The following is a 113,815-nucleotide window of genomic DNA, read 5'->3' as shown; positions in this document are numbered from 1 at the left end:
TGGCTGGACAGCCGCTGGCTTTTGCCGGTGCGCGTCATCGTGTGCCACTGGTCGCGGATGCGACCGGTGTTGAGCCGGAAAGGGAAACGATCGTCGGGCCAGGCCGCCGGCGCGAGCGGCGCGACCTCCACCAAGTTCGCCCGGCCGTTCGCCGTGTAGAAGCCGCCCCTGGCGAAAAAGCGGGTCTCGGTGCGCGCCATGCCGCGGCGGGCCGGCCACTGGATCGGCTTGAGCTGGTCATAGTCGCGGGTGTCGAGGTCGGCCAAGGCGCCGATGTCGAAGTCGCGCGCGCCGCCGTTCTCGAAGGCGGAGAGCGCGGCGTGCTCGCGGAACACCTCGCCCGGCGTGCGCCAGCCGAAGGCCTCGCCGAAGCCGAGGCGCTGCGCCACCTGCGCCACCGCCCACCAGTCCGGCCGCGTCTGGCCCGGCGGCGCGAGGAAGGGCCGCTGGCGCGAGATGCGGCGCTCGGAGTTCGTGACCGTGCCGTCCTTCTCGCCCCAGGCGAGGGCGGGCAGGCGGATGTGGGCGCCCGCGCCCAGCGTGTCGTTGGAGGCGACGTTCTCGGAGACGACGAAATGATCGAGCCGCTTCAGCGCATTGCGCACGGCGTCGGCCCGCGGCATGGAGACGGCGGGATTGGTGCCCATCACCCACAGCGCCTTGATCTCGCCGCGGCCGACCGCGTCGAACATGTCGACGGCCTTCAGCCCCTCCGCCTGCGCCATGCGCGGCGCGTCCCAGAAGCGGCGGACCCTGTCGATCGAGGCGGGCTCGAAGCCCATGTGGGCGGCGAGCTGGTTGGCGAGCCCGCCGACTTCGCGCCCGCCCATCGCGTTGGGTTGGCCGGTGAGCGAGAACGGCCCCATGCCTTCGCGGCCGATGCGGCCCGTGGCGAGGTGGCAGTTGATGATGGCGCCGACTTTGTCGGTCCCCTGCGCCGCCTGGTTGACGCCCTGGCTGTAGAGCGTGACCACGCGCTCGGTGGTCGCGAACAGGTCAAAGAAGGCGGCGACGTCTGCGGGCGGAAGCCCGCAGGCGGCCGAAGTGGCCGAGATCGTCGGCGCGATCTCGCGGGCGCGGGCGAGGGCCGCGTCGAAGCCTTGCGTGTGGGCGGCGACGTAGGCCTGGTCGAGGCGGCCGCCGTCGGCGAGATGGACCAGCAGGCCGCAGAACAGCGCCGTGTCCGAGCCCCCGGCGAGCGGCAGATGGAGGTCGGCCTCCTCCGCCGTCGCGGTCCCGCGCGGGTCGATCACCACGATCTTCGTTCCCCGCGCCGCCTTCGCGGCCAGCATGCGCTGGTAAAGCACGGGGTGGCACCAGGCGGCGTTGGAGCCGACGAACACCAGCAGGTCCGCGGTCTCGAGGTCGCGGTAGGTCCCGGGCACCGTGTCGGCGCCGAAGGCCCTCTTGTGGCCCGCGACCGACGACGACATGCAGAGCCGCGAGTTGGTGTCGACGTTGGCCGAGCCGAGGAAGCCTTTGAACAGCTTGTTCGCGGCGTAATAGTCCTCGGTCAGCAGCTGGCCCGAGAGATAGATCGCGACCGCCTCCGGCCCGTGCGTCGCGAGCGTGCGGCGGAAGCCCTCCGCCGTGGCGTCGAGCGCCGCGTCCCAGCTGGCGCGCCGACCTCCGATCTCCGGATGCAGCAGCCGTCCGTCGAGCGACAAGGTTTCGCCGAGCGCCGAGCCTTTGGAGCACAGCCGCCCGAAGTTCGACGGGTGCTCCGTGTCGCCGGCGATGGTCGCGCCGCCCAGTTGGTCCGGCTGCGCCAGCACCCCGCAGCCCACGCCGCAGTAGGGACAGGTGGTGCGGGTGGGGGCCTTGGGCAGGTCGGAGGGGCGCATGTTCATGGGCGTACGACGCGAAGAGCGACACCAGTGTCATCCCGGCCGAAGCGCAGCGCAGAGCCGGGATCGTTCTCCGTAAACGGCATCATGTTCTGACGACGGTCCCGGCTCTGCGCGGCTGCGCCGCTTCGGCCGGGATGACGGCCAGCGCGTTCGCCCGCTCCTGCGCCCGCCGCGCCCATCAGTAGACGTCCGCCTGGTAGCGGCCGGCCTTTTTCAGGCCCGCGACGAAGGCCTTGGCCTCGTCGGCGCTCTTCGCCCCATGGGCCGCGACCACCTCGACCAGCGCCTTCTCGACGTCCGCCGCCATGCGCTTGGCGTCGCCGCAGACGTAGAAGTGCGCGCCGCTCTCCAGCCAGCTCCACAGCTCGGCGCCGGACTCGCGCATGCGGTCCTGGACGTAGACCTTCTCCGCGCCGTCGCGGGACCACGCGAGCGACAGCTTCGTCAGCGCGCCGGCGGCCTGCAGGTCGGCGATCTCGTCGCGGTAGTAGTAGTCGGTGGCCTCGTGCTGGTGGCCGTAGAACAGCCAGGCGCCGCCGGCGGCGTTGGTCGCCTTGCGCTCGCGCAGGAAGGACCGGAAGGGCGCGACGCCCGTGCCGGGTCCGACCATGACGATCGGGACCGCGCCGTCCTTCGGCAGCGCGAAGCCGTGCGCCTTCTGGACATAGACCTTCAGTCTGTCGCCCGGCGCCACGCGGTCGGCGAGGTAGGTCGAAGCGAGGCCAAGCCGTGTGCGGTCGCCGATGCGGTAGCGCACGGCGGCGACGGTGAGGCTCACCTTGGCCGGATCGGCCGAGAGCGCCGACGAGATCGAGTAGAGCCGCGGCTGCAGCGGGTCGAGCGCGCCGAGCAGTTCGGCGATCGGCGGCGTCGCGGCCGGAAACTTCTCCAGCGCCGCCAGCACGTCGAGGGTCGCGAGGTCGCCGTCGGGGTCCTCGCCCTCGGCGAGCTTGGCCAGCGTCTGCTTGTCGTCGGAGCTCTCCACATAGGCGCCCAGCAGCTCGAACAGCGCGTCCGGCGCGGCGCCCAGCGCCACCCGCTCGGCGAGCCAGGTCTTCAGCGGCAGCGTGTGGCCGTCGTGGGAGACCTCGACGTCTTCCGCCACGCCGAGGCGGGCGGCCACCGCAGCGCACAGTTCCGGCGCGTTGGTCGCGAACAGGCCGAACGAGTCGCCCGGCTCGTAGGTCAGGCCGGAGGCGGAGAGGTCGATCTCGACGTGGTTCGTCTCCTTGTCGGAGCCTTCGCCGCTCACCGCGCGCTTCGACAAGAACGCTGCCTCGACCGGGGTCTCGCGCGAGCGGCCGGGTTCGGCCGAGGCCGGGGCCGCAGGGGCTGGCACCGCGGCAGGCTTGGCGGGCGCCGCGTCGCCGCCGTCGAGCTCCGCGAAAAGCTTCTTCAGCATGCGGGTCGTTTCCTTGCCGCCCGGCACGCAGAGGTTCAGCTTCTTCTCCTCCCCCGTCGCGATCGCGGCGGAGTAGCTCTCGCAGAGATAGCCGCACTGGCCGCAGTCCTGCTGCGCCATGGCCGCGAACATGCGCCGCTTCACCGGCTTGCCGGCGGCCATCTCCATGCGTTCGTCGATCGGGAGCGAGGCGTCGTGCCAGGGCGCGCCGTCGTCCTCCTCAGCCGGCGCGGAGGCGCCTTCGCCCGGCAGGGGCGAGCCGAGCAGGGCGGTGGCGGCGTCGCGCGACAGCGCCTGCATGCCGCCGTCCATGGAGAGGAGGCCTGCGAAAAACCCGTTCAGCCAGGCGCGCTGCTCCGTGCTGAACGGCGCGTTTTCGGGGACGAGGGGAGGAAGGACCAGGGTCTGCGCGGTCATGACGAGGCTCCGCACGAACAAGCGGTGAAAAAACGAAGGCGGTCGGATCGGGCGCGGCCTTCACCTCTCCCCTGTGGGGAGAGGTCGCGAGGCGAAGCCGAGCGGGTGAGGGGGCTTTGCGTTCGCCGGACATGGGACGTCCCCCTCACCCGGCGCTCCGCGCCGACCTCTCCCCACAGGGGAGAGGTGAAGAGGCGTTGCGCTCGACGTCGGACCATCACGCGCCCTCCAGCTCGAAGAGGGTCTTGAGCGCGCCGATCTCATGGCGGCGCGTGAAGGCGGCGAAGGTCTCGGCGCCGTCGCGGGCGGCGAGGTAGCCGCGCAGCATCTTCTCCACGACGGCCGGGCAGTCCTCGCCCTTCACGTCGCGCACCAGCTCGCGGCCGATCGCGGCGTCGGTCCCGAAGCCGCCGCCGACGTGGAGGTGAAAACCCTCCACCGTGTCCTCGTCGTTAATCGGCACCTTGGCGCCGATCAGGCCGATGTCGCCGATGTAGTGCTGCGCGCATGAGTTGTGGCAGCCGGTGACATGGATGTTGACGGGGGTGTCCACCGCGAGGCCGATGTCGTCGACGTGGTTCGCGATCTGGTCGGCGAAGCCCTTGGTGTCGGAGGCGGCGAACTTGCAGCCGCGGCTGCCGGTGCAAGCCACGAGGCCGGCGCGGACGTTCGACGCGGAGGTGGCGAGCCCGATGCCGGCGATCGCCTGCTCCACCGCCGCGATGTCGGCGTCGCGGACGCCGGAGAGTAGCAGGTTCTGCCAGACGGTGAGGCGCACGTCGCCGTCGCCGTAGCGCTCGGAGATGTCGGCGAGGGAGCGCATCTGGGCGCAGGTCATCTTGCCCAGCGGCAGCACCACGCCGACCCAGTTGAGGCCGGGCTGCTTCTGCGGGTGCACGCCGATGTGGGCGAGACGGTCGCTCTCGGGGCGGGGGGCGACTTGCTCGGGCGAGACGCGGGTGAAGGCCCAGCCTTGGACCTTCTCCACCTCGGCCAGGAATTTCTCGAAGCCCCAGGCGTCGAGCACGTATTTGAGCCGCGCCTTGTTGCGGTCGGAGCGGTCGCCGGACGCGATGAACACGCGGACGATCGCGTCCGCCACCTTGATCGCCTTGTCGAGCGGCACGATCACGCCGGTGTCGCGGGCGAAGTCCTTGTGGCCGGTGATGCCGCCGAGCGCGAGCCGCCACCAGACGCCGGGCGCGACGCCCGCGCCCTCCAGCACCTCGACCGCCTGGAAGCCGATGTCGTTGGTGTCCTCCAGCGCGGCGATCCGGCCGGCGCCGTCGAAGGCCACGTTGAACTTGCGCGGCAGGCCGTAGAGCGCGCGATCATTGAGGATGTGGTGGTGCCACTCCTTGGCGTAGGGGCGCGTGTCGACCAACTCCTGCGGATCGACGCCCGCGGTCGGCGTGCCGGTGACGTTGCGGATGTTGTCGGCGCCGGAGCCCTTGGAGGTCAGGCCGATGTCGACGAGACCCTCGATGTAGGGGATGCCGTTGGCCGCGCTGATCTCGCGCGCCTGCAGGTTGGCGCGGGTCGTCACATGGGTGAACCCGCCGGCGTACTGCTCGGACAGGTCGGCGACCCCGCGGAACTGCCAGGCCTTCAGGATCCCGTTGTGGATCCTGAGCCGGCACATATACGCGTCCTGCGTCGGGCCGACGTAGAACAGGCCGTGGAAGCGGATGCGGAAGTCGTCGAGCGCCTTCGCGAACTGGTTCTTCTCGGCGAGGTCCTTGAGCCGCGCGTAGGCGTCGAACGGGTGCTCCTCGCGCTTCGCCTTCTCCTGCGGGACCAGCTTCTTGCCCGCCTTCTCCTGCGCGGCCATGGCCTTGAGGTGGATCGCGTCGGGGCCGGTCGGCTCGGCCTCGGCGGCCGGCAGGGCGCCAGGACCGCCGAAGGGCACGCCGCCGCCGAATCCCGGAGCGCCCCGCGAGCCGCGGATCGCCTGGACGCCGGAGACGAAGCCCTCGAGGTAGCGCTTCTGGTCGGGGGAGAAATCTTCGCTCATAAGCTCACACCTGAAGCCGACGCATCTTTCTTCACCTCTCCCCGGCGGGGAGAGGTCGGCGCGCAGCGCCGGGTGAGGGGGCGTCGCGCGATCCGGAGAGCCCAGATACCCCTCACCCGCTCGGCTTCGCCGATCGACCTCTCCCCGCCGGGGAGAGGTGAAGGCCTGCGCTTTATCTTTTGATCGCCCATCGCCGCCGCCCTCACGCCGCCAGCGCGAAGCCGCGCCCGAAGGCGAGGTCGTCGCGCAATGGCCCGAGCGGGACGCCGCTCGCGATCAGGTCGAGGTACCAGAGGGCGTCGGAGGCCTCGCCCACGAGGATCGCGCCCTTCAGGCGGTCGTCGCGGACGATCAGCTTGCGGTAGCAGCCCTGCGCCGCATCGGAGAGCACGATGGTCTCCTCGCCGTCCTCCGCCTCGATCGCGCCGGCGGAGAACACCGCGACGCCCGAGACCTTGAGGTTGGTGGAGAGCAGCGTGCCGCCATAGGCCGCCGCGTCGCCGGCGAGCGCGCGCGCCAGCGTCTTCGCTTGCTCGTAGGCCGGCGCCACGAGGCCGTAGACCACGCCGCGGTGCTCGGCGCATTCGCCCAGCGCGAACACCCGCGGGTCCGAGGTGCGCATCGCGTCGTCGACTAGCAGACCGCGGTTCGCGGCGAGCCCCGCCGCGCGCCCGAGCGCAGCGTTCGGCCGCACGCCGCAGGCCATGACGATCATGTCGGCGGGCAGAATCTCGCCGGAGCCCAGCTCCAGCCCCTCCACGTGGGTGTCGCCCACGATCGCCTTGCTCTGGGCGCCCAGCGCGAAGGCCACGCCCTTGGCCTCCAGCGCCCGGCGCAGCGTGGCCGCGCCCTTGGCGTCGAGCTGGCGCTCCATCAGCTTGTCCATGAGATGCACCACCGTGACGGCGCAGCCGAGCTTCACGAGGCCATAGGCCGCCTCGAGCCCCAGCAGGCCGCCGCCGATCACCACGGCGCGGGCGCCGGGAACGCCCAGCTCCTTCAGGCGCATGGCGTCGCAGCGGTCGCGGAACACCAGAACCTGCGAGAGATGCGAGCCCGGCAGCGGCAGCCGGATCGCTTCGGAGCCGGTGGCGAGCACCAGCCGGTCGTAGGCGAAGGCCCGGCCGTCCTTCAGCGTCACCCGGCGGGCGGCGGCGTCCACCGCCTGCACGGCTGCGCCGGTCAGCAGGCGGTAGCCGTTCGCCGCGTACCAAGCGCGGTCCTTGAACGCGAGGTCCTCGTCGCTCGCCTCGCCGGCGAGCAGGGATGACAGCAGCACGCGGTTGTAGGCCGGCTCCGGCTCCGCGCCGAGCACGGTGACGGCGTAGCGGCCGGGGCAGGCGGCCTTCAGCTCCTCGAGGAGCCGGAGGGACGCCATGCCGGCGCCGACGACGACGAGACGCTCGCGGTCCATGTCAAATCTCCGGTGTCAGGGAGATCCGCCCCGTCATGCCCGCCTTTGCGGGTATCCACGACTTTCCTCGCGCGACGTCGCTTGCGATCGAAGTCGTGGATACCCGGCTTCGCCGGGCATGACGGTTGGCGGTGGTCTTCATCACTCAGGCCGCCTCGACGAAGCGGTGACGCTCGTAGAGGAACTTGAGCACCGCGGCGCGGGCCGCGATGTAGGTGCGGTCGGAGACCAGCTCGAGCCGCTTGCGCGGGCGCTCCAGCGGCACCGACAGCACTTCGCCGATGCGGGCCGAGGGGCCGTTGGTCATCATCACGATGCGGTCCGAGAGCAGCACGGCCTCGTCCACGTCGTGGGTGATCATCAGGACGGTGTTCTTGAGCTCCGTCTGGATCTGCATGACTTGATCCTGCAGATGGGTGCGGGTCAGCGCGTCGAGCGCGCCGAAGGGCTCGTCGAGCAGCAGCACCTTCGGCTGCATGGCGAGCGCGCGGGCGATGCCGATGCGCTGCTTCATGCCGCCGGAGATCTCCGAGGGGCGGCGGTCCTTGGCGTGGGCCATATTCACCAGCTCAATCTGGCGCATGGTCCATTCGCGGCGCTCGGCCTTGGACTTGGTCTTGGCGAAGACCTTGTCGACCGCGAGCGCGACGTTCTCGTAGCAGGTGAGCCAGGGCAGCAGGGAGTGGTTCTGGAACACCACGGCGCGGTCCGGTCCCGGCTCGTCCACCACCTTGCCTTCGAGGAAGACCACGCCCTTCGTCACGCCCGTGAGGCCGGCGACGATGTTGAGCAGGGTGGACTTGCCGCAGCCGGAATGGCCGATGATCGAGATGTACTCGCCCTCATTGACGTCGAGCGAGACGTCCTTGAGGACCTCGTTGGTGACGCCGCCGCGGGAGAACGCCTTGTCGACGTGCTGAATGGAGAGAAAAGCTTGGGCTGACATGGCTCGGATCCCTTACGCGGTGGCCGTGCCGCGGGTGACCGCGTTGGCGATGAACGCGACGATCCGGTCGAGGATGAACCCGACCACTCCGACGTAGACGAGCGCCAGAATGATGTCGCTGATGTTGGACGAGTTCCACGCGTCCCAGATGAAGAAGCCGATGCCGACGCCGCCGATCAGCATCTCGGCCGCGACGATCGCGAGCCAGCTGAGGCCGACGCCGATCCGCAGGCCCGTGAAGATGTACGGGGCGGCGGCTGGGATCATGATCTTGGTGAAGTACTCGAACCCGTTCAGCCGGATGACCTTGGCGACGTTCGAGTAGTCGGTCGGTATGTTGCGGATGCCGACCGCGGTGTTGATGATGATCGGCCAGACCGAGGTGATGAAGATCACGAAGATCGCCGAGGGCTGGCCGTCGCGGAACGCGGCGAGCGACAGCGGCAGCCAGGCGAGCGGCGGCACGGTGCGCAGGATCTGGAAGATCGGGTCGAGGCCGCGCATCGCCCAGGTGGACTGACCGACCAGCACCCCGAGCGCCACGCCGATCACAACGGCGATGGCGTAGCCCACCGCGACGCGCTGGAGGCTCGCCAGCAGGTGCCAGAACAGGCCCTTGTCCAGGCCGCCGCGGTCGTAGAACGGGTCGATGATCAGCTCCCAGGTGTCGGTGACGACCTGGCTGGGCGGTGGCAGGGAGGACCCGGGGCGGGAGCAGATCAGCTCCCAGAACAGCAGCAGCAGAGCGAGCACCACCAGCGGCGGGATCAGCGTGGTGCTCGCCCAGTCCAGGACGCGCTTGGCGCGCTTGGCGATCGGGGAGGGCGCCTTCGGCGCCCGGAACGCGACGACGTCGGCGGCGGGCGCCGCCTTGGTCGCGCGGGCGTCGTCGAGTTTCAGGACGGGGGCCGACATGGCGACTCCTCAGGAGTTGGTGCGGAGGATCAGGAGCGGGGAGGGCGCGGCGGGCGCGCCCTCCATGACGGCGACGCCTCACGCGACGCGCTTGATCTCGAGGCTGTCGAGGTAGGCCGCCGGGTTGGCCGGATCGAAGGTCTTGCCGTCGAAGAACTTCTCGACGCCGCGCGAGGTCGACGTCGGGATGTCCGCCTCCTTCACGCCGAGCGCCTTGGCGGCGTCCTTCCAGATGTCCTCGCGGTTCACCTTCGCGACCATCGCCTTGACGTCCGTGTCGGGCGCGAACTTGCCCCAGCGGATGTCCTCGGTGAGGAACCACGTGTCGTGGCTCTGGAACGGGTAGGAGGCGTGGTCGCGCCAGAACTTCATGACGCCGGGGCTGTTCTCCACGATGCGGCCGTCGCCGTAGTCGTAGTGGCCCTTGAGGCGGCCCACGATGTCCTTCACCGGCACGTTGAAGTAGGCCCGGGTGCCGACGATCGCGGCGAGCTCTTCCTTGTTGGCCATGTCCTCGCAGAACATCTGCGCTTCCTGGACGGCCATCAGCAGGGCCTTGGCGGCGTTCGGGTTCTTGTCCACGTAGGCCGCCCGCATCGCGAACGACTTCTCGGGGTGGTTCTGCCAGATCTCAGAGGTGTTGCAGGCCGTGAATCCGATGCCCTGGCTGACGAGCTGGCCCGGCCACGGCTCGCCGACGCAGAAGGCGTCCATGGTGCCGACCTTCATGTTCGCCACCATCTGCGGGGGCGGCACCACGATGGTCTCGACGTCCTTGTCGGGGTCGATGCCGGCGGCGGCCAGCCAGTAGCGGATCCACAGGTCGTGGGTGCCGCCGGGGAAGGTCATCGCGACCTTGGCCTGCTTGCCCTCGGCCTTCATTTTCAGGAAGATCTGCTTGAGAGGCGTCGCGTCGACCGTCGGCTTCAGGTCCTTGTAGGCCATGCCGACCGAGATGCCCTGGGCGTCGTAGTTCAGCCGCGCCAGGATATACATCGGAAGCGGGATGTTCTGCTGGGTCACCTTGCCGGCCGAGATCAGGTAGGGCATCGGCGAGAGAATGTGCGCGCCGTCGATGCCGTTGCCCTCGGAGCCGAGGACGAGGTTGTCGCGCGTGGTGCCCCAGGACGCCTGCTTCGTCACGGTGACGTCGGTCATGCCGTGCTTGGCGAAGAAGCCCTTTTCCTTGGCGACGATCAGCGGCGCGGAGTCCGTGAGCGCGATGTAGCCGAGCGTCGCCTTTGTGGTTTCCGGCCCTGCGCCCTGCGCGAACACGCCGGAGGGCGCGAGCGTCCGGGCGGCGAGCAGCGTCGCTGCGGCGCCCGCGCCGACGCGCAGCACGTCGCGCCGATGAAGGCCCGCGATCGGGGACGTCTTGGACTGCGGCGTCTTGAACTCGGTGGTCATCGGGCCTTCGGCTCCATGGGCGCCCATCGGCGCTCTCGGGGACTGATCGTGCCGCCGCCTTCATGGCGGACGGCCAGAAACAAAAAAGCCGCCGACTCGACGTGCGGAAGTGCGCTCGTCAGGTCAGCGGCGTCGCTGGGGCCCATCGGTGGGCAGGTGGCGGGCGTCCTCGTCGACGCCAACCTCGAACACTTCCATTCAAGTCGCGTGCCAACTCGGATCGGCGTGCGGGGATCGTTCAAATTTGAGGGGTTCGGGGTCGCACCGGCCAATGGCGCGTCCGCGCCCGATTGCCTTTGGTTGCCGCAGCGGCGCGCAGATGCAGCTTCAGATTTGTGCACTGCACGCAAGTTAGGCGGCGCGCGGGCGAGGGCTCAGCCCGTGAAGACGCCCAGCGGATCGTCGGCTTCGGGCGGTGCGCCGCGGCCGAGGGCGGCGTCGTAGACGTCCGCGCGGTAGCTCGCGGCGGCGAGGTCGGCGCCGGCGGAGTCGTCCGACGTCTGCCGCCAGCGCACCATCTGCGCGTGCAGCCAGCGCGCGTGTCGTTGGTCGGGCCGCGTCGCGCCGTCGGCGCCGAACAGGACGTAGCCGTCGCAGACGCGCACCTCGTCGCCGTCGCCGGTCGGAAGCCGGCCGTCCAGCGCGCGCTGGATGATGTGGGCGTGCACGTCGAGCCGGTTCGGAGCGGCGAGCCGCCGTGCGGCCTCCTCACGGTGGTTGGGCTCGTCGAGCCATTCCGCCGCGCGCACGCAGGCCCGCACCAGGCGCGCCGCAAGTTCGGGGTTCCGGGCGAGCCAATGCGCCCGCACCGCCAGCACTTTTTCGGGGCAGCGCCGCACGAGGTCGACGCCGAGGTGGAGGATGCGGCCGAGCTTGTACTCGACGGCGACCGAGTTCCAGGGCGCGCCGACGCAGAAGCCCTCGACGTGAGCGTTCTCGAGCGCGTCGACCATGAACGGCGGCGGCACGACCGCGAGCCGCACGTCCTCGTCCGGCTCGACGCCCGCGGCGGCCAGCCACAGCCGGAGCTGGTAGTTGTGGGTCGAGAACGGGAAGGTCATGCCGAGCGTCGGCGGCTCGTCGCCGTTGCGCCGTCGCTCCTCGACGACCGCCTTGAACGCCGCGCCGGTGGCGCGCGGGTCGGCCATGCCGGCGCCCGGCGCCATGTGGCGGCGGATGTCCTCGAACAGCGGCGGCGACATCGTCACCGCATTGCCGTTCAGGCCGAGCGCGAGCGGCGCCGCCAGCGGCACCTTGATGGTTCCGAGCCCCAGCGTGGTCGCGATCGCGATGGGCGCGAGCAGGTGCGCGCCGTCGAAATGGCCGAGCGTCAGCCGGTCGCGGATGTTCGCCCACGACACCTCGCGCACCAGCTCAAGCGCGATGCCTTCTTCGGCCGCGAAACCGACGTCGGCCGCGATGATCGGAATCGCGGCGTCGACGAGGGGAATGAAACCGATCTTGACCGGGTCGAGGCTCATCCGAGCAGCTCCGCAGCGGTGATCACCGATTGGGCGATCTCGACGATCTTCTTCTTCTCGTTCATGGCGACCTTGCGCAGCAGCGCATAGGCCTCCTCCTCGTCGATCTTCTTCGCGCGCATCAGGATGCCCTTGGCGCGGTCGACGGTCTTGCGCTCTTCGAGCTGGCCCTTCGCCTGCTCCAGCTCCGCGCGGAGCTTGGCGAAGGCCCGGAAGCGGCTGATCGTCGTCTCAAGGATCGGCTGCACACGCTCGCGTTTCAGCCCGTCGACCACATAGGCCGAAACGCCGGCGTCGATCGCGGCCTCGATCGAGGCGCGGTCGCTCTGGTCGACGAACATGCCCACCGGCCGCCGCACGGCGCGGCTCACCTGGAACATCTGCTCCAGCACGTCGCGGCTCGGGTTCTCGAGGTCAATGAGGATGACGTCCGGGTCGATCGCGTAGATGCGCGCGAGCAGGTTCACGTGGTCGGTGATCCGCATGATGGTTGTGTGCCCGGCGTCCCGCAGGCCCTGCTCCATGACGGCGGCGCGCACGGGGCTCGCGTCGATCAGCACGATCTTCAGCGGTCGGTCGCGGTCGGACATGGGGCGGGGGTCGCGCCTCGAAGCGGAGTCTGCGGGAGTGCGGGCTACTTTGGCGCGAAGGCCCCGGGGGCCGTCAACCCGCCGCGCGGGGGATGCGCGCCGACGCCGCGTCGTCGGCGCGGCGCTGGTGGGCGAGGGTCGCGGCGATGAAGCCCCAGGTCATGCCGAGCAGCGCCCATTGGTGGCGCCAGTGGTCCACGTCGATGACCCAGGCCTCCATCATCAGCACGCTCCAGGTGGAGAAGGCGCAGATGAAGATCGGTCGCCACGGAGTCGAAACGAGGATCGTGCGGCCTGCGAAGACGAAGGTGACGATGACCAGCGTCGGCAGGGCGAGCCCGCCGAGCCAGCCGTAGGACATGAAGGCGTTGAGGTAGGTGTTGTGGACGTCGGCGCCGAAGAGCTTGGCGAACTGGAAGATGCCGATGCCGAGCGGCCGCTCGAGCGCGAGCTGGAAGCCGGCGGCGTGGCGCCCGAAGCGGCCGTAGCGGCCGACGTCGTAGTTCTGCTCCAGGCTCGCGCGTTCCGCGAACAGGCTCGACACCGAGGGCAAGGTCAGCAGAACCGCGATCAGCAGGGCGGCGCCCAGCGCCGCCGCGCCGCAGATGAGAAGGATGCGCGCCCGCCGGGCCGGGGTGGGGGCGGCGAGGATCGTCAGCACCGTCATGATCGCGGCGGAGCCGATCAGGTGGCCCCAGGACCCGCGCGAGAAGCTGAGGAACACGCCGCTCATGATCAGCCCGAGCGGCAGCAGCACGAACAGCGACTTCTTGAGGTCCACCGAATAGAGCCGCTGGATCAGCACCAGTGCCGGGAAGATCAGGTAGGGCGCGTAGACGTTGGGGTCCTTGAAGGTCGCCTTGGCGCGGCCGTAGATCAGCAGCGAGTCCGCGAACGGCGCCAGGTGGAAGTAGCCCACGATCGCCAGTCCGCCGCCGATGGCGCCGGCGATGACCCAGGCATTGGCGATCAGGCGCGCCCGGATCTCGGTCCGGTCGGCCAGCAGCAGCGAATAGAACACCCCGGTGCCGGACAGGAACACGCCCACCGTGGTCCATTTCTGCGTGTCCGCCCGGTCGTAGACCAGCGTGAGCGTCAGCACCGCGCCGAGCTGGTACAGGATGACCAGCAGCACGAAGGGCAGCAGCGCGCGCGGAAGGCTAAGCCCGGTGGCCGCGAACACCCCGATCGCCAGGATGAAGAGCAGGTCGTAGGGCGCCGGCTCGAACATCACGAAGAAGCTGGAGGCGACCGCCAGCCAGACGATGCCCTCGCGCAGGCCTTCCGCGCCGAAGGTCAGCGAGCGGCCGCCGCCATAGGTGGCGTGCGAGGCGCTCAATAGGCGTTGTCCGTCTTGGCGAGCGAGATCGGGGTCTTCAGCAAGATGCTGAGGTCGAACAGGATCGACCAGTTCTCGATGTAGTAGAGGTCGTGGTCGACGCGCTTCTTGAGCTTCTCCTGGGTGTCGACCTCGCCCCGCCAGCCGTTGATCTGCGCCCAGCCGGTGACGCCGGGCTTCACGCGGTGGCGGGCGAAGTAGCCGTCGACGACGTCGTTCCAGAGCGTGTCGGAGGTGTGGGCGTTGACGGCGTGGGGTCGCGGACCGACCAGCGCGAGCTCGCCCTTGATGACGTTGAACAGCTGCGGCAGCTCGTCGATCGAGGTCTTGCGGATGAAGCGGCCGACGCGCGTGACGCGGCTGTCGTTCTTCGTCACCACGGTCTTCGCCTCCGGGTCCGCCATCTCGTGGCGGAGCGACCGGAACTTGAAGATCTCGATGACCTCGTTGTTGAAGCCGTAGCGCTTCTGCCGGAAGAACACCGGGCCGGGGCTGTCGAGCTTGATCGCCACCGCGGTCGCGATCATCAGCGGCGCCGTCAGCAGGATGCAGAGCGAGCCGACGACCAGGTCGAAGGCGCGCTTCGCCACGTAGTCCCAGTTCGCGATCGGCTTTTCCGCCAGCTCCACCATCGGGATCGAGCCGAGGTAGGAGTAGGAGCGCGGACGGAAGCGCAGTTTGTCGGTGTGGGCCGAGAGTCGAATGTCGACCGGCAGCACCCAGAGCGTCTTCAGGATTTCCGTGACGCGGCCGCGCGCGGTGACCGGGATCGTCACGATCAGCAAGTCGATGCGGGCGAGGCGGCCGAACTCGACGAGCTCGGCGATGTTGCCGAGCTTGGGGTAGCCCGCGACGATCGCCGGCGAGCGGTCGTTCGAGCGGTCGTCGAACACGCCGCAGATGTGGACGTCGTTGCCTGGCGTCGCCTCGAGCGCGCGGATGAGCTCGCCCGCCGGTTCGCCGCCGCCGACGATGACGGCCTTGCGGCCGAGCCGGCCCTGCGCCGCCCAGCGCTTCACCAGAACCGCGAGCCCCACATGCGCGACGAGCAGCCCGGCGGCGCCGAACACGAACCAGTAGCCGAGCCAGCGCCGGTCGATCGCGCCGCCGAAGTCGAGGAAGGCGCCGAGCGCCGCGAAGCCCGCGAAGACCAGCGTCCAGGCGCCGAGCATGCGGCCGAGCTGGCCCCCCATCGAGCGGAACGCCACCACGTGGTAGGCGTCCGCCGCCTGGGCGAAGATCAGCAACAGCACGACGCCGAGCCCGGCCGCGAGCGGGTAGCTCCAGCTCAGTCCCGACAGCGGACCGAGCGTGATGGCGTAGGCGATCGTGGCTGAGGCGAGCACGAGCGCGGCGTCGACCAGCCGCACCGCGCCGACCAGCAGCGTCTGCGAGATGGACGCGGCCGTGAACTGCTGCGCGATCTCGCGAGCCTGCTCGTTCAGCCGCGTCTGCCGCGGCGTCAGAGGCTTCGGTTCATCTTGCCTGATCTCGAGGCGCGCCATTTGGAACCCGTTCACGTCGCCGCTCCATCGCGATGTCGGATCAGGATGGCGACAAACTCAAAACAAACACTTTTACCGAACGGAGAAAGTTCGCGTTTCTCGTGCCGCGATCGCGTCGCGGTAAACGGTTTCGATGCGCGACGCCATCGACGATAGCGCGAACTCGCCGGCGATATGCGCTCGACGTTCGCGCGCCATCCCCCGGGCGCGGCCGGCGTCGGCCATGAGCCGCCCCATCGCCGCGGCGAGGGCGGCCGCGTCGCCGGGCGGAAGCAGGTCGCCGCTGAACGGGCCGAAGATCTCCGGAATGCCGCCGACATCGGTGGCGAGGATCGGCAGACCGGCCGCGATCGCCTCGAGCACGACATAGGGCATGGATTCGGCGCGCGACGGCACGACGATCGCGCGCGCCGTCGCGAAGGCCTCGCGCGCCGGCCGGGGCGGCAGGAAGCGGACATGCGCCGCCAGCCCGCGCTCGGCGACGAGCCCGCGGTAGCGCGCCTCGTCCGGGCCGTCGCCGACGATCGTCCCCGTCGCCGCGGCGCCGTCGCGCGCGAGCAGCGCCAGCGCCTCGATGAACACGTCGGGGCCTTTGAGGTCGCGCAGCATGCCGAGGTAGAGGAAATCGGAGGCGTCCGGCGCGGGCGCCACCGCCTCGAATTCGGGCGGCGTCAGGCCGTTGCGCACGACGACGGCCTGGCAGCGCGGGGCGCCGACCTTGTCCACGTAGGCGCGGCGCTCGTACTCGCTCACGTGCACCAGCACGTCGCTGACCGTCTCCAGCGCGCGTTCGATCGCGAAGTAGATGCGGCCTTCGGCGGTGGCCGGGTCGAAGTGCAGGCTGCCGCCATGGGGCGCGTAGATCCGCGCCACCGGCTTCGCCCGGTTGAGCCAGGCGCCCGTGACGCGGCCGAACACGCCGCCCTTCGCGCCATGGGAGTGCACCACGTCAGGCGCGAGCGGCGCCAGCCGGCGGTGCACGCGGGCGAGCGCCGTCACGTCCGAGGGCGCGATCTGGCGCGCGATCGGCAGCCGGAACGCCCCGAGCGCCAGGTGCGGCTCGAGCGCGGTGATGCGCTCGGCCTCGAAGGCGCCTCCCGTGAGGCTGTCGCACACGAAGCCGACCTGATGGCCGGCCGCGGCCTGCGCCGTCGCGAGATCGGCGATGTGCCGGAAGATTCCCCCGACCGGCGAGCGGACGAGATGGACGATCCGAAGCGGGCTATCGGACGGAGCGGGCGCTTGGCGATAATCGAGGGCGGCTGACATGGTTGGGACCGTGAGGGACCGCCGGTAAAGGAGCGGTTGTTCCGCGGCCCGCTGGAGGTCGAAATGCGCGGGCAAGGTTATCGATCGCTTTCGACGACCGGTTGCAAACGAACGATCGCCCATCTCGGGGCAGCGCTTTGTCTAAGACTTTCGATTAATGAGAAATTAGTCGGCCTGGGCGAATGTCCGATGGTGTCCGTTAACCGCCCTGCGACGAGCCCCCCCATGCTGAAGACCGCCACCATCCGCCGTAAGCTGAACCTCGCGTTTGGCGGCCTCGTCGTTCTCGTCGCAGGCCTCGGCGGCTTCGCGCTCTATGAACTCGGCCAGGTCAACGGCGCGGCCGAGGATCTCCGCACAAGCCGGCTGCCGACCACGCAGATCCTCGGCAAGATGCAGGTCGTGACCTTGCGGCTGCGGATCAACGGCGGCCGTCTGATCTCCGCCGACACGCCCGCGCTCCGGGACGAGATCGCCGCGACGCTGGCGAAGCGGGAGGGCGAGCTCGCCGAGCTCCAGGCGCAGTACGTAGGGCAGACCACGACCCCGGCGGAAAAGGAGGCCTACGTCGCCTTCGAGCGCGGCCGGGCGGCCTACGGACGGCTCCAGAGCGAGATGAACGCGCTCGCCACGGCCGGCGACGTCGTCGGCGCGCAGCGGATGTACAACACCACCATGTCGACGGCGAGCAACGCCGCGCTGGCCGAGCTGCAGAAGCTGATCGACCTCAACGACGCGGCCGCCCAGCAGAGCGGCGCCGCCGCCCAGCAGGCCTACGCCCAGGCGACGGTCGCGACCCTGATCTTCGTGGCGCTCGCCATCGTCTTCGCGATCGGCGCCGCGGCGCTGCTCACGCTCAACGTCGCGCGTCCGCTGCGGCGCATGACCGACGACATGAAGCGTCTCGCCGGCGGCGATCTGTCGGTCGACGTCGTGGGCCGCGACCGGGGCGACGAGGTCGGCGGGATGGCGCAGGCGGTCGACGTGTTCAAGGACGGCATGATCCGCGCCCGCGCGCTGGAGGAGGAGACCGCGCTCGCCCGCGCCGGCGCCGAGGCGCAGCGGAAGGCGACGATGCGCGACATGGCGGATCGCTTCGAAGCGGCGGTGAGCGGCGTCGTCGGCGCGGTGGCGGCCGCGTCCTCCCAGCTTCAGGGCACGGCCTCGGGCATGGACCGGGCGGCGAGCGACACCGCCCGCCGCTCCACCACGGTGGCCGCGGCCGCCGACCAGGCGGCGTCCAACGTGCAGATGGTCGCCGCGGCGGCGGAGGAGCTCGGCGCCTCGGTCCAGGAAATCGGGCGTCAGGTCCAGGGATCGGCGGAGCTCGCCCGCACGGCCGTGGCCGACGCCGGCGCCACCGCCGCCCTGGTGCGCGACCTCAGCGTCGCGGCGAACACGATCGGCGACGTCGTCGCGATGATCCAGGCGATCGCGAGCCAGACCAATCTGCTTGCGCTCAACGCCACCATCGAGGCGGCGCGCGCTGGCGAGGCCGGCCGCGGCTTCGCGGTGGTGGCCTCGGAGGTCAAGAACCTTGCCAACCAGACGGCCCAGGCGACCGAGCAGATCTCGTCGCAGATCGCCCAGATCCAGCTCTCCACCACCAACGCGGTGGCGGCGATCAGCGGCATCACCGGCCGGATCGAGGAGATCTCGTCGGCGTCGAGCGCGATCGCGGCCGCCGTCGAGGAGCAGGGCGCGGCGACACAGGAGATCGCCCGCAACGTCTCGCAGGCCGCCGTCGGCACCAACGAGGTGACCGAAAACATGGGCGCCGTCGCGAGCGCCGCGCAGGGCGCAGGGATCGCCGCGGGCGAGGTGCTGTCCTCGGCCTCCAACCTGTCGGAGCGCTCCTCCGAACTCCGCGTCGAGGTCGAGCGCTTCCTCGCGACCGTCCGGGCCGCCTGAGGCGGCCCGAGGGCCGTCGCTCGGCGCGGCTGATGGGAGAGGCCGCCCTCGGTTAGGCGCAACTCCGGCGAGGCTCGCCTATCCGAGAGCGAGCGTTCCGGCCGCGAGCGCCGCGTAGCGGGCGGTCTTCGCCAGCGCCACCAGCGCCAGAAAGCTCCAGAGCGGCTCGCGCAGGACGCCGGCCACCAGGGTCAGAGGGTCGCCAATGATCGGGACCCAGCTCAACAGCAGCGACCAACGGCCATAGCGGCCGTACCAGCGTTTTGCTCGTTCGAGCGCGCGATCGGAAGCCGGAAACCACCGCCGACCGCGAAAACGCTCCGCCTGCCGGCCGATCGCCCAGTTCACCAGCGAGCCCAGGGTGTTGCCGAGGCTCGCCATCGCCACCAGGGCCCAGGGCGACCGTTCGCCCAGCGCGATCAGGGCGACGAGCGCCGCTTCCGACTGCGCCGGTAGCAGCGTCGCAGCGAGAAAGGCGGCGACGAACAGTCCGCCATAGGTTGCAGCGCCGCTCATCGGCGCGATCTCACCACCCTCGAAGCCGCCGGAGGGCGCGACGTGTCACCGCGCGTTCGGTCCGCGACCGCGTCGCGGGTCATCGACTAGGCCCCGAGAAAGGAGCGTCCGGTCGGATCAGCGTCAGAACGGGATGTCGTCGTCCATCGCGTCGGAGTAGCCGCCGCGTCCGCCGCCCGCTGCGGCGGGGGCCGCCGGAGCGGGAGAGCGACGCTCGGTCGGGCTCGACCGGCCGAAGCTCTCGTTGGAGCCGGCCTCGTAGCTGTCGTCCGAACCGCCGCCGCCGCGGCCGTCGAGCAGGGCGAGCTCGCCCCGGAAGCGCTGGATCACGATCTCGGTCGTGTACTTCTCGACGCCCGAGGGATCGGTCCACTTGCGGGTCTGCAGCTGGCCCTCGACATAGACCTTCGAGCCCTTGCGCAGATAGCTCTCGGCGATCTTGGCGAGGTTCTCGTTGAAGATCACCACCGAGTGCCACTCGGTCTTTTCGCGGCGCTCGCCGGACTGCTTGTCGCGCCAGTTCTCGGAGGTCGCGATCCGCAGGTTGACCACCGGCTCGCCGGAGTTCATGCGGCGGACTTCCGGATCACGGCCGAGATTTCCGACCAGAATGACCTTGTTGACGCTGCCCGCCATGACGATCTCCTGAAAGCTTGAGCGCGCACCCTAATCGCCGCGACCGCCTCCGTCGCCCCCGCCCCGGGCTTGTCCACAAGCCTCGGGAGGGGACGCATGGCGGTGGACAATGGCGTTTGTTCTTCCTATGTTCCTTAGCATGCGGATCGCGGCGCGACAAGCGCTCCGCTTGACCTGAACGCCTTGCGGGCCGACTTGACGATCGAATGGCGGGATCGAGCCGCTGCGGGACGACGTGACCTCATGACGAAAACCTCTTCGCCGGCCGGCAAGGCCCGAGCGCCGAAGCAGGCTGCGGCCAAGCCGGGCCCTAAGGCAGCTGCCAAACCGCCGGCCAAGACGCCCGCGAAGTCCGGCGTCGAGACGGCGCCGAAGCCGGTCGCCAAGACCTCCGCCGCGGCGCTGGAGGCGGCGTTCGACGCTGCGGCCGAACGCGTCCCTGAGCGGCGCGACGCGCGGCTGATCTCCGTGCGCGGCGCGCGCGAGCATAATCTCAAGAACGTCGACCTCGACATTCCGCGCGACCGGCTGGTGGTGTTCACGGGCCTGTCGGGCTCCGGAAAGTCGTCGCTCGCCTTCGACACGATCTACGCCGAAGGCCAGCGCCGCTACGTCGAGAGCCTCTCGGCCTACGCGCGCCAGTTCCTCGAGATGATGCAGAAGCCGGACGTCGACCAGATCGACGGCCTGTCGCCGGCGATCTCGATCGAGCAGAAGACGACCTCGAAGAACCCGCGCTCGACGGTGGGCACGGTCACCGAGATCTACGACTACATGCGCCTGCTGTGGGCGCGCGTCGGCATTCCCTATTCGCCGGCCACCGGCCTGCCCATCGAGAGCCAGACCGTCAGCCAGATGGTCGACCGGCTGACGGCGCTGCCGGAGGGTTCGCGGCTCTACCTGCTCGCGCCGGTGATCCGTGGCCGCAAGGGCGAGTACCGCAAGGAGATCGCGGAGTTCCAGAAAAAGGGCTTCCAGCGCCTCAAGATCGACGGGACCTACTACGAGATCGCCGACGCGCCGGCGCTCGACAAGAAGCTGAAGCACGACATCGACGTGGTGGTGGACCGCGTGGTGATCCGCGGCGAGATCTCGAGCCGTCTGGCGGACAGCCTGGAGACCGCGCTGGCGCTTGCCGACGGCATCGCGCTGGCGGAGTTCGCGGGCGAGACCGACGAGCACGGGCAGGCGAAGCGGCTGACCTTCTCGCAGAAGTTCGCCTGCCCGGTTTCCGGCTTCACCATCGCCGAGATCGAGCCCAGACTCTTTTCCTTCAACAATCCCTTCGGCGCCTGCCCGGCCTGCGACGGCCTCGGCACCGAGCTCAGCGTCGATCCGAACCTCGTGGTTCCCGACGGAGGGCTGACCCTGCGCAAGGGCGCGATCGCCCCCTGGGCGCGCTCGACCTCGCCCTATTACGTCCAGACGCTCGACGCCCTCGCCAAGCACTACGGCTTCAACCTGACGACGCGCTGGTCCGACCTGCCGGAGAAGGCGAAGAACGTCATCCTCTACGGTTCGGGCGCCGACAAGGTGCGCTTCGTCTACGACGACGGCCTGCGCTCCTACGAGACCACCAAGACCTTCGAGGGCGTGGTGCGCAACCTCGAGCGGCGTTGGAAGGAGACCGAGAGCGACTGGTCCCGCGAGGAGATCGGCCGCTACATGTCGGACGTGCCGTGCCTGATCTGCGAGGGCTACCGGCTGAAGCCCGAGGCGCTCGCGGTGCGGGTGGCGGACCGGCACATCGGCCGGGCGTCGGAGCTCTCGGTGAAGGCGGCGCACGCCTGGTTCGAGGACCTGCCGAACCACCTCACCGCGAAGCAGAACGAGATCGCCTACCGGATCCTCAAGGAGATCCGCGACCGCCTGCGCTTCCTTGTGGACGTCGGGCTCGACTACCTCACGCTCGCCCGCAACTCCGGGTCGCTGTCGGGCGGCGAAAGCCAGCGTATCCGGCTCGCGAGCCAGATCGGCTCGGGCCTCACCGGCGTGCTCTACGTGCTCGACGAGCCCTCGATCGGCCTGCACCAGCGCGACAACGCCCGGCTGCTGACGACGCTCGAGCGCCTGCGCGACCTTGGCAACACCGTGATCGTGGTGGAGCACGACGAGGACGCGATCCGGCTCGCGGACTACGTGGTCGACGTGGGGCCGGGCGCCGGCGTCCACGGCGGCCGCATCATCGCCGCCGGCACGCCGGACGAGGTGATGAACCATCCCGACAGCCTCACCGGCCAGTATCTCACCGGCGCGCGGATGGTGCCGACGCCGCCGAAGCGCCGGCCGTTCAACGCGAAGAAGGCGCTGAAGGTCTTTGGCGCCAAGGCCAACAATCTGAAGGACGTGACCGCCGAGATTCCGCTTGGCGTCTTCACCTGCGTCACCGGCGTCTCCGGCGGCGGCAAGTCCACGCTGCTGATCGACACCGTGTTCAAGGCCGCGGCGCGCAAGCTGAACGGCGCCAACGAGAACCCCGGCGCCCACGAGCGGATCGAGGGCTTCGAGGCGCTCGACAAGGTCATCGACATCGACCAGTCGCCGATCGGCCGCACCCCGCGCTCGAACCCCGCCACCTACATCGGCGCCTTCACGCCGATCCGCGAATGGTTCGCCGCGCTGCCCGAGGCCAAGGCGCGCGGCTACATGCCGGGCCGGTTCTCGTTCAACGTGAAGGGCGGCCGCTGCGAGGCCTGCCAGGGCGACGGCGTCATCAAGATCGAGATGCACTTCCTGCCCGACGTCTACGTCACCTGCGACGTCTGCAAGGGCAGGCGCTACGACCGCGAGACGCTGGAGGTGCTCTACAAGGGCAGGTCGATCGCGGACGTGCTGGACATGACGGTCGACGAGGCCGTGCAGTTCTTCAAGGCGACGCCCTCGATCCGCGAGAAGATGGAGACGCTGGCCCGTGTCGGCCTCGGCTACGTCAAGGTCGGCCAGCAGGCGACGACGCTGTCCGGCGGCGAGGCGCAGCGGGTGAAGCTGTCGAAGGAGCTGTCGCGCCGGGCGACCGGCCGCACGCTTTACATCCTCGACGAGCCGACGACGGGTCTGCACTTCCACGACGTGGCGAAGCTGCTTGAGGTCCTGCACGAGCTGGTCGACCAGGGCAACACGGTCGCCGTGATCGAGCACAACCTCGAAGTCATCAAGACGGCGGACTGGATCATCGACATGGGTCCCGAGGGCGGCGACGGCGGCGGCATGGTGGTCGCGACCGGCACGCCGGAGCAGATCGCGCGCGCGAAGGGCAGCCACACCGGGCGATTCCTCGCCGAGGTGCTGAAGCGCCGGCCGCTGCGGCAAGCGCTCGACGACGCGGCCGAGTAGGCGGGGCTGTGGCGCCGCGTCGCAGCACGCCGTCCCGAGGCGCCCGCGCCTCGCCCGGCGGGCCGACGTAACCCCTCAGTCTGCAGCGGCGTTAACCTTCAGGCCGCTCATGTTAACGCCTTGGCGAGGCGACATGTGAGGCGCGCATTGCTGCGATGCCATCTGCCGCCTATTCGAGCGCCAGTCTGCTGATTATCTAGGCTTCACCGAACCATGACGACCCAGCGACGGACAGCGACAGCCAAGAGGCTCTCGCGCGACCGCCTGCCGCGAGCCGCCTGACCCTGGACTGAAGACGATGATTTTCTGGGCTTTCCTCCTGAAGCGCTACCGCATGTGGCGCGTGTACCGCGAGACCTTCGAGCAGCTCGCGACCCTCGACGAGCGCACGCTGCGCGACATCAACATCGGCCGCAACGACATCGAGACCATTTCGCGTCGCGCCGCCCACAACGCCGTCGCGGCCTGAACGTCGCGGAGGACACGAATGAGAAGCCCCGGAGCGATCCGGGGCTTTTTTGTTTTCGGGCAGAGGGTTAGACCCGCATCTTGACGTAGGTTCCCGGCGCGTCGCCGAGCGCGGGGTAGGGCCCCACGCCGGGCGTCCGCGCCGGCGTCGCGGTCGCGTCCGCCGCGGCCAGCCAGCCGCGCCAGTCCGGCCACCACGAGCCGGGCTTCTCCTCGGCCGCCGCGAACCAGTCCTCGAAGGCGCCCGCGGGCTCCTCGCCGACCCAGTGCTGGTACTTCATCTTCGCGGGCGGGTTCACCACGCCGGCGATATGCCCCGAACCGGCCAGGACGAAGCGCACCGGACCGCCGAACAGCTGCGCGCCGAGGAAGGCCGAGCGCGCAGGCGCGATGTGGTCCTCGCGGCTCGCGAGCTCATAGACCGGGACCTTGACCCTCTTCAGGTCGAGACGCTCGCCGCCCACCGTCATCCGGCCCTTGGCGAGATCGTTGTTGAGGTAGCAGCCGCGCAGGTAGAACGAGTGGTTCGCTGCCGGCATCCGCGTGGCGTCGGAGTTCCAGTACAGCAGGTCGAACGGGAAGGGCGCCTTGCCCTTCAGGTAGTTGTTGACGACGTAGGGCCAGATCAGGTCGTTCGACCGCAGCATGTTGAAGGCGTTGGCCATGCTGGCGCCTTCGAGAAAACCGGACTCGGCCATCCGCGCCTCGACAGCCTTCACCTGCTCCTCGTCCACGAAGACCTTCAGGTCGCCGGCATGCGTGAAGTCGACCTGGGTCGTGAGGAAGGTCGCGCTCGCGAACGGCGCTTCGCCCTTGGCCGCGAGATAGGCGAGGGTCACCGCGAGCAGCGTGCCGCCGACGCAGTAGCCCGCGGCGTCGACGGTCTCCGAACCCGAGATCTCCTGCACGACCTTCAGAGCGGTCAGCACCCCGTCCCGCATGTAGTCGTCGAAGCTGAGCTTGGCGTGGCGGGCGTCGGGGTTCACCCAGGAGATGCAGAAGATCGTGAGCCCCTGGTCCACGCACCACTTGATGAAGCTCTTCTCCGGCGTGAGATCGAGGATGTAGAACTTGTTGATCCACGGCGGCACGATCAGCACCGGACGGGTGCGGACCATCTCGGTGGTCGGCGCATACTGCAGCAGCTCGAACAGGTCGTTCCGGAACACCACCTTGCCGGGCGTGGTGGCGAGATTCTTTCCCACGACGAAGTTGGAGCCGTCCGTCTGGCGGATGCGGAGGTCGCCGTTCCCGGCGGCGATGTCCTCGGCCAGCATCCGCATGCCGCGCACGAGGTTTTCGCCCTTGGAGGCCAGCGTTTCGCGGATCAGCTCGGGGTTGGTGGGCACGAAGTTCGACGGCGCCACGGCGTTCGCGATCTGGCGCACGTAGAACGACGCCTTGTGCCGCGTGTGCGGATCAAGCTCGTGCGCCTCGTCCACCATGCGCTCGGCCCAGCGGCTGGTGTGCAGATAGGCCTGCTTCACGAAGTCGAAGAACGGGCTCGTGGTCCATTCCGGATCCTTGAACCGCGCGTCGCGCGGGTCCGGCACGGCGACCGGCGGAGCGTCCTCGCCCGAAAACCGCTTCAGCGAACCGGCCCAAAGCTCGAGAAAGCCGCCGGCGAAGGCCCGCTGCGCCTCGAGCGTGCGGCTGGGGTTCGCCATCCAGCGCTCGGCGACCTGGCCGAGCGTCCGGACGACGTCGACGATCTCGTCCGTGCCGGCGGCCTTGCGCGGGCCGCCCTCGCGCGGGCGGAGATAGGCCGACACCGCGCGCCCGCCTTCCTCGAACAGCCGCGCCATGTTGGCGGCGAAGGCTTCGACCTCGGGCGTCAGGAAGGGATTGGGGCCGCCGTCGCCGCCCTCGGCTTCCTCGTCGCGCTCGGCGCGCTCGCCGCCGTCCCCGCGCGCGCCGGAGGCGGTCGAGCCGGCCTGCGTCTCGGCGCGGGGCGGGGCGTCGGCCGGAGCCTCGCGCCTCGTCGATCCGGCCGCGGCGGGTTTGGCCGCGTCGTCCTTCGGGGCCGCCGCCTTACGCTTCGGCGAGGGTTTGGCTCCCGCGTCGTCCTGAGTCTTGGCGGCCGTGCGCGGTTTCGCGGTTTTGCTCTTCGGCGCCGCAGTCTCCGGAGCGGCGGGCTTAACCGCGGCCGTCTCGGCGGAAGCGGCCGGCGCGCTCGCCTTGGCGGCCGGGCGCCGTGCGGGCTTGCGCGAAGCGGGCTTGGGTTGCGCGGACTTGGACTTCCCGGCCTTGGGTTGCGCCGGCTTCGGCTCGGCGGATGGCGCGGCGTCCGGTTTCGCAGGTTTGGACTTGGGCGCCGCGGATTTCGCGCGCGGGGATTTCGGGCCGGCGGAGCGCGGAGCAGCGCGTTCGGACGGGGCGGGGGCGTCGGCGGCGATCTCGGGGGCGTCGGGGTGCGCGTCGCGGGCCTTCGCGCGCCGCGCCGCGGGACGGGGCTTGGCTGCGGCCCGCCGGCCGGTCGCTCTCGCAGGCTTCGTCGCCGAACGTCCGACGGCGCTCCGGGCCATAGCCCTTCCTCCCCTTTCGACGGCCCCGAGATCGCGTCAAGCGCCGCGGGTTGCGTCGTAACCTGTTCCCATGACAATAGGCGCAAGCCGCGCCGCGCGTCACGCGCCAACCGGCGCTTCCGCCAGACAAACGGGCGATCCGCCCGCGTTCGAGAGACAGCCATGAGCGTATCCCGGAACGACGCCCGCGCGGTCCTCCTCGTCGCCTGCGGGCTCGCGCTCGGCGGGTGCGACCTGGAGAAGTACAAGGGCACGCGCGGCCTGCCGCCGGCGCCGACAAACCTCGCTTATCCGTCCGTGGGCGTGACGCCGCCGCAGCGTGCGGGCCGCCTGCGCACGCCGGAGGAGCAGAAGAAGCTCGAGGCGGACCTCCTGGCGCGCGGCAAGCGCTGACCGCGTCAAGCCCGGCAGCCTCTTAGACCTTCTGGCCAATTTGGCGCGCCGCCGTTTGCCCGCAAACGGCCCATACTGTATTCCCGGACGGCCGGCGCGCTGGTGCGCCGGAGCCACTTTCCGCGAATCGTGCCATGACCGAATTCCATTCCGTGCGTCGTCTGCCGCCTTACGTGTTCGAACAGGTGAACCGCGTGAAGGCCGCCGCCCGGAAGGCAGGCGCCGACATCATCGATCTCGGCATGGGCAACCCCGACCTGCCGACGCCCGATCACATCAACGAAAAGCTGATCGAGGCCGTCACCAAGCCGCGCACGAATCGCTATTCGACATCGAAGGGCATTCCCGGCCTCCGCAAGGCGCAGGCGGCGTACTACGCCCGCCGCTTCGGCGTGACGCTGAACCCGGACACGCAGATCGTCGCGACGCTCGGCTCGAAGGAAGGCTTCGCCAACATGGCGCAGGCCATCACCGCGCCCGGCGACGTCGTGCTGACGCCGAACCCGAGCTACCCGATCCACGCCTTCGGCTTCCTGATGGCGGGCGGCGTGATCCGCAACGTGCCGGCGACGCCCGGCCCGGAGTACTTCCACGCGCTCGAGCGCGCCGTGATCCACTCCATCCCGAAGCCGATCGCGCTCATCACCTGCTTCCCGTCGAACCCGACGGCGGAGGTCGCCGACCTCGAGTTCTACAAGGACGTGGTGCGCTTCGCGAAGCAGCACGACATCTTCGTGCTGTCGGACCTCGCCTACTCCGAGATCTACTTCGACGACGTGCCGCCGCCCTCGATCCTGCAGGTGCCGGGCGCGATGGACGTGGCCGTCGAGTTCACCTCGCTGTCCAAGACCTTCTCCATGCCGGGCTGGCGCGTCGGCTTCGCGGTCGGCAACGAGCGGCTGATCGCGGCGCTCGCTAGGGTGAAGTCCTATCTCGACTACGGCGCCTACACGCCGATCCAGGTTGCGGCCTCGGCCGCGCTGAACGGCCCGGACGACTGCATCGCGGAGATGCGCGAGATCTACAAGAAGCGCCGCGACATCATGGTGGACAGCTTCGGCCGCGCCGGCTTCCCAGTGCCGAGCCCGCGCGCCTCGATGTTCGCCTGGGCGCCGATCCCAGGGAAGTTCCGCTCGCTCGGCAGCCTCGAATTCTCGAAGCTGCTGGTCGAGAAGGCGCATGTGGCGGTGGCCCCCGGCATCGGCTTCGGCGAGCACGGCGACGAGTACGTCCGCATCGCCCTGGTCGAGAACGAGCACCGCATCCGGCAGGCCGCCCGCTCCATCCGCCGGTTCCTTGAAACGGCGGACGAGACGTTGCACAACGTCGTCCCGCTCGCCGCGGCGCGCTAACGGACCGGACCTCGCGGAGGTCCGCTCGAGGCCGCCGCAGACCGTCCCTCTCTTCGGTTTGGAATATCTAATGGCGGAACCTCTGAGGGTCGGCGTGGCCGGCCTCGGCACGGTGGGCTCCGCCGTCGTGCGCATCCTGTCGGCCAAGGCCGAGGAGCTCGCCGCGCGCGCCGGCCGCCCGATCGTGGTGACCGCGGTCTCCGCCCGCGAGAAGGGTCGTGACCGCGGCCTGGATCTGTCGCGGGTCGCCTGGCACATGGACGCGAGCCAACTCGCGCGCGCGAACGACGTCGACCTGGTGGTCGAGCTGATCGGCGGGGCGGAAGGCCCCGCGCGCGCCTGCGTCGAGACCGCGATCGAGCACGGCCGGCCGGTGGTCACCGCCAACAAGGCCCTGCTCGCCAAGCACGGCGTGGCGCTCGCCCGCGGGTCGGAGGAGAAGGGCGCCCCGATCGCGTTCGAGGCGGCGGTGGCCGGCGGCATCCCGATCGTGAAGACGCTGCGCGAGGGCCTCGCGGCCAACAACGTCTCGCGCGTGTTCGGCATCCTCAACGGCACCTGCAACTACATCCTGACGCGGATGGAGAAGGACAAGATCGGCTTCGCCGAATGCCTCGCCGACGCGCAGCGGCTGGGCTACGCCGAGGCCGACCCGACCTTCGACGTCGGCGGCTTCGACACCGCGCACAAGCTGGCGCTGCTGGCCTCGCTGGCCTTCGGCGTCGAGCCGGACGCGGACGGCATCTATGTCGAGGGCATCGCCTCGATCACGCCCCTCGACCTGCAGATGGCGGAAGAGCTCGGCTACCGCGTGAAGCTGCTCGGGGTCGCGACGCGCACCGACGCGGGCGTCGAGCAGCGCGTCCACCCCTCGATGCTGCCGAAGGAGAGCGCGATCGCGCGCGTCGACGGCGTGACCAACGCCGTCGAGATCGACGCCGACGCGGTCGGCGCGCTGGTGCTGTCGGGTCCCGGCGCCGGCGGCGACGCGACCGCCTCGGCGGTCATCGCCGACATCGTCGACATCGCCCGCGGCGTCACGCCGCCCATGTTCGGCCTGCCGGCGGGCAAGCTCCAGAGCCCGACGCGCGCCCCGATGGGCCGGCACGAAGGCGGATACTACATCCGCCTTTCGGTCATCGATCGTCCGGGCGCGGCGGCCGCCATCGCCACCCGGATGGCGGAGCAGGGCATCTCCCTGAAGAGCATCGTGCAGCGCGGGCGCGAGTCCGAAAGCGACGCCGCGGGCGGCGAGCCGGTTCAGGTGGTGCTCATCACATACGCCACGACCGAGGCCAGCCTTCGGATCGCGCTGGACGCGATCGAGGCGGACGGGCATATCGATGGCGCGCCCCAGCTGATCCGCATCGAAAAGCGCTGACGCGATTCGATCGGAGCTCTGGTCGCGGACGGCCGGGGACAGCGCGACCTCTCTCGCCGCCGCAACAAGCACGTCGCGACGAGACCCCGGCGAACCGGGGCGGAGCGGCGCACGCCGCGGGGGACGACACGTGGCGAAGAAGGCGACGGCTCTCAGGGCCGAGATGGAACCGGAAGGGCAGGGCCTTGGCCCTCTCGACGCGAACGACGCGATCGATCGCGGCCTGACGATCGAACTTGTGCGCGTGACCGAGCGCGCGGCCGTGGCGGCCGCCTTCTTCCGCGGGCGCGGCGACGAGCGCGCGGCCGACCAGGCCGCGGTCGACGCCATGCGGCGCGAACTCGACCACCTTCTGATCCGCGGCGTCGTGGTGATCGGCGAAGGCGAGCGCGACGAGGCGCCCGTTCTCTGGATCGGCGAGGAGGTCGGCTCCGGGCAGGGACCGCGCGTCGACATCGCGCTCGACCCGCTCGAAGGCACCACGCTCTGCGCCAAGGCGCAGTCCAACGCCATCTCGGTGCTCGCGATCGCGGAGGCGGGGACGCTGCTGAAGGCGCCCGACGTCTACATGGACAAGATCGCGATCGGGCCGGGCTATCCCGCCGGCACGGTCGCCCTCGGCCGCTCGCCCCAGGAGAACGTCGAGAGCCTCGCCAGGGCCAAGGGCGTGCCGGTGCGCGAGATCACCGCCTGCGTGCTGGACCGGCCGCGCCACGCGCGCCTGATCGACGCGGTCCGCTCCACCGGCGCCGCGATCCGGCTGATCACCGACGGCGACGTGGCGAGCGTGATCCACGCCACCGATGCGGACGAGACCGGCATCGACATCTATCTCGGCGTCGGCGGCGCGCCGGAGGGCGTTCTCGCCGCGGCCGCGCTGCGGTGCACCGGCGGCTACATGCAGGGTCGGCTCCTGCTCGACTCGCCCGACGCGCGCCGCAAGGCCGCCGCCGCCGGCATCTCCGATTTCAGCCGCGTCTACGAGCTGAACGACATGGCCCGCGGCGACGTCATCTTCGCGGCGACCGGCGTGACCGACGGCGGCCTGCTCGCGGGCGTCCGCTTCGGCCGCCGGGCGATCGTGACCGAGACGCTGGTGATGCGGTCCTCGACCGGCACCAGCCGCCGGATCCGGGCCGAGCACGCCCGCACGGAGAAGTTCCACCTCGACTGAGGCGGGCTATCTCGAACGCCGTGGACTATGCTCGGCCCATGGAGAATCAACGTCCATGATCACGCCGACCGCCGCGGCGACCGCGCTGCGGAGCGATCCGTCCGACGCCTTCCTGGGCGTCGTCGCGTCCTTCGGCGGGCGGGCGTGGCGGGACCGGCTCGACGCGCGGGGCCGCGCGCTGTCCGCCGAGCTCGTCCGCGACCACGGCCACGGCGACCTGCTCGCCCGGGTGCTGGCCGGTCGCGGCGTGACGAGCGAAACCGCGATCGGCCATCTCGACCCCTCGCTCCGCCGCCTGATGCCCGATCCCGACACGCTGACGGCGATGCCGGCGGCCGCGGGCCGCCTCGCGGACGCCGTCCAGCGCGCCGAGACGGTCGCGATCTTCGGCGACTACGACGTCGACGGCGCGACCTCGACGGCGTTGCTGGCGGAGTTTCTCATGGCCGCCGGCGCCGCCGTGAAGACGCACATCCCGGACCGGATCTTCGAGGGCTATGGCCCGAACGTCGGGGCGATCGACATGCTGGCGGACGGCGGCGCAACGCTGCTCGTCACCGTCGACTGCGGCTCCACCAGCCATGACGCGCTGGCCCACGCCCGCTCCCGCGGCCTCGACGTGATCGTGCTCGACCATCACCAGGTCGGCGAGGCGCTGCCGGACGTGACGGCGCTGGTGAACCCCAACCGCCAGGACGACCTGTCCGGCCTCGGCCACCTCGCCGCCTGCGGCGTCGTGTTCATGACGCTGGTGGCGCTCACCCGCGAGCTGCGCCGCCGCGGGTTCTGGGCGGGGCGGGGAGGCGAGCCCGACCTGCTCGGCGCGCTCGATCTCGTCGCGCTCGGCACGGTCGCCGACGTGGTGCCGCTCAAGGGCCTCAACCGCGCCTTCGTGGCGAAGGGGCTGATCTCGCTGCGCTCGCGGTCGCGGCTCGGCCTGCGCGCGCTGATGGACGTCGCCCGGCTCGACGGCCCGCCGACGCCCTACCATCTCGGCTATCTCCTCGGCCCCCGCATCAACGCCGGCGGCCGCATCGGCGACGCCGGCCTCGGTGCGCGGCTGATGCTCTGCGACGACGAGGAGCGCGCGACGGCGATCGCCGCCGATCTCGACCGGCTGAACGGCGAGCGCCAGGCGATCGAGCGCGCGACGCTCGCCGAGGGCGAGGCCGAGGCCTGGGCGGCGCTCGGGCCGGACGAGGAGGCGGCGCAGACCGTGGTCGTCTCCGGCGAGGGCTGGCATCCCGGCGTCGTCGGCCTCGTCGCCGCGCGGCTGAAGGAGCGCTTCCGCCGCCCCGCCTTCGCCATCGCCTTCGGCGCGGACGGAACCGGCGTCGGCTCGGGCCGCTCCATCATCGGCGTGGATCTCGGCGCCGTGGTCCGCGAGGCCGTCGCCGACGGGCTGCTGGTCAAGGGCGGCGGCCACGCCATGGCGGCGGGCGTCACGCTCAAGGCGGACCGCCTCGGCGTCTTCCGCGGATTTCTCGAAGACCGCCTGAAGGGCCATGTCGTGCGGGCGCGGGCGGACCGCTCGCTCGCCGTCGACGCCGCGCTCACCGCCGCCGCCGCGACCCCGGACCTCGTCCGCGAGCTGGAGCGCGCAGGACCTTTCGGCTCCGGCGCGCCGGAGCCGGTGCTGGCGCTCGCCGACCACACCGTCGCCTCCGCCGACGTGGTGGGGCAGGGGCACGTGCGCCTGCGCCTCCGGGCGGGCGACGGCGCCTCGGTGGGCGCGATCGCCTTCCGCGCGGCCGACGCCGACCTCGGCAGGGCGCTGCTCTCGGCGCGGGGGGCGAAGGTCCACGCCGCGGGGGTGCTCGGCGTCGACCGCTGGGGCGGATCGGAGCGGGTCAGCCTCCGCCTGATCGACGCCGCGCCGGGCGGCCGGTGAGCGGGCGCATTGAATGGCGGGACGCGAACGCCATCTCCCGACGCACGGATCATGGGTCGGAGGGCGAAGCGCCACGCGATGTTCATGTTTCCATCGTTGAGTGGCCCCGAAGGTCGCCGGATTGCGCGGCGACCAGCTCCCCAGAGGTTGAGTGACCGACGTCGCCAGCTCCCCGCCGCCCTCCTCCGTGCGCGCTGAAGATCCGAAGGAGCCGCGCCGCGGCTTCTCCCAGGTGCTGCGCGAGCTCGCCGACAGCCAGCACGAGCGCATCAGCATCGGGCGCATCCTAGAGGCCTTCGGCGACCGCGCCTTCGGCGCGCTCCTGCTGCTGTTCGCGCTGCCGAACGCGCTGCCGATGCCGCCGGGCACCTCCGCCATCCTCGGGGCGCCGCTGTTCTTCATCGCGTTGCAGCTGATGATCGGCGCCCAGCGACTCTGGCTGCCGCGCTTCATCACCGAGCGCTCGCTGAAGCGGGAGGACTTCCGCGCGCTCGCCGCGAAGGTCGAGCCCTGGGTCGCGAAGCTCGAGCGGCTGCTCAAGCCGCGCGCGGAGGTCATGACGAGCTACGTCGCCGACCGGTTCACCGGGCTCGCCTGCTTCGTGCTGGCGTTGATCCTGGTGTTGCCGATCCCCTTCGGCAATATGCCCCCTGCGATTGCGATTTCCGCCTTCGCGCTCGGACTCATCGAGCGCGACGGCGTCGCGATCGGCGTCGGATGGGCGGCGACCGTCGCGAGCTTCGCGATCCTCGCCGCCTTCTCCACGGCGATCGTCAAGCTGATCGAAGCCTTCGCTCAGCCTGTTCTCAGCTTCTTCGGATTCTGAGCGGGACGGCCCGCCCCGCGCTCTTGCCCGCCGCGGCGAACCCCCCTATACGTCCCGTCGCCGCGCCCTTCGTCTATCGGTTAGGACGTCAGCCTTTCACGCTGAAAAGACGGGTTCGACTCCCGTAGGGCGCGCCATATCAGCGAAAATGCTTTGCATCCGTCTCGGCTTGTCGCCTCATCGCCATCGGCCAAAAGCCGATCCCCGCGATGACCGCGGCGGCATTCACCAGCGGAAGCGCAGGCCCACCGTACCGTACTGGGCGCCGCCGCTCGTGTTGTCGAACACCGCCAGCTCGCCGCCGGAGCGGTGGTGGAAGCGGAACACCAGGTCGACGTCGGGGTGCTTCACCGAGCCGAAGGTGACCTCGGGCGAGAGATAATGCAGCAACTGCGACTGCCCGCCCGGCGATTTCTGGACCTCGTAGCGCGGGACGTCCGACGCCCAGTTCAGCCCGGTCGAGATCGCAACGGACGTGCGGACGACGTCGCTCCAGGGAAATCTCTTCCAGCGGAAGTACAGCGCGGTCCAGGCCTCGAACTCGTCGAGCGCGCCGAAGCGCTTGGCGGCCCCCACCTCCGTTTCGATCGCCCAGAGCGGACCGTAGGTCACCACCTCGCGGGAGAAGGCGCCGCCCACGATGCCGGACTCGCCGTAGCGCCAGTGGGTCGGCGGCAGGCCCCGCGTCACGTAGATCGACGACATGGAGCTCTTCACGAGGCCGCCCACGAAACCGGTGACGGCGCAATCGCTGGCGCACGGCCCGAAGGGCGAGCGATACTCCAGCTCATAAGCCTCGACCCCCTGCGGAATCGCGACTCCGACGCCGACGGACGCCAAGAGCCCGGTCAGCGCCGTCAGCCTCGATCTTACGCAGGTACGCATCACGACACGCTCGCGGGTCTCTCGCCGCCCGATGTTGGCGGGCGAGGGTAGTATAGCGCTGTTCCGACCCAAGCCCAGCAGGGCGGGCCCGGAACGCTCGCCCCGCTGCGCTGTCGGCGACGGCCGGTCGTCCGAGCTGCTTCGGGCGCGTCCGCCGCGTTTGCGGGGCCACGCCACGAAAAGTGGAGGCCGCCGCCCGCTGGCATGCAACGAAATGCTGCGCTGCGATGTTTTGGGCCGGCTGAGATGATCGGATGGGGAGCAATATGCCGAAAATGGCCCAGGCTGCGCGGGCGACGCTCGCGCAGATCGCGACGCCCAAGGCTCCGGTCGTTTTCGACGGCCATGTGCTGAGCGAGCTTCACCGGACGAAGATGATCGTCTTCTCGATCTTCGGATGGCGGCTGACGGGCGGCGGCTGGTCGGCGCTGGCCGCGTCCCCGGCGGGATGTTCGACCTCGCCCGTCCCTGTTCAGGCCTCCTCCGAGACGACGTGCGGGCCTCGCAGACGGGCCGGGGATTCACGCGCGTTTCACGGTCTCGACTGACACCGCAGCCTTCGGATTTCCGCGGCCGCGGCTCACGCCGCCCGCGCCGGCGTCCAGCTTCGCACGCCGTCAGGCGTCCAGTCCGACGATCGGAAACCCTCCGCCGGAGTTCGGGCGCGCCGCGCAAGCGCCTCCCTGCCGGCCCCCAACCCCTCCCCGTCGAAGAACAGCGAGCCGCTGCCGCGCTGTAGACGACACGCGCGTCCGCGCCGGTCGCCGCTCCTCCGGCGTTCGCCTCGAACATGGCGTCGGCGACGCCCTTCAGGCCGGAGCCCGCCACCACGCCCTCGTTCCAGCTCGCTCGTCGTCGAGCGGGGCCCGCGCGCCTCCTTGCGCTTGACATATATCCATTATGCGACTTACTAAGGTGCATAACGAATATATGGGTGCGCAGTGACCGAGGCGGAATTTCTCGAAGGGTACGACCCGCGCGGCTACGAGCGGCCGTCGGTGGCGGTCGATCTGATCCTGATGAGCGTGGTCGCCGGCCGTCCGGCCGCGCTGCTGCTCCGCCGCGACGAGCACCCGCACCTCGGCCGTTGGGCGCTGCCCGGAGGTTTCGTCGCGATCGACGAGAGCCTCGACGCCGCGGCGCGCCGCGTGCTTGACGCCAAGGCGCGGATGACCGACGCCTATGTCGAGCAGCTCTACACCTTCGGCGCCGTCGACCGCGACCCGCGCACGCGGATCATCAGCGTCGCCTATTTCGCGCTGCTGCCGGCCGCCCGCTTCGCAGCGGCGCTGAAGGCCGCGCCGGAGCTGACCCTGGCCGAGCTGGTCGTGCCGTGGACGGGGGAAGCGGGCGGTCCGGTCGAGGCGCGCTCGGCCGACGGCGACGCGCTGCCGCTCGCCTTCGATCACGCCGAGATGCTCGGCCTCGCGATGCTGCGGCTGCGCGGAAAGCTCGACTATTCCGGCGTCGCCTTCGCGCTGCTGCCCGAGCTGTTCACGCTGCGCGCGCTGCAGGACGTCCACGAAGCGATCCTCGGGGTGCGCGTGAACAAGCCCGCCTTCCGCCGCCGCATGCTCGACACCGGGCGGCTGGAGGCGACCGGCGAGCGCGAGACGGGGGCCTCGTTCCGCCCGGCCGAACTCTTCCGCTACCGCCAGACCATGCCAGAACAGGAGTAACCGTCATGGCGTCGATCAGAAATCTTGGATTCCTGGCGCAGCTGCGCAGCGACGCGAGCAATCACGTCATCCGCTACCGCAACGGCCGCATCCGCCAGAGCGGGCGCGGGCTCGTCTTCTGGTTCCGCCCGGAGACCGCGAGCATCGCCGAGCTGCCGATGGACGATCGGGAGATGACGGTCTTCGTCCGGGGCCGCAGCCAGGACTTCCAGAGCGTCGCGATCCAGGGCGCGCTGACGTGGCGCGTCGCGAACCCCGAGCTGCTCGCGTCCCGAGTCGACTTCAGCCTGGGCCTCGCCACCGGCGTTTACCAGAGCGAGCCGCTCCAGCGGATCGAGACCCGGCTTGCCGGCCTGGTCAATCAGGCGGCGCTGCAGTACCTCGCGCAGGCGCCGGTGCGCGCGCTGCTCGACTCCGGCCCTGAGCCGCTCCGTCATCAGCTCGAGGCGGCGCTCGGCGCCGATCCCGCGCTGAACGAGATCGGCATTACGGTCGCCGCGGTCCGCCTGACCAACCTCGCGCCGTCGAGCGAACTCGAGCGCGCGCTGCAGACCCCGACCTTCGAGGCGCTCCAGCAGAAGGCCGACCAGGCCACCTTCGAGCGCCGCGCGCTTGCGGTCGAGAAGGAGCGGGCGATCGCCGAGAACGAACTCGCCAACCGGACGGAGCTCGCCCGCCGCGAGATGCTGCTCATCACCCAGGAGGCGGAGAACGCGCGCAACCGCGCGACGGGCCTCGCCGAGGCGCAGCAGGTGGAGGCCGCGGCGGAAGCCGATCGCATCCGCACGGTCGAAAGCGCGAAGGCGGAGGCCGAACAGGCGCGGATGACGATCTACCGCGACCTGCCGCCCGCCGTGATGCTCGGCCTCGCCGCGCGCGAGCTTGCGGGCAAGCTGGAGACGATCGAACACCTCAACGTCACGCCCGACCTGCTCGCCGCCGTGCTCGGCGAGTTCCGGCGAGGGGTGGCCAGCCTGCCGGCGCGCTGATGGCGACCAACGCCCCGCGCGCGGTGTTCGTCACCCGCGAAACCGACTACGAGCTGCTGCTCGCGCGCCACGCCACGCGCGGGCAGGCCAAGTTCTTTCTCGACTCCCGCGGCCAGGACATCGACGTGCTGGAGGACCGGCACCGCCAGATGCATGCGACGCTCCACGCGGCGCGGGCCGCGGCGCCCGGCGACTGGCGGCAGGCGGCGGTCACGCGCGCCGACCTCGACCGCTTCCTGTTCGGCCCGGAGGACGTGATCGTCGTCGTGGGGCAGGATGGGCTCGTCGCCAATGTCGCCAAGTACCTCGACGGCCAGCCGGTGCTGGGCCTCAACCCCGCGCCCGACCTCTACGACGGCGTGCTGGCGCGCATTTCCCTCCCGCGCTTCGCGCCGCTGCTGCCGGCGAGCGTCGCAGGCCGAGCGCCGGCCGAGCGGCGGACCATGGTCGAGGCCCGGCTCGACAGCGGCGAGCGTCTGCTCGCGCTCAACGAGGTGTTCGTCGGCCACCACAGCCACCAGTCCGCGCGCTACCGCATCGCCTGCGATGGCGCGGCCGAGGACCACTCGTCGAGCGGGCTCATCGTCGCGTCCGGCACCGGCGCGACCGGCTGGGCGCGCTCGATCATGGAGGCGACGCGCCACACCGTGCCGCTTGACCCGCAGGAGCGCGCCGTCGCCTTCTTCGTGCGCGAGCCGTTTCCGAGCGTGGCGACCGGCACGACGTTGCGCGCCGGCAAGCTCGAGGCCGCTCCGCTCGCCGTCACCTCGCGGATGAACGACGGCGGGGTGATCTTCGCCGACGGGATCGAGCAGGACTTCCTGGCGTTCGACTGGGGCCGCGGCGTCACGCTCGGCCCCGCCGCGCAGACCCTCAACCTCGTCACGGGGTGAGAACGCGCCGCGTGGGCCGCCTTATCCGCGGGAAGCGACGGCGAGGACGCAGGCCGACCGCAACGAGACCTGGTCCAGCGCGCAGGTCCTGACCTGCGGAAGCGTCTCCGCCGTGAGGTCGCCGAGCGTGGAGCCGGCCGGCGTTTCGAACGCGAGCTCCATCCCGAGCTCGCCCAGCAGCCGCGCGGCGTCGCGCCAGCGGACGGGTTCGGCGACGTTGGTCGCGAGATCGTCGCCGATCGCCTCGAGGGTCCGCAGCGGCCGCGCGCGGCGCGCGCTGACATAGGCGATCGCCGGGGCGCTCAGACGCACGTCGCGCAGGGCCTCCCTCAAGCGTTCGGCGACCGGCGCGACCAGCGGGCAGTGGGAGGGCGTCCGCACGTTCAGCCGCTCCGCCTTCCGCGCGCCGGCGTCGAGCGCGAGCTCCGCGACGCGGACGAGCGCAGCCTCCGCGCCGGACACCACGATCTGCAGCTCCGCGTTGCGGTTCGCGAGATAGACCGGCCCGGCCTCGCGCGCCTGCTCGACGAGGCGCGCGACGGCTGCTTCGCGGAGGCCGATGATAGCCGTCATGCCGAAGCCTTGCGGGTGGCTCTCCGCCATCAGCCGTCCGCGGAGCGCGACGAGCGCCAGCGCTTGCTCGAACGACAGCGCGCCGGCCACCACCGCCGCCGGAAAGGCGCCGACGGAGTGTCCCGCGACGACGTCGATCGCCGCGCCCTCGGCGATCAGCGCGCGGGCGGCGGCGACGCCTGCGATCGTCAGCGCCAGTTGCGCGCCGTCGGTGCGCGACAGCGCGTCGGCGTCGTCGAGCCCGCGCCAGTCGCGGCCGAGGACCGCGCTCGCCTCGTCGCGCGCGGCGTGGACGGCGGGATGGTCGGGGAGGGCGGCGAGCATGCCGGGGCGCTGGGAGCCCTGGCCCGGAAACAGCAGCGCGGTCCTCAGCATGGCGCTGCGACCCAAAGCTCGTCGAGGGACGCGAGGCGCGGCCCCTGCGGGGTGCGCAGCAGGACCTCCGCCGAGCCGCCCAGCAACTCGTCCAGCGCGACCGCGCCGCCCGGCGTCTCCACCAGGACGTCGACCCGGAGCGGCGCTCGGGCGGCGGCCTCCGACACGGCGGGGAGGGCGCGCATGTCCGTGGCCGCGTCGGCGCGCAGCACGAGGTCGAGATCGCTGGTCGCGGTGAGCGCCGGACGCCCGGTGGCGAGTTCGTAGCCGGCCGCGCCGGCCGGACCCCAGGGAAGCCCCGCGTCGTCGAGGGCGGGTCCGAGCTGCGCCAGCGCCGCGAAGGCGGGATGCGCGCGCGACGGAGCGTGATTACGAAGGTCCTCCGGGCTGAGCCGCTCGGCGATCGCGTCCTCGGCGGTGAAGGCGGCGAAGCGCTCCGCGCGGGAGACTCCGCGCACGCCGACCGCGATCCGGCCCCGCGTGAGCCCCGCACGCCGCACGACGACCCACGGCGCGGCGGCCAGCGACTGCGCCACCCAGTCCGGCGCGTCGACGGCGGCGAGCGCGCCCGGCGTCGTCAGGCGCAGCAGGTCGTGCGGCCTCACCCCCATTGCGCGGCGAGGGCCTCGCGCACCCGGATCGACGCCGCCCGGTTCTCCCGCGCTTCCCGAGACGTCAGGCGGCTCGAGAGGTCGCGCGGGCCGGCCCTGGCGTCGGCGATGGCGGCGGCGATGCGCTCCGTAACCTTGGCGACGTCCGCGGTGCCCGGCGCGTCGGCGTCGACGCCGCCGATCAGCTCGTGCACCAGCCCGAGCTTCGCGAAGGACCGCACGTCGTAGGCGAGGGGCAGGATCTCCTCGCCAAGCTTCTCCAGTTGCTCGACGGTCCGCTTGGTCACCCGGGCGGCGGCCTGCTTGCCCATGGCGTGGATCGAGATTCTGGGATCATCGAGCGCCACCACGCGGTTGGCCTGGTAGCCGTGGGCCAGAAACGCCCCCGACAGCGCGCGCCCCACCACCAGCGACACCACGGGATGGCCCGCGAGCCGGGCGCTGGCGTAGGCGTCGGCCGCCGCGGCGCAGGCGAGGTGGATGCCGTAGAGCTCTTCGGTGCGGCCATAGGCCTGGCTCGGAACGTCGACGATCGCGAGGATCGGGCGCTGCTCCGGCCCCAAGACCTCGCGCACCCGGGCGGCGACGCCCCAGCCCTCGTCGAGCCCGACCTCGCCCTCGCGCGCCCGCGGGAAGCGGTTTTCGGGGTTCGTGACGACCGAGATCATCCGCACGGTCTCGCCGCCGATCGCGACGTCCGCCGCGAGCACGGAGGCCGGGCCGCCGTCGAGTCGCGGGGCGCCACGGCCGAGCGCCTCGAACCAGGTCCGGCCGCGGCTTGTCGCGTCTGCGCTCATGCCTGATCTCCCATCCAGAGCTTGCGCAGCGCCGGTCCCTCCGGCGCCGCGGGCAGGCGCTCGAGCCGTTTGCGCCAGAACGTGATCCGCTCGCTCTGGTGCTCCGCCGGCCGGCCGCGCTCGAAGGCGGAGCGGACGGCGTCCGCCAGCGCCTCGGCGTCGTCGGCGACGAGGTCGTCGGCGAGGCCCACCGCGTGGCGCTGCTCTCCGCCGGTCAGGCTCCAGATCAGCGGCCGGTCGCGGCTGTCGAGCTCCTCGACGCCGGCGTTCTGTTCGATCACCTCCGGGCCGTTGAGCCCGAGCCGCGCCTGTTTTGTGACGATGAGCCGGCTCACCAGTCCGGCAGTGATCCCCATCCCGCCGAAGCAGCCGATCATGCCTGCGATGACGCCGACGACGGGGACGTGGGCGCGCAGCGCCACGACGGCGGCGTGCACGTCCGCCATGGCGGCGAGGCCGAGGTTCGCCTCCTGCAGCCGCACGCCGCCGGTCTCGAACACCAGCACCGGGCGGATCGGCTTGCCCGCCGCGGCGTCTTTCGCCGCGAGCTCCAGCGCCCCGGCGATCTTGGCGCCGGAGACCTCGCCGGTGCTGCCGCCCTGGAACGCGCCCTCGATGGCGATCACGACCGCCGCGACGCCGCCGATCGTCCCGCGCGCCACCACCACGCCGTCGTCCGCCTGCGGCACGAGGTTCTGGCGCGCGAGCCAGGGGCTCTCGATCCGGTCGAAGGGGCCGAGCAGCTCGCGGAACGAGCCGTCGTCCAGCAGCGCGCGGGCGCGCTCGCGGGCGTTCAGCTCCACGAAGCTGGTGCGGCTCATGAGTGCGGGAACGCTCATGCCTTGGTCCTTTCCAGCGCCTGGGCGAGACGAAGGCTGACCACGCCCGGCGTTGCGCCGGAGTCGTTGATCTCGATCCGGGCGGCGACGGGATGGCGGGCGAAGAAGCGCTCCAGCGTCGCGCGCCAGACCTTCTCAAAGCCGTCGACGCTGGTGCGGACGGAGACCACCGTCTCGTTGGCGGGCTCAATCAGCACCTCGAGATCGCCGGAGGCCACCACGCCCACATGGGCCCGGCCGGCGAGCGGCGCGTTGCCGGAGAAGCGGAGTTCGAAGCGTTCCATGGGATCAGGCCTCCCTGTCCGCGTCGTCATCCCGGACGAGCGGCGTCAGCCGCGCCGATCCGGGATCGTCGTCGGGAGGGGGCGCCTGATCCCGAAGACGGTCCCGGCTCTCCGCTCGGCTGCGGCCGGGATGACGGCTGGCGTCGAGCGCGTCGAGCAGCAGCGCGGCCGCCAGCATGTCGGCGCTTCCGCCGGGCGAGGCGTTGAGCGCGAGCAGGCGGCGGTCGAGCGCGCGCAGCGCCGCCCTGCCGTCCGCGGTCGCAGCGCCGTCGGACGCGATCACGGCGCGCGCGCCGAGACGCGCGACCCTCAGCGCCCGCCGCCCGCCGCGGTGGAGCAGGCAGGTGTCGTCGAGGCCCGCCATCGCCGCCATCAGCCCGTCGAGACGGGCGGCGGTCTCCGTCGCGCCGCGCGCGCGGGCGTCGCGCACCGCTTCGAGCGCCTTGAGCGCATGCGGGAACCCGGCCGCCGCTTCGCCACGCGCGCCGCCGACGCCGTAGGTCCGGCAGGCGACGGCGCCGTTCAGCACGGCGACGGGGGCCGCGCCATCGGCGAAACGGGCGATCGCGCCGGCCGTCGCGCAGATGTCGGCGGCCGCCGCGTCCCAGCCCTCGATCGCCGCGGCCGCCATGATCAGGCCGAGCGCGAAGATCGCGCCGCGGTGCGTGTTGACGCCGCCAGTCGCGGCGAACATCGCGGTCTCGCCGTCGCGGCCGATGCGTGCGAGCGCCTCGCGCAAGGCCTGTGAGGGCCTCTCGCCTTCCGCGGCGTGGGCGAGCGCCGCGAAGGTCGGGCGCAGCGCCGCGGCGGAGGCGAGCAGCGTGTCGAGCTCCATGTCGGCGTGGGAGCCCGCGCCGCGCCGGTCGACGAGGCCGGGCTTGGGCGTAAGCTCGGCCTCAGCGGCGAGGGCGGCCACGGCGAGGTCGGCGAGATGCGCAGGGCGCGCGCCGCCATCCTCGCCGTCATGCCCGCTTTCGCGGGCATCCACGACTTGGGCGTCGATCGCGGCAGGGAAAGTCGTGGATACCCGCGCTTCGCGCGGGCATGACGGCGCGTTTCTGCGCGTGAACGGCGTGCGCGCAAAGCGCGGCGTCAACGTGTCCATCATCGCTCAAAAGCTCCTGAACTTCGCGGGCGGCGCATAAAGCCCGCCGGACCATTCGACCAGGTCCTCGATGGTGCGCGCCGCAAGCAGGGAGCGGCTGGCTTCGGTGGGGTCGACGCCGAGGTCCTCGGGGTAGGCCACCAGGCCCTTGGCGCGCAGGTCGTCCGTGCGGCGCGGGTCGTGGCGCAGGCCGATCGGGCTGACGCCCGCGACCGCCGCGAGCGCCGCCCGGCGCTCGTCCTCGTCGGCCGCGAGATAGAGGTAGGCGACGCCCTCCTCGGTAACCACATGGCTGACGTCGTCGCCGTAGATCATCACAGGCGCGATCGGCATGCCTGCGGCCCGGCCGACGCTCACCGCGTCGAGCTCCTCCACGAAGGTCGGCACGCCGCCGGACTGGAAGGTCTCCGCCATCTGCACGACCAGCTTCTTGCCGCGGGCGGTAGGGGAGGGGTCGGTCTTCATGTCGAGCCAGGCTTTGCTCGAATGCCGCCGGCCGCCGGGGTCGTGGCCCATGTTGGGCGCGCCGCCGAACCCCGCCAGACGGCCGGCGGTGACGGTCGAGGAGTTGGCGTCGCCGTCGATTTGCAGCGTCGCGCCGATGAACATGTCGACGGCGTATTGCCCCGCGAGCTGGCACAGCACCCGGTTCGACCGCAGCGAGCCGTCTCGGCCGGTGAAGAACACGTCGGAGCGCGCGGCGATGTAGGCCTCCATGCCGACCTCGCCGCCGAAGCAGTGCACGCTGTCGACCCAGCCGCTCTCGATCGCGGGGATCAGGGTCGGGTGAGGGTTCAGCGTCCAGTGCCGGGCGATCTTCCCCTTCAGCCCGAGGCGCTCGGCGTAGGTCGGCAGCAGCAGCTCGATCGCCGCCGTGTTGAAGCCGATGCCGTGGTTGAGCGAGACCACGCCGTGGCGCTCGTAGACGCCGCGGATCGCGAGCATCGCCATCAGGATGTGCTGCTCGGTGATCAGGCGGGGGTCGCGGGTGAACAGCGGCTCGATCGCGGCGGGGCGGTCCGCCTTGACGACGAAATCGACCCAGTCGCCGGGAATGTCGACGCGCGGCAGCTCGTCGACGATCTCGTTCGCCTGCGCGATCACGATCCCGCCGCCGAAGGCCGTCGCCTCCACGATGGTCGGCGTGTCCTCGGTGTTGGCGCCGGTGTAGAGGTTGCCGAACCGATCGGCCTTCTCGGCCGCCACCAGCGCGACGCGCGGCGTCAGGTCCACGAACATGCGGGCGTAGAGTTCCACATAGGTGTGGATCGCCCCGACCTCGAGCGCGCCGTCCTCGAGCAGCTGCGCCACGCGCAGCGACTGCGGGCCGGCGTAGGCGAAGTCGATCTTCTTGGCCACGCCGGTCTCGAACACGTCGATCTGCTCGGGCCGCGAGATCGACGAGATCAGCATGTGCAGGTCGCGCACCTTTTCGGGGCTGACCTTCGCCAGGGAGCGCGAGAGAAAGTCCGCCTGCTTCTGGTTGTCGCCCTCGAGCGCCACCCGGTCTCCGGAGACGAGGACCGCCTCCAGCGCCGCGACCATCTCGGCCGCGCGAAGAACCTTACCGTCCGCGTGCGCTTCGACCGCCCGCAAACGGCGCAGCTTGTCGTCGCGGCGGGTCGACCAGGAGCGTGAGTTCGTATCGGACATCGCTGGATCCAAAGTCCTTTTGCTGGGCCAGAAGCCCCCTCACCCGGAGGGCTCCGCCCTCCGACCTCTCCCCGCCGGGGAGAGGTGAGAAGCGGCGCCGTTCTTAACCTCTCCCCGGCGGGGAGAGGTCGGCGCGAAGCGCCGGGTGAGGGGGCTTCGCGGTTTGACGATCCGTCCTCACAGCACCACGAACAGGAACCAAACCACGAACGGCGCCACGAGCGTAACGATCGCCCCGTAGAGCAGCAGCTGGCGGAAGAAGCCGTCGCGGGAGCCTTCGGGCGCGTTGGCGAGGACGAGGGCGCCGTTGGTGGAGAACGGGCTCACGTCCACGATGGTCGAGGACACCGCCATGGCGGCGATGAAGCCGATGGCGCCAACGCCGGTGTCGCCCTGGAGGAAGGGCACGGCGAGCGGGATCAGCGAGCCGAGCACCGCGGTCGAGGAGGCGAAGGCCGAGACCACCGCGCCGATCAGGCACAGCAGCAGCGCCGCGGTGAGCGGCGAGGCGAGGCCCGCCACGCCGTCCGCGACGTAGGAGATCGTTCCCATCTTCTCCATCACGCCGACATAGGTGCTGACGCCGGTGATCAGCACGATCTCGGGCCAGGTCACCTGCGCGATGGCGCGGCGCTGCAGCGTCGGCGCGACCAGCGACAGCGCGAGGCCGATCGTGATGGCGCAGAAGCCGATGTCGAGGTTGAAGGCGAGCGTCAGGACCGCGAGCAGGATGAGACCGCCAAGCGTCAGCATCTGGTAGGCGCGGTTGTCGGCCATGGGGTCGGCGTCGGTCTGCGTCTGGCCGGCCGCGATGCGGCGTTCGGCCGAGATCGCCTCGGTCTCGGCGTCGCCGTAGCGCGGCTCGCTCCGGGGCGGGCGGCCGTAGCCGCCGACAGGCGCGCCGTTGGCGCCCGCCGTCTCGACCCGCGCGCCGAACAGGCTCCTGCCGCCGAGCACGGCGAACAGCAGGGCCGCGACGCCGGCGTTCACCGCGAAGCTCGCCGCAAAAGTCACGAGCGGGTCCATCGGCAGGCCGGCCTTCGCCACCACGCCGTTGGTGATGCCGCCGTAGATCGAGATCGGCGAGAAGCCGCCCGCCTGGGCGCCGTGGATCACCATCAGGCCCATCAGCAAGGGCGAGATGCCGTACTTGATCGCGAAGCCGAGCGCGATGGGGGCGATGATCGCCACCGCGCCGGGGCTGACCGCGCCGACCGCCGTGAGCGCGGCCGCCACCAGGAACATGATCCACGGGATCATGACGACCCGGCCGCGGACCGCCTTCACCGCGAGCCGCACCAGCCAGTCGATGGTGCCGTTCGCCTGGGCGATGGCGAAGAGGTAGGTGATCCCGACCAGCGTCAGGAACAGGCCGGAGGGGAAGAACCCGATGATGGCCTTGGTGGTGAGGCCCGCCACCAGCGTGCCGAGGAGGAAGGCGCCCGCGAAGGCGAGCACGCCCATGTTCACCGGCAGCAGCGTCGCCACCACGAACATCGCGCCGAGGCCGACGATGGAGAGAAGCTCAGGCGTCATGGCGGGCGCTCCCGGTCAGCGGGAGCAGGGCGGCGTTCGGGAGGGCAGGCGCGAGCCCGCCGCCTCCCGGATCACGGGGGGCGCTGGTCATCGTCGGCGTTTCCTCAGTCTGTTGATTTTTATGGGCTCAGCAAACGCCCGTACAAATGCAGTGTCAACATTTTCGTATACAAGAAATGCGATTGTGCATGACTGAGAGCGCGGCTACGGTCGTGGCGACGCAGCGACACGAACGGTAGAGTCTTGAGGACGAAGAGGAATACGGCCGAACGGCCCTCGGTTGACGAGCTCCCGGTCCGGCGCGCCGACGCGCTGCGGTTCGCGCTCGAGGCGGACATCGTCACGGGCGTCTTCAAGCCCGGCGACCGCCTCGACGAGCAGACGCTGGCCGACCGCTTCGGCGTGTCGCGCACCCCCCTGCGCGAGGCGCTGAGCCAGCTCGCGGCGACGGGGCTCGTCACGCTGCTGCCCCGGCGCGGCGCCTTCGTGGCCTCGCTCGGCTTCCGCGACATCATCGAACGGTTCGAGGCCATGGCGGCGCTGGAGGCCATGGCCGGCGGGCTCGCCGCGCGCCGCATCGACGGGCCCGGCCGCCGGGCGCTGCAGGCCGCGCTCGACGACTGCCGGGCGGAGGCGGCGGACGGCGACAGCGACACCTACTATCTCGCCAACGAGCGCTTCCACCACGTGATCTACGCCGAGGCGCACAACGGTTTCCTCGGCGACGAGGCGCGCCGGCTGCACATGCGGCTGAAGCCCTACCGCCGCCTGCAGCTCCGCGCCGGCGCCCGCGTCGCGACCTCGCTCGCCGAGCACGAGCGGATCGTCGAGGCGATCTTCGCCGGCGACACGGCGGGCGCCGAGCGCGAACTGCGCGCCCACATCCTGGTGCAGGGCGACCGGCTGAGCGACTTCATCGCGACGCTGGACCGGTCGGGCCTCGGCTGAGCCAGCCGTCACGCGCCGCCTGAACCGGCGTGCGCCGCGACGCGGCTCTGCGCCAGCGCGGCGGCCTCCCACAGGCGAACCACTCCGCCAAGCCCAGCCCTCTGGCGCATTCGCGCGGTCGCCGCCCGCGTCAGTCCTGGAGGGGCGCGCCCGCGGGGCCTGCGGCCCGTCCCGTGAGCTTCAGCCAGCGGCGGTAGCGCGAGGCCTTCGGCGCCGGAACGCCCGCCTCCCGGCAGCGCCGCACGGTTTCGCGGTGAGCCGCGGCGATGGCGCCGAAGGGCAAGGGCCGCGCCGAGAGCAGCGCCTCGGCGACGGCCTCCAGAATGTCCCGCCGCCGCGCGCCGTCGGAGGGGCGCAGACGGCCGACGCCCGCCTCCCAGCGCGTCAGCTTCGCAAGCTGCTTCGGGGTGGGGGGCCTGGGCTCGCTCGACGCCGCGGCGGCGTCCGCCTGGTCCCACCCCCGGAGCCAGCGCCGGGCCTCGGCGCGGTGCGCCGTCTCCGCCGGCGCGGCGCGCGGCTCGCCCGCGGCCCTGGCCGCCGCGCCTGCGGCGGGGAGGGCGCCGAGATGGGCGCGCAGCCGGCGCGCGCGCCAGGCCGGAACCGCGATCCCGAAGGCCTCGTCGTCGTCGCTCATCGCGTGGAGCGCGGATCTGGCGAAGGGGGAGTCCCGGGCGTGGTCATCGGGACCCATGATGGCTTGGGCGACCGACCCTTCGCAAATGGCTGAGAGGGACGCCGCCGACGTCGGCGCTCTTTTTCATGGAAAAGGGCGAGACCCCGATGGGGTCCCGCCCTCCGGCAGGGGCAAAGGGGGGCGAACCGCCCCTGCCTTACGTCCAGACCTCGGGAAAGGCCTGGGCGATGGGGTCAGACCCGACGCGCGACGCGCGTCGCGCGGGCGGAGCCCGCCGCGCCGCCGAGCCACGCGGCGACGGCTGCGAGCGCCAGGGCGATGAAGCCCAGCAGCGCGCCGCGGGATACGACCTTGGCGGTCGTCACGGCGGCGGCCTGCGCCTGGCGCTTGGCCTCGGCGACCGTCGCGCGGTAGCGCTCCTCATACTGGCCAACCTGGGCGCGAGCCTGCTCGGGGCTGATGTTCTGGGCCCGGGCGATGGCGTCCGCCGCCTTGGTGCGAGCCTCGTCGGCCTTGGCCGGATCGCCGGTCAGCACCGCCTGGACGGCGGCCGCCGCGCCGGAGCGCAGAGCCTCGGGGTCCTGGCCTTCGCCGGCCTGGCGCACCTCGGTCTCGATCTGCTGCAGCGGGTTCATGCTGGCGATGCTCGGAGCCGCCGCCTGAACGGCGCTGGAGGCCGCGCCGCCGACGCCGCCGATCGCGCTGGTGAGGCCGCTGAAGGCGCCGCCCACAAGCGCGCCGATCGACGTGGTCAGGAGGTAGAGGATGACGAGCGTGGTCGCAGCCCAGGTGGTCAGGCCATGCAGGCCGCCGACCGTCTTGACGGCGTGGCCGGAGAGCCGGCTCGAGACGTATCCGCCGACGAAGGCGCCGATCAGCCCGGCCGCCACGTACCAGAGGCCGCCGGCGATGGAGAACGCCGCGGCTCCCGGGTTGTCGCTCGTGCCCGGATCGATGACGGCGGCGCCGACGCCGACGCCGAGGAGGTTGAGGGCGAACTGGACGGTGAGGGCCAGCACGACGCCGGCGAACACGGCGCCCCAGGAAATCCGGCTCGGCGCGATCGTGTTGAACGCGGCGGTGCGGTCGAGGTCGGCGCGCGCGAGCGTCGCGCCGCCGGTGATGGAGGTGTCGGTCATTTGGCCCTCCCGGGGCTCTGCAGATCTGTCTGAACGTCAGGCCGCGCGATTGCGGCGGGCAGGGCGGTCGACGGAGCGGTCGCCCTGCGGAGGCGTCACTTGCCGGCGTCGCGAACCTTGTCGGCGACCTTGCCGGCCGTTCCCTGGACCTTGCCCTCCACCTTGGTGGCCTTGCCTTCGGTTTCGGTGGTCTTGTCGCCGGTCACCTTGCCAATGGCCTCCTTCACGGAGCCCTTCACTTCCTTGGCGGCGCCGTCGATACGGTTCTTGTCCATGATCGTCTCCATCGGTTGCCGATCCGGCGCGGCTTCGACGCCGCGCTCTTGGCGATGGATGGCAAATGGGTGAGCGTCGGCGCCGCCCACAGAGACGCAAGGACCAGACGAACTAGTATTTTGGGACCGGGCGCGAGTGCGCTCAGCTCTTCGGCGCGCGGCGCGGTTCGACCGCGGCCTTGCCGGTGATCCCGCGCTCGCGCGCCCACACCACGGCGGCGGCGCGGCGGTTGACGCCGATCTTACGAAACAACGACGCGACGTGGTTACGGACCGTGTTGGTGGAGAGCTTGAGGCGGTCGCTCATCGCGACGTTGTCGCAGCCTTCGGAGATCAACCCGAGGATCTGCCGCTCGCGCTCGGTGAGATCGTCGAGGCCGACGCCCGGTCCGGGCCGGCGCGAGGCCTGCCGCAGGTTCGCGAGTTTCTCGACCACCGTCCGGCTGAACCACGAGGTGTCGGCCATGACGCTTTCGATCGCCGAGATCAGCTCGTCCTCGGTCTTCTTGCGCTCGGTCACGTCCTGGATGACCCACAGCACGCAGGGCGCGTCGTTGATCTCGACCGCCTCGGCCGAGACCAGACAGTCGATGTCGGCCTCGTCGGCGGCCCGCATGCGCAAGGGGGCGTCCTGAACGCCGCGGCCCTCCTTCAGCGAGGCTTCGACCGCGCGCCTCGCAGCGGGGTCCGTCCATAGCCGCAGGTCGGATGCGCTGCGGCCGACGATCTCGATCTCCGGCGTTCCCGTCATGGCTTCGAACGCGCGGTTGACGTCGATGAAGGCGTGGTCCGGCAAGCGCGTGATCGCCATCGCCACGGGCGACAGGCGAAACGACTTCGAGAAGCGCTCCTCGCTCTTGCGCAACGATATCTCCGCCTTCCGGCGCGGCTCGAGATCGGCGAAGGTGAAGAGCATGCAGGGCTCGCCCGCCACGTCGATCGGCTGGCCAGCCACGATCGCGGCGCGGCTCGATCCGTCCGGCAGCGGGACCTCCGACTCCATCTGCATGACCGCGCGGCCCTCGTCGAGACGCTCGAAGGCGCGGTCGTGGTTCTCGGCGCCGGCGAAGACGTCGAGCTCGCGCACGGTCTTTCCGATGACCGCCGCGCGGTCGTGGCCGGTCATGTCCATGAAGCCCTGGTTCACGCGGACGTAGACCTGGTCGGAAAGCCGGCAGATCAAAGCGGGCGCCGGGTTGGCGTTGAAGGCGCTCTCGAACCGGTCCTCGGCCTCGAACCGCTCGGTCTCGTCCTTGACGATCAGCACCAGCAGCTCCGGCGCGCCCGACGCGTCGACCACGACGAGGCTTCGGATCGTGTGCACCCAAACGCGCTCCGGCGCGGCGCTTGGGGACACCTCCACCGTGACGTCCGAGAAGGTCTCGCCAGCCACCACGCGGTCGAGCGGGTAGCGGTCTTCGGGCAGCGGGTGGTTGTTGCGGAACCGGAGCCGGAACCGGGCGCGGTAGCCGTCGACGTCGCCGCCGAGTTCGGCGACCTCGCCGACGCCGTGCATGGCGAGCGCCGCGTCGTTCGCCCAGGAGATCGACTGGTCCGGCTCCACCAGGATGACGCCGTCGGTCAGGCCGGCGATGACCTGCTGCAGCGAGGCGCGGTCGGGGCGGTGGGGGATGGCGTCCATAGGATCTCCAGACAGGGCATGGAGCCTATGTGAGACGCGCAGGCGGAAAGGCGATGGGCGACGCGTCGGGACGGAGCGCTCGCGGTCGCCTTCTCAGCCGGGCGGACCCGCCGACCGCAAGCGGCGGGTCCCGAGTTCGGTCCTGCGTCGCGGTCTTAAGAGGAGAGCTTCTTGCGCTCGGCGCGGGACAGGCCGGAGTTCAGCCGCGTCAGGACGAAGACGACGAGCGCCACCCCAAATCCGAAAAGGAGGAAACTTTCGATCAGTCCCATCATGTCGTTCTACCTTGTAGCCATGTCGCCCGCAGCTCCGACGCGACGTCGCGTCGATCTTGAACGGTTGTGTCTGGAGGATTGGCCGTTCGCGCCGAACGACAAGCTCGCCTCTGCGGGCGTGGTTACTGCGAGGTGAGGGCGATCGATTGCAGTCTTACGACCCGCGCAAGCGCAAGACGACGGCTCTTCGGAACCATCGGGCGCGGCGCGCCGTTTCTGTCGCGAAACGTACCAAGGGAAACAAACGTCATGAACACTTCGATGAAGATGCTCGCCTCCGGCGCTCTCGCCGCCGCAATGCTTGTCGCCCCGGTCGCGGCCTTCGCCCAGACCAGCGGAACGGCTCAGTCCACCGGCGATCGCGAAAACGCCAAGGAGCGCAGCGAGATGGACACGACGCGCAAGCATCAGGCGGCCTCGCCGATGAAGGCGAAGAAGCACTCGCAGAAGAAGAGCGGCGCCAAGAAGCCGGTCGCCCCGACGAACACCCGCAGCTGATCGACGTCCGGCGGCGTCCTGTCGGAACATGACAGGAAATTAACTGGCGCCCATCGCCTGTCCGCCGGATACTCGCTCCATCGAACGCAGACGGCGTTCTGATCGCCGCGCGATGCGGCGCATCGCGCAAGCTTTTAGGAGGCTACAATGGCTATTTGGACCGCTCCGATCGTTTCCGAGACCCCGGTTGGCCTCGAGGTCACCTCGTACAGCCCGGCTGAGCTCTGAAACGACTGGGCTTCGGCCCGTTCGTTGACCGTTTCGACCCCGCGCGGCTCCGCTGCGCGGGGTTTTTCTTTGGCCGTTTTCGAAACGCCCCGCGCCCGGACAATTTTTTGCCGTGGCGCCGGCAGAGGGATATTTTCCGGCGTCGCACGCTGGTCTAGTCTCGGCGGGCAGTGACCAATCCCGCCCGCCCCCCTTATTACGACGACCTCCCCGGCTCCCGCACGGAGGCGTGGCGGTTGTTGAGCGAGGCCGCGACCGATCCGCTCGCGCCGATGCGCCGGCTCACCCTGGCGACGGTCGGCCTGGACGCGCGGCCGCGGGCGCGCACGGTCGTTCTGCGCAAGGCGGATCCCGGCGCCTGGCGCGTCCGGTTTCACGCCGACACCCGCTCCGACAAGATCGCCGAGATCGCCGCCGATCCCAGGACCGCGCTCTGCGCCTGGGACCGCGACGAGCGCGCGCAGATCCGCGTCGAGGGTCTCAGCCGGGTTCACGTCAGCGACGACATCGCCCGCATCGCCTGGGTCGCCGTGGCCGAGGAGGCGCGCAGCCTCTATGCGGTCCAGCCCTCGCCGGGCGAGGCGATCGGCGACGGCGGCGCCTATGCGCCCGCTCCCGGCGGCGACGGCGGCTTCCGCCATTTCGCCGTGGTCGAGGTCGCGGTCGCGACGCTCGAATGGCTTCACCTTGGCCGCGGCGGCCATCGCCGCGCGCTGTTCGAGCGCGCCGGCGGCATGCGGTGGCTGACGCCCTGACGCCGCCTCAGAGCGCCGCGGCGTAGCGGGCGAGCCCGGCGTCGAGGTCCGCGATCAGGTCTTCGACCTCCTCGAGCCCGACGTGGATGCGGACGGTCGGCCCGGCCGGCGCCCAGCGGCTCGCGGTCCGGATCGGCCGGGCGTCGTACGGGATCGCAAGGCTCTCGAACCCGCCCCAGGAGTAGCCGAGGCCGAACAGGCGGAGCCCGTCCAGGAAGGCCGCGACCGCCGCCTTCGGCCCCGGCTTCAGCTCGATCGCGAACAGGCTGGAGGCGCCGGTGAAGTCGCGCCGCCAGAGCGCGTGGCCGGGATCGTTCTCCAGCGCGGGATGCAGCACGCGGGCGACCTCGGAGCGCGATTCGAGCCAGCGCGCGACCCGCAGACCGGCGTCCTGCTGGTGCGCGAGCCGCACCCCCAGCGTTCTCAGGCCGCGCAGGGCGAGGAACATGTCGTCCGGCCCGACGCAGAGGCCCAGCGCCCCGTGCGCGGCGATCAGCGCGGGCGCGTAGGCCTCGTTCGCCGAGATCGTGCCGAGCAGCAGGTCGGCATGGCCGCCGAGGTATTTCGTGCCGGCCGTGACCGAGAGGTCGACGCCCTGGTCGTGCGCCTTAAAAAACAGCGGCGTCGCCCACGTATTGTCCATCACCACCGCGACGCCGCGCGCATGCGCCGCGCCGGCGATGGCCGGGATGTCCTGGATCTCGAAGGTGAGGGAGCCCGGGCTCTCCACAAAGACCGCCTTGGTTTCGGGCCGGATGAGGTCGGCGATCTGCGCTCCGATCTGCGGCTCGTAGTAGGTCGTCTCGATCCCGAGCCGCTTCAGCGTGAGGTCGCAGAGGTGCCGTGTGGGCTGGTAGACGGTGTCGACCATCAGCAGGTGATCGCCCGCCCCGAGCACCGCGAGCAGGGCGGTCGCGACCGCGTTCAGCCCCGAGGGCGTGAGCGCCACATGCGCGCCGCCCTCCAAGGTTTTCAGGGCGTCGGTCAGCGCGTCGGAGGTCGGCGTGCCGCGCCGGCCATAGGCGTAGCGGCCGGTCCGCCCCTCGAGGTCGGCGACGGTGGGCGACAGCACGGTGGAGCCGCGGACGATCGGCGGATTGACGAAGCCGTGCTGCTCCACGACGGAGCGGCCGCCGAGGACAAGGTCCGTCAGCGGCCCGAAAGGGCGTTCCCCATCACGTCCCATGGCAGTCGGCCCTCGAAATCCCAGGTGGAGGCCAGCAGGTTGTCAGGCGCTTGCTAAGATCCCGTCAAGTCTTGGTCATTTTTTGCGAGTGGCGCGAAAATCATCTCGCGGCGGCCGAATTATCGCGCGAAGATGGCGCCTGAACGGCGGCGCACCCCGGCGACGCGTTCGACGACAAGGCCGGAGCTGACGGTGATGGGAGCAGGCGCGAGCCACGCCGCCGCCCGAGGCCGGGCCCGGCGTCCCTTGCGAGAGAGGCGAGTTCCCCCGATGAAAAAGATCCTTACCGCTCTGGCGCTGAGCGCTTCTGCGGTCTTCGCGTCCGGCGCCGCCGATGCGGCGACTCTGGACCAGGTCAAGCAGAAGGGCTTTCTCCAGTGCGGCGTCAGCACTGGACTGCCCGGCTTCTCGAACCCCGACGCCAAGGGCGAATGGACCGGTCTCGACGTCGATCTCTGCCGCGCCGTCGCCGCCGCGATCTTCGACGATCCGTCCAAGGTCCGGTTCTCGCCGCTGACCGCGAAGGACCGCTTCACCGCGCTTCAGTCGGGCGAGGTCGACATCCTGTCGCGCAACTCCACGTGGACGCTGTCGCGCGACGCGACCCAGGGCCTGAACTTCACCGCGACCAACTATTACGACGGCCAGGGCTTCCTGGTGCGCAAGTCGCTCGGCGTGAAGTCGGCGATGGAGCTGAACGGCGCCTCGGTCTGCACCCAATCCGGCACCACGACCGAGCTCAACGTCGCGGACTTCTTCCGCTCCAACAACCTGCAGTATGAGGTCGTCGCCTTCCAGGGCCAGGAAGAGACGCTGAAGGCCTATGAGTCCGGCCGTTGCGAGGTCTTCACCTCGGACCAGTCCCAGCTCTACGCCCTGCGCCTGAAGCTCGCCGACAAGGACGAACACGTCATTCTGCCGGAGCTGATCTCCAAGGAGCCGCTCGCCACCGCCGTCCGCCAGGGCGACGACCAGTGGTTCGACATCGTGAAGTGGGTCCACTACGGCATGCTGAACGCCGAGGAGGCCGGCATCACTTCGCAGAACGTGAAGGAGATGCTCACCTCGCCGAACCCCGACATCAAGCGGATGCTCGGCGCCGAGGGCAATTTCGGCGAGCAGATCGGCCTGTCGAAGGACTGGCTGGCCCGCATCGTGGGCAAGGTCGGCAACTACGGCGAAGCGTTCGACCGCAGCGTCGGCAAGGGCTCGCCGCTGCAGATCGAGCGCGGCAAGAACGCGCTGTGGAGCAAGGGCGGCCTTCAGTACGGCCCGCCGATCCGCTGATCCGACAGTCGTGTCGCGCTTCCGCTTCGCCCGGATCGATCGGGCGGAGCGGGGCTCGCGTCTCGTAGGGCGTCGAACCTGCCGTGAAGTTGGAGCGTGTGATGGCGATTACGCATGAAGGCCCGGCGCCGGCGGACCGGCCGCAATCGACCTCGTCCATCTGGAACGACGCGCGTTTCCGGGGAAACGTGGCGCAGATCGTCGTGGTCGCCGTCGTCGCGCTCGTGCTCGGGGCGATGGTCTGGAACGCGCAGGAAAACCTCTCCAACCAGCGCATCGCCTCGGGCTTCGGCTTCCTGAACCAGACCGCCGGCTTCGGCCTCAACCAGACGCTGATCCCCTACAGCGAGTCGTCGAGCTACGGCCGGGCGCTGCTGGTCGCCATTCTGAACACGCTGCTCGTCGCCGTCGTCGGCATCGTGTTCGCCACCATCCTCGGTTTCCTCGTCGGCGTCGGCCGTCTGTCGAAGAACTGGATGGTGCGCAAGGTCTGCACCGTCTACGTCGAGGTGACGCGCAACCTGCCGCTGCTGTTCCACATCCTGTTCTGGTACCTCGCGGTGCTGGCCGCGATGCCGGCGGCGCGCAACAGCTACTCCATCTTCGGCGAGGTCTTCCTCAACAACCGCGGCGTCTACATTCCACGGATCGTGTTTGGCGAGGGCAGCCTCGTCGGCTTCATCGCCCTGGCGATCGCGGTCGTCGGCGTGGTCGTCCTCAACAAGTGGGCGACCGTCCGCCGCGAAAAGACAGGACAGCAGTTCCCGGCGTTCTGGACGTCGGTCGCGCTGCTGATCGGACTGCCGCTCGTCGGCTTCGCCCTCGTGGGTTTCCCCCTGACCATCGAAACGCCGGTGCTCAAAGGCTTCAACTTCGTCGGCGGCTCGCGCCTGCTGCCGGAGTTCGCGGCCCTCGTCGTGGCGCTGTCGATCTACACCGGCGGCTTCATCGCGGAGATCGTCCGCGCCGGCATCAACGCGGTCAGCTACGGCCAGTCGGAGGCCGCGGCCTCGCTCGGCCTGAAGTCCGGCCTGTCGACTCGGCTCGTCGTGATTCCGCAGGCGATGCGGGTGATGATCCCGCCGCTCACCAGCCAGTACCTCAACCTGACGAAGAACTCCTCGCTCGCGGCCTTCATCGGCTATCCCGAGCTGGTGCAGGTCTTCGCCGGGACGACCCTCAACCAGACCGGCCAGGCCATCGAGATCATCGCGATCACCATGGGCTGCTACCTGGTCATCAGCCTTGCGACCTCGCTCTTCATGAACTGGTACAACCGGCGCGTCGCGCTGATCGAACGGTGAGGCGGACATGAGCGACGTCGCTTACGGCCACGGCAAGCCTTTCGTCCGCAAGGACATCCTGCAGCCCGAGCCGCCTCCGGCTTCGCTGGTCGGCTTTTCGGGCTGGGCGCGGCAGAACCTGTTCGCCGGCCCCGCCAACACCCTGCTGTCGATCGTCTGCCTGTTTCTCGCGGTCTATGTCGCGTGGATCATGATCGACTTCCTCGTCCTTCGGGCGGTGTGGACGGGCGCGAACCGCGAGGCCTGCATCGCGCCGGGCACCGGGGCGTGCTGGCCCTTCATCACCACCCGCTTCGGCCAGATGCTCTATGGCTTCTATCCGGCGGAGGAGCACTGGCGGCCGGCGACCGTGTTCTTCGTGGCCGCCGCGCTGATCGCGCCGCTGCTGACGCCCGCCGCGCCCTACAAGAAGGCGAACGCGCTGCTGTTCTTCGTCGCGTTCCCGATCTTCGCCTTCGTCATGCTCAGCGGCGGCGTCTTCGGGCTGCGTCCGGTCGAGACGCGGGCCTGGGGCGGGCTGCTGGTGACGCTCGTGGTGGCCACCACGGGCATCGTCGCCTCGCTGCCGCTCGGCGTGCTGCTGGCGCTCGGCCGCCGGTCGAAGCTGCCGGCGGTGCGGTTCTTCGCCATCGCCTTCATCGAGTTCTGGCGCGGCGTTCCGCTGATCACCGTGCTGTTTTTCGCCACCTACATGCTGCCGCTGTTCCTGCCCTCCGGCTGGACCATCGACGGCCTGCTGCGCGCGCTGGTGGGCGTGTCGCTGTTCTCCGCCGCCTACATGGCGGAGGTCGTGCGCGGCGGCCTGCAAGCGATCCCGAAGGGGCAGTACGAAGGCGCCATGGCGATGGGTCTGCGCTACTGGCCGATGATGATCCTGATCGTGCTGCCCCAGGCGCTGAAGCTGGTGATCCCCGGCATCGTCAACACCTTCATCGGCCTGTTCAAGGACACGACGCTGGTCGCGATCGTCTCGATCTTCGACTTCCTCGGCATCATCCGGGCGGCCTTCGCCGATCCGAACTGGGCGACGCCCGGCACCGTCTACACCGGCTTCGCCTTCGCCGGCATCGTCTACTTCATCTTCTGCTACGGCATGTCCCGCTACTCTCGCTTCGTCGAAGAGCGGCTGGACGTCGGCCACAAGCACTGAACCGTCAAGGAGCCACGCCCATGGCCGAGTCCGTCGTCGACGCTTCCGAACTTCCCGCGGCCCAGAAGCCGCAGATCTCGAACGAGACCGCCGTCGAGATCATCGGCATGTCCAAATGGTACGGCGACTTCAACGTGCTGAAGGACATCAACCTCAAGGTGAAGCGCGGCGAGCGCATCGTGATCTGCGGCCCGTCCGGATCGGGCAAGTCCACGATGATCCGCTGCATCAACCGGCTGGAGGAGCACCAGAAAGGCCAGATCATCGTCGAGGGCACCGAGCTCACCAACGACCTCAAGAAGATCGACGAGATCCGTCGCGAGGTCGGGATGTGCTTCCAGCACTTCAACCTTTTCCCGCACCTCACCATCCTCGAGAACTGCACCCTCGCGCCGATCTGGGTGCGCAAGATGCCGAAGAAGGACGCCGAGGAGCTCGCGATGCACTTCCTCAAGCGGGTGCGCATCCCGGAGCAGGCTAAGAAGTATCCGGGTCAGCTCTCCGGCGGCCAGCAGCAGCGCGTCGCGATCGCCCGCGCGCTGTGCATGCAGCCGAAAATCATGCTGTTCGACGAGCCGACCTCGGCGCTGGACCCCGAGATGGTGAAGGAGGTGCTCGACACCATGGTCGGCCTCGCCAACGACGGCATGACCATGCTCTGCGTCACCCACGAGATGGGCTTCGCCCGGCAGGTCGCAAACCGCGTGATCTTCATGGACGCGGGCCAGATCATCGAGATGAACGAGCCCAACGCCTTCTTCGCCAACCCGCAGCATGAGCGCACGCGGCTGTTCCTCAGCCAGATCCTGCACTGAGGGTCCGGCTGGAACCTTCGCCCTCCGGCGGCGCTTCCTTCAAGAGGCGACCGACCGGAGACAGGTTCCATGACGCACAATCCCAAGCCCGACGACGCCAGCGCCGCGACCGGCCTCTCCGAGGCCGAGGCCGCCCGTCAGCCGGCGGTGAAGCCGGGCGCGAAGGCGGGCCCGGACGACGCCCAGGACGTCGACGCGCCCGACGCCTCGGAGGTCGCCGGCTTCCGGCGGAAGCCCGGGGAGGACGAACCGAAGCCGGACCCGGCGCCCGGCGCGACCTCGGTCGAGGACCTGTCGGCGGCGAACGACGGCGGCATGGGGTGACAGGGAAGCGAGCGGGCCGCCACGACGACCATTCGCGTCGAGTGCCCCGGGGTTAACCCGAAGGTCGCCCCGCGTTAACCGCCTGCTCGGCTAAGTTAACCAGCGCGCCCGGGCAAAGCCGGGCCATGCCCGCGTCAGGCCGCAGTCCGGGTCAGCTCGATCCACTCGCGGGCGCGCGCTTCGGGGTCCGCCGCGCCGACGACGTCGTTCACCACCGCCACCACGTCCGCGCCGGCCGCAAGGCACTGCGCGGCGCGGTCCGGAGTCAGCCCGCCGATCGCCACCAGCGGACGGTCGCCGATCTTGCGCTTCCATTCGCCGATGCGCGCAAGTCCCTGGGGCGCAAAGGGCATTTTCTTCAGGATGGTGGGCCAGATCGGCCCGAGAGCGATGTGGTGCGGGTCCACGGACAGCGCGCGGTCGAGCTCGTCCGGCGTGTGCGTCGAGACGCCGAGCCTGATCCCGGCCGCTTTGATCGCCTTGAGGTCGGCGTCGTCAAGATCCTCCTGGCCGAGGTGCAGGAAGGACGCGCCGAGGTCGATCGCGATCTCCCAATAGTCGTTGACGACGAGGTCGGCGCCCACCGCGGAGCAGGTTGCAAGCGAGTCCGAAATCTCAGCGCGAAGAACGGCTTCCGGCTTGTCCTTCACACGCAGCTGCACGAGCTTCGCGCCCGCCTCGGTCATGCGCCGCACCCAGGCGGCGCTGTCCACGACGGGGTAGAACGGGTCGAGGCGACGGGTCATGCGAGGCTCGCGCGGCCGAAAACGGGCGTGGAGGGCGCCGCCATGTCGCGCGGCTCGATCGGGTCGGCGAGGTAGGCCGTCCGGCCGGCCTCGACCGCGAGTTTGAACGCTCCGGCCATGGCGACGGGGTCGCCCGCCTTGGCCACTGCGGTGTTCAGCAGAACGGCGTCGTAGCCGAGCTCCATGGCGGCGGCGGCGTGGCTGGGCTTGCCGATGCCGGCGTCGACGACCAGCGGCACGTCGGGGAAGTGCGCCCGGAGCGACCGCAGGCCATAGACGTTGTTGAGCCCCATGCCGGTGCCGATCGGCGCGCCCCAGGGCATTAGGACCTTGCAGCCGGCCTCGATAAGTCGTTCCGCCACAACGAGATCTTCCGTCGTGTAGGGGAACACCTCGAAGCCGTCCTCGGTCAGGATACGCGCCGCTTCGACCAGCCCGAACACGTCGGGCTGCAGCGTGTCGGCCTCGCCGATCACCTCGAGCTTCAGCCAGTTGGTCCCGAACACCTCGCGCGCCATCTGCGCGGTCGTCACCGCCTCTTTCACCGAGTGGCAGCCGGCGGTGTTGGGCAAAACCTTCACGTTCAGCCCCGCGATCAGGCCCCAGAAGTCCTGGCCCTCCCGCAGCCGCCCGGATTCGCGGCGCAGCGAGACGGTGAGGATCCCTGCGCCGGAGGCCCTCACCGCGTCGGCGAGGATCGCGGGCGAGGGGTATTGCGCCGTGCCGAGCAGCAGGCGCGAGTCGATCTCGACTCCGTAGAGCTCCATGGCCTCAGCCTCCCTGCCGCGGCGAGACGATCTCGATGCGGTCGCCGTCGTTCAGCGCCGTCGCGGCGCGCGCCCGCGCCGGCACGAAGTCGCCGTTGACGGCGGTCGCGACGATCGCGTCGTCGTAGTCGAGCGCGCGCAGCGCTTCGGCCAGATCGCGCACGCCGAGCTCACGCTCGTCGCCGTTCACGATCAGCTTCATGGCTCATCTCCTTAGGTCCCAGCACGGCCTCCGCGGCTGCGCGGGCGCAGGCCGGCGAGAGCAGAAAGCCGTGTCGGTACAGACCATTGACGTAAGTGACCCGGCCGCGGGTTTCAACGCGCGGCAGGTTGTTGGGGAAGGCGGGACGCACGTCCGCTCGGGTTTCGACGATCTCAGCCTCGCCGAACGCCGGGTGCAGCGCATAGGCCGCATTCAGCAGATCGACCACCGAGCGCACGACGGGGCCGCGCCGCTCCGCGCTCTCGATCATGGTCGCGCCCAGCATGAACAGGCCGTCGGCCCGGGGCACGACGTAGAATGGGATGCGCGGATGCAGCAGTCGCACCGGCCGCTGGAACGCGATCTCCGGGGTGCGCACGACAAGCATCTCGCCGCGCACGCCGCGGAGATCAGGGAACGCGGCGCGGGCCGCAAAACCACGGCAGTCCACCACGGCGTCGCCTTCGGCGCCTTCGGCGTCGGCCTCGACGCCGAAGCGGATGCGGCCGCCGAGCGCCGCCAATCGGACCTCGAGCCCCGCCAGCGCGGCGCGTGGGTCGAGGTGGGCTTCGTTGGGGAAGAACAGGCCGGAGCGAAATCGCCCCGCGAGGTCGGGCTCAAGCGCGGCGACGCCGTCGCCGTCGAGCGTCTCGAAGCGGGAGGTGCGGCGGGCGAAGCGGGCGAGTTCGGCGTTGTCGCGGGCAGGGGCGACCACTAGCGTGCCTTGGCGCACGACGCCGTCGACATGCGCGGGCCACCAGTCGAGCGCCACCTGGCCCCCGGCGATCACCGCCTCCTCGGCGCTCTCCCGCTCGCACCAGGGCGCGAGCATGCCGCCGGCGGACCAGGAGCAGGCGCGCTCGCCCACGCGCACCCCGCGTTCGAGCACGGTCACGTCCGCGCCGCGCTCCGCGAGCTCGACGGCGGTGGTCAGACCGGCGACGCCGGCTCCGAGAACGGTGACGCGCGTCTGCGCGGCCATGGCGTGCGGCTTTCACAAGCGGGTCACCGCCGGCGAACGTCGGGAAGCGTCTTGAAGAGGCGCCCCGTTCCTTCGCCGGCATGACCCGGATCAGGTTCAAAGGGTTCGGCGATCGCCGTCTCAGCCCATGCGGGCGCCCCTCGGAGTAAGGAGACGATGGGGATCGCCGCCGCTTGTGTCAACCTGCCGCAGCGAGAAGGAGGTCGCCCTCAGAGGGCGCTCGCGCCCTGTTCCGCCGGGCCCACCGCCGCGCGGAAGGCGGCGAACAGGTTGCGCCCCATGCCGAACTGCGGCTCGGTCGCCTCCCAAGCGTTCTCGCGCGCCGCGAACTCGGCCGCGTCCACCAGAACCTCCAGACTGCCGGTCTCGGCGTCGACGCGGATGACGTCGCCGTCGCGGATCTTGCCGATCGGCCCGCCGTGGGCGGCCTCCGGCGTCACGTGGATCGCGGCCGGGACCTTGCCGGAGGCGCCGGACATGCGCCCGTCGGTGACAAGCGCAACCTTGTGGCCGCGCTTCTGCAGCACCGAGAGCGCGGGCGTGAGCCGGTGCAACTCCGGCATGCCGTTGGCCTTGGGTCCCTGGAAGCGCACCACCGCCACCACGTCGCGGTCGAGTTCGCCCGCGCGGAACGCGGCCTCCAGCCCGTCCTGCGTCGTGAACACCCGCGCCGGCGCCTCGACGATCCAGCGATCGCGGTCGACTGCGGAGACCTTGATGACCGCGCGCCCCATGTTGCCGTCGAGCAGGCGCAGGCCGCCATCCGCCTGGAACGGCTCGGCCACCGGGCGCAGCACCGAGAGGTCGCCGCTTTGAGGCTCGATGTCCTTCCAGACGATCTCCTCGCCCACGAGCGTCGGCTCCTTGACGTATTCCGAGAGCCCCGGACCCATGACGGTGAGCACGTCGTCGTGCAGCAGGCCTGCGCCGCGAAGCTCGCGGATGAGGAAGCCCATGCCCCCGGCGGCGTGGAAGTGGTTCACGTCGGCCGAGCCGTTGGGATAGATGCGGCAGAGCAGGGGCGTCGCGGCCGAGAGCCGGTCGAAATCGTCCCAGGTCAGCGTGATGCCGGCCGCCTTCGCCATGGCGACGAGGTGGATCGCGTGGTTGGTGGAGCCGCCGGTGGCGTTCAGACCGACAATGCCGTTGACGAAGGCCTTCTCGTCCAGGATTTGGCCGATCGGCGCGTAGCCGTTGCCCGAACGGGTGATCGCGAGCGCCTGGTTCACCGTCGCCGTGGTCAGCGCGTCGCGCAGGGGGGTGTTCGGCGGCACAAAGCTAGAGCCCGGCAGGTGAAGGCCCATGATCTCCATGAGCATCTGGTTGGAGTTCGCCGTGCCGTAGAAGGTGCAGGTGCCGGGCGAGTGGTAGCTGGCGCTTTCGGCCTCCAGCAGCTCGGCGCGGCCGATTTTGCCCTCGGCGTAGAGCCCGCGGATGCGGCCCTTCTCGTCGTTGGTCATGCCGGAGGGCATGGGGCCGGAGGGCACGAACACCGCCGGCAGGTGCCCGAAGGCCAGCGCGCCGATGACGAGGCCGGGCACGATCTTGTCGCAGATGCCGAGGTAGAGCGCGGCGTCGAACATGTCGTGGCTGAGCGCGACCGCGGTCGACATGGCGATGACGTCGCGGGAGAACAGCGACAGCTCCATGCCGGGCTGGCCTTGGGTGACGCCGTCGCACATGGCGGGCACGCCGCCCGCCACCTGCGCCACCGCGCCGGCCGCGCGCGCCGCGGTTCGGATGATGTCGGGGAAACGCTCGTAGGGCTGATGCGCCGACAGCATGTCGTTGTAGGCGGTGACGACGCCGATGTTCGGCACGACCTGGCCCTTAAGCGCGTCCTTGTCGGTCGCGCCGCAGCCGGCGAAGCCGTGGGCGAGGTTGCCGCAGGACAGCGCCGCGCGGTGAGGGCCCTTGGCCGCCGCCTCCTCGATGGCCTCGAGATAGCGCGCGCGTCCCTCGCGCGAGCGGGCGACGATCGTTTCGGTCACGTCTGCGATGCGGGCGTCGAGGGTCATGCCTGGCTCCCTGATCTTGATGCTATCCGCACAATAGCCCTCCTCAGCGCGAGGATGGCCAATGCAAGAAACGACAAAGCGGCGACCGCGATGGCGGCCAGAGTAATCAGCATGAGCGCTTCGTAGCCTGGCGTCGGCGCCTGATCGCTCAAGTCGATGTATCGGCTTTCAACGTAAAGCAAGTGAGGGAAAGCCGATGGACCCAACAGAAATACGGTCGCTCCAGCCGTAGCTATGATCGCTGACGCGGCTCCCAGCAGAAGCAATCGCATTTGAGCCGACATCGTAAGGCCGATACTTAAGGCGCCCACACGATCTGCAGCGGGTGCGGGCTGTGGGCGACGACGGCGCGGATCGGCATCTCGGTCGCGTCCTTGCCCGCGAGGGCCGTTTCCAGGACCGTCTTCTTGCCCTCGCCCTCCACGTGCAGCACCAGCATCGTGGCTGCGAGCAGCACGGGCAAGGTCAGCGTGATGCGCGGCTCCCCGGCGGCTTCGGCGCGCATGGGCGAGACCAGCAGGTGGCTCGTCGGGTCGATGGCGTAGGCCAGCCGGTCGCCGCCGGGGAAGAACGAGGCGGTGTGGCCGTCGTCGCCCATGCCGAGGATCGCGACCGTGATCGGGCCGGACATGTCGGCGACGCGCTCGGCGACCTCGTGGATCCCCTCCTCAGGCGTCGCCGCGCCGGTGTAGAGCGGGACGAAGCTCGCGGCGTGGGCCTCGTTCTGGAGCAGGTTCTGCTTCACCAGCCGGGCGTTGGAGCGCTCCGAACTCTCGGGGACCCAGCGCTCGTCGACCAGCGTGACGGTGACGGACTCCCAATCGAGTTCCGCCAGCGAGAGCTTCTGGAAGTAGAGCTTCGGCGTCGAGCCGCCGGAGACGGCGAGCGTCGCCGCGCCGCCGTCCGAGATCGCGGAGCGCAGGGCGTCGGCGGTCCGGTCGGCGAGCGCCTGCGCCAACTCCTCGCGGGTCTCGTACTCGGTGATCGCGACGTGGTGATCGCTCATGCGTCGGGGTCCTCGTGCCAGGTGCGGCCGTCGCGCTCGATCAGCGCCACGGCGGAGGAGGGGCCCCACGTCCCGGCGGTGTAGGTCGACGGCGCATGGCCGAGCCGCGACCAGGCCTCGAGGATCGGGTCCGCCCATTTCCAGGCGGCCTCCACCTCGTCGCGCCGCATGAACAGCGCCTGGCTGCCGCGGATCACGTCCATCAGAAGCCGCTCGTAGGCGTCGGGGTTACGGACCTTGAACGTGTCGGCGAAGGAGAGGTTCAGCGGCACCTCGCGGAACCGCAGGCCGCCGGGGCCGGGATCCTTGATCATCAGGTAGAGTTTCACGCCCTCGTCCGGCTGCAGGCGGATGACGAGGCGGTTGGGCGCGAGGAAGCCGCCGGCCGGCCCGAAGATCGATCGTGGCACCTCCCGGAACTGGATGACGATCTCGGAGACCTGCTGCGGCAGGCGCTTGCCGGTGCGGAGATAGAACGGCACGCCGGCCCAGCGCCAGGTCCGCACCTCGGTCTTTAGCGCGACGAAGGTCTCGGTCTGGCTCTGCGACCCGTCCCCCAACTCCTCGACGTAGCCCGGCACGGATTTTCCGTCGATCGCGCCGGTGCGGTATTGGCCGCGGACGGTGAGCGAGCGCACCGAGGCGTCGTCGATGGGCTTCAGCGCCCGCAGCACCTTCAGCTTCTCGTCGCGGAGCGAATCCGCGTCGAGCTCTCCCGGCGGCTCCATGGCGACGAGACAGAGCAGCTGAAGGATGTGGTTCTGCACCATGTCGCGCAGCGCGCCCGAGGTGTCGTAATAGCCGCCTCGCGACCCGACGCCGATCTTCTCGGCGACGGTGATCTGCACATGGTCGACGTGCGCGGAGTCCCACACCGGCTCGAACAGCACGTTGGCGAAGCGAAGCGCCAGGAGGTTCTGGACGGTCTCTTTCCCGAGATAGTGGTCGATGCGGTAGATCTGGCTCTCGTCCAGCACCTCGCCGACCGCGGCGTTGATCTCCTGCGCGGACGCGAGATCCTTGCCGAGCGGCTTCTCCAGCACGACCCGGGTCTTCTGGGTGATCAGGTCGTGCGTCTTGAGATTATGGGTGATGGCGTCGAACAGGTCGGGCGAGGTCGCGAGGTAGAACGCCCGCACGCGGTCGAGGCCGTCGGCGATCAAAGTCTTCAGATCCGCCCAGCCCGCGTCGCCCGCCGCTTCGACGGTGACGTAGCGGATACGGGCGAGGAAGCGCTTCACCGTCGGCTTGTCGAGCTCGTCGGCGGGCACGAAGGTCTGGAGCGCCTCCTTGACCTCGGCGCGAAACGACTCGTCGGTATGGTCCTTGCGGGACACGCCGACGATGCGCGTCGGATCGGTCAGCTGGCCGTCGTGGTCGCGGCGGAAAAGCGCGGGAAACAGTTTTCGGTGCGCAAGATCGCCGGTGCCGCCGAACACCACCAGATCGAAGGGATCGACGGCTACGATTCGGCTCGTCATGGGAGACGTCTCCGGACTTCTTGTGGATTGCTGCAGCTGCGAATTGGACCCTGCGGCGGAGCGCTGTCAAACCTCGACGGCGCGTCAGGACCTCACGGTCGCCTCGATCGAGGTCATGGCCGCCACGTAAAGCGCGGAGGCCGCTTGTCCAGGAATGCCTGGGCGCCCTCCTTGAGATCTTCTCCCGAGAAGCCGCCGCGCCACAGCGCGTCCAGCGCCATGTGGTCGGGGGCGCCGCCGGCGATCGCGTCGACCGTGCGCTTGGCGGCGTCGATCGAGTAGCGGGAGGCGGCGGCCATGGCGGCGACGAGGTCGTCGATCGCGGCGTCGAGCGCGTCCGGAGCCGTGAGGCGATCCACGAGCCGCTTCGCCAGAGCTTCGTCCGCGCCCATGAGCCGGGCCGTGAACAGCAGCTCCTTCGCCGCAGAGGCGCCGACGGCGCCCACCAGCCGCGCGGTGCTTTCGACGGGATAGACGATGCCGAGCCGCGCGGGAGTGACCCCGAAGCGGGTTCCTTCGGCCGCGACCCGGATGTCGCAGGCGAGGGCGATCTGACATCCTCCGCCGACGCAGACGCCCTCGATCGCCGCGATCGTCGGCTGGGCGATGCGGGCGATCGCCTCCTCGCCGTCGCGCACCGCGTCGGCGTAGGAGCGCCGGCGGGCCTCGTCGGCGGTGGTGAGCGCGACGAACTCGCCGATGTCGGCCCCCGCGCTGAACACGCCGCCCGCGCCGCGCACCACGACCACCGCGATCTCGGGATCGGCCGCGATCTCGGCCGCGACCACCGGGAACGCCCGCCAGGTCGCTTCGTCGATGGCGTTCTTCTTGGCGGGCCGGTCGATCAGGATCGTCGCCCGCGCGCCTTCGCGCAGCAATCTGACGGCGGCGGCGGGCTCGGTCATCGCGGCGGCATCTCCAAAACGGCTCGTCGTCCCGCTTAGCATCTTGCAGACGCGCAACGCAGCGCGCTGCGCGACTTATTGCGTTCATGCAAAACATATATCGGACATCGATGGATTGATTGGCGTGGGCGCACGATGCACCTTAGCGCCGAAGCCGTCGGCGCGTCGCGCCGGACCTCATTCCAGCCAGCGAGATCCCGATGACCAAAGTGCTCGTCCTCTACTACTCCACCTACGGCCACATCGAGACCATGGCGAACGCCGTCGCCGAAGGCGTCCGCGAAGCCGGCGCCGAGGCGGTCGTGAAGCGGGTGCCGGAAACGGCGCCGGAGGAGGTTGCGAAGGCCAGCCACTTCAAGCTCGACCAGGTCGCGCCGATCGCGACGGTCGACGAGCTCCCCGAGTACGACGCCATCATCTTCGGCGCGCCGACTCGCTTCGGCACCGTCGCGTCGCAGATGCGCAGCTTTATCGACCAGACCGGCGGCCTGTGGTTCGCCGGCAAGCTGGTCGGCAAGGTCGGCTCGGTGTTCACGGCGTCGGCTACCCAGCACGGCGGCCAGGAAAGCACGATCCTGGGCTTCCTCCCGACCCTGCTTCACCACGGCATGGTGGTCGTCGGGCTGCCCTACTCCTTCGCCGGCCAGATGAACATGGACGAGATCACCGGCGGCTCGCCCTATGGCGCGAGCACCCTCGCCAAGGGCGACGGCTCTCGCCAGCCGAGCCCGAACGAGCTCGCCGGGGCGAAGTTCCAGGGCAAGCACGTGGCGGAAATCGCCGCCAAGCTCTCGAACTGAGCGCGCTCTCCTGATCGTATACGGCGGGGCCTGTCATCGGCTCCGCCGCTTTTCCTCGGCCGTCCTGCGCGCGGCGCGCTTTCTCTCGCGGTCCGTTTGCGCCATGTGATGCGGCGAAACCCGAGTCACATCGAGAAGGACCCTGTCCCATGGCGAAGGCGATCCGCGTGCATGCGACCGGCGGCCCCGAAGCGCTGACCTTCGAGGACGTCGAACTGCCGCCCCTGAAAAAGGGCGACGCCCACATCCGCCACACGGCGATCGGCGTGAATTTCATCGACGTCTACCACCGCACGGGATTTTACCCGCAGGAGACTCCCTTCGTGCTCGGGTCCGAGGGCGCGGGCGAAGTGGTGGCGGTGGGCGAGGGGGTGACCGACCTCCAGCCGGGCGACCGCGTCGCCTACGCCGGCGGCCCGCTCGGGGCCTACGCCACGGAGCGGGTGATCCCGGCGGAGCGTCTGGTGAAGATCCCCGCCGGCGTCTCCGATGAGACCGCCGCCGCCGCGATGCTCAAGGGCATGACGGCGCAGTACCTGCTTCGGCGCACGTTCCGCGTCGGACCGGAGCACACGATCCTCTTCCACGCGGCGGCGGGCGGCGTCGGCCAGATCGCCTGCCAGTGGGCGAACCATCTCGGCGCGACGGTGATCGGCACCGCCGGCGGGCCGGAGAAGGTGGCGCTCGCAAAGACCAAGGGCTGCGCGCACGTCATCGACTACCGGTCCGAGGACTTCGTCGCCAAGGTGAAGGAGATCACCGGAGGGAAGGGCGTCGACGTGGTCTACGACTCCGTCGGCAAGGACACCTTCCCGGCCTCGCTCGATTGCATCAAGCCGCGCGGCATGTGGGTGAGCTTCGGCCAGTCCTCGGGCCCGATCGAGCCGTTCAACATCGGCCTGCTCGCTCAGAAGGGCTCGCTCTTCGCGACGCGGGCCAGCCTGAACCACTACGCGGCGACCCGGCCCGAGTTGCTTGCGACCGCCGAGGACCTGTTCGACGTGATCGCGTCCGGCGCGGTGACGATCGACATCGGGGCGCGCTATCCGCTGGAGCAGGCGGCGGACGCCCACAGGGCGCTTGAAGGCCGGGCCACCACCGGCTCGACGATCCTGATCCCGTGAGCGACCGCGAGCTTCTCGCGCGCGCCGTGGAGCTTTCGCGGACGCACAGCGAGGCGGGCGAGGGCGGTCCCTTCGGGGCCGTCGTCGCGACGCCGGACGGGCGCGTGGTGGCGGAGGGCTGGAACCAGGTCCTGTCCCACGGCGATCCGACTGCCCACGCCGAGGTCGTCGCGATCCGCCGCGCGGCGGAGGCGCTCGGCACCCACGTGCTCACGGGCCACGTGATGTACGCCTCGTGCGAACCCTGCCCGATGTGCCTCGCGGCCGTCGCATGGGCGCGCATGGACCGGATCGTCTTCGCCAACAGCCGCCACGACGCCGCGCGCATCGGCTTCGACGACGCCAAGATCTACGAGGAGATCGGCCGGCCGCTCGACCAGCGCTGGATCGCGTGCGAGCGCGTCGAAATGCCGGAAGCCGAAGCCGTGTTTAACGAGTGGCTCGCCCGCAACGGCACGATCTACTGACGGTGGCCACGCGCTGCGATCCGGGCGATAACGACCGCCGGACAACCTATATCCCCCTTGTCGACGCGATTTCGATCTGGGCCTGAGACGACACATGCCGAGCTTTCGCACGTCCCGCCGGGTTCCACATTCCGCCGAGGAGATGTTCGATCTCGTCGCGGACGTGGAGAAATATCCGCTGTTCCTGCCGCTCTGCGAGGCGTTGAAGATCCGCCGCCGCGAAGAGCGCGACCAGCGGCCGGTGCTCGTCGCCGACATGACGGTCGCCTACAAGATCTTCCGGGAGACCTTCACCAGCCGGGTGACGCTCGACCGGGAGAAGCGCTCGATCCTCGTGGAGTATCTCGACGGTCCGTTCAGCCGGCTCGAGAATCGCTGGTCGTTCGAGCCGCTCGAAGCGGGCGGCTGCGAGGTCCGGTTCTTCATCGACTGGGAACTCCGCAGCCGCACCCTCTCCATGCTCGTCGGCGCCGCCTTCGAGCGCGTCTTCCGCCGCTACGCCGAGGCCTTCGAACAGCGCGCCGACCGGGTCTACGGCGCGAAGCCGGCGCTGGCGTGACCGGACGGCGCGGACGTCCCGACGAGGCCGGCCTGATCGCGCGGTTCTTCCGGCCGCTGGCCACCGCTCCGGGCGCCGCCCTCCTGCTGGACGACGCCGCCACCATCCCGCCCGCGTTCGGCAAGGACCTGGTCGTGACCGTCGACGCGATCGTCGCCGGCGTGCACTTCTTCCCCGACGACCCGCCCGACGCCATCGCCCGCAAGGCGCTGCGGGTGAACCTCTCCGATCTCGCCGCCAAGGGCGCGCAGCCCGCCGGCTATCTCGTGACGCTGGCGCTTCCCGATGACTGGGAGGTCGATTGGCTGGAGGGCTTCGTCGAAGGCCTCGCCATCGACCAGGAGGAGTTCGGCCTGTCGCTGCTCGGCGGCGACACGGTCCGGACGCCCGGTCCCCTCATGGTGTCGATCACAGCCTTCGGTCACGCCCCGGAGGGCCAGGCTCCGCGCCGGACGGGAGCGGCTCCCGGGCAACGGCTCTATGTGTCCGGCACGATCGGAGACGCCGCGCTCGGACTGAAGCTGCGGCTCGACGAGCGCGTGGCGACGCTCTGGGACCTGCGGCGCGCCGAGAAGGAGACGCTGCTCGACCGCTACCTGCTGCCGGAGCCACGGCTCGCGCTGGCCGGCGTGGTCGCGACCTACGCCGCCGCGTCGATGGACGTCTCCGACGGGCTGGTCGGCGACGTCGGCAAACTCGCGGCGGCGTCGAAGGTCGGCGCCGTCATCGACGCGGGACGGGTGCCTCTGTCGGCGGCGGCGTTCCGGGCGACCCGCGTCGACGCCGCCGCTTTCGCGACGGCGCTCACGGGCGGCGACGACTATGAGATTCTCGTCGCGATCGAACCGGAGGACGCGGAGGCGTTCGAGTCGGAGGCGGCGGCGGCCGGAGTCCGCGTGACCGACATCGGCGTGCTGGTCGAAGGGGAGGGCGTCAGCGTGGAGCGCCACGGCCGGCCGGTCATGCTCGGAGACGCGAGTTTCAGCCATTTCTGACGGCAACGTGTTGCCGCTGCGCAACGTGTGACCGGCCATGACCGCCCGCCGCAATTGAATCGCAAGCTTCGACCATCAAAATGCCGCCGGAGCCGACTTGATGTCGGCGTTGGCGTCGTGTCGGGTCCCGTAGACGTCATGAACAAACATCAGACGCGGCGGAGACGACATGCGCATCACCACGAAGCTTCTTAGCGCCGGCTTGATCAGCCTGGGCGCCGCGCTGTCCGTCGGGACGGCGTCTGCGGCGCAGTGCGGCGGCAACGACGGCGCAGGCTTCGACGCCTGGGTCCAGAACTTCCAGGCGGAAGCGGTCTCGCGCGGCATTTCCCAGCGCACCGCGAGCGCGGCGCTCGCCGGCGTCGCCTATGACCGCCGCCTGATCGCCTACGATCGCACGCAGCGGCCGTTCAAGCTCACGCTGGAGCAGTTCATCGCCAAGCGCGCGCCCGCCTCGCTGATCAGTCAGGCGCGTTCGCGCATCCAGAAGAACAAGGCGCTGTTCGATCGCGTCGAGGCCCGCTACGGCGTGCCGGCGCCGATCATCGCAACGATCTGGGGCATGGAGACCGCTTTCGGTGCGATCCAGGGCACCAAGAACGTCTTCAACGGCCTCGCCACGCTCGCCTATGACTGCCGCCGCTCGGACATGTTCCAGGGCGAGCTGATCGCAGCCATGACCCTCGTCGACCGAGGCGACCTCACGATGGCCGAGATGCGCGGCGCTGAGCACGGCGAGATCGGGCAGGCGCAGTTCCTGCCGTCGTCCTATCTCAAGTACGCGGTGGACGGCGATGGCGACGGCCGCGCGGACATGGTGCGCTCGTCGGCCGACACCATCGCGTCGATCGGAAACTACCTGAAGCAGAAGGGCTGGCGCGCCGGCGGCGGCTGGGAAGAAGGTTCGGCCAACTTCGCCGTGCTGTCGGAGTGGAACAAGGCGAGCGTCTACCAGAAGGCCATCGCCTACGCCGCGACCCGCATCGACGAAGGTTCGACCGCCGCCCGCTGACGAGGCGGTCGCAGCGTCCATTTCGAAAGCCCCGGCGCTTGCGCCGGGGCTTTTTCATTTGATCGACGTCCGACCGCACGACCGCACGCGACCACGGGTGTTCCGGTGTGATTGCGGGCTCAGCGGAGCGTCGTTGCGCCGCGTAACACGTCAGAACCGGCCGTAGCCGCCCAGCGGGCCGTAGCCGTCGATCGGCACGTAGATCGGCCGATCGCGCGCCCGTCGGCGTTCCACGTCGAGCGTCATCCGGCAGTTGGCGAACGCATCGGTGCCTGGGCGCATGCCGTACTCCCGGCATTTGGCGCTGTCGGCCGCGGCCAGCTCCTTCGGGTCCGCCGCGCAGCCGCCGAGCGCTAGAAGCCCGGCGGCGATGAGCAGAAGGCGTGCGGTCATCGCGTCACCGTTTGCAGCGAGATCTGCAGCGCATATGGGACGCCCCGCCGCTTCGGGGGAGGCCCTCGAAGCTCATGCCTTGACGGCGTCGCCGGCGAAACCTGCCTCGATCTCCTCCAGCGTCCGGCCCTTGGTCTCCGGCACCAGAGCGATGGTGAAAAACAGCGCGCCGACGCTCATGACCGCGAACAACCCAAACGTGGCGGCCGAGCCAAGGCCCGCGATCAGCATCAGGAACACTTGGCTGACGATCAGGTTGGAGCCCCAGTTCGCGACCGTCGCGACGCCCATGGCGCGGCCGCGGACGGCGAGCGGAAAAATTTCTGAAATCAGCAGCCAGAACACCGGTCCGAGGCCGATTGCGAAGAAGCCGACGTAAGCCGCAACCGACAGCGTCGCGATCCAGGCGAGCGCGCCTTCCGTGCCGACTGCGAAGCCGGCGGTGAGGATCGCGAGCATCGCGGCCATGCCTGCGAGGCCGACGATCAGCAGCTTCCGCCGCCCCGCCGTGTCGAGCAGTTTCAACGCCACGTAGGTCATGATGACGTTGACCACGCCGACGCCCGCGGTCGCGAGGATCGCGGCGGAGGTCGAGGCCATGCCAGCCTTCTCGAAGATGATCGGCGCGTAATAGATCACCGTGTTGATGCCGGTGACCTGCTGGAAGATCGCGAGCCCGACGCCGACGATCAGCGGAATGCGGACCCGGGGCTCGAGCAGCGCGGACCACGGCGCGATCTGGCCGTCGCGGGCCTTCAGGTCGGTGCGGAGCTGGTTGAGCTCGGCAGTCACGTCGCCGCCGTCGCGCAGGCGGGAGAGCGCGTCGGCCGCCGCCTCGTGACGGCCCTGGCCGGCGAGCCAGCGCGGGCTTTCGGGCAACGTCAGCATGCCGAGGCCGAGCACGATCCCCGGCAGGCAGCCGACCGCCAGCATCCAGCGCCAGCCGCCGTCGACCTCCGACAGCAGGTAGGCGACGACATAGGACAGCAGGATCCCGAGCGTGATGCACATCTGGTTCAGCGAGACCACGCCGCCGCGCTTCTCGGCGGGGGCCATCTCGGCGAGGTAGAGCGGGGTCAGCATCGAGGCGACGCCGATTGCGACGCCGAGGATCGCGCGGCCGATCAGCAGCGTGACGACCTCATGCGCCGCGGCGCAGACCAGCGCGCCGACCACGAACAGCAGGGCGACGACGAGGATGACCTTGCGACGGCCGTAGGCGTCCGCGAGCGAGCCGGCGGTCGCGGCTCCCACGGCCGCGCCCAGCAGCGCGATCGAAACCACGAAGCCCTGCATGGCTTCCGAGAGCTGGAACAGGTCGCGGATGAAGGGCAGGGCGCCCGAGATCACGCCGGTGTCGTAGCCGAACAAAAGGCCGCCGAGCGACGCGGTCGCCGCCACCACATGGAATTTCACCCGCATCACTCCCTGTTCGCCGCGGAACGTCCCGCCCGCGTTGAGACTCTGGCCGGCACTGTCGGCGGGCTGCGGCGATTTCGCAACGGGAACAAAGGCGAGGGAGACGCGACGCCCGCCGACGATTCGGCGCGTTGCGCGTGGCACCCCCTTCTGGCAGCTTTCTCGGCGACCGATCGGTCAGGCGGAGCGGACGCGCGAAAACGACAAGCAAAAGCGGGCGCGGCGCATGATCGCCGAACGTCCACGCCGTTCCGCCTTCACGAGGAAACGCAATCCAAGGAACGGCTTCGATGGCGCTTTTGTTGATAATCGTCTTAGGTTTGCTGTCCGTCGTCTACGGCGTCTGGGCCATTCGGTCCGTTGTGGCGGCGGACGCCGGCAATGCGCGAATGCAGGAGATCGCGGGGGCGATCGCCGAGGGCGCGCAGGCCTATCTTCGCCGGCAATACGCCACCATCGGCGTCGTCGGGCTCGTTATCTTCGTGCTCGTCGCGATCTTCCTCTCGGTGACAGTCGCGATCGGGTTCCTGATCGGCGCGGTTCTATCGGCGGCGGCCGGCTTCATCGGCATGAACGTCTCCGTGCGGGCCAACGTGCGCACCGCCCAGGCGGCCTCCAAATCGCTCGCCGCGGGCCTCGAGATCGCCTTCACCTCCGGCGCCGTGACCGGCATGCTGGTCGCGGGCCTCGCGCTGCTCGGCGTCGCCGGCTACTACGCGGTGCTGACCGGCGTCCTGGGGCATACGCTGGAGGACCGCGTCGTCGTCGACGCGCTGGTGGCGCTCGGCTTCGGCGCCTCGCTGATCTCGATCTTCGCCCGCCTTGGCGGCGGCATCTTCACCAAGGGCGCGGACGTCGGCGGCGACCTCGTCGGCAAGGTCGAGGCCGGCATTCCCGAGGACGACCCGCGCAACCCAGCGACCATCGCCGACAACGTGGGCGACAACGTCGGCGACTGCGCCGGCATGGCGGCGGACCTGTTCGAGACCTATGCGGTGACCGTGGTCGCCACCATGGTGCTCGCCGCGATCTTCTTCGCCGGCGACGCGGCGCTCTCCAGCCTGATCCTCTATCCGCTCGCGATCTGCGCGATCTGCATCGTCACCTCGATCGCGGGCACCTTCTTCGTGAAGCTGCCGGCGAGCCAGTCGATCATGGGCGCGCTCTACCGCGGCTTCGGCGCGGCGGCGGCCTTCTCGCTCGTCGGCATCGCCATCGTCACCGGCCTGCTGGTCGGGTTCTCGACGCCCTACACCACGACCACGGGCGTCAGCTTCACCGGCTGGAGCCTCTACCTCTGCGCGGTGATCGGCCTCGTCATCACGGGCCTGATCATCGTCATCACCGAGTACTACACCGGCACCAACTTCCGGCCGGTGAAGTCGATCGCCGCGGCCTCCGTCACCGGCCACGGCACCAACGTCATCCAAGGCCTCGCCATCTCGCTCGAGGCGACGGCGCTGCCGGCGCTGGTGATCATCGCCGGCATCATCTCGACCAACGCGCTCGCGGGGCTGTTCGGCATCGCGATCGCGGTCACCGCCATGCTGGCTCTGGCGGGCTTCGTGGTGGCGCTCGACGCCTTCGGGCCTGTGACCGACAACGCCGGCGGCATCGCGGAGATGGCGGGCCTGCCGGCGGAGGTGCGCCACGCCACCGACGCGCTGGACGCGGTCGGCAACACCACCAAGGCGGTGACCAAGGGCTACGCCATCGGTTCGGCCGGCCTCGGCGCGCTCGTGCTGTTCGCGGCCTACACCTCCGACCTCAACCACTTCATCCAGAACGCGGCGCAGTACCCCTACTTCGAGGGCGTGAAACTCGATTTCGCGCTGACCAACCCCTACGTGGTCGTCGGCCTTCTGTTCGGCGGCATGCTGCCGTTCCTGTTCGGCGCGATGGGGATGACGGCGGTCGGCCGCTGCGCCGGCTCGATCGTCGAAGAGGTGCGGCGCCAGTTCCGCGAGAAGCCCGGGATCATGGAGGGCCGCGACCGCCCGGACTATGGCCGCGCCGTCGACATCCTCACCCGCGCGGCGATCAAGGAGATGATCGTGCCGTCGCTGCTGCCGGTGCTGTCGCCGATCGTCGCCTACTTCGTGGTGCTCGGCGTCGCAGGTAAGAGCGAGGCGTTCTCGGCGGTGGGCGCGATGCTGCTCGGCGTCATCGTCACCGGTCTGTTCGTCGCGCTGTCGATGACCTCGGGCGGCGGCGCCTGGGACAACGCCAAGAAGTACATCGAGGACGGCCACCATGGCGGCAAGGGCTCCGACGCCCACAAGGCCGCGGTCACCGGCGACACAGTGGGCGATCCCTACAAGGACACGGCGGGCCCCGCGGTGAACCCGATGATCAAGATCACCAACATCGTGGCGCTCCTGCTGCTCGCGGTGCTTGCGCACTGACACCCAAAGACCACGTCTCGCGCATGGCGGCCCCGCCGTCGTGCGCGAGACGCTTCCCCTCGACGGGCGCCCGATGTAACAGGAGCGTCCAGACAACAACGACCGGCCGCTCATCGACCCGACCCCCTCAAGGCCGGGCGGGCGGACGCGTTGTTTCGTGGTGTGAACAACTGGCCCGCCGCCTCCCCGAATCGGACGCGGCCGGTTAGGCCTGACGGGTCGCGACGCGCGCGGCCCTTTGGGATGCGAGCGGAAGAGAGCGATGGCCCGATACGTCTTCATCACCGGCGGCGTGGTGTCCTCGCTCGGCAAGGGCCTCGCCTCCGCCGCGCTCGGCTCGCTGCTGCAAGCGCGCGGCTATTCGGTGCGGCTGCGCAAGCTCGACCCCTACCTCAACGTCGATCCCGGCACGATGAGCCCGACCCAGCACGGCGAGGTCTTCGTCACCGACGACGGCGCCGAGACCGATCTCGATCTTGGTCACTACGAGCGCTTCACCGGCATTCCCGCGTCCAAGAAGGACAACATCACCACGGGGCGGATCTACCAGGACATCATCGCCAAGGAGCGCCGCGGCGACTACCTCGGCGGCACGGTGCAGGTGATCCCGCACGTCACCGACGCCATCAAGCACTTCGTCCGCGACGGCAACGAGGCTTTCGACTTCGTGCTGGTGGAAATCGGCGGCACGGTGGGCGACATCGAGGGCCTGCCGTTCTTCGAGGCGATCCGCCAGCTCGGCAACGACCTCCCGCGCGGCGACGCGATCTACATCCACCTCACGCTGCTGCCGTGGATCCCGAGCGCGGGCGAGCTTAAGACCAAGCCGACCCAGCATTCGGTCAAGGAGCTGCGCTCGATCGGCATCCAGCCGGACATTCTGCTGTGCCGCTGCGACCGGCCGATCCCGCCGGAGGAGCGCCGCAAGCTCGGCCTGTTCTGCAACGTCCGCGAGAGCGCCGTGATCGAGGCCCGCGACGTCGACACGATCTACGCGGTGCCGGAGGCCTACCACCGTGAGGGGCTCGACACAGAAGTGCTGGCGGCCTTCGGAATCGAGCCGGTCAAGGCGCCGGACCTCAACCGCTGGCGCAACGTCACCCACAGGGTCACGAACCCCGAGGGCGAGGTGACGATCGCCATCGTCGGGAAATACACGGGCCTGAAGGACGCCTACAAGTCGCTGTCCGAGGCGCTGGCGCACGGCGGCATCGCCAACACCGTCAAGGTCAACCTGGACTGGATCGAGAGCGAGATCTTCGAGAACGAGGACCCGGCGCCGTTCCTCGAGCACGTCCACGGCATCCTGGTGCCCGGCGGCTTCGGCCAGCGCGGGGCGGAGGGCAAGATTCGTGCGGCGACCTTCGCGCGCGAGCGCAAGGTGCCTTACCTCGGCATCTGCTTCGGCATGCAGATGGCGGTGATCGAGGCTGCGCGGAACCTCGCGGGGATACCGGACGCGAACTCCACCGAGTTCGGCCCGACCGACGAGCCCCTCGTCGGCCTGATGACCGAATGGACCCGCGGCAACGCGCTGGAGGCCCGCCGCGCCGACGGCGACCTCGGCGGCACCATGCGCCTCGGCGCCTACGACGCCCGGCTGAAGCGCGGCTCGAAGGTGGCGGAGATCTATGGCTCCGAGGACATCTCGGAACGCCACCGCCATCGCTACGAGGTCAACACCGCCTACCGCGAGCGGCTGGAGGCGAACGGGCTGGTGTTCTCAGGCATGTCGCCGGACGGGCTGCTGCCGGAGATCGTGGAGTACGAGGACCACCCCTGGTTCGTGGGCGTCCAGTTCCACCCTGAGCTCAAGTCCCGCCCCTTCGAGCCGCACCCGCTGTTCGCAAGCTTCGTGACGGCCGCGCTGGCGCAGAGCCGGCTGGTTTGAGAGGGTACAAAACATGGAAATCAAAGATTTTATTAAAGAGGCGATAATCCAAGTTCAGCAAGGCGTTCGCGAGGCTGGGGATTATCTCCGAAAGAACGACGGGCGAGGTTTAATCAACCCTGTGTGGACAAAAGAAAAATATCATGAAGATTTGATCAGGAATATTGATTTTGATATTGCCATAACGGCAACAACGGAGAAAAAAGGTTCGGCTGGGTTGAAGATTCCCGGACTTGCTGTCGATTTAGGCGCATCGGCAGGTAGGGAAAATCAGACGGCGAATAGGATTAAATTTTCTCTTCCAATAATCTTTCCCATTACGCATAAGTATAAAAATCCAGAAGGCGGTGATGGAGCTTGAATAATTTTTGATTCTGCCGGGTTGGGTTAAGCCGATAGCGCTAGATTTTCTGTTTTTCCGGCCCCGTCGCCACCGGCCGTCCGCCGGCGCCCCATTCGGCCCAGGACCCGTCGTAGATCCCCTCGGCCTTCGAGCCCACGCCTTCCAGCGCCAGCGCCAGGATCGCAGCCGACACCCCTGAGCCGCAGCTGGTGACGATCGGGCCGTCGACGTCGACGCCCGCCGCCTCGAACGCGGCGCGCAATTCCGCCTCCTCGGCCAGCCGGCCGTCCTTGACCACCTGGTCGAACGGCACGTTCAGCGAGCCGGGAATGTGGCCGAGCGCGACGCCCGGCCGGGGCTCCGGCGCCTCGCCGCGGAAGCGGGGCGCGGGGCGGGCGTCGACCACCTGGAACCGGCCGGCGTCGAGACCCTCGGCCACCTGGTCTCCGCTCTTCGCCACGGACGGGTCGAAGCGCGGCGTGAAGCTCGTGGGCGCTCGCGTCGAGGCGCCGCTTTCGAGCGGGCGACCCTCGGCTTTCCATTTCGGCAGGCCGCCATCGAGGACATAGACCTCCTTCACGCCAAAGGCGCGAAAGGTCCACCACACGCGGGCAGCCGCGAACAGGCCTGCCCCGTCGTAGGCGACGATCGTCGCGCCGTCGCCGATCCCGAGCTTGCCCACCGCGTCGGCGAAGACGTCCGGCGCGGGGAGCATGTGCGGCAGGTCGGTGGACGTGTCCGCCACCACGTTGATGTCGAAGAACGCGGCGCCGGGGATGTGGGCGTCGAGAAACTCGCGCGGCCCGTCGCGGTTCACCGCGGGCAAGTACCACGAGCCGTCGACGGGGATGACCGTCGGATCGCCGAGGCGCTGGCTAAGCCACTCGGTGGAGACGAGGTTGGGATTGGTCACTGCAGCACCTTCCTGAGATCGACCGCGCCCGGCTTTTCGAGCCAGGCCGGGACCGGCAGCTCCTTCGAGCGCAGGAACTCCGGGTTGAACAGCTTGGATTGATAGCGGGTGCCGTAGTCGCAGAGGATCGTCACGATGGTGTGGCCGGGGCCGAGCTCCCGCGCCAGCCGGATCGCGCCGGCGACGTTGACGCCCGACGACCCGCCGAGGCACAGGCCTTCGTGCTCCAGCAGGTCGAAGGCGATCTGCACGGCCTCCGCGTCCGGGATCTGGTAGGCGAAGTCAACGGGCGCGTTTTCGAGGTTCGCGGTGATGCGGCCCTGGCCGATGCCCTCCGTGATCGAGGAGCCCTCGGCCTTCAGCTCGCCGGTGGTGTAGTAGCTGTAGAGCGCGGCGCCGGGCGGGTCGGCGAGGGCGATCTTGACGTTCTTCGACCGCGCCTTCAGCGCCATGCCGGTGCCGGCGAGTGTGCCGCCGGTGCCGACCGCGCAGACGAACCCGTCCACCTTGCCGTCGAGATCGTTCCAGATCTCGGGGCCGGTCGAGTCGATGTGCGCCTGCCGGTTCGCCACGTTGTCGAACTGGTTCGCCCAGATCGCGCCGTTCGGTTCGGTCTTCGCCAGCGCCTCTGCGAGACGGCCGGAGAGCTTCACGTAGTTGTTTGGGTCTTTGTAGGGGACTGCCGGCACCTCCACGAGCTCCGCGCCGGCGAGCCGGAGCATCTGCTTCTTCTCGTCGGACTGGGTGTCCGGGATCACGATCACGGTGCGGTAGCCGAGCGCGTTCGCGACCAGCGCGAGGCCGATGCCGGTGTTGCCCGCCGTTCCCTCCACGATGACGCCGCCTGGCTTCAGCGCGCCCCGCCGGACCGCGTCCTCGATGATCCAGAGCGCGGCCCGGTCCTTCACCGATTGGCCGGGGTTCATGAACTCCGCCTTGCCGAGGATCGTGCAGCCCGTCAGCTCGGAGGCCTGGCGCAGACGGATGAGCGGCGTGCGCCCGATGGCGTCGACCAGGCCGCTGCGGATGGTCATGAACAACCTCATTCGATAGATTATCGAGGGCGGCACCGTAGTCTGGCGGCTGCGGGTTGAAAAGCGAGACCGCGCCGCTCCGACGCCTTGTGGCGAAACGCGTGGGGAAACGATAATCCATCGGGGCAGGCCACGCGTAACCATCTGGACGCCGTGGGCTGGTCCGTCCCGATCCCGAGCGCTTCACTGAGGTTCGTTTCACGTGGCTTCGCCTTTCAGCCCAACGCCGGAAGACGCCTCCCGACCGATCGATGCGCTGCTCGCGGGGTATGTGGTCGGCGCGCTGGAGCCGCACATGCATGCGCTCGTCACCGCGCATCTCATGCTGTCGGATGAGAACCGCGGCTTCGTTCGGGCCCTCGAGGCGGAAGCCGGCGCAGCGCTCGACCGCATCGACGCGCCGTTGCCGCAGCGCGTGCCGCGCGACCATGTGCTCTCCGCCATCTACGCCGGCGGCTATTATGGGACCGGCCGTCCCGCGCAGCACGATCCGGAGCTTCCGTCGCCGCTGTTCCGTCTTGTGGGCAAGCCGCTCGACCAGCTGCCGTGGAAGCGGAAGCTGCCGGGGCTGAAGGAGTGCAAGGTCTACGACAAGGGCGGCGTCGAGGCGGTGTTCTACCACATCTCGGCCGGCAGCCGGATGCCGAAGCACACCCACGCCGGGTCGGAAGCGACCCTGGTGCTCCGGGGGGCGTTCCACGACGAGCGCGATCTCTACCGCCGCGGGGACGTCTCGCTGGCCGACGGTCATGTCGAGCACCGGCCGACGACCAGCCGTGACGAGGACTGCATCTGCTTCGCCGTGACCGATGCGCCGCTGAAGATGACCGGTCCCGTGTGGGGCGTCCTGCAGAAACTGTTCGGCAAGTGAAAGGCGTCGCGGTCGCCTGGGTGACCGGCGCGAGTTCCGGCATCGGGCGCGCCGTCGCTCTCGAACTTGCCCGGTCGGGCGTCGTGGTCGCCGCCACCGCCCGCCGGGAGGATGAACTCGCGAGCCTCGCAGCGGAGGCCGCCACGTTCGACGGCCGCATCGCGGCCTTTCCCGGCGACCTGTCCGATCCGAAGAGCCTGACGCCCTTGGCGGCGCGCGTTGCGGCCGAACTCGGAATGATCGATCTCGCCGTGCTGAACGCCGGCCTGTTCATCCCCGTGCGGGCCGTCCCCTTCGACGCCGACGCCTTCTACAAGACCTTCGACGTCAATCTGAAGGGCACGGTGGGTTGCCTCGCCGCGGTGCTGCCGGCGATGACCGCGCGACGGGGAGGCAAGATCGTGCTGGTGGCGTCGGTCACGGCTTACGCGGGGCTTCCCAGCTCCGCCGCCTACGGCGCCACCAAGGCCGCGCTGAACAATCTCGCCGAAAGCCTGAAGTTCGATCTCGACAGGGTCGGGGTCGCCATCCAGGTGGTGAACCCCGGGTTCGTAGACACGCCGGCGACCAAGCAGAACGCGTTCAAGATGCCGGCGCTGATGGCGGTCGACGACGCGGCGAAGCGCATCGTCGCCGGCATCGAGCGCGGCGGCTTCGAGATCACTTTCCCCAAGCGCTTCACCTACGTGCTGAAGGTTCTCAAGCTGCTGCCCTATCCCGCCTACTTCTGGCTGGTGACCAAGGCGACGGGCTGGGACAAGAAGGCGGACTGAGCGCGTCTCCTTCAGGGTCGTCATCCCGGACGGCCGCAGGCCGATCCGGGATCGTCCTCCGCAGTTGTCTCCGGCGAGCGGTCGCAATAGCGCCATCCTGCCGACGATCCCGGTCTCCGCTGCGCTTCGGCCGGGATGACGTGCGTTTGAGGTCAGGCCGCCGCTTCGATGCGGGCGCGAAGCTCCTTCTGCGACGCTTCGTCGAGCGGAAACTTCCACATCAGCCAGACCGCCATCAGCTTCAGCGCGACGGGCAAGCCGCCGTAGAGCCAGGCGAGGGTCGTGAGCCCGAGCGGTTCGCGCAATCCGGCCGCCGGGTCGAAACCGGCCGCGGCCAGGACGGGGAAGGCGAGGCCGACGGCGGCTGCGAGCGCCAGCTTGGTCGCAAGGCCCCAGGCCGCGAGATACAGCCCGCTGCGCTGCTCGCCCGAGGCGGCGGTGTCGACGTCGATCACGTCGGCCTGGATCGAGGGCGGCAGCGCAAGGTCGGCGCCCACCGCCGCGCCGGTGACCAGGCAGACGAGGCCGAACAGGACGACGTCGCCGGGGCCGAGCAATGGCGCGAGGATGAACACCGCTGAGGCGAGCAGCATCGCAAGGCACCAGGCGCGGTGCTTCGAGGTCCGCCGCGCGAGCCAGAGCCAGAACGGCACCCCCAGCACGCCCGCCGCGAAGTAGGCGACGAGGAAGGGTCCTGCGAGGTCCGGCGCGGCCAGGCGCTCGCTGACGAAGAACAGGAACAGGGTCGCCGGCAGGCCGTTCGCGAAGCCGTTGATGAAGAACGCGACCAGCAGCCGGACGAAGGCGGTGTTCGCCTTCATCGCCGCAAGCCCGTCGCGGAAGCTGAGGCGGCGGCGCGAGGCGTCGACGGGCTCTGGCGTCAGCGTGAGCGTGCCGATCGCGAGGAGCGGAAGGCCAATCCCGACGAACACCGCGTAGGAGGCGAGCACCTCGGCCTGCCCGCCGCCGAGCGTGGGGGGGATAATGGCCTGCAGCGACAGCGCGATCAGCGTGCCGACCAGCGCCGCGCTCTCGCGCCAGGCCGCGATGCGGCTGCGGCCGGCGTAGGAGGTCGAGAGTTCAGCGCCCCAGGCGTTGTAAGGCACCAGCGCGGCAGTCCAGGCGATCGACAGCGCCGCGCCCCACAACAGCAGGTAGCCGATCCCGTCCCCGCGCTCGGGCGTGAAGATCATCCACGCGGCGATCGCCGTCGGCGGCATGGCGGCGGCGAACCACAGACGCCGCCGGCCGAAGCTGGGGCGCCAGCGATCTGCGACGACGCCGACCGCGGGGTCTGCAAGCGCGTCGATCAGCCGGACGGCGAGCAGGGCGTTGCCAACGGCCGCGAGCGGAAGGCCGAGCCCTTCGGCGTAGTAGCTCGGGACGACGATGTAGAGCGGCAGGGTGAGCGCCGCGAAGGGGATCGCGGGGAGGGCGTAGGCGACGAGGCCGGCGAGCGAGAGTTCGCGGCCGGCCCTCATGCCCGTGCGAACACCACCTGGCGCACGTCGATGTTGCCGGAGCGGAAGCCGGCCTCGCAGTAGGCGAGGTAGTACTCCCAAAGCCTGCGGAAGCGCTCGTCGAAGCCGAGCGGCTGGATGGTCGGCCAGGCCGCCCGGAAACTCTTGCGCCACTCCACCAGCGTTTGGGCGTAGTCGACGCCGAAGATCTTCTCGGCCGCGACCGAGAGGCCCGCGGCCTTAGCGACGTCGCGCAGAACGGTGGGGGAGGGCAGCATGCCGCCGGGGAAGACGTAGCGCTGGATGAAGTCGGTCTCGCGCCGGTAGGCGTCGAAGAATCGGTCTTGGATGGTGATGACCTGGATGCCCGCCGCGGCGCCGGGCTTCAGCCGGTCCCTCACCTGCGAGAAATAGGTCGGCCACCATCGTTCGCCGACCGCCTCGAACATCTCGATCGAGGCGACGCCGTCATAAGCGCCGCGCTCGTCGCGGTAGTCCTGCAACTTGAGTTCGACGCGCTCGGAGAGCCCCGCCTCGAACATCCGCTTGCGGGCGTAGTCGAGCTGCGCCGGGCTGATGGTGAGGCCGGTCACCTTGCAGCCGATCTCGGTCGCGGCGTACTCCGCGAAGCCGCCCCAGCCGCAACCGATCTCGAGGATATGGTCGCCCGGCTTCGCGCCGATCGAGCGCGCGAGCGTTTCGTACTTCCGTCGCTGCGCGGCCGCCAGGTCCTGCGTCCCACTGTCAAAGATCGCGGAAGAGTAGGTCATCGTCGGGTCGAGCCACTGCTCGTAGAAGCGGTTTCCGAGATCGTAATGGGCCTCGATGTTGCGGCGCGCGCCCTTCTTGGTGTTGCGGTTCAGCCAGTGCCGGACGTTCTGAAGCGCGCGGTAGAGCGGCTTCATCATCAGATACTGCGAGACATGGTCCGCGTTGACGCAGAACAGCTCCAAGAACGCGGTGACGTCCGGGCTGTCCCACTCGCCGTTGAGGAAGCCGTCGGCGACGCCGATGTCGCCGCCCTTCAGGATGCGCCGCGCGAAGCCGAGATCGCGCACGACGAGCGTCGCGTCCGGCCCGGGCTCGACGCCGTCGAACACCAGAATGCGGCCGTCGGGGAAGGTCACGGACAGACGGCCGCGGACGATGCGCGCCGCGACCTGCAACGCGATGCGGACCTCGAGTGGAAGCCCTCGGGCGGCCTCCGCGACGTTGTCGAGCGTCACGCGCAACGGCGCTGCGGGCGGCGTAGGCTCGGACGGGCGCGCGGGGGCGAAGCTGGCGGGGTTTTGGGACATCGGGGCGGCGGTCATGGCGCGGTCGTTTCCCGGACGGTCGGCGCCACGGCGCGGTCTTGGAGGCGATCTTGAGGGCCGCGAGCCCCGCGCCCGTGGCGTATGGGGCCTGGAGCGTCGTGGCTCGCGGGCGAAGGAGGCGGGTCATGGTCCACGAGGCGCGCGCCCTTGATCCAGAGCTTCAACGCCTCCCAGTGAATGCCGGCGAAAACCTTGAGGGTCATCAACGGCATGGCGACGCAGAGCCGGAGCAGCGCGCCGTCGGTCAGCGCTTGGCGCTCGCCTGCGAAGGTGGCGGAGAGGATCGGCCCTTCGGCGTCGCTTTCTAGGATGCGCAGCCGAACGTCGTCGGTCGGCGGGCGGATGCGGAAGGCGTAGCGCATCGCGGTCTCGAGAAAGGGCGAGACGTAGAACAGCTTGTCCCGCTCCTGGCGGAGCCCGGCTTCGGTGAGTTCGCCATCCTTGACCGGAGCGACATAGGCGTGCCGCTCGCCGAAGGTGTTGGTCACCTCGTAGACGACGGCGGTGAGGGCGCCCGCGTCGTCGTAGCGCCAGTAGACGCTCAAGGGATTGAACACGTAGCCGAGGATGCGGGGGTAGCAGAGCAGCAGCACGCGGCCGCCCTCCGGGTCCTGTCCGGCCCGCGCCAGCAGGCCGCGGACATGGGTCGACAGCGAGGAGCCGTCGCCCGGCCCGTGGTCCGCCTCGTGGAAGCTCGCGAGATTGAAGCGGCCGACCGAGAACAGGCGCGCGGCGCGGCAAGCGACGTCAAGCCGGTCCAAATCGATCAACAAGGCGAACACCCGGTAAACAAACCGGTTAACAAACGGCTTGAGGCGCGCGTGCATAACCTCGCCCGGGTAGAGCGACGCGGCGGCCTCCGGCGGCCGAAAGCTGGGCGCCTCGTATCCCGTCACTCCGCAGCCTCGGCGAAGCTCGGCGCGCGCCACGGCGGCGCGGCTCCCAGAGCATCCGCCACGGCGAGGCCCGATGACAAGCCGTCTTCGTGAAACCCAAACCCGGTCCAGGCGCCGCAGAACCACGTCCGGCGCTTGCCCTGGATCTCGGGCAACCGCCGCTGGGCCGCCAAGGCTGCGGCGTCGTACTGAGGATGGTCGTAGCGGAAGCGGGCGAAGGTCAGCGCCGGGTCGGGCTCGAACGGCGGGTTCAGCGTCACGAACAGCGGACGTTCGGGATCGACGCCCTGCAGCTCGTTCATCCAATAGGTCACCGCGACGTCGCGTGCGGCGACGGCGGGATCGGTCCGGCTGCCGAGGTAGTTCCAGGCCGACCACACCGCCCTGCGCCTCGGCATCAGGCGCGCGTCCCTGTGCAGCCAGACGTCGTTGGGCCGGTACCGGATCGCGCCCAGCACCGCGCGTTCGGCGTCGCTCGCGTCGGTCAACAGCCGGAGCGATTCGTCGGTGTGCGCTCCCAGGACCACCTGGTCGAACCGCTCGGCCCGGCCGGCGGCGTCCGTCACGGTGACGCCGAGGTCGTCGCGGGCGATCGACGCCACGGGCGCGCCCAGGCGCAATCTGTCGCGCAAGGGCGCGTTGAGCTTCTCGACGTAGGACCTACTGCCGCCTTCGACCGTGCGCCAGATCGGACGCTCGGTGTTGATCAGCCGGTGGTTGGCGAAGAAGGCGACGAAGCTCTCGGCGGGGAAGTCCAGCACGTGCGCCGCGGGAGTCGACCAGATCGCGGCCGCCATGGGGGCGAGGTAGTCCTCGCGGAAGCGCCGGGCGAAGCGGCGCCGGTCCAGCCAGTCGCCGAGGCTGAGGCCGACCAGCGCGCCGGCCGCCTTGTCCGCGACGCAGAGCTTGTTGAACCGCATCACCTCGCGCAGCATCCAGAGATAGGACGGCGCGACCAAGTTGCGGCGCTGGGCGAACAGTGCGCCAAGCGTCTTGCCCGACCATTCGAAAGCGCCTCGGTCGAGCGACAGCCCGAAGCTCATCTCGGTCGCCTTGGTGGCGACGCCGAGATGGTCGAACAGGGCGGTGAGGTTCGGGTAGTTCAGGCCATTGTAGACGATGAACCCGGTGTCGACGGCGATCCGCACGCCGTCGTAGTCGACGTCGACCGTGTGGCTGTGGCCGCCCGGACGCGGTTCGCGCTCGTAGACCGTGACGTCGTGGTGGGGGTGGAGCGCGAAGGCCGCGCCGGCGCCGGAGATGCCGGAGCCGACGACGGCGATGCGCAGGCGGGACGTCGTCATCGGTCTTTGATCCGGCCGAAGGCTTTCAGGGCGGCGTCGCGCGCGGCGTCATGGTCGACGATGCGCTGGGGGTAGGTCTCGCCCAGGGTCACGCCGGCGCGCTCGAGAACCTCGCGCGGCGCGTCCCACGGCTCGTGGATGTGCTTCGCAGGGACGTCCTTCAACTCAGGGACGAGGGCGCGCACATAGTCTCCCTGCGGGTCGAACTTCTTCCCCTGAAGCGAGGGGTTGAACACCCGGAAGTACGGCGCCGCGTCGGCGCCGGATCCCGCCACCCACTGCCAGCTCGCGGAATTGTTAGCCGGGTCGGCGTCGACGAGCGTGTCCCAGAACCAGTCCTCGCCCTCGCGCCAGTCGATCATGAGGTCCTTGATCAGGAACGAAGCGCACAGCATCCGCACCCGGTTGTGCATCCAGCCCGTGGTCCAGAGCTGCCGCATGCCCGCGTCCACGATCGGAAAGCCGGTCAGGCCCTTCCGCCAGGCCTTCCGGTGCGCGGGGTCCGGGGTTTTCCAGGGAAAGGCGTCGAACCGCGCATTGAAGTTCTCTGTGGCGAGGTCCGGGTTGCTGTGGAGCAGGTGATACGAGAACTCCCGCCACCCGAGCTCCGAGCGAAACTTCTCGACGTCCGTCGCCGTCGCGTCGCCCTCGGCCTTTGCGCGCTCGACCGCATGCCACAGCTGATAGGGGCTCACCTCGCCGAACCGCAGATGGGGCGACATGCGCGACACGTGCGGCTGGTCCGGCCGGTTGCGGCCCTCCGCGTAGCCGCGCAGGCCGTGGTCGATGAACGCCGTCAGCGCCTCGCGCGCGCCGGTCTCCCCCGGCGTCCAGGCCTCCCGCAGCCCGCCGGCCCAGTCGGGCGTCGTCGGCTCCAGGCCAAGGTCGTCGACCGTCAGTCCCTTCAGCGCCGGCCCCGCGGTGATCTCGCCCTTGCGCGGCTTCGGCAGCGGCGCCCGCGGTTCGCCCTTCGCCATGCAGGCGCGCCAGAACGGCGAATAGACCTTCAGCGGCCCTCCGGCTTTGGACGTGACCTCCCAAGGCTCGAACATCAGGCGCGCGTTGAAGCTCTCGACCTCGCGGCCGTCCTTGCGCAGGCTTTCCTTGAGAGCCGCGTCGATCTGGTTTTCCGCCGCGACGTAGCGCCGGTTCCACAGCACCGTATCGGCTCCGGCCTCATCGACGGCGGCGGGCACGACCTCGGCGGTCTTGCCCCGGCGGATGACGAAGGGAAGGCCGATCGCCGCGCACTCCTTCGCAAGCGCGCGCAGCGATTGGGCGAGCCACCAGCGCGAGGCCCCGCCGAGCGGCCGCTGGCCCGAGGTGGCGTCGTCGAAGACATAGAGGCCGAGCACAGGCTTGCCCGAGTCCAATGCGGCGCGGAGCGCGGGATTGTCGGCGAGGCGCAGATCCTCGCGGAACCACACGAGCGCGCAGGACGAGGGCTTTCCGGACGAGGGCATCGGACTCCGCGGGCGGGACGTGGGGGAGTTTCCAAGCCTACGGATGCTGGCGGGCGACGGATCAGTCGCCGGAGGGCTCGCCGCTGGTCCCGCAACGGCGGTTCCGCTAGGTCTGGCCGCACGTCCCGAGGCGCCGCGAACCTTAAGAGGCGAGGAGATGCGCTGTTTTCCGCCGGAGCGGATCGTCTGCCTGACCGAGGAAACGGTGGAGACGCTCTACCTCCTGGGGGAGGATAGGCGGATCGTCGGAGTCTCCGGCTACGCCGTCCGCCCTCCGCAGGTGCGGCGCGAGAAACCGCGGGTTTCGGCGTTCACCTCCGCCGACATCCCGAAGATCCTCGCCCTCGCGCCCGACCTCGTGTTCGCCTTCTCCGACCTGCAGGCGGAGATCGTGGCCGAGCTGCTGCGGGCTGGTGTCGGCGTTCATGGCTTCAACCACAGGGACGTCGCGGGCGTCCTCGCGATGATCCGCTGCGTCGGCGCGCTCGTCGGGGCGGGCGACAGGGCCGAGCGCCTCGCGGAGGGCTACGCCGCGGACCTCGCGGCGCGGCGGGCGCAAGTCGCGGGGCGGGCGCGGCCAAAGGTCTATTTCGAGGAGTGGGACGAGCCGATGATCAGCGGCATCGGCTGGGTTTCCGAACTGGTGGAGGTCGCCGGCGGCGAGGACGTCTTCGCAGACCTCGCGCGCAACGCCGCGGCGAAGGACCGGATCGTCTCGTCCGAGGCGGTGATCGCCGCCGCGCCGGACGTGATCCTCGCCTCGTGGTGCGGGAAGAAGGTCTCGCCCGCGAAGATCCGCGCGCGCCCCGGCTGGGACGCGATCCCCGCGGTGCGCGACGGCCGCATCTTCGAGATCAAGTCGCCGCTGATTCTCCAGCCGGGTCCCGCCGCGCTCACCGACGGCCTCGAGGCCATCGTAGCGGCGCTCAAGGACGGCGTTCCGCCGAGGCCGTGACCGGGGCGTCCTCCACCGCCGTCGCCTCGACGACGTAGCGCAGAGGCCCCGAGGTGCGCGCGCCGAAGGGCCAGCAGGTCGCCAGCGCCAGCCCGCGGCCGGCGGCGTTCGGGTCGATCCCGGATCGGTCCCACGATGCGACGCGAGCGCCCGTCATCCGGTACCGCGCCCTCCGGCCGTCGCGCCGCGTCACCTCGATCACATCGCCGACCACGAGGTCGGCGAGAAAGGCGAAATGCGTGTCGCGGTGGGCGGCGTAGACCGCGACGCCGTCGTCGCCGGCCTCGGGCGTGCCGGGCGCCCAGCCCGGACCGAACGCCAGCGCCTCGCCGCTCACGCCGGACAGCGCCACGGCGCTGCGGCCGAGCCGCGGGACGGAGATGCGCGCCACCGGCCAGGTGTCCGCCCAACCCCAGGCCTTTTCCGGCCGACCTTCGCTCAGCGTGCGGGCGAAGGCGCGGTCGAGCAGGACCTGCGCCAGCGCCGCCTTCGCGGGGATCCACAGCCCCTGCGCCGCGAGCGTCAGGCCTGAGAGCGTCAGGACGGCGACGAGCGCCGTCCTGAGCGGGAGCCGCCGCCGGGTCACGCGCGCCGCTCCCGCCGGCGGGAGACGGCGACCAGAAGGGCGGCGCCGAGCAGCCCGAGGCCCCCGAGCAGCCGCAGCTCGGCGTCGGTCGCCGTCTGCGGCAGGGAGACCTCCTGCGCGGCGGCGACGGCGACGGGTTCGCCGAGATCGGCGGAGCGCATGGGAGCGGCCGGCGCGCGCGGACCGAACACCGTCTCGAAGTCCCAGCCGGCCGGCAGGTTGAGGGGCACGTCGGCGCGGTCGAGCGGCGCGTCGGCGGCGCGGCGCGGGGTGGCGTCCACGGCCACGAGGCTCGTGAGGCGGGTGACGAGGTGGTGCTCCAGCGCCAGCCGCAGGATGGCGGCGTCGGCCTGGTCCGGCGTCAGCGCAGCGGTCGTGCGGGCGATCTCGGCGTCGTCGATCTTGCGCCGCGCCCAGAGCTTGGAGACGCCGGCGCCCGGCGTCGCGTCCGCGAGGTTCAGCGTCTCGCGCCACGGCTGGCCGCCGATCGCCCCGCGGATCTCCATCGCGCCCTCGGCGCGCGGCAGGCGCAGGGCCATCACCAGCGGCTCGCCGCGGTAGAGGTCCGGGAGAACCGCGGGCGTCATGTCGGCCGCGCCGCCGGGGATCGCGAGCGAGAGGTTGGTGACCGCCGGGCTCTCGAGCTTGCCGAACAGCGCGCGCATGTTCTCCTTGACCTGCGCGGCCGAGCCGATGTGGGTGAAGGTCCCGCGGCCGAGCTCCGCCGCGCGGCTCATCAGGTGGCTGTTGGGAGCCGAGCCGATGCCGACCATGAACAGGCGGCTGCGGCCGCGGCCGGCGGCGATGGCGTCGAACATGCGCTGTTCGTCGGCCACGGCGCCATCGGTGAGGAAGACGATCTGGCGCAGGAAGCGCTCGTCGGCGGGACGGGGATCGTTGAGCGCGGCCTTCAGCGCCGGCAGCATCTCCGTGCCGCCCTGGGCCTGCAGCGCCTCGACGAAGCGGAGCGCGCGCGTCACGTTGGCCTCGGTCGCGGGCAGCGCGTCGGCGAACAGCATGTCCATGGTGTCGTCGAACCGGATCACGTTGAACCGGTCGTCAGGCTTCAGGCGGCGTAGGGCGAAGGCGAGGCTGGCCTTGGCCTGCGCCATCGACGGGCCGCCCATGGAGCCGGAGTTGTCGATGACGAACACCGCCTCGCGCGGCGTCTCGACCGGCGCCGCCTTCGCCGCGGGGGGCGTGACGTAGGCCAGCAGGTAGTCGGCGTCGCCGACGCGCTCGCGGAACAGGCCGACGGAGGGCGCCGCGGCGGGCGTCGACGTCCAGCTCAGCTCGAAGTCGCGGTCGGCGGCGACGGGACCGTCGAGCGTGACCACGCGCTGGTCGGGGGCGGGGGCCTCCGTGTGGACGGCGTGGTGCGCGCTTTCGATGGTCGCCACGGGAAAGCCCGCCTGAAGCCGCACGGTGATCGTCACCGGATTCCTCGGCGCGGAGGTCGCCGGGTCGAGCACGGGCGGCGTGACACGGTCGCGGTCCGGAACGGGATCGCCGCCGCGCGCCGTCTCGGACGGGGCGTCGGAGACCGTCTCGACCTGCGCCGCCGCCGCCGGCGCGTAGCGCGGTCCGACGACCAGCGGGATGCGGAGCGAGGACACGTCGCCGTCGCGGCGCACCGGCGCCTGGTACTCGATCTGAACCACGACCGTCTCGCCGGGCCCGATGTTCGCGACCGAGTTGGTGAACATGTTCGGCCGTTCCTGCTCGGTCAGCGCGGCGGCCTGGCCCGCGCGCTTGGCCTGCTCGTAGGCGGCCTTGGCCGCGGCGCGCTCCTTGATCTCCGCCACCACCACGCGGCCGCCGACCACCATCCGCATGGCGTCCACCGCGCCGTTCTCCGGCAGCGGGTAGACATAGACGCCCTCGATCCAGCCCGAGCCGGGGTTGACGAAGGCCTGCGTCACCCGTGTGCGCTGGGTTGAGCCGCTGACCGTCACGTCGTAGTCCGCGCGCACCGCGGGGGCTTCGACATAGGCGCCCGGGGTCGCGCCCTTCAGCAGCAGCGCGCCGGCCCGCGCCGTCGCCGGCGAGACGGCCGGGATCTCCGCGGCGCGGCCGCCGGCGGCCATGGCGAGCAGGCCGCCGAAGCTCGACGCCAGCACCACGAACAGCGTCGCCAGCGCGATCAGGAAGCGCCGGACGGACGCGCGGCCGTGGTCGAGCCGCAGCGGCGGGGTCCGGTCCGCGGCGGGACGGCGTGCGGCGCCGAACGGGGTGGAGGGACGGCAGGGCAGGGACATCGCAGGCGCTCCGCATGGAGGATCGCGGCCCGATCGGCCGCCTCTCCGTCGTGCCCGGAGGACCTGCGCCGCACGAGCGTGATGATCGGCAAGCTTCCGGCGCGCTCCGCCTTGTCCGGCGGACGGCGGCGCGGCACTGTCGCGGCGTGTGCGGTTTTGTGCGGAACGGTGCGGATATGAACGGAACGCCGGGGGCGGACGGGGAGATCGTAGGCGCGGCGGCCCAGGCGCTGGCGCTCCGCGTGCGCGAGGAGCTGGCGCTGCGGCGGATGTCCCGGCAGGGGCTCGCCGACCTCGCCCGCATCAGCATCTCGACGCTGGAGAAGGCGCTGTCCGGCCGCCGTCCCTTCACGCTGGCGAGCGTCATCCGGCTCGAGGACGCGCTCGGCGTGCGGTTGCGCGAGGGTCCGGCGCAGACCTCGGCGCCCGCCCAGGGCGAGGCCTCCGCGCCGGATTCGCTGGGCGCCTATTCCCGGCCCGCGGTGCGCTGGCTCGAGGGCGCCTACCTCACGCTGCGGCCTTCCTTTGGAGACGCCGACGCCGTCTACGCCTACCGCACCGACATCTTCTGGAGCGACGACGCCAGCCGTCTCGTGTTCGTGGAGCGGGAGCGGCTCGACGCGCCCTACGCGCAGTCCGGCGAGGTGGCGGCGCCGCACCAGTCCGGCCACCTCTACCTCGTCACCAACCGCCATGGGCAGCACCGGCTCATCACGGTGGGGCGGCCCACCATCGACGGCGCGATGTACGGCGTGCTGTCGACGCTGCTCGCCGGCCTCGGCTCGCAGCTCACGCCGATCGCGGCGCCGATCGCCTTCGTGCGGGAGACCGACTGGAGCGCCGCCCCGCTCGGCCGCGTGCGCCCGGGCGACGCCGCCTACGCCGCCTGCCGCGAACGGCTCGACCGGGTGAGGGGCGAGGGGTTCGCGCTGTTCCGTTGAGGCCCGAACGCAAACATCCCCGGACGCGCGGGCGTCCGGGGATGTTTGGAGCGAAGCGGATCAACCGCCTGGTCTGAAACTGGCTCCCCGGGCAGGATTCGAACCTGCGACAACTCGATTAACAGTCGAGGGCTCTACCGCTGAGCTACCGAGGACCGCGAGAAGCGCGCCGCGCTCTCGGGAGGCCGCGCCTATAGCAGAAGATTCGACCGGGCGCCAAGCCGCTTTCGCGACGACGTCACGACGCGGGCGTGATTTCCGCCTGCGCGACCGGCTTGGAGCCGGGCCCGGAGGCGGGCGCCTTCTTGCGGCGCGGCCCCGGCGCGGAGGCCGGCGCCTCGGGCTGCAGCGCGAGCACGATGGGGTTGGGATAATGCTCGAGCGTGGCGCCGGTCGCGGCGTCGACGCCCATGCCGATGACGCCGCCGACGAGCACGTTGCCCGCGAAGCCCGCCGCGCCGGAGCCTGCGATCCGCGTCTTCACCGGCATGGCGGCGTCCCGGTAGCCCGGCTTCGAGGCCGTCACGATGAATTCGTCCTTGCGGCCGACCGTGAAGGTGCAGGGGCTGGTCGGGCAGCCGTGGTTCATCGAGGTGCGGACGCTGGCCCCCGCCGGCTCCGTCGTGACCGTGATCTGGTTGGTGGAGCCGCGCGTGATGCTGGCGCAGCCTGCGAGCGAGGCCGCCGCGGCGATGACGAGAACGAAGCGCATAAGTCCCAAATCCCCCGAAGTGGCCGCGCACGTGGCGGCCGCAGACGGGGGGATGACGGACGCACGACGATTCGGGTGAGAGTGAAACTGCGTAGTCGTCGAGAGATCAACAGACTGTGGCGGATGCGCCGCTGAAGAGTGGAGGCCACGCCCGGAATCGAACCGGGATACAAGGATTTGCAGTCCTCTGCGTAACCATTCCGCCACGTGGCCTCGTGCGAGATGCGGCTGGGGTTCGAGACCCGGCGGATGCTGCTCGCGGAACGGCGGCTCTCCATAGCCTGCAGGTCGAGCCATCGCAACACGCGAATGACGCGGCGCGCTTGCCTGACGCGGCGCGGCGCCGCAGATAGAACGTCGCGGCGCGGGGCTGGCCCGGCGCCAGGACCGTTCGGAGACGAGACGTCATGTCGGATTTCGCGCGCCTCAGGCAGGGCATGGTCGATTGCCAGATCCGCGTCGCGGACGTGACCGATCCGCGGGTCATCGCCGCCTTCGCCGAGACGCCGCGCGAAAACTACATGCCCGCCGGCCGCCGCGACGTCGCCTATCTCGATTCGCGCGCGCCGCTCGGCGGCGGCCGCGAGATGCTCGACCCGATGACCCTCGCCAAGCTCGTGCAGCTCGCCGATCCGCGCGAGGGCGAAACCGCGCTCGTCGTGGGGGCCGGGCTCGGCTATGCGGCCGCGGTGCTGTCGCGACTCGTCGCCACGGTGACGGCGGTCGAGAGCGATCCCGCGCTTGCGGCGGCGGCGCGGGCGAATCTTGCGGGCGAAGGCGTGACGCTGGTCGAGGGGCCGCTGCCGGCCGGGGCGCCCGCCGGCGCGCCCTACGACCTGATCTTCATCGACGGCGCGGTCGAGGACGGCCTTCGCGCTCTCGCCGCGCAGCTGAAGCCCCACGGCCGGATCATCGCGGCCGCAGGCCGCACGCGGCCGACGAAGGCCACCATCTTCCGCCGCAACGGCGCGGAGCTTGGAGCGGCGCCGGCGTTCGACGCGCATGCGGCGGTTCTCCCCGGTTTTGCGGCCGAGGACGTGTTCGCGCTCTGAGCGCGGACATCACCTCCGCGTGAACCGCTGTGGCGCCGCTGCGTCACAGGTCGTGACTTAATGGTTAACGGCGCGCCTCGGTCGTTTCCATGGCGGGACGGCGCCGGTAGGATCGCCGCCGGGACGCGTCACGACGCGCGATGGGCATCTCGTTCCGTCGCCGCGCACGAAATTCGGTGAGTATATGTCGACGAGCGACTCGTATCGTCTCCGCCAGCGCCGTGCGCTAGGCGTCGCAGCGATGGCCGTCCTGGCCGCGCTGTCGTTTGGGGGGACGGCGGCGCAGGCCCAGACGCTCGAGGGCGCGCTGTCGCGCGCCTACCAGGGCAATCCCAATCTCAACGCGCAGCGCGCCCAGGTGCGCGCCACCGACGAACAGGTGCCGCAGGCGCTGTCGGGCTACCGGCCGACGATCAGTGCGACCGTGGACGCTGGATTTCAGCGCGACCGGACCAAGGGCACGCAGAGCGGCTCAATCCTTGATCCGACCGCTCCCGGAGGCGTCGGTCAGGTTGGCGCCAAGTACAACTTGATCGAGAACAGCTATCCCCGTGGCGCCGGCGTCACCGTCGAGCAGAACGTCTTCAACGGCTTTCAGACCAAGAACTCCGTCCGTCGGGCCGAGTCGAACATCCTCGGGGCGCGCGAGACGCTTCGGAACAGCGAGCAGAACATCCTGTTCGACGCCGCCCAGGCCTACATGGACGTGCTGCGGGACTACGCGATCCTCGAGGTCCGCAAGAACAACGTACAGGTGCTGGAGGAGGAGCTGCGCGCCGCGCGCGAGCGCTTCCAGGTCGGCGAAGTGACGCGCACAGACACCGCGCAGGCCGAGGCCGCGCTGCAGGGCGCACGCTCCGAGGTCAGCGCCTCCGAGGCGCAGCTCAACACCAGCCGGGCGACCTACCGTCAGGTGGTGGGCGAGGACATCGCGCGGCCGCGGGCGGCGAAGTCGATCGACCGCCTGCTGCCGAAGTCGCTGTCGCAGGCCATCGGTCTTAGCCAGGCGCAGCACCCGGCGATCCTCGCCGCGCTGCATGGCGTCGACGCGGCGAACCTCGACATCCGCGTGGTCGAGGGCAACCTGCTGCCGTCGCTCAATCTGCAGGCGTCGTTCCAGCGGCGGTACGAGCCCGGTTCGTCGATCAACCGCACGACGTCGGGCTCCGTCGTCGGCCAGCTGACGATCCCGATCTACGAAGGCGGCACGGTCTATTCGCAGGCCCGGCAGGCCAAGGAGACCGCGGGACAGCGCCGGCTGGAGGCGGACGTGTCGCGCGATCAGGTGCGGCAGGCGGTCGTCTCCGCCTGGGGCCAGGTCGAAGCCACCACGGCGCAGATCAAGTCCGCGCAGGCCCAGATCGAGGCGTCGCAGACCGCGTTGAACGGCGTGCGCGAGGAGGCCAAGGTCGGCCAGCGCACCACGCTCGACGTGCTGAACGCGCAGCAGGACCTGCTGAACGCGCGGCAGTCGCTCATCACCGCCCAGCGCGACCGGGTCGTCGCGACCTATGCGCTGCTTTCGTCGGTCGGCTGGCTGACGGCCGAGCGCCTGGGCCTGCAGGTCGCGCGCTACGATCCCAACGTCCACTACGACCAGGTGCGCGACAAGTGGATCGGCCTGCGCACCCCGGACGGCCGCTGACCGCGCGAGGCTGTGGGCGGCGCGCCGCCGCCGCTTGTGAGCCGAGTCGACGGCGCCATACTCGCGGAAATCGGCGTGCGGCCAGGCGATTCGTGCCGGTTGCGATCGCGCAGGGGCGGCCGCGCGAGTGAGAGGACAGATGGATGAGCACTGCCGCGAAGGCTCACGAGCCGACGATGGAGGAAATCCTGGCCTCGATCCGTCGCATCATCTCCGATGACGAGCCGGCGCAGGCCAAGGCCGAGCCGTTGAAGGCGCCCGAGCCGATGGAAGCTGAAGCGTCGGGTTCGCTCGGGCAGGACGACATCGACGCCATGCTCGCGTCGTTCGACGCGCCGCCCGTGCCGAAGGCGGAGCCGCTCGAGAAGCCGAAGGCTGCCGCGAAGCCTGCGGCGGAGGTGAGGGCGCCGCTCCGCCCGGTGGTCGTCGAAGCCGCGCCAGAGCCGGATCCGGAGATCGACGACATCGACGTCTTCGAGCTCACGGACGAAATGACGGCGGAACCGGAGCTGGAGGCCGCGCAGGCGGCGTTCAGTCCGCGCCCCGCGTCCGCGTCGCGCGAAGCGATCGCGGAGCGGTTGATCTCGGAACCCGCGGGCGAGGCCGTGAACGCCGCCTTCGGCTCGCTGGCCCACACCATCTTGTCGCAGAACGCCCGAACGCTGGACGACCTCGTCAAGGAGATGCTGCGGCCGATGCTGAAGGCGTGGCTCGACGACAACCTGCCGCCGCTGGTCGAGCGCCTGGTGCGCCACGAGATCGAGCGCGTCGCCCGCGGCGGCCGCTGAGGCGCGTCGCGATCTTCGGTGACGGAGGCGCGGGGAACCCCGCGTCGTTCCGGGCGACGTTCCGGAACCCATCAGCCTGCCGGTCCATGCAGGCCGCAGCGTGCAAGGATTATGGACGCCGCGACAGGCCCGGGGCGACGGCGAAGCGCGGGAGGCAGATTGCAGGTCCGCTGATGCGAGACGCTCCGGAGCCTGAACGCCGGCCTTCGGGCGTCATGACGGCGGCTCCACCGCAGGCTGGCGACCGCTCCCCCGGTTCCCGAGATTGACACCCCCGCCGCGCTTGGGGTTCAACGCGCGCGGGCCGTTCGCGGCCCGCAGGTTTCCAAGCGCGTCCGAGGCCGTCCCATGCTCGACAAGACCTATTCGCCGGCCGACATCGAGGAGCGGATCGCGGCCCGCTGGGACGAGGTCGGCGCGTTCAAGGCGGGCGCGGGGGCGGAGCCGGGCGCCGAGCCCTACTGCATCGTCATCCCGCCGCCGAACGTCACCGGCTCGCTCCACATGGGGCATGCGCTCAACGACACGCTGCAGGACATCCTCGCGCGCTTCGAGCGCATGCGCGGCAAGGACGTGCTGTGGCAGCCCGGCATGGACCACGCCGGCATCGCCACCCAGATGGTCGTCGAGCGCCAGCTGGCCGAGCGCCAGCAGCCCGGCCGGCGCGACATGGGTCGCGAGAAATTCGTCGAGCGCGTCTGGGAGTGGAAGGCCGAGAGCGGCGGCATGATCCTGAAGCAGCTGCAGCGGCTCGGCGCCTCCGCCGACTGGTCGCGCGAGCGCTTCACCATGGACGAGGGCCTGTCGCGCGCGGTCGTGAAGCTGTTCGTCCGCCTGCACAAGGACGGGCTGATCTACCGCGACAAGCGATTGGTCAATTGGGACCCGAAGCTGCTCACCGCGATCTCGGACATCGAGGTCCAGTCGGTCGAGGTGAAGGGCCATCTCTGGCATCTGCGCTATCCCGTCGAGGGGAGCGACGAGTCGATCGTCGTCGCGACCACGCGGCCCGAGACCATGCTGGGCGACGCCGCCGTCGCGGTGCACCCGGAGGACGAGCGGTACAGGCATCTCGTCGGCAAGCACGTCGTCCTGCCGCTCGTCGGCCGGCGCATTCCCATCATCGCGGACGAGTACTCGGACCCTGAGAAGGGCACCGGCGCGGTCAAGATCACGCCGGCGCACGACTTCAACGACTTCGAGGTCGGCAAGCGCCACAACCTGCCGCTGATCAACGTGCTGACGCCGGACGGCCGCCTCGCGCTGCTCGGCAACGACGCGTTCCTGGACGGCGCGCCGGAGACGCTCGACCTCGATCTCATGATGTCGCTCGACGGGCTGGACCGCGCGGACGCGCGCAAGCGCGTGTTGGCGCTCCTCGAGGAGCTCGGGCTTCTGGTCGAGACCGAGCCCCACGTCCACCAGGTGCCGCACGGCGACCGTTCGGGCGTGGTGATCGAGCCTTATCTGACCGACCAGTGGTACGTCGACGCCGCGAAGCTCGCGGTGGAGGCGATGGCCGCGGTCCGCGACGGCCGCACCCGCTTCATCCCCGAGAACTGGTCCAAGACCTACTTCGATTGGATGGAGAACATCCAGCCGTGGTGCGTCTCGCGCCAGCTCTGGTGGGGCCACCAGATCCCGGCGTGGTTCGGGCCGGACGGCGCGATCTTCGTTGAGGAGACCGAGGCCGAGGCGCTCGCGGCCGCGGAGACGCACTACGGCGCGCCGACTGAGCTCACCCGCGACGAGGACGTGCTGGACACCTGGTTCTCCTCCGCGCTCTGGCCGTTCTCGACCATGGGCTGGCCGGACCACACGCCGGAGCTGAAGAAGTACTATCCCAACGCCGTGCTGGTGACGGGCTTCGACATCATCTTCTTCTGGGTCGCCCGGATGATGATGATGGGCCTCTACGTCATGAAGGAGGTGCCGTTCCGCGACGTCTACATCCACGCCCTCGTCCGCGACGAGAAGGGGGCCAAGATGTCGAAGTCGAAGGGCAACGTCATCGATCCGATCGAGCTGGTCGACGCCTATGGCGCGGACGCGCTGCGCTTCACGCTGGCGGCGATGGCGGCGCAGGGGCGCGACATCAAGCTCGCCCGCGCCCGCGTCGAAGGCTACCGCAACTTCGCGACCAAGCTCTGGAACGCCTCGCGCTTCGCCGAGATGAACGGCTGCCGTCCAGTCGCGGGCTTCGACCCCTCGACGGTGAAGGAGACCGTGAACCGCTGGATCCTCGGCGAGGCGGCCAAGGCGGTGGCGGACACCACCGCGGCGCTGGAGGCCTACCGCTTCAACGAGGCGGCGGGCGCCGCCTACCGCTTCACCTGGAACGTCGTCTGCGATTGGTACCTCGAGCTGGTGAAGCCGGTGCTCCAGGGCGAAGGGCAGGACGCTGAGGCCGAAGAGACCCGCGCCACCGTCGCCTTCGTGCTCGACGAGGTGGCGAAGCTGCTGCACCCGTTCATGCCGTTCGTGACTGAGGAGCTGTGGGCCGCGCGCGCCGGCGACGTCGCGCGCCCAAACGTGCTGGCGCTCACCCGCTGGCCGGCGCTCGGAGGGCTGGGCGACGCGGCCTCGGAGTCCGAGATCGGCTGGCTGGTGGAGCTGGTGACCGAGCTGCGTTCGGCCCGCGCCGAGATGGGCGTGCCGGCCTCCGCCACGCTGCCTCTGGTGGTGGTCGGCGGGGACGCCGAGACGCGCGCCCGGGCCGAGCGCGCCGCGCCGACGCTCGCGCGCATCGCCCGCGTCTCTGGCGTGTCGTTCGCGGACGCTTCGCCTCAGGCGGCGATCCAGCTCATCGTCCGCGGTTGCGTCGTGGCCGTGCCCCTCGAAGGCGTGGTCGACATTGCGGCTGAGAAGGACCGGCTCGCCAAGGAGCGGGCCAAGACGCAGGGCGAGATCAAGCGTATCGACGGCAAGCTCGGCAACGAAAGCTTCGTCGCCCGCGCGCCGGAGGAGGTGGTGGAGGCCGAGCGCGAGAAGCGCGCGGACTACGCCGCCCGGCTCGCCAAGATCGAGGCGGCGCTGACGCAGCTGGGCGGCTGAGCGCCCGGCCGCGCCCGTGCCTTACGCGCTCGCCGCCTTGCCTGCGGCGCGGCGGCGGAGCAGGGCGGCGATCAGGCCGCCGGCGAGCAGCAGGGTCGCGGCCGCAAGCGTGCTCATGGTGCCGAGCGCCGGCACCATCGGCGTGTAGCCCGCCACCATCTTCGAATAGAGCCACTCCGGGACGGTGGAATCCGCGCCCGTGGTGTAGAGCGACAGCGGGAAGTTGCCCCAGGACAGCAGGAAGGCGAACAGCGCCCCGGACCAGACGCCTGGCCACAGGATCGGCAGCGTCACCTCGCGCAGGATGAACAGGCGGCCCGCCCCGAGATCGGCGGCGGCCTCCTCCAGCGCCGGGTCGAAGCCGTAGACCTGGATCGCGATGACCAGCGTCACGACCGGCACGATCCAGACCAGATGGGCGAAGATCGCCGTCTGCCAGGTCGGCTGGATCCCGACCGCGTTGAACCAGAGCAGCAGCGCGAGGCCGAGCACCGGCTGCGGAAAGAAGATCGGCAGCAGCACCAGCTTCTGATAGAGCCGGCGGCCCTTCCAGTCGTAGCGCGCGAAAGCGAGCGCGCCGAAAAAGGCCACGACGACGGCCACAGCCGTGACGATGAAGGCGATCGCGAGCGAGGTCTTGACGATGGTCTGGACCTCGAAGCTCTCCAGCGCGCGGCTCCACCACTCCGTGGACCAGCGGGCGACGGGGAACCCGAAGTACCGGCTCTTCGACAGCCCCGCTAGCGCGCCGCAGACGATCGGCAGGTAGACGAGCACGAGGACGAACAGCGTCCAGACCCAGATCAGGAAGTTGGAGCGACGGGCGGACTGGTTCATATCGCGGGACCTCCCGACCGTTGAGCTCCCTCACCCGCAAGGCTGGAGCCTTGCGGCCTCTCCCCGCGGGGGAGAGGTGAAGAACGGCGCCGTCTGGCGCCTCTCCCCAGCGGGGAGAGGTCGGCCCGCAGGGCCGGGTGAGGGGGCCTCTGGAGAAACACCATCACCGCCTCCCGAGAATGCGGTCGAGGTCGAGTTTCGCCAGCGCCGTGAGCGACAGCGCGCCGACGATGACGGTCAGCAGCAGCGCGAGCGCGGAGCCGAGCGGCCAGTTCTGGGCGTAGGTGAAGGCGATCTCGATGTCGTGGGTGATGACGATCACCGATTGCCCGCCGAGCACCTTGGATTCCGCCACCGCGCCGACCGCCAGCACGAAGGTGAGCAGCATGCCGATCAGGACGCCGGGGGTCGCGAGCGGCAGCTCGATCTCACGCCAGATCAGCAGGCGGGAGGCGCCGAGATCGCGCGCGGCCTCGACAAGATCCTTCGGCACCATGGCGAGCCCGAGCGTCATCGGGAACAGCATGAAGGGCAGGTAGACGTAGACCATGCCGAACAGGATGGCGCCGGGCGTGTACAGCACCTCCGGGCCGGCGCCGCCGACCAGCTTCAGCGTGCCGTCGAGCACGCCGTTCTTGAGGAAGAACAGCGTCCAGCCGTAGAGCCGCACGTTCTCCGACACAAACAGAGGGAACACGAACAGCACGCTGATGAAGCCCGACCAGCGCCCGAAGCTGCGGGCGAGGCCCCAGGCGATGGGGTAGGCCACGACCGCGAGCGCGACCACCGTCAGCACCGCGAGCCCGAGCGACCAGGCGAAGGACTGCCAGACGGTGTTCGCCGGATCGAAGATCGCGGCGAAGTTCACCAACGTGAACGAGCGGAACACGTCGAAGCTCTTCGGCGTCGCGAAGGCGTAGGCCGCGACGGTCGCGAGCGGCGCGACGAAGCCCAGCAGCAGCGTCAGGCCTACGGGAAGCGAACAGAGCGCGCCGCGCGACAGGCGAAACGCCGTCCCTCTCCCTCCTCGCGCAGCGGGGAGGGTGGCCTCGGCCGCAAGGCCGAGGTCGGGTGGGGTCTTCGGCGCGGAGCGCAGTCCGGCGCCGGACCCCACCCGTCCGGCTTCGTCGTCCACCCTCCCCTGTCCCAGGGGAGGGATCGCGCGTGCGCCGTCGATGGGGGCGCCGGTCGCGGCCCCGCTCACGCCGCCACCACGATGGCGTCGCGGGCGTCCCAGCCGATGGTCGCGGCGTCGCCGGGCTTGCCGCCCCAAGCGTTGGCGCGGGAGAGCTCCAGCAGGAAGGTCTTCTCGCCCACGCGCACCTGGTACTGGATGCGGGAGCCCAGCGCGTACTCGTTGAAAACGACGCCCGCGAGCCGGTTCTGCGCGCCGGCGGGGCCGTCCACGAAGCGCAGGAACTCCGGCCGCACCACGACCGCCGCGGCGTCCGCCTCGCGCAGCGCCGGCGGCAGGTCGAGCGCCGCCAGCCCGTCCAGGCCGTCGATCCGCCAGCCGCTCTCGGTGCGGGCGGCGTCGAACACGTTCACCTCGCCCATGAACTCGGCGACGAACTTCGTCGACGGCCGGGTGTAGATCTCCTCCGGCGTCCCGACCTGCACGAGGCGGCCGGCGCGCATCACGCCGATGCGGTCGGACATCACCATCGCCTCCTCGAGGCTGTGGGTGATGTAGACGAATGTCTTGCCGCTCAGCCGATGGAGGTCCTTGAGCTCCTTCTCCATCACCTTCTTGAGCTTGTAGTCGAGCGCCGAGAGCGGCTCGTCGAAGAACAGCACGTCGGGGTCGTAGGCGAGCGCGCGGGCCAGCGCCACGCGCTGCCGCTCGCCGCCGGAGCACTGCATGACGTTCTTGGCGTAGTAGCTCTCCGGCAGCTGGACGAGGCGCAGCAGCTCCAGCGCGCGGGCCTTGCGGGCCACGACCGCGACCTTCTTCACCTTCAGCGGAAACTCGATGTTCTCGCCCACCGTCTTGTGAGGGAACAGCGCGAGCGACTGGAACACGAGGCAAGTCGGCCGCCGGGCCGGCGGCGTTTCGTTGATGCGCACGCCGCGCAGGCTGATGTCGCCCTCGCTCGGCGCCTCCATGCCGGCCAGCATCCGCAGCAGCGTCGTCTTGCCCGACCCGGAGGGCCCCACGATCGTCAGGAACTCGCCGTCGCGGATGTCGAGGTCGATGCGCTCGACGGCGGCGAAGGCGCCGAAGGTCTTCCGCACGCCGACGAGCTGGAGGATGGGCAAAGCCTCCGGGAGAGGCGAGGGCGCCTTGGGCGAGGCGAGAGCGGTCGCCGTCATGGCCTGAACCTCATGCGTCTTGGATCGAGGGACGTCATCCCGGCCGAGCGGAGCGAGAGCCGGGTTCGCGCGAAGAGCGCGCTCGTTTCAGGACGATCCCGGATCGACGGCTCCGCCTTCGTCCGGGATGACGTTCCATGAGCCGGCGTGGACGGCGGCTTGAGATCGCCGTCTCAGCCCTTGGTGCGCTTGGCCGAGGTCATGATCTCGAGCGCCTTGTCGTAGTCCGGCACGATGTCGTACTCGGCCGAGCGCGACATCTCCTCCTCGAGGCTGTCCCACTGGATGGCGTCGAGCTCCTCCTTGGTGAAGAGGTCGAAGCAGGCCTTGTTCCCCATCTGCGCCACCGGGTTGAACGTCCCCTCGGCGAAGGCCACGGTGTGCGCCACCTTCGGGTCCTGCACGTACTTCAGGAACTCCGCCGCAAGCGGCGACAGGTTGGGGTTGTTCACGGTCGAGGTGATCTCGATCCAGGAGATGCCGCCCTTGCCGTCGATCGGGCCCTTGAGCGGGGTGACCGCGCGAAGCTCCGGATGGCCGTCGGCGCGGGCGGGGGAGACCGAGTAGGTGCCGCCCGTCATGTGCAGGTCGATCTCGCCGGACACCAGCGCCTGGTTCATCGCCGCGATGTCGCCGACGAGCTTGGCGCCGCCGAAGACCTTCTTCGCCGTCTCGCCGAACGTCGCCATCTCGGCCGCGTCATGGACCTTGAACGGGTTGATGCCCGCGATCATGAAGATGTTGAAGACGTTCCAGTCGTCGCTCTCCAGGATGCCGTACTTGCCCTTGAGCGAGGGGTCGTTGAACAGCTCCCAGCCCTGCTCCTCCGCGGTCTTCCGGCTCACCTTGTCGGTGTTCACGACGAAGCTGTAGGGCCCGAAGCGCTGGGCCATACCCAGCAGGTCCTTGCCGTCGTCGCTCATGGCCCAGCGGTAGGGCGCCTTGAATTGAGGCAGCATCTTATCGAAGAACGGCTCGAACTCGGCCTTCGGCAGCGGCTTGATCAGGCCCTCCGGGTACATCGCCTTGCGGGCCCAAGGGTTGTTGACGTTGATCAGGTCCCAGACCTTGGTCTCGCCGGCGCGAAGCCGGTTGATCATGGTGGGGTCGTTGGTGAGGCTTTCGGCCTTGACGGTCGCGGATTTGGCCGACCGGAAGGGGTCCAGCACCTGGGCGGAGTTGTAGCCTTCCCAGCACAGGATGTTCAGCTCGCTCTCGCGCGCGGCGAACGCCGGAAGAGCGCCGGCGAAGGGCGCCGCAAGCGCAGCCCCGCCCAAGAGTTTCAGCGCGTGGCGCTTCGTCACGGTGGTCATGCGAAGTCCCCTGATCCCCAAGTGATCGCCAAGCCGCGGGCGCCGCGGCCGTCTCCGCCGACTTGGCAAGTCGGTCATTTTCTGTGGTGAGTATCGCCCGGTCTGTTGGGTTTACAACGTAGTTTTTATGAGCGACCTTGCTGCCGAAACAGGCAGACGGCAAGGGCGCCCATGACTTACGCAACATCCCGCACCGCGATCGTGACGGGCGGCTCCAAGGGGATCGGCAAGGGCATCGCCAGGGGCTTCGCCGACGCCGGCTACCGCGTGCTTGTGGTGGCGCGGAACGGCGCGGAGGCCGAAGCGGTCGCGGCCGAGATCGGCGGCGGGGCAAGCGGCTTCGCCGCCGACGTGTCGAAGCTCGCCGACGTCCGGGCGATGGCGGCCGCCGCAGTCGAGCGCTTCGGCGGGATCGACGTGCTCTGCGCCAACGCCGGCATCTTTCCGGCCGCCAAGCTCGCCGACATGACGGAGGCCGACTTCGACCTCGTCATGGACGTCAACCTGAAGGGCACCTTTCTCTCGGTTCAAGCCTGCCTGCCGGCGCTGAAGGCGTCGAAGGCCGGCCGGATCGTGCTGACCTCCTCGATCACCGGGCCGATCACCGGCTATCCCGGCTGGTCGCACTACGGGGCGAGCAAGGCCGGCCAGCTCGGCTTCATGCGCACCGCCGCGATCGAGCTCGCGCCGTTCGGGATCACCGTCAACGCGGTCATGCCGGGCAACATCATGACGGAGGGCATGGCGGGCGTCGGGCAGGACTACATCGACAAGACCGCGGCCTCGGTGCCGATGAAGCGGCTCGGCGTCGTCGCCGACATCGCCGGCGCCGCGCTCTACTTCGCGAGCGACGTCGCGAACTACGTCACCGGCCAGACGATCGTGGTCGACGGCGGCCAGGTGCTGCCGGAGAACACCGGCGCGCTGGACGCGATGGAGGGCTGATCGCGCGCCGCCTGCGGGATGACGAACGGGGGGCGGCCCTCTATCTAGGGCCTCACCCGAACGTCACACGTCAGGAGCTCGACATGTCCACCTTCCGCGCGCTGCGCATCGACAAGGGCGACGCCGGCCAGACCCTTTCGACGGTCGACTTCGACGAGGCCGAGCTGATGGACGGCGACGTCGTCGTCCGGGTGTCCCACTCCACCGTCAACTACAAGGACGGGCTGGCGATCACCGGCAAGTCGCCGGTGGTCCGCCGCTTCCCGATGATTCCGGGCATCGATTTCGCCGGCAAGGTGACGGCTTCCACGACCGACGAGTTCAAGGTCGGCGACGAGGTCGTGCTGAACGGCTGGGGCGTCGGGGAGACCCATCTCGGCGGCTACGCGGAAATCGCGCGGGTGCCCGCGGCCTACCTCGTGCTGCTGCCCGAGGGCCTGACCCCGGCCGAGTCCATGGCGGTCGGCACCGCCGGCTACACCGCGATGCTGTGCGTGATGGCGCTCGAACGGCACGGCGTCACGCCGGAGCGCGGTCCGGTGCTCGTCACCGGCGCGGCGGGCGGCGTCGGCTCGGTCGCGGTCGCGCTGCTCGCGAAGCTCGGCTACGAGGTCGTGGCCTCCACCGGCCGCGAGAGCGAGGCCGGCTACCTCCGCGATCTCGGCGCCGCGCGCGTCCTCCCGCGCGAGGAATTGGCCGCTCCGGGCAAGCCGCTGCAGAAGGAGATCTGGGGCGGCGTTATCGACTCCGTCGGCTCGGTGCCGCTCGCGAACGCCATCGCGCAGACCAAGTCCGGCGGGGCGGTGGCCGCCTGCGGGCTGGCCGCCGGCATGGATCTGCCGACCTCCGTCGCGCCGTTCATCCTGCGCGGCGTGTCGCTGCTCGGGATCAACAGCGTGACGGTGCCGAAGCCGATCCGCGTCGAGGCTTGGGGCCGGCTCGCCAAGGATCTCGACCGCGCCAAGCTCGCCGCCATGACGAAGACGATCGGCTTCGACGAGATCGTGCCGACGGCCGAAGCCATTCTCGAGGGCAAGGTCCGCGGCCGGGTGGTGGTGGAGATCTAGGAGGCCGAACGACCTCGGCGACCGGAAGACGTCATCCCGGACTGCCGCAGGCCGAGCCGGGATCGTCATCCGCGCAAGGCGAAGGTCTGCTATAGCGTTCCAATCGTGCGATCCCGGCTCTCCGCTTGCGCTGCGGCCGGGATGACGCGTTTCTTTTAGACGTGCGGGAACGACAATGGCGGAAGAACTGAACGTCGCGATCCTTGGCGCTTCCGGCTACACCGGCTCCGAGCTGGTGCGCCTGCTCGCGCGCCATCCGCGCGTGGCGATCCGGGCGCTGACCGCCGACCGCAAGGCGGGGCAGGCGATGGCGGACGTCTTTCCGCAGTTCGCGGGGCTCGATCTGCCGCAGCTCGTCACGATCGCCGAGCTGGACCTTGCGGCCGTCGACCTCGTGTTTTGCGCGCTGCCGCACGGCACGACCCAGACGGTGATCAAGGATCTGTTCGCGCAGAAACCCGAGCTGAAGGTCGTGGACCTCTCCGCCGACTTCCGACTGTCGGACCCGGAAGCCTACGCCACGTGGTACGGCCATGCGCATCAGGCGCTGGAGCTGCAGGCGGAGGCCGCCTTCGGCCTCGTCGAGCTGAACCGCGCGACGATCCGCGGCGCGCGGCTGGTGGCGAACCCCGGCTGCCATTCCACGACGTCGATCCTGCCTCTGGTGCCACTGCTGACGGCGAAGCTGATCGATCCGGCCCAGATCGTGATCGTCTCGTCCACTGGCATGTCCGGGGCGGGGCGGGCGGCCAAGGAGGAGATGCTGTTCTCCGAGGTGTCCGAGGGCGTCCACGCCTATGGCGTCGGCAAGCATCGGCACACCTCCGAGCTCGACCAGGAGTTCGCGAAGGCCGCCGGCCGGCCGTCGCTCGCGACCTTCACGCCGCAGCTCATCCCGATGAACCGAGGCATCTACGCGACCATCACCGTGACGCTCGAGGCCGGCGCGACGGCCGAGCAGCTGCATGAGACGCTGGGCGCGGCCTTCGCCGGCGAGCCCTTCGTGCAGGTGCTGCCGTTCGGCAAGGTCCCGCAGTCGCGCCATGTGCGCGGCTCGAACAACGTGCAGCTCGGCGTGGTCGCCGACCGCGGGCCGGACCGGGCGATCGTCATCTCGACGCTCGACAATCTGGTGAAGGGCGCCTCGGGTCAGGCCGTGCAGAACATGAACCTGATCTCCGGCTTCCCGGAGACCGAAGGCCTGAACCAGCTCGCCATTTTTCCGTGAACTTGTCCCTAGCGAGCCGTCGTCCTCCGGCTTGACCGGAGGACCCACCGTCGGCGTGGAGCCCCACCTTGGAGGTGGATGGTCCGGTCAGGCCGGACCATGACGGCGGCGCCTCTGGAGCGCGGATTCCGCAGTCTGCTAGTCCTCGACGTCGTCCTCGTCGCCGAGCGCGCGGTCCACCGCCTCCAGCAGAACCTCCGGCGGGTGCGCGCCCATTACCACCAGCTTGCCGGCGAAGATGAAGCAGGGCACGCCGTCGATGCCCATGGCGCGGGCGCGCTCGATCTCGTCGCGCACGTCCTCGGAGTCGTCGTCCGAGTCGAGCCGCTCCATCAGCGTCTCGACGTCAAGGCCGGCCTCATCGGCCGCGCGGGCGATGACGTCGGGGCTGGAGATGTCCTCGCCTTCGGTGAAGTAGAGTTCGAACAGCTGCTCGACGAAGGCGCCCTGCGCGACCAGCCCTTCCTCGGCCGCGAGGCGAATGGCGCGGTGGCAGTCGAGCGTGTTGGGGAAGCGCTCGATCTCGCCGAACAGGAAGGCGACGCCCTCGTCGCGGCCGATGGCGACGAGCTGCTCGTGGGTCGCGCGGACGCGCGCGACGTCGCCGAACTTTGCCTCGAGATACTCCGCCCGGTCCGCGCCCTCGGGGGGCACCGAAGGGTCGAGCTGATAGGGCCGCCAGCGCACCTCGGCGTTGACGTCCGGCCGAGCGGCGAGCGCGGCGTCGAGCCGGCGCTTGCCGAGCCAGCACCACGGGCAGACGGGATCGGCGAAGACGTCGATGGTGAGAGGTTCGGAAGCCACGGCGGACGCTTTCAAATCGGGGACGCGTCGGCCCGATATAGGCCTCGGCGCGCGTCGACGTAAGCCTTGTCGCCGCGGCGGATGGCGCGCCGCGCCCTCAGGCCGTCAGCCGCGCGCGCTCCGCCGGCGTCGTCAGCGGGGCGAAGGCCACGCCGAAACCGGCTTCGGAGAGCGCGTCGGCGGCTTCTGTTTCCGTGACGCTCCGGCCGCCCGCGGCCTCGAGCCTAAGCCTGCCGCCCAGAACGGCGTCGTCCTCGACGGAGACCGATCCGGGCAGCCCGACGGCGGCCATGGCGGCGTCCGCCTCGGCCAGCGCGAGCGCGACGCCGCCCACCTGCGCCACGCCGCGGCGTCGGCCGCCGAGCGAGATCTGGCCGGCGGTGCGGTCGGCGATGCCGACGAGGCCGGTGTCGACGAAGCCGTCCGCGTCGTGGGTCAGCCGCGCGCCGCCGGCGGCGAGGAAGCGGCCGCCGGGGCAGGCGGGGCCGCGCACCAGCAGCCGTCCGTCGGGCGTCACCTGCGTCTCGATCAGGGGCGCAAGCCCCTCCGGCGCGATCGGGCCAAGGGCCGTCGCCACGGGCCGGGTCGGCGCCTTGCGGGCGGCGGCGAAGAGGCCGAGCTCGCCGAACAGGGTGACGTCGACCAGCGTCGCGGCCGTGGTCAGGCCGGAGGCGGAGGCCCCGCTGCGGGGATCGGGCGCGCGCCAGACCGCGATCAGCGCGTCGGGCATGGTCCCGCCCAGCGCGCCGTCGCCCACGAGCCGCTCCAGCGCCCGGCCGGGCGCCGCAACGTGGGTCGCGTCGAGGGCGCGCGCGGCGGCGGCGAAGGCGGCTGTCGTCGAGGCTTGGTGGAAGGTCGCGGCGGACCGCGCCAGCAGCCAGGGCGCGAGGCCGGTGGCGAGGCCTGCGAGGCCGCCGAGGTCGAGCGTGGACAGCAGCCGGCCGGAGGCGTCGAGCTGCGACGCGAGCAGCGCGCCGAGGCTTGCCGCCACGAGCTCGTTGTGGGTGCGGGCGACGGGCACGGCGCCGAGTTCGAAGCTGATCACCGCGACATGGTCGGCGGCGTCGTCCGGCCGGCCGGCCCGCTCGAACGGAGTCGCGGGTTCGGCGAGCGCGGCGTCGAGCGGCGTCGCGCCGTCCGGCGGGTTCGCGCCGAACGAGCCGATGAAGCGAATCCGTTCGAGGCCGACGGCCGCTTCGCACGCGTTCTCCGCGGCCTTCAGGCCGGACCGTTCGGTGACCGCGACGATCGCCTCGGCGCGCACGGCGTCGAGCGCGGCCGCGATCTCGCGACGCCGCCAGGGCAGGGGAAGCAAGGCGGGGATCAGGCCGGCGCGCCACAGCGCGGCGATGACGAGCGCGCCCTCGGCGCTCGACCCCATCTGCACGCCGACCGCGGCGTCCGGGCTCAGCCGCCAGGCGGCGAAGCGCGCGGCGAGCGCGGAGACCGCCCGGTCCACCTCGCGCCAGGCGCCCGCGAAGGGCAGGGCGGCGTCCACGAGCGCGCGGCCGTCCGGGTGTCCGGCGGCGTTGTGGGCGAGCACCTCGTCAAGCGTCGAACGTCCCGCGACCGGGTTGGGGAGAGGCTCGTTCGAAGCGGCGGGAAGGCGCATGGGCCGGGTCCGGAAGTCAGGGGCGCGGTCGGTCCGCGGAAATCGGCGCACGCCACCAAGTCTCGAACGCCGCGCCGTACAAAGGAGTCGTATCGGGTCGTTCGATTCGCCGCCAGCGTGCGATCCATTGATCCTTCAGATGAAACAGCGGGACCACGTAGAAACCCGAAAGCAGAACCCGGTCGAGCGCGCGCGCGGCGGAGACGAAATCCTCCCGCTCCCGCGCCGCGAGCAGGGCCTCGATCATCGCGTCGACCGCCGGCTGCTTGACGCCGATGTAGTTGCGCTCGCCGGGCGTGTCGGCGGCGGCGGCGCTCCAGTACTTCTTCTGTTCGGCGCCGGGCGAGAGCGTCGAGACCCATTTGTAGGGGATCATGTCGAAGTCGTAGGTCTGCAGGCGCCGGAAGGCCTGCGTGGAGTCGACCAGCCGCACCGTCGCGCGGATGCCGGCGCGTTCCAGCGCGCCGACATAGGCGAGCGACAGGCGCTCGAAGTCCTTGTCGCTCACCAGGATCTCGAAGCGGAACGGCGAGCCGGCCGCGTCGCGCAGCTCGCCGTTGCGCACGGTCCAGCCGGCCGAGGCCAGGAGCTCCAGCGCGCGGCGGAGCTGGTCGCGGTCGCGGCCGGAGCCGTCGCTGGCCGAAGGCCGCCACGTCCCGTCCATCACGTCCGGCCGCACGACCCCGGGGAACGGCGCGAGCAGCGCGCGCTCCCGGGCGTCGGCGGCGTGGCCGGTGGAGGCGAGCTCGGAGCCTTCGTAGTAGCTCGAGGTCCGCACCGTCGCGCCGCCGTAGAGGTTGCGGTCGATCCAGGCGTGGTCGAACAGCGCCGCGAGGGCCTCCCGTACGCGGATGTCGGCGAACAGCGGCTTGCGGGTGTTGAACACGAAGGCGCTCATGCCCCAGGGCAGACCGGTCTTCAGCTCGTCACGGACGACGTCGCCGTTGCGCACGGCGGGGAAGTCGTAGCCGGTCGTCCAGCGGATCGGGTCCGATTCCGGCAGGACGTCGATCAGCCCGGCCTTGAAGGCCTCGAACAGGGCGTTGGCGTCGCGGTAGTAGTCGTAGCGGATCTCGTCGAAGTTGTTCAGGCCGCGGTTCACCGGCAGCTCCGCGCCCCAGTAGTTCGGGTCCCGCCGAAAGGTCACGGCGCGGCCCGGGGCGACGTCGCTCACCACATAGGGCCCGCTCCCGACGAGCGGCTTGAAGCTCGTCTCCTCGAACGTCCGGGGGTCGGTCGCGTGCCGGGGCAGCACCGGCATCAGCCCGAGGATCAACGGCATTTCGCGGTCATCGGACCCGCCGAGGTCGAAGCGCACCGTGCGCTCGTCCTCGGCGGAGGCCGAGCGTACCCGCCGGTAGTTGGCGCGGAACGACGGGTGGCCGCGCTCGCGCAGCAGCTCGAAGGTGAAGATGACGTCGTCGGCGGTGATCGGTTCGCCGTCGGAGAACCGCGCCTTAGGATTGAGATGGAAGGTGATGGAGCTGCGGTCGTCGGGAAGCTCCACGCTCTCGGCGATCAGCCCATAGAGCGAGAACGGCTCGTCGTAGGACCGGGCGAGCAGGCTTTCGTAGACGTTGGCCTTCAGGCCTTGCGCGGGCTTGCCGCGGTAGCCGAAGGGGTTGAGCGTCTCGAAGGCGCCGAGCCAGCCGTAGATCGCCCGCCCGCCCTTCGGCGCGTCGGGATTGGCGTAGGGGAAGTGGTCGAAACCGGGGGCGAGCGCCGGCGCGCCGTGCATGGCGACGCCGGCGCGCAGCACGGGCTCCTCGGCTGCGCCCGGGCCGCTTGCGGCGAACCACGGGACGGCGGCGAGAGCGACCGTCGCCAGCATCAGCGAAAGTCGGCGCCGCGGACATCTGTCGGATCGTGTCGGCATTCGGTAAGGGTCCGACGCGGGGTCCGATTCGCAAATCACGAGAAAGAGCGTATCACAACCGCGAAGCGCGCCCGGACGAGGCGGAGACGGAGCGAAAAGCGCCACTCTGTCGCCGCATTTGCTGGACAGACAGCGACGTCTTCGCGTTAGAAACGCTCGGCTTCGCGCATCTCGGCGCACGTGCTGACGCCACCTGATCCGCGCGGCCGCCGATGCGACGGTCGTCTCGAACGACATGAAGGGAACGCTCATGAATCTTGGTAGGTACTCCCGCGTCGCCGCCATCTCCACGGCGATCGCCTCCGTCGCTCTGACGTCGCAGGCGTTCGCGCAGGAGAAGAAGGCGCCCGCGGCTCAGGCCCAGCAGGCGGCGCCGGCCGACAACGGGGCGGTTCCGGCTGGAACTCCCCAGGCGGCGCAGCAGCCGAACTGGATGAAGATCTGCAACACCGATCCGCAGGCGAAGAAGGAGGTGTGCCTCACCTCCCGCGACGTGAAGGCCGACACCGGCCAGACCGTCGCCTCGATCGCGATCCGGCAGGTGAGCGGCGAGAGCAAGCGCTTCTTCCTCGCCGCCGTGCCCCCCGGGCTGCTGATCCAGCCCGGCGTCCGCGTCGCCGTCGATCAGAACCAGCCGGTGACCGGCAAGTACTCGATCTGCTTCCCCAACGCCTGCTACGCCGAGGTCGAGGTGACCGACGCCTTCTTCGCCAATGTGAAGAAGGGCAACAACCTCGTGGTCCAGGCCATGAACCAGCAGGCCAAGACGGTGAACTTCCCGATCAGCCTCTCCGGCTTCAGCAAGGCCTACGACGGCCCGGCGCTCGACCCCAAGGTCGTGCAGCAGGAGCGCGAGCGCCTGAACGCCGAGATGACCAAGCGGGCCGAAGAGGCCCGCGACAGGCTGCAGTCGCAGGGCGGCGCAGCGCCCAGCGCGACGCCTGCGCCGGCCGGCCAGGCGCCCGCCAAGCAGCCGTGATCCCGCGGGCTCGCGCCCGCGACGACTGACGAACGCGCGGTCCGGTCTCCGGGCCGCGCGTTTCGTTTGTGGGATGTCCGGCTAGCGGCCGGCCTCACGCTCGTGTCCCGGCGAAGGCCGGGACTCAGAGACGGCAACGCTTTTAAAGCGCCACGCGACCGCGACGCGCGCCGTCAGTGCCGGACGTCGCGGCGGACGCGATAGGAGCCGTCGCTGGAGCGCTCGAAGATCGCCTCCACCTGCGGGTGCCGCACCGGCTCTCCGGTGGTGTCCGGCAGCAGGTTCTGCTCCGAGACATAGGCGACGTACTCGGTCTCCGCGTTCTCGGCGAGGAGGTGGTAGAACGGCTGGTCCCGTTCCGGACGCACGTCTTCGGGAATCGCCTGCCACCACTCCTCGGTGTTCGAGAAGGTGGGGTCGACGTCATAGATCACGCCCCGAAAGGGATAGACGCGGTGGCGGACCACTTCGCCGATCTTGAACCTGGCGTTTCGATACTGTGCGCGGGCGGCCATGACGACGTTACGTCTCGCTTCGGGACGCGGAAAGGATCGCGACCGCGGCCCCAAGTCAATGGCATGCGACGGCATTGCGACGCGATCGTGTCCGACCGCCTCGCATACGCCAAACAGGCTCGGTCGGTTCAGAGGCTGTAGGCGGCCGCCATCTCCGGCTCGCGCTCGGCCACCTGCCGGGCGAGGTCGACGATGACCTTGGCCTGCTTCCAGGTGGCGTCGTCCTGCATCTTGCCGTCGAGCATCACGGCGCCCGTGCCGTCCGGCATGGCGTCGACGATGCGCTTGGCGAACTTTACCTCCTCTACGTCCGGCGAGAACACGCGCTTGGCGATCGCGACCTGTGAGGGGTGCAAGGTCCAGGCGCCGACGCAGCCGAGCAGGAAGGAGTTGCGGAACTGCGCCTCGCAGGCCGCGCCGTCGGAGAAGTCGCCGAACGGGCCGTAGAACGGCTTGATGCCGTTCGCCGCGCAGGCGTCGACCATCTTGCCGATCGTGTAGTGCCACAGGTCTTGCTGGTAGAAGGCGCGGGGGGCGTCGCCCTCCTTGTCGGTCAGGACGCCGTAGCCGGGGTGGCCGCCGCCGACGCGGGTGGTCTTCATCCGGCGCGAGGCGGCGAGATCCGCGGGGCCGAGGCTCATGCCGTGCATGCGGGGGCTCGCCTTCGCGATCTCCTCGACGTTCATCACCCCCTGCGCCGTCTCGAGGATGGCGTGGATCATGATCGGCCGCTTGATCTCGTGGCGGGCCTCGAGCTGCGCCAGCAGGCGGTCGAGGTAGTGCACGTCCCACGCGCCCTCGACCTTCGGCAGCATGATGACGTCGAGCTTGTCGCCGACCGCGCCGACGATCTCGATGACGTCGTCGAGCGCCCAGGGGCTGTCGAGCGCGTTCATGCGGATCCAGAGGCCCGCCGCGCCGAAGTCGTTGGCTTTCGCCATCTCGATGAAGCCCGCGCGCGCCGCCTCCTTGGCGTCGGCCGGCACCGCGTCCTCGAGGTTGCCGAGCACGACGTCGACCTGGGTCGCGAGCTCGCCCACGCGGTTTCGGATCTTCTCCACATGGGGCGGCACGAAATGGATCATCCGCTCCACCTTGACCGGCGGCTCCCGGAAGGGCGCGGGCGCGCCGAGCGCGAGCGGGCGGTAGTAGGCGC

At 70.2% G+C, this 113,815-nt stretch carries 100 protein-coding genes, 3 tRNA genes and 1 riboswitch (2 of these 104 cut by a window edge); of the genes, 43 read left to right on the top strand and 60 right to left on the bottom strand.

The genetic code is table 11. The features are described from left to right. From K244_RS0107500 to K244_RS0107445, 12 genes are all read right to left on the bottom strand, one after another. Positions 1-1,844, bottom strand: partial view of a nitrate reductase gene (locus K244_RS0107500; protein ID WP_036306369.1) — the 5' portion only. It extends 826 nt beyond the left edge of the window; only the first 1,844 of its 2,670 coding nucleotides appear in the window; its start codon is at positions 1,842-1,844; its stop codon lies off the left edge, out of view. Positions 1,845-2,028: 184 nt separating this feature from the next. Beyond that, on the bottom strand, positions 2,029-3,669 hold the full coding sequence (locus K244_RS0107495; protein WP_020185635.1) for a sulfite reductase subunit alpha: 1,641 nt from the start codon (positions 3,667-3,669) through the stop codon (positions 2,029-2,031). A gap of 217 nt (positions 3,670-3,886) precedes the next feature. After that, a complete protein-coding gene (locus tag K244_RS0107490) occupies positions 3,887-5,683 on the bottom strand; it encodes a NirA family protein (protein WP_020185634.1) in 1,797 nt (598 codons plus the stop codon). 202 nt (positions 5,684-5,885) lie between these two features. Next, entirely contained in the window at positions 5,886-7,097 is a 1,212-nt protein-coding gene (locus K244_RS0107485; protein ID WP_020185633.1) for an FAD-dependent oxidoreductase, read from the bottom strand. Positions 7,098-7,242: 145 nt separating this feature from the next. Continuing rightward, positions 7,243-8,043 (bottom strand): ABC transporter ATP-binding protein, encoded by an 801-nt coding sequence (locus K244_RS0107480; RefSeq protein ID WP_020185632.1) that lies wholly within the window; start codon positions 8,041-8,043, stop codon positions 7,243-7,245. A gap of 12 nt (positions 8,044-8,055) precedes the next feature. Beyond that, the gene (gene ntrB, locus K244_RS0107475; RefSeq protein ID WP_020185631.1) at positions 8,056-8,958 is read right to left on the bottom strand and encodes a nitrate ABC transporter permease; all 903 of its coding nucleotides are present in this window, start codon (positions 8,956-8,958) and stop codon (positions 8,056-8,058) included. 78 nt (positions 8,959-9,036) lie between these two features. Beyond that, positions 9,037-10,365, bottom strand: a complete 1,329-nt coding sequence (locus tag K244_RS0107470) for a CmpA/NrtA family ABC transporter substrate-binding protein (protein WP_024816373.1) — start codon at positions 10,363-10,365, stop codon at positions 9,037-9,039. A gap of 374 nt (positions 10,366-10,739) precedes the next feature. After that, a complete protein-coding gene (locus K244_RS0107465) occupies positions 10,740-11,846 on the bottom strand; it encodes a CmpA/NrtA family ABC transporter substrate-binding protein (protein ID WP_020185629.1) in 1,107 nt (368 codons plus the stop codon). Beyond that, positions 11,843-12,436 (bottom strand): ANTAR domain-containing protein, encoded by a 594-nt coding sequence (locus K244_RS0107460; RefSeq protein WP_020185628.1) that lies wholly within the window; start codon positions 12,434-12,436, stop codon positions 11,843-11,845. Before K244_RS0107460 ends, K244_RS0107465 begins: the two co-directional genes overlap by 4 nt. A 73-nt stretch (positions 12,437-12,509) precedes the next feature. Next, entirely contained in the window at positions 12,510-13,775 is a 1,266-nt protein-coding gene (locus K244_RS0107455; RefSeq protein WP_020185627.1) for a hypothetical protein, read from the bottom strand. Next, positions 13,772-15,295: an undecaprenyl-phosphate glucose phosphotransferase gene (locus K244_RS0107450; RefSeq protein WP_036305584.1), complete on the bottom strand. Its 1,524-nt coding sequence runs from the start codon at positions 15,293-15,295 to the stop codon at positions 13,772-13,774. Before K244_RS0107450 ends, K244_RS0107455 begins: the two co-directional genes overlap by 4 nt. Positions 15,296-15,352: 57 nt before the next feature. Beyond that, entirely contained in the window at positions 15,353-16,549 is a 1,197-nt protein-coding gene (locus tag K244_RS0107445) for a glycosyltransferase family 4 protein (RefSeq protein ID WP_051460098.1), read from the bottom strand. 225 nt (positions 16,550-16,774) lie between these two features. Between K244_RS0107445 and K244_RS0107440 the strand changes: the two genes are divergently transcribed. Beyond that, positions 16,775-18,460 (top strand): methyl-accepting chemotaxis protein, encoded by a 1,686-nt coding sequence (locus K244_RS0107440; protein WP_020185624.1) that lies wholly within the window; start codon positions 16,775-16,777, stop codon positions 18,458-18,460. A gap of 78 nt (positions 18,461-18,538) precedes the next feature. Here K244_RS0107440 and K244_RS0107435 read toward each other — a convergent pair whose 3' ends face one another. Both K244_RS0107435 and ssb read right to left on the bottom strand, forming a co-directional pair. After that, positions 18,539-18,976, bottom strand: a complete 438-nt coding sequence (locus K244_RS0107435; protein ID WP_020185623.1) for a YqaA family protein — start codon at positions 18,974-18,976, stop codon at positions 18,539-18,541. Positions 18,977-19,099: 123 nt separating this feature from the next. Next, on the bottom strand, positions 19,100-19,612 hold the full coding sequence (gene ssb / locus K244_RS0107430) for a single-stranded DNA-binding protein (protein ID WP_020185622.1): 513 nt from the start codon (positions 19,610-19,612) through the stop codon (positions 19,100-19,102). A gap of 243 nt (positions 19,613-19,855) precedes the next feature. Between ssb and uvrA the strand changes: the two genes are divergently transcribed. Beyond that, positions 19,856-22,945 (top strand): excinuclease ABC subunit UvrA, encoded by a 3,090-nt coding sequence (gene uvrA, locus K244_RS0107425; protein WP_020185621.1) that lies wholly within the window; start codon positions 19,856-19,858, stop codon positions 22,943-22,945. 298 nt (positions 22,946-23,243) lie between these two features. After that, positions 23,244-23,414, top strand: coding sequence for a DUF1127 domain-containing protein (locus tag K244_RS23045; protein ID WP_020185620.1), 171 nt, complete (start codon positions 23,244-23,246; stop codon positions 23,412-23,414). A gap of 67 nt (positions 23,415-23,481) precedes the next feature. Here K244_RS23045 and phaC read toward each other — a convergent pair whose 3' ends face one another. Next, the gene (gene phaC, locus K244_RS21600) at positions 23,482-25,218 is read right to left on the bottom strand and encodes a class I poly(R)-hydroxyalkanoic acid synthase (RefSeq protein WP_051460097.1); all 1,737 of its coding nucleotides are present in this window, start codon (positions 25,216-25,218) and stop codon (positions 23,482-23,484) included. 882 nt (positions 25,219-26,100) lie between these two features. Between phaC and K244_RS0107410 the strand changes: the two genes are divergently transcribed. From K244_RS0107410 to K244_RS0107380, 7 genes are all read left to right on the top strand, one after another. Then, positions 26,101-26,331 carry a hypothetical protein gene (locus K244_RS0107410; RefSeq protein ID WP_020185618.1) on the top strand — a complete coding sequence of 77 codons (231 nt, stop codon included), beginning with the start codon at positions 26,101-26,103 and terminating at the stop codon, positions 26,329-26,331. 134 nt (positions 26,332-26,465) lie between these two features. Then, positions 26,466-27,683 (top strand): LL-diaminopimelate aminotransferase, encoded by a 1,218-nt coding sequence (locus K244_RS0107405; RefSeq protein WP_020185617.1) that lies wholly within the window; start codon positions 26,466-26,468, stop codon positions 27,681-27,683. Positions 27,684-27,753: 70 nt separating this feature from the next. Beyond that, the gene (locus K244_RS0107400) at positions 27,754-29,064 is read left to right on the top strand and encodes a homoserine dehydrogenase (protein WP_020185616.1); all 1,311 of its coding nucleotides are present in this window, start codon (positions 27,754-27,756) and stop codon (positions 29,062-29,064) included. A 163-nt stretch (positions 29,065-29,227) separates the two neighbouring features. Beyond that, entirely contained in the window at positions 29,228-30,238 is a 1,011-nt protein-coding gene (gene glpX, locus K244_RS0107395; protein ID WP_036306362.1) for a class II fructose-bisphosphatase, read from the top strand. A gap of 55 nt (positions 30,239-30,293) precedes the next feature. After that, positions 30,294-32,129, top strand: a complete 1,836-nt coding sequence (gene recJ, locus K244_RS0107390; protein ID WP_020185614.1) for a single-stranded-DNA-specific exonuclease RecJ — start codon at positions 30,294-30,296, stop codon at positions 32,127-32,129. A gap of 151 nt (positions 32,130-32,280) precedes the next feature. Beyond that, the gene (locus K244_RS0107385; protein WP_020185613.1) at positions 32,281-32,955 is read left to right on the top strand and encodes an exopolysaccharide biosynthesis protein; all 675 of its coding nucleotides are present in this window, start codon (positions 32,281-32,283) and stop codon (positions 32,953-32,955) included. Positions 32,956-33,017: 62 nt separating this feature from the next. After that, positions 33,018-33,092 (top strand) — tRNA-Glu (locus K244_RS0107380). An 88-nt stretch (positions 33,093-33,180) separates the two neighbouring features. On the opposite strand, the gene K244_RS0107375 is transcribed toward K244_RS0107380, so the two are convergent. After that, entirely contained in the window at positions 33,181-33,840 is a 660-nt protein-coding gene (locus K244_RS0107375) for a hypothetical protein (protein WP_036305581.1), read from the bottom strand. Positions 33,841-34,106: 266 nt separating this feature from the next. Here K244_RS0107375 and K244_RS0107370 point away from each other — a divergent pair, with 266 nt between their 5' ends. The 4 genes from K244_RS0107370 to K244_RS0107355 all read left to right on the top strand — a co-directional run bounded on the left by K244_RS0107370 (position 34,107) and on the right by K244_RS0107355 (position 37,401). Further along, positions 34,107-34,388: a hypothetical protein gene (locus tag K244_RS0107370; protein ID WP_155931631.1), complete on the top strand. Its 282-nt coding sequence runs from the start codon at positions 34,107-34,109 to the stop codon at positions 34,386-34,388. A 393-nt stretch (positions 34,389-34,781) separates the two neighbouring features. Next, on the top strand, positions 34,782-35,519 hold the full coding sequence (locus K244_RS0107365) for an NUDIX domain-containing protein (RefSeq protein ID WP_020185610.1): 738 nt from the start codon (positions 34,782-34,784) through the stop codon (positions 35,517-35,519). A 5-nt stretch (positions 35,520-35,524) separates the two neighbouring features. After that, complete coding sequence (locus tag K244_RS0107360; protein ID WP_020185609.1) at positions 35,525-36,508, top strand: SPFH domain-containing protein; 984 nt, start codon at positions 35,525-35,527, stop codon at positions 36,506-36,508. After that, positions 36,508-37,401, top strand: a complete 894-nt coding sequence (locus tag K244_RS0107355; RefSeq protein ID WP_020185608.1) for an NAD(+)/NADH kinase — start codon at positions 36,508-36,510, stop codon at positions 37,399-37,401. Before K244_RS0107360 ends, K244_RS0107355 begins: the two co-directional genes overlap by 1 nt. 21 nt (positions 37,402-37,422) lie before the next feature. Here the strand turns inward: K244_RS0107355 and mdcH are convergent, their stop codons facing one another. The 8 genes from mdcH to K244_RS0107315 all read right to left on the bottom strand — a co-directional run bounded on the left by mdcH (position 37,423) and on the right by K244_RS0107315 (position 45,174). Continuing rightward, positions 37,423-38,349 (bottom strand): malonate decarboxylase subunit epsilon, encoded by a 927-nt coding sequence (gene mdcH / locus K244_RS0107350; protein WP_020185607.1) that lies wholly within the window; start codon positions 38,347-38,349, stop codon positions 37,423-37,425. After that, on the bottom strand, positions 38,343-38,960 hold the full coding sequence (locus K244_RS0107345) for a malonate decarboxylase holo-ACP synthase (RefSeq protein WP_020185606.1): 618 nt from the start codon (positions 38,958-38,960) through the stop codon (positions 38,343-38,345). The genes mdcH and K244_RS0107345 overlap by 7 nt, the downstream gene beginning before the upstream one ends. Next, positions 38,951-39,757, bottom strand: coding sequence for a biotin-independent malonate decarboxylase subunit gamma (gene mdcE / locus K244_RS0107340; RefSeq protein ID WP_020185605.1), 807 nt, complete (start codon positions 39,755-39,757; stop codon positions 38,951-38,953). The genes K244_RS0107345 and mdcE overlap by 10 nt, the downstream gene beginning before the upstream one ends. Next, positions 39,754-40,596, bottom strand: a complete 843-nt coding sequence (locus K244_RS0107335; RefSeq protein WP_024816370.1) for a biotin-independent malonate decarboxylase subunit beta — start codon at positions 40,594-40,596, stop codon at positions 39,754-39,756. Before K244_RS0107335 ends, mdcE begins: the two co-directional genes overlap by 4 nt. Then, on the bottom strand, positions 40,593-40,880 hold the full coding sequence (locus tag K244_RS0107330; protein WP_020185603.1) for a malonate decarboxylase subunit delta: 288 nt from the start codon (positions 40,878-40,880) through the stop codon (positions 40,593-40,595). Before K244_RS0107330 ends, K244_RS0107335 begins: the two co-directional genes overlap by 4 nt. 4 nt (positions 40,881-40,884) lie before the next feature. Then, on the bottom strand, positions 40,885-41,868 hold the full coding sequence (locus tag K244_RS0107325; protein ID WP_020185602.1) for a triphosphoribosyl-dephospho-CoA synthase: 984 nt from the start codon (positions 41,866-41,868) through the stop codon (positions 40,885-40,887). A 123-nt stretch (positions 41,869-41,991) separates the two neighbouring features. Next, a complete protein-coding gene (gene mdcA / locus K244_RS0107320; RefSeq protein ID WP_020185601.1) occupies positions 41,992-43,638 on the bottom strand; it encodes a malonate decarboxylase subunit alpha in 1,647 nt (548 codons plus the stop codon). Between the two features lie 177 nt (positions 43,639-43,815). Continuing rightward, on the bottom strand, positions 43,816-45,174 hold the full coding sequence (locus K244_RS0107315) for an SLC13 family permease (RefSeq protein WP_020185600.1): 1,359 nt from the start codon (positions 45,172-45,174) through the stop codon (positions 43,816-43,818). 312 nt (positions 45,175-45,486) lie between these two features. Between K244_RS0107315 and K244_RS0107310 the strand changes: the two genes are divergently transcribed. After that, entirely contained in the window at positions 45,487-46,122 is a 636-nt protein-coding gene (locus tag K244_RS0107310; RefSeq protein ID WP_036306354.1) for a GntR family transcriptional regulator, read from the top strand. A gap of 130 nt (positions 46,123-46,252) precedes the next feature. Here K244_RS0107310 and K244_RS21595 read toward each other — a convergent pair whose 3' ends face one another. The 4 genes from K244_RS21595 to K244_RS0107290 all read right to left on the bottom strand — a co-directional run bounded on the left by K244_RS21595 (position 46,253) and on the right by K244_RS0107290 (position 49,812). After that, positions 46,253-46,756 carry a hypothetical protein gene (locus K244_RS21595; protein ID WP_051460096.1) on the bottom strand — a complete coding sequence of 168 codons (504 nt, stop codon included), beginning with the start codon at positions 46,754-46,756 and terminating at the stop codon, positions 46,253-46,255. 233 nt (positions 46,757-46,989) lie between these two features. Then, on the bottom strand, positions 46,990-47,895 hold the full coding sequence (locus K244_RS0107300) for a hypothetical protein (protein ID WP_020185597.1): 906 nt from the start codon (positions 47,893-47,895) through the stop codon (positions 46,990-46,992). A gap of 95 nt (positions 47,896-47,990) precedes the next feature. After that, positions 47,991-48,170, bottom strand: a complete 180-nt coding sequence (locus tag K244_RS0107295; RefSeq protein WP_024816369.1) for a CsbD family protein — start codon at positions 48,168-48,170, stop codon at positions 47,991-47,993. Positions 48,171-48,312: 142 nt separating this feature from the next. Further along, complete coding sequence (locus K244_RS0107290) at positions 48,313-49,812, bottom strand: PAS domain S-box protein (RefSeq protein WP_020185595.1); 1,500 nt, start codon at positions 49,810-49,812, stop codon at positions 48,313-48,315. Between the two features lie 524 nt (positions 49,813-50,336). Between K244_RS0107290 and K244_RS0107280 the strand changes: the two genes are divergently transcribed. Together K244_RS0107280 and K244_RS0107270 are read left to right on the top strand one after the other, a co-directional pair. Beyond that, entirely contained in the window at positions 50,337-50,585 is a 249-nt protein-coding gene (locus K244_RS0107280) for a hypothetical protein (protein WP_020185593.1), read from the top strand. A 398-nt stretch (positions 50,586-50,983) separates the two neighbouring features. Next, positions 50,984-51,568 carry a pyridoxamine 5'-phosphate oxidase family protein gene (locus tag K244_RS0107270; RefSeq protein WP_036305576.1) on the top strand — a complete coding sequence of 195 codons (585 nt, stop codon included), beginning with the start codon at positions 50,984-50,986 and terminating at the stop codon, positions 51,566-51,568. Between the two features lie 7 nt (positions 51,569-51,575). Here the strand turns inward: K244_RS0107270 and metC are convergent, their stop codons facing one another. Further along, positions 51,576-52,754, bottom strand: coding sequence for a cystathionine beta-lyase (gene metC / locus K244_RS0107265; protein ID WP_020185591.1), 1,179 nt, complete (start codon positions 52,752-52,754; stop codon positions 51,576-51,578). Between the two features lie 270 nt (positions 52,755-53,024). Between metC and K244_RS0107260 the strand changes: the two genes are divergently transcribed. The 5 genes from K244_RS0107260 (at position 53,025) to K244_RS0107240 (ending at position 57,634) form a co-directional block, all read left to right on the top strand. Beyond that, positions 53,025-54,041: an amino acid ABC transporter substrate-binding protein gene (locus K244_RS0107260; protein WP_020185590.1), complete on the top strand. Its 1,017-nt coding sequence runs from the start codon at positions 53,025-53,027 to the stop codon at positions 54,039-54,041. A 101-nt stretch (positions 54,042-54,142) separates the two neighbouring features. Further along, complete coding sequence (locus tag K244_RS0107255; RefSeq protein ID WP_020185589.1) at positions 54,143-55,345, top strand: amino acid ABC transporter permease; 1,203 nt, start codon at positions 54,143-54,145, stop codon at positions 55,343-55,345. A gap of 7 nt (positions 55,346-55,352) precedes the next feature. After that, positions 55,353-56,495, top strand: a complete 1,143-nt coding sequence (locus tag K244_RS0107250) for an amino acid ABC transporter permease (RefSeq protein ID WP_020185588.1) — start codon at positions 55,353-55,355, stop codon at positions 56,493-56,495. Between the two features lie 20 nt (positions 56,496-56,515). Next, positions 56,516-57,310, top strand: coding sequence for an amino acid ABC transporter ATP-binding protein (locus tag K244_RS0107245; protein WP_020185587.1), 795 nt, complete (start codon positions 56,516-56,518; stop codon positions 57,308-57,310). A 69-nt stretch (positions 57,311-57,379) separates the two neighbouring features. Continuing rightward, positions 57,380-57,634: a hypothetical protein gene (locus K244_RS0107240; RefSeq protein ID WP_020185586.1), complete on the top strand. Its 255-nt coding sequence runs from the start codon at positions 57,380-57,382 to the stop codon at positions 57,632-57,634. 134 nt (positions 57,635-57,768) lie between these two features. Here K244_RS0107240 and K244_RS0107235 read toward each other — a convergent pair whose 3' ends face one another. The 8 genes from K244_RS0107235 to K244_RS0107200 all read right to left on the bottom strand — a co-directional run bounded on the left by K244_RS0107235 (position 57,769) and on the right by K244_RS0107200 (position 65,741). Next, a complete protein-coding gene (locus K244_RS0107235; protein WP_020185585.1) occupies positions 57,769-58,380 on the bottom strand; it encodes a thiamine phosphate synthase in 612 nt (203 codons plus the stop codon). Next, the gene (locus tag K244_RS0107230) at positions 58,377-59,147 is read right to left on the bottom strand and encodes a thiazole synthase (protein WP_020185584.1); all 771 of its coding nucleotides are present in this window, start codon (positions 59,145-59,147) and stop codon (positions 58,377-58,379) included. The genes K244_RS0107235 and K244_RS0107230 overlap by 4 nt, the downstream gene beginning before the upstream one ends. Positions 59,148-59,151: 4 nt before the next feature. Beyond that, positions 59,152-59,349 carry a sulfur carrier protein ThiS gene (gene thiS / locus K244_RS0107225; RefSeq protein WP_020185583.1) on the bottom strand — a complete coding sequence of 66 codons (198 nt, stop codon included), beginning with the start codon at positions 59,347-59,349 and terminating at the stop codon, positions 59,152-59,154. Beyond that, positions 59,318-60,331 (bottom strand): glycine oxidase ThiO, encoded by a 1,014-nt coding sequence (gene thiO, locus K244_RS0107220; RefSeq protein ID WP_020185582.1) that lies wholly within the window; start codon positions 60,329-60,331, stop codon positions 59,318-59,320. Before thiO ends, thiS begins: the two co-directional genes overlap by 32 nt. Before the next feature lie 50 nt (positions 60,332-60,381). Then, positions 60,382-60,482: riboswitch (TPP riboswitch) on the bottom strand. 58 nt (positions 60,483-60,540) lie between these two features. After that, a complete protein-coding gene (gene edd, locus K244_RS0107215; protein WP_020185581.1) occupies positions 60,541-62,349 on the bottom strand; it encodes a phosphogluconate dehydratase in 1,809 nt (602 codons plus the stop codon). Positions 62,350-62,647: 298 nt separating this feature from the next. Then, on the bottom strand, positions 62,648-63,355 hold the full coding sequence (gene pgl / locus K244_RS0107210; protein ID WP_020185580.1) for a 6-phosphogluconolactonase: 708 nt from the start codon (positions 63,353-63,355) through the stop codon (positions 62,648-62,650). Next, entirely contained in the window at positions 63,352-64,836 is a 1,485-nt protein-coding gene (gene zwf, locus K244_RS0107205) for a glucose-6-phosphate dehydrogenase (protein ID WP_020185579.1), read from the bottom strand. Before zwf ends, pgl begins: the two co-directional genes overlap by 4 nt. A 113-nt stretch (positions 64,837-64,949) precedes the next feature. Next, positions 64,950-65,741 carry an enoyl-CoA hydratase-related protein gene (locus tag K244_RS0107200; protein ID WP_020185578.1) on the bottom strand — a complete coding sequence of 264 codons (792 nt, stop codon included), beginning with the start codon at positions 65,739-65,741 and terminating at the stop codon, positions 64,950-64,952. A 200-nt stretch (positions 65,742-65,941) separates the two neighbouring features. On the opposite strand from K244_RS0107200, the gene wrbA reads away from it, so the two are divergent. From wrbA to K244_RS0107170, 6 genes are all read left to right on the top strand, one after another. Further along, a complete protein-coding gene (gene wrbA, locus K244_RS0107195) occupies positions 65,942-66,541 on the top strand; it encodes an NAD(P)H:quinone oxidoreductase (RefSeq protein WP_020185577.1) in 600 nt (199 codons plus the stop codon). 149 nt (positions 66,542-66,690) lie between these two features. Further along, positions 66,691-67,665, top strand: coding sequence for a quinone oxidoreductase (locus tag K244_RS0107190; RefSeq protein WP_020185576.1), 975 nt, complete (start codon positions 66,691-66,693; stop codon positions 67,663-67,665). Further along, positions 67,662-68,132, top strand: a complete 471-nt coding sequence (locus tag K244_RS0107185; protein ID WP_020185575.1) for a nucleoside deaminase — start codon at positions 67,662-67,664, stop codon at positions 68,130-68,132. The genes K244_RS0107190 and K244_RS0107185 overlap by 4 nt, the downstream gene beginning before the upstream one ends. Before the next feature lie 94 nt (positions 68,133-68,226). Further along, positions 68,227-68,691, top strand: coding sequence for a type II toxin-antitoxin system RatA family toxin (locus tag K244_RS0107180; RefSeq protein WP_024816368.1), 465 nt, complete (start codon positions 68,227-68,229; stop codon positions 68,689-68,691). Beyond that, complete coding sequence (gene thiL / locus K244_RS0107175) at positions 68,688-69,686, top strand: thiamine-phosphate kinase (protein WP_020185573.1); 999 nt, start codon at positions 68,688-68,690, stop codon at positions 69,684-69,686. Before K244_RS0107180 ends, thiL begins: the two co-directional genes overlap by 4 nt. A 169-nt stretch (positions 69,687-69,855) precedes the next feature. Continuing rightward, complete coding sequence (locus K244_RS0107170; RefSeq protein WP_020185572.1) at positions 69,856-70,698, top strand: lytic murein transglycosylase; 843 nt, start codon at positions 69,856-69,858, stop codon at positions 70,696-70,698. Between the two features lie 150 nt (positions 70,699-70,848). Here the strand turns inward: K244_RS0107170 and K244_RS0107165 are convergent, their stop codons facing one another. Together K244_RS0107165 and K244_RS0107160 are read right to left on the bottom strand one after the other, a co-directional pair. Beyond that, complete coding sequence (locus K244_RS0107165; RefSeq protein ID WP_020185571.1) at positions 70,849-71,091, bottom strand: hypothetical protein; 243 nt, start codon at positions 71,089-71,091, stop codon at positions 70,849-70,851. A gap of 72 nt (positions 71,092-71,163) precedes the next feature. After that, positions 71,164-72,513, bottom strand: a complete 1,350-nt coding sequence (locus tag K244_RS0107160; RefSeq protein ID WP_020185570.1) for a sugar porter family MFS transporter — start codon at positions 72,511-72,513, stop codon at positions 71,164-71,166. Between the two features lie 287 nt (positions 72,514-72,800). Here K244_RS0107160 and K244_RS0107155 point away from each other — a divergent pair, with 287 nt between their 5' ends. The 3 genes from K244_RS0107155 to K244_RS23530 all read left to right on the top strand — a co-directional run bounded on the left by K244_RS0107155 (position 72,801) and on the right by K244_RS23530 (position 77,167). After that, positions 72,801-74,915, top strand: a complete 2,115-nt coding sequence (locus K244_RS0107155) for a sodium-translocating pyrophosphatase (protein ID WP_024816366.1) — start codon at positions 72,801-72,803, stop codon at positions 74,913-74,915. A gap of 262 nt (positions 74,916-75,177) precedes the next feature. Then, positions 75,178-76,806 carry a CTP synthase gene (locus K244_RS0107150; protein ID WP_020185568.1) on the top strand — a complete coding sequence of 543 codons (1,629 nt, stop codon included), beginning with the start codon at positions 75,178-75,180 and terminating at the stop codon, positions 76,804-76,806. A gap of 13 nt (positions 76,807-76,819) precedes the next feature. Then, a complete protein-coding gene (locus tag K244_RS23530; RefSeq protein ID WP_155931629.1) occupies positions 76,820-77,167 on the top strand; it encodes a trypco2 family protein in 348 nt (115 codons plus the stop codon). Positions 77,168-77,207: 40 nt separating this feature from the next. On the opposite strand, the gene sseA is transcribed toward K244_RS23530, so the two are convergent. After that, entirely contained in the window at positions 77,208-78,062 is an 855-nt protein-coding gene (gene sseA, locus K244_RS0107145) for a 3-mercaptopyruvate sulfurtransferase (RefSeq protein ID WP_020185567.1), read from the bottom strand. Further along, the gene (locus K244_RS0107140; RefSeq protein ID WP_024816365.1) at positions 78,059-79,096 is read right to left on the bottom strand and encodes a cysteine synthase A; all 1,038 of its coding nucleotides are present in this window, start codon (positions 79,094-79,096) and stop codon (positions 78,059-78,061) included. The genes sseA and K244_RS0107140 overlap by 4 nt, the downstream gene beginning before the upstream one ends. Before the next feature lie 202 nt (positions 79,097-79,298). On the opposite strand from K244_RS0107140, the gene K244_RS0107135 reads away from it, so the two are divergent. Next, entirely contained in the window at positions 79,299-79,967 is a 669-nt protein-coding gene (locus K244_RS0107135; RefSeq protein ID WP_020185565.1) for a ChrR family anti-sigma-E factor, read from the top strand. Then, a complete protein-coding gene (locus tag K244_RS0107130; protein WP_020185564.1) occupies positions 79,964-80,740 on the top strand; it encodes an SDR family NAD(P)-dependent oxidoreductase in 777 nt (258 codons plus the stop codon). The genes K244_RS0107135 and K244_RS0107130 overlap by 4 nt, the downstream gene beginning before the upstream one ends. Positions 80,741-80,892: 152 nt before the next feature. On the opposite strand, the gene K244_RS0107125 is transcribed toward K244_RS0107130, so the two are convergent. Genes K244_RS0107125 through K244_RS0107105 form a run of 5 tightly spaced genes read right to left on the bottom strand, consistent with a single transcriptional unit; the run spans position 80,893 to position 87,179 of the window. Continuing rightward, positions 80,893-82,221, bottom strand: coding sequence for an MFS transporter (locus K244_RS0107125; protein WP_020185563.1), 1,329 nt, complete (start codon positions 82,219-82,221; stop codon positions 80,893-80,895). After that, the gene (locus tag K244_RS0107120; protein ID WP_020185562.1) at positions 82,218-83,513 is read right to left on the bottom strand and encodes a cyclopropane-fatty-acyl-phospholipid synthase family protein; all 1,296 of its coding nucleotides are present in this window, start codon (positions 83,511-83,513) and stop codon (positions 82,218-82,220) included. The genes K244_RS0107125 and K244_RS0107120 overlap by 4 nt, the downstream gene beginning before the upstream one ends. Further along, the gene (locus K244_RS21590; protein ID WP_280949664.1) at positions 83,510-84,412 is read right to left on the bottom strand and encodes a DUF1365 domain-containing protein; all 903 of its coding nucleotides are present in this window, start codon (positions 84,410-84,412) and stop codon (positions 83,510-83,512) included. The genes K244_RS0107120 and K244_RS21590 overlap by 4 nt, the downstream gene beginning before the upstream one ends. Next, positions 84,409-85,701 (bottom strand): FAD-dependent oxidoreductase, encoded by a 1,293-nt coding sequence (locus K244_RS0107110; protein ID WP_024816363.1) that lies wholly within the window; start codon positions 85,699-85,701, stop codon positions 84,409-84,411. Before K244_RS0107110 ends, K244_RS21590 begins: the two co-directional genes overlap by 4 nt. An 11-nt stretch (positions 85,702-85,712) precedes the next feature. Further along, complete coding sequence (locus tag K244_RS0107105; protein ID WP_020185559.1) at positions 85,713-87,179, bottom strand: deoxyribodipyrimidine photo-lyase; 1,467 nt, start codon at positions 87,177-87,179, stop codon at positions 85,713-85,715. A gap of 157 nt (positions 87,180-87,336) precedes the next feature. Here K244_RS0107105 and K244_RS0107100 point away from each other — a divergent pair, with 157 nt between their 5' ends. Continuing rightward, entirely contained in the window at positions 87,337-88,134 is a 798-nt protein-coding gene (locus K244_RS0107100; RefSeq protein ID WP_020185558.1) for a cobalamin-binding protein, read from the top strand. On the opposite strand, the gene K244_RS0107095 is transcribed toward K244_RS0107100, so the two are convergent. Both K244_RS0107095 and K244_RS0107090 read right to left on the bottom strand, forming a co-directional pair. Continuing rightward, positions 88,106-88,720 (bottom strand): class GN sortase, encoded by a 615-nt coding sequence (locus K244_RS0107095; RefSeq protein ID WP_020185557.1) that lies wholly within the window; start codon positions 88,718-88,720, stop codon positions 88,106-88,108. The genes K244_RS0107100 and K244_RS0107095 overlap by 29 nt on opposite strands. After that, on the bottom strand, positions 88,717-90,978 hold the full coding sequence (locus tag K244_RS0107090) for a marine proteobacterial sortase target protein (protein WP_020185556.1): 2,262 nt from the start codon (positions 90,976-90,978) through the stop codon (positions 88,717-88,719). The genes K244_RS0107095 and K244_RS0107090 overlap by 4 nt, the downstream gene beginning before the upstream one ends. 176 nt (positions 90,979-91,154) lie before the next feature. Here K244_RS0107090 and K244_RS0107085 point away from each other — a divergent pair, with 176 nt between their 5' ends. Further along, positions 91,155-91,919 carry a helix-turn-helix transcriptional regulator gene (locus K244_RS0107085; RefSeq protein WP_020185555.1) on the top strand — a complete coding sequence of 255 codons (765 nt, stop codon included), beginning with the start codon at positions 91,155-91,157 and terminating at the stop codon, positions 91,917-91,919. Between the two features lie 80 nt (positions 91,920-91,999). On the opposite strand, the gene K244_RS0107080 is transcribed toward K244_RS0107085, so the two are convergent. The 3 genes from K244_RS0107080 to K244_RS0107070 all read right to left on the bottom strand — a co-directional run bounded on the left by K244_RS0107080 (position 92,000) and on the right by K244_RS0107070 (position 92,844). Beyond that, a tRNA-Asn gene (locus K244_RS0107080) sits at positions 92,000-92,074 on the bottom strand. A gap of 83 nt (positions 92,075-92,157) precedes the next feature. Then, entirely contained in the window at positions 92,158-92,631 is a 474-nt protein-coding gene (locus K244_RS0107075) for a PEGA domain-containing protein (RefSeq protein ID WP_020185554.1), read from the bottom strand. Positions 92,632-92,770: 139 nt separating this feature from the next. Further along, positions 92,771-92,844 (bottom strand) — tRNA-Cys (locus K244_RS0107070). A 194-nt stretch (positions 92,845-93,038) separates the two neighbouring features. On the opposite strand from K244_RS0107070, the gene K244_RS0107065 reads away from it, so the two are divergent. The 4 genes from K244_RS0107065 (at position 93,039) to K244_RS0107050 (ending at position 99,170) form a co-directional block, all read left to right on the top strand. Next, on the top strand, positions 93,039-93,683 hold the full coding sequence (locus K244_RS0107065) for a hypothetical protein (protein ID WP_020185553.1): 645 nt from the start codon (positions 93,039-93,041) through the stop codon (positions 93,681-93,683). A gap of 241 nt (positions 93,684-93,924) precedes the next feature. Further along, on the top strand, positions 93,925-95,328 hold the full coding sequence (locus tag K244_RS0107060) for a TolC family outer membrane protein (protein ID WP_245259746.1): 1,404 nt from the start codon (positions 93,925-93,927) through the stop codon (positions 95,326-95,328). Positions 95,329-95,471: 143 nt separating this feature from the next. Continuing rightward, positions 95,472-96,116: a DUF2497 domain-containing protein gene (locus tag K244_RS0107055; RefSeq protein ID WP_020185551.1), complete on the top strand. Its 645-nt coding sequence runs from the start codon at positions 95,472-95,474 to the stop codon at positions 96,114-96,116. Positions 96,117-96,464: 348 nt separating this feature from the next. Then, positions 96,465-99,170, top strand: coding sequence for a valine--tRNA ligase (locus K244_RS0107050; protein WP_020185550.1), 2,706 nt, complete (start codon positions 96,465-96,467; stop codon positions 99,168-99,170). A gap of 21 nt (positions 99,171-99,191) precedes the next feature. Here K244_RS0107050 and K244_RS0107045 read toward each other — a convergent pair whose 3' ends face one another. The 4 genes from K244_RS0107045 to K244_RS0107030 all read right to left on the bottom strand — a co-directional run bounded on the left by K244_RS0107045 (position 99,192) and on the right by K244_RS0107030 (position 103,633). Beyond that, complete coding sequence (locus K244_RS0107045) at positions 99,192-100,007, bottom strand: ABC transporter permease (RefSeq protein WP_020185549.1); 816 nt, start codon at positions 100,005-100,007, stop codon at positions 99,192-99,194. A gap of 163 nt (positions 100,008-100,170) precedes the next feature. Beyond that, positions 100,171-101,142 (bottom strand): ABC transporter permease, encoded by a 972-nt coding sequence (locus tag K244_RS0107040; protein ID WP_020185548.1) that lies wholly within the window; start codon positions 101,140-101,142, stop codon positions 100,171-100,173. Between the two features lie 65 nt (positions 101,143-101,207). Next, positions 101,208-102,320: an ABC transporter ATP-binding protein gene (locus K244_RS0107035; RefSeq protein WP_020185547.1), complete on the bottom strand. Its 1,113-nt coding sequence runs from the start codon at positions 102,318-102,320 to the stop codon at positions 101,208-101,210. A 173-nt stretch (positions 102,321-102,493) separates the two neighbouring features. Beyond that, positions 102,494-103,633: a PotD/PotF family extracellular solute-binding protein gene (locus K244_RS0107030; protein ID WP_020185546.1), complete on the bottom strand. Its 1,140-nt coding sequence runs from the start codon at positions 103,631-103,633 to the stop codon at positions 102,494-102,496. A 171-nt stretch (positions 103,634-103,804) separates the two neighbouring features. Between K244_RS0107030 and fabG the strand changes: the two genes are divergently transcribed. From fabG to argC, 3 genes are all read left to right on the top strand, one after another. Next, the gene (fabG, locus tag K244_RS0107025) at positions 103,805-104,578 is read left to right on the top strand and encodes a 3-oxoacyl-ACP reductase FabG (RefSeq protein WP_020185545.1); all 774 of its coding nucleotides are present in this window, start codon (positions 103,805-103,807) and stop codon (positions 104,576-104,578) included. Between the two features lie 83 nt (positions 104,579-104,661). Further along, complete coding sequence (locus K244_RS0107020; protein WP_020185544.1) at positions 104,662-105,645, top strand: MDR family oxidoreductase; 984 nt, start codon at positions 104,662-104,664, stop codon at positions 105,643-105,645. Positions 105,646-105,820: 175 nt separating this feature from the next. Then, positions 105,821-106,873 carry an N-acetyl-gamma-glutamyl-phosphate reductase gene (gene argC / locus K244_RS0107015; RefSeq protein WP_020185543.1) on the top strand — a complete coding sequence of 351 codons (1,053 nt, stop codon included), beginning with the start codon at positions 105,821-105,823 and terminating at the stop codon, positions 106,871-106,873. Positions 106,874-107,011: 138 nt separating this feature from the next. Here the strand turns inward: argC and K244_RS0107010 are convergent, their stop codons facing one another. From K244_RS0107010 to K244_RS0107000, 3 genes are all read right to left on the bottom strand, one after another. Beyond that, a complete protein-coding gene (locus K244_RS0107010) occupies positions 107,012-107,677 on the bottom strand; it encodes a DsbA family oxidoreductase (protein ID WP_020185542.1) in 666 nt (221 codons plus the stop codon). 97 nt (positions 107,678-107,774) lie between these two features. After that, positions 107,775-109,289 carry an AMP-binding protein gene (locus K244_RS0107005; protein WP_155931627.1) on the bottom strand — a complete coding sequence of 505 codons (1,515 nt, stop codon included), beginning with the start codon at positions 109,287-109,289 and terminating at the stop codon, positions 107,775-107,777. Between the two features lie 16 nt (positions 109,290-109,305). Further along, positions 109,306-111,120: an extracellular solute-binding protein gene (locus K244_RS0107000; RefSeq protein ID WP_020185540.1), complete on the bottom strand. Its 1,815-nt coding sequence runs from the start codon at positions 111,118-111,120 to the stop codon at positions 109,306-109,308. Positions 111,121-111,400: 280 nt separating this feature from the next. On the opposite strand from K244_RS0107000, the gene K244_RS0106995 reads away from it, so the two are divergent. After that, positions 111,401-112,144 carry an invasion associated locus B family protein gene (locus tag K244_RS0106995; protein WP_020185539.1) on the top strand — a complete coding sequence of 248 codons (744 nt, stop codon included), beginning with the start codon at positions 111,401-111,403 and terminating at the stop codon, positions 112,142-112,144. Between the two features lie 173 nt (positions 112,145-112,317). Here K244_RS0106995 and hspQ read toward each other — a convergent pair whose 3' ends face one another. Both hspQ and K244_RS0106985 read right to left on the bottom strand, forming a co-directional pair. Beyond that, positions 112,318-112,659, bottom strand: a complete 342-nt coding sequence (hspQ, locus tag K244_RS0106990) for a heat shock protein HspQ (RefSeq protein ID WP_020185538.1) — start codon at positions 112,657-112,659, stop codon at positions 112,318-112,320. A 128-nt stretch (positions 112,660-112,787) separates the two neighbouring features. Next, positions 112,788-113,815 carry the 3' portion of a CoA ester lyase gene (locus K244_RS0106985; RefSeq protein WP_020185537.1) on the bottom strand. It continues 13 nt past the right edge of the window, so 1,028 of the gene's 1,041 nt are visible here — the last part of the coding sequence; the start codon falls outside the window, past its right edge; its stop codon occupies positions 112,788-112,790.

The sequence above is a fragment of the Methylopila sp. 73B genome (assembly GCF_000526315.1).
Classification (GTDB): Bacteria; Pseudomonadota; Alphaproteobacteria; order Rhizobiales; family Methylopilaceae; genus Methylopila.
The sequence above is the reverse complement of the archived record's forward strand: the minus strand, read 5'-3'. Positions and strand labels throughout refer to the sequence as shown.

Bases quoted from the DNA above. Each gene is read 5' to 3' on its own strand.
- K244_RS0107495 (WP_020185635.1), bottom strand. From the start codon at position 3,669: ATGACCGCGCAGACCCTGGTCCTTCCTCCCCTCGTCCCCGAAAACGCG.
- K244_RS0107490 (WP_020185634.1), bottom strand. From the start codon at position 5,683: ATGAGCGAAGATTTCTCCCCCGACCAGAAGCGCTACCTCGAGGGCTTC.
- K244_RS0107485 (WP_020185633.1), bottom strand. From the start codon at position 7,097: ATGGACCGCGAGCGTCTCGTCGTCGTCGGCGCCGGCATGGCGTCCCTC.
- K244_RS0107480 (WP_020185632.1), bottom strand. From the start codon at position 8,043: ATGTCAGCCCAAGCTTTTCTCTCCATTCAGCACGTCGACAAGGCGTTC.
- ntrB (WP_020185631.1), bottom strand. From the start codon at position 8,958: ATGTCGGCCCCCGTCCTGAAACTCGACGACGCCCGCGCGACCAAGGCG.
- K244_RS0107470 (WP_024816373.1), bottom strand. From the start codon at position 10,365: ATGACCACCGAGTTCAAGACGCCGCAGTCCAAGACGTCCCCGATCGCG.
- K244_RS0107465 (WP_020185629.1), bottom strand. From the start codon at position 11,846: ATGAGCCTCGACCCGGTCAAGATCGGTTTCATTCCCCTCGTCGACGCC.
- K244_RS0107460 (WP_020185628.1), bottom strand. From the start codon at position 12,436: ATGTCCGACCGCGACCGACCGCTGAAGATCGTGCTGATCGACGCGAGC.
- K244_RS0107445 (WP_051460098.1), bottom strand. From the start codon at position 16,549: ATGTCAGCCGCCCTCGATTATCGCCAAGCGCCCGCTCCGTCCGATAGC.
- K244_RS0107440 (WP_020185624.1), top strand. From the start codon at position 16,775: ATGCTGAAGACCGCCACCATCCGCCGTAAGCTGAACCTCGCGTTTGGC.
- K244_RS0107435 (WP_020185623.1), bottom strand. From the start codon at position 18,976: ATGAGCGGCGCTGCAACCTATGGCGGACTGTTCGTCGCCGCCTTTCTC.
- ssb (WP_020185622.1), bottom strand. From the start codon at position 19,612: ATGGCGGGCAGCGTCAACAAGGTCATTCTGGTCGGAAATCTCGGCCGT.
- uvrA (WP_020185621.1), top strand. From the start codon at position 19,856: ATGACGAAAACCTCTTCGCCGGCCGGCAAGGCCCGAGCGCCGAAGCAG.
- K244_RS23045 (WP_020185620.1), top strand. From the start codon at position 23,244: ATGATTTTCTGGGCTTTCCTCCTGAAGCGCTACCGCATGTGGCGCGTG.
- phaC (WP_051460097.1), bottom strand. From the start codon at position 25,218: ATGGCGCGGCTGTTCGAGGAAGGCGGGCGCGCGGTGTCGGCCTATCTC.
- K244_RS0107410 (WP_020185618.1), top strand. From the start codon at position 26,101: ATGAGCGTATCCCGGAACGACGCCCGCGCGGTCCTCCTCGTCGCCTGC.
- K244_RS0107405 (WP_020185617.1), top strand. From the start codon at position 26,466: ATGACCGAATTCCATTCCGTGCGTCGTCTGCCGCCTTACGTGTTCGAA.
- K244_RS0107400 (WP_020185616.1), top strand. From the start codon at position 27,754: ATGGCGGAACCTCTGAGGGTCGGCGTGGCCGGCCTCGGCACGGTGGGC.
- glpX (WP_036306362.1), top strand. From the start codon at position 29,228: ATGGAACCGGAAGGGCAGGGCCTTGGCCCTCTCGACGCGAACGACGCG.
- recJ (WP_020185614.1), top strand. From the start codon at position 30,294: ATGATCACGCCGACCGCCGCGGCGACCGCGCTGCGGAGCGATCCGTCC.
- K244_RS0107375 (WP_036305581.1), bottom strand. From the start codon at position 33,840: ATGCGTACCTGCGTAAGATCGAGGCTGACGGCGCTGACCGGGCTCTTG.
- K244_RS0107370 (WP_155931631.1), top strand. From the start codon at position 34,107: ATGCCGAAAATGGCCCAGGCTGCGCGGGCGACGCTCGCGCAGATCGCG.
- K244_RS0107360 (WP_020185609.1), top strand. From the start codon at position 35,525: ATGGCGTCGATCAGAAATCTTGGATTCCTGGCGCAGCTGCGCAGCGAC.
- K244_RS0107355 (WP_020185608.1), top strand. From the start codon at position 36,508: ATGGCGACCAACGCCCCGCGCGCGGTGTTCGTCACCCGCGAAACCGAC.
- mdcH (WP_020185607.1), bottom strand. From the start codon at position 38,349: ATGCTGAGGACCGCGCTGCTGTTTCCGGGCCAGGGCTCCCAGCGCCCC.
- K244_RS0107345 (WP_020185606.1), bottom strand. From the start codon at position 38,960: ATGGGGGTGAGGCCGCACGACCTGCTGCGCCTGACGACGCCGGGCGCG.
- mdcE (WP_020185605.1), bottom strand. From the start codon at position 39,757: ATGAGCGCAGACGCGACAAGCCGCGGCCGGACCTGGTTCGAGGCGCTC.
- K244_RS0107335 (WP_024816370.1), bottom strand. From the start codon at position 40,596: ATGAGCGTTCCCGCACTCATGAGCCGCACCAGCTTCGTGGAGCTGAAC.
- K244_RS0107330 (WP_020185603.1), bottom strand. From the start codon at position 40,880: ATGGAACGCTTCGAACTCCGCTTCTCCGGCAACGCGCCGCTCGCCGGC.
- mdcA (WP_020185601.1), bottom strand. From the start codon at position 43,638: ATGTCCGATACGAACTCACGCTCCTGGTCGACCCGCCGCGACGACAAG.
- K244_RS0107315 (WP_020185600.1), bottom strand. From the start codon at position 45,174: ATGACGCCTGAGCTTCTCTCCATCGTCGGCCTCGGCGCGATGTTCGTG.
- K244_RS21595 (WP_051460096.1), bottom strand. From the start codon at position 46,756: ATGAGCGACGACGACGAGGCCTTCGGGATCGCGGTTCCGGCCTGGCGC.
- K244_RS0107300 (WP_020185597.1), bottom strand. From the start codon at position 47,895: ATGACCGACACCTCCATCACCGGCGGCGCGACGCTCGCGCGCGCCGAC.
- K244_RS0107295 (WP_024816369.1), bottom strand. From the start codon at position 48,170: ATGGACAAGAACCGTATCGACGGCGCCGCCAAGGAAGTGAAGGGCTCC.
- K244_RS0107290 (WP_020185595.1), bottom strand. From the start codon at position 49,812: ATGGACGCCATCCCCCACCGCCCCGACCGCGCCTCGCTGCAGCAGGTC.
- K244_RS0107280 (WP_020185593.1), top strand. From the start codon at position 50,337: ATGAACACTTCGATGAAGATGCTCGCCTCCGGCGCTCTCGCCGCCGCA.
- metC (WP_020185591.1), bottom strand. From the start codon at position 52,754: ATGGGACGTGATGGGGAACGCCCTTTCGGGCCGCTGACGGACCTTGTC.
- K244_RS0107260 (WP_020185590.1), top strand. From the start codon at position 53,025: ATGAAAAAGATCCTTACCGCTCTGGCGCTGAGCGCTTCTGCGGTCTTC.
- K244_RS0107255 (WP_020185589.1), top strand. From the start codon at position 54,143: ATGGCGATTACGCATGAAGGCCCGGCGCCGGCGGACCGGCCGCAATCG.
- K244_RS0107250 (WP_020185588.1), top strand. From the start codon at position 55,353: ATGAGCGACGTCGCTTACGGCCACGGCAAGCCTTTCGTCCGCAAGGAC.
- K244_RS0107245 (WP_020185587.1), top strand. From the start codon at position 56,516: ATGGCCGAGTCCGTCGTCGACGCTTCCGAACTTCCCGCGGCCCAGAAG.
- K244_RS0107240 (WP_020185586.1), top strand. From the start codon at position 57,380: ATGACGCACAATCCCAAGCCCGACGACGCCAGCGCCGCGACCGGCCTC.
- K244_RS0107235 (WP_020185585.1), bottom strand. From the start codon at position 58,380: ATGACCCGTCGCCTCGACCCGTTCTACCCCGTCGTGGACAGCGCCGCC.
- K244_RS0107230 (WP_020185584.1), bottom strand. From the start codon at position 59,147: ATGGAGCTCTACGGAGTCGAGATCGACTCGCGCCTGCTGCTCGGCACG.
- thiS (WP_020185583.1), bottom strand. From the start codon at position 59,349: ATGAAGCTGATCGTGAACGGCGACGAGCGTGAGCTCGGCGTGCGCGAT.
- thiO (WP_020185582.1), bottom strand. From the start codon at position 60,331: ATGGCCGCGCAGACGCGCGTCACCGTTCTCGGAGCCGGCGTCGCCGGT.
- edd (WP_020185581.1), bottom strand. From the start codon at position 62,349: ATGACCCTCGACGCCCGCATCGCAGACGTGACCGAAACGATCGTCGCC.
- pgl (WP_020185580.1), bottom strand. From the start codon at position 63,355: ATGAGCGATCACCACGTCGCGATCACCGAGTACGAGACCCGCGAGGAG.
- zwf (WP_020185579.1), bottom strand. From the start codon at position 64,836: ATGACGAGCCGAATCGTAGCCGTCGATCCCTTCGATCTGGTGGTGTTC.
- K244_RS0107200 (WP_020185578.1), bottom strand. From the start codon at position 65,741: ATGACCGAGCCCGCCGCCGCCGTCAGATTGCTGCGCGAAGGCGCGCGG.
- wrbA (WP_020185577.1), top strand. From the start codon at position 65,942: ATGACCAAAGTGCTCGTCCTCTACTACTCCACCTACGGCCACATCGAG.
- K244_RS0107190 (WP_020185576.1), top strand. From the start codon at position 66,691: ATGGCGAAGGCGATCCGCGTGCATGCGACCGGCGGCCCCGAAGCGCTG.
- K244_RS0107180 (WP_024816368.1), top strand. From the start codon at position 68,227: ATGCCGAGCTTTCGCACGTCCCGCCGGGTTCCACATTCCGCCGAGGAG.
- K244_RS0107170 (WP_020185572.1), top strand. From the start codon at position 69,856: ATGCGCATCACCACGAAGCTTCTTAGCGCCGGCTTGATCAGCCTGGGC.
- K244_RS0107165 (WP_020185571.1), bottom strand. From the start codon at position 71,091: ATGACCGCACGCCTTCTGCTCATCGCCGCCGGGCTTCTAGCGCTCGGC.
- K244_RS0107160 (WP_020185570.1), bottom strand. From the start codon at position 72,513: ATGCGGGTGAAATTCCATGTGGTGGCGGCGACCGCGTCGCTCGGCGGC.
- K244_RS0107155 (WP_024816366.1), top strand. From the start codon at position 72,801: ATGGCGCTTTTGTTGATAATCGTCTTAGGTTTGCTGTCCGTCGTCTAC.
- K244_RS0107150 (WP_020185568.1), top strand. From the start codon at position 75,178: ATGGCCCGATACGTCTTCATCACCGGCGGCGTGGTGTCCTCGCTCGGC.
- K244_RS23530 (WP_155931629.1), top strand. From the start codon at position 76,820: ATGGAAATCAAAGATTTTATTAAAGAGGCGATAATCCAAGTTCAGCAA.
- K244_RS0107140 (WP_024816365.1), bottom strand. From the start codon at position 79,096: ATGACCATCCGCAGCGGCCTGGTCGACGCCATCGGGCGCACGCCGCTC.
- K244_RS0107125 (WP_020185563.1), bottom strand. From the start codon at position 82,221: ATGAGGGCCGGCCGCGAACTCTCGCTCGCCGGCCTCGTCGCCTACGCC.
- K244_RS0107120 (WP_020185562.1), bottom strand. From the start codon at position 83,513: ATGACCGCCGCCCCGATGTCCCAAAACCCCGCCAGCTTCGCCCCCGCG.
- K244_RS0107105 (WP_020185559.1), bottom strand. From the start codon at position 87,179: ATGCCCTCGTCCGGAAAGCCCTCGTCCTGCGCGCTCGTGTGGTTCCGC.
- K244_RS0107100 (WP_020185558.1), top strand. From the start codon at position 87,337: ATGCGCTGTTTTCCGCCGGAGCGGATCGTCTGCCTGACCGAGGAAACG.
- K244_RS0107090 (WP_020185556.1), bottom strand. From the start codon at position 90,978: ATGTCCCTGCCCTGCCGTCCCTCCACCCCGTTCGGCGCCGCACGCCGT.
- K244_RS0107085 (WP_020185555.1), top strand. From the start codon at position 91,155: ATGAACGGAACGCCGGGGGCGGACGGGGAGATCGTAGGCGCGGCGGCC.
- K244_RS0107075 (WP_020185554.1), bottom strand. From the start codon at position 92,631: ATGCGCTTCGTTCTCGTCATCGCCGCGGCGGCCTCGCTCGCAGGCTGC.
- K244_RS0107065 (WP_020185553.1), top strand. From the start codon at position 93,039: ATGTCGGATTTCGCGCGCCTCAGGCAGGGCATGGTCGATTGCCAGATC.
- K244_RS0107060 (WP_245259746.1), top strand. From the start codon at position 93,925: ATGGCCGTCCTGGCCGCGCTGTCGTTTGGGGGGACGGCGGCGCAGGCC.
- K244_RS0107055 (WP_020185551.1), top strand. From the start codon at position 95,472: ATGAGCACTGCCGCGAAGGCTCACGAGCCGACGATGGAGGAAATCCTG.
- K244_RS0107050 (WP_020185550.1), top strand. From the start codon at position 96,465: ATGCTCGACAAGACCTATTCGCCGGCCGACATCGAGGAGCGGATCGCG.
- K244_RS0107045 (WP_020185549.1), bottom strand. From the start codon at position 100,007: ATGAACCAGTCCGCCCGTCGCTCCAACTTCCTGATCTGGGTCTGGACG.
- K244_RS0107035 (WP_020185547.1), bottom strand. From the start codon at position 102,320: ATGACGGCGACCGCTCTCGCCTCGCCCAAGGCGCCCTCGCCTCTCCCG.
- K244_RS0107030 (WP_020185546.1), bottom strand. From the start codon at position 103,633: ATGACCACCGTGACGAAGCGCCACGCGCTGAAACTCTTGGGCGGGGCT.
- fabG (WP_020185545.1), top strand. From the start codon at position 103,805: ATGACTTACGCAACATCCCGCACCGCGATCGTGACGGGCGGCTCCAAG.
- K244_RS0107020 (WP_020185544.1), top strand. From the start codon at position 104,662: ATGTCCACCTTCCGCGCGCTGCGCATCGACAAGGGCGACGCCGGCCAG.
- argC (WP_020185543.1), top strand. From the start codon at position 105,821: ATGGCGGAAGAACTGAACGTCGCGATCCTTGGCGCTTCCGGCTACACC.
- K244_RS0107005 (WP_155931627.1), bottom strand. From the start codon at position 109,289: ATGCGCCTTCCCGCCGCTTCGAACGAGCCTCTCCCCAACCCGGTCGCG.
- K244_RS0107000 (WP_020185540.1), bottom strand. From the start codon at position 111,120: ATGCTGGCGACGGTCGCTCTCGCCGCCGTCCCGTGGTTCGCCGCAAGC.
- K244_RS0106995 (WP_020185539.1), top strand. From the start codon at position 111,401: ATGAAGGGAACGCTCATGAATCTTGGTAGGTACTCCCGCGTCGCCGCC.
- hspQ (WP_020185538.1), bottom strand. From the start codon at position 112,659: ATGGCCGCCCGCGCACAGTATCGAAACGCCAGGTTCAAGATCGGCGAA.